Annotated in this window: 108 protein-coding genes, 3 tRNA genes, 3 rRNA genes and 2 pseudogenes (2 of these 116 cut by a window edge); 99 read left to right on the top strand and 17 right to left on the bottom strand. The window is 69.4% G+C overall.

The window, feature by feature from the left end; all coding sequences use genetic code 11:
- The 8 genes from FA582_RS11870 to FA582_RS11835 form a co-directional block, all read left to right on the top strand.
- Window positions 1-130, top strand: partial view of a MaoC/PaaZ C-terminal domain-containing protein gene (locus FA582_RS11870; RefSeq protein WP_238705438.1) — the end only. It extends 878 nt beyond the left edge of the window; 130 of the gene's 1008 nt are visible here — the last part of the coding sequence; the start codon falls outside the window, past its left edge; its stop codon occupies window positions 128-130.
- Window positions 131-234: 104 nt separating this feature from the next.
- Window positions 235-307 (top strand) — tRNA-Thr (locus FA582_RS11865).
- Between the two features lie 29 nt (window positions 308-336).
- Window positions 337-413: transfer RNA gene (locus FA582_RS11860), tRNA-Met, on the top strand.
- Between the two features lie 60 nt (window positions 414-473).
- Window positions 474-641: a 50S ribosomal protein L33 gene (gene rpmG, locus FA582_RS11855; protein WP_010148718.1), complete on the top strand. Its 168-nt coding sequence runs from the start codon at window positions 474-476 to the stop codon at window positions 639-641.
- 177 nt (window positions 642-818) lie between these two features.
- Complete coding sequence (locus FA582_RS11850) at window positions 819-1265, top strand: FAS1-like dehydratase domain-containing protein (RefSeq protein ID WP_010148717.1); 447 nt, start codon at window positions 819-821, stop codon at window positions 1263-1265.
- The gene (locus FA582_RS11845) at window positions 1265-1669 is read left to right on the top strand and encodes a MaoC/PaaZ C-terminal domain-containing protein (RefSeq protein WP_010148716.1); all 405 of its coding nucleotides are present in this window, start codon (window positions 1265-1267) and stop codon (window positions 1667-1669) included. The genes FA582_RS11850 and FA582_RS11845 overlap by 1 nt, the downstream gene beginning before the upstream one ends.
- 26 nt (window positions 1670-1695) lie before the next feature.
- Window positions 1696-2808 (top strand): UDP-N-acetylmuramate dehydrogenase, encoded by a 1113-nt coding sequence (locus tag FA582_RS11840; protein ID WP_010148715.1) that lies wholly within the window; start codon window positions 1696-1698, stop codon window positions 2806-2808.
- A gap of 71 nt (window positions 2809-2879) precedes the next feature.
- Window positions 2880-3839 carry a hypothetical protein gene (locus FA582_RS11835; protein ID WP_010148713.1) on the top strand — a complete coding sequence of 320 codons (960 nt, stop codon included), beginning with the start codon at window positions 2880-2882 and terminating at the stop codon, window positions 3837-3839.
- 12 nt (window positions 3840-3851) lie between these two features.
- Here the strand turns inward: FA582_RS11835 and FA582_RS11830 are convergent, their stop codons facing one another.
- Window positions 3852-4889, bottom strand: a complete 1038-nt coding sequence (locus FA582_RS11830; RefSeq protein ID WP_010148712.1) for an adenosine deaminase — start codon at window positions 4887-4889, stop codon at window positions 3852-3854.
- Window positions 4890-5059: 170 nt separating this feature from the next.
- Here FA582_RS11830 and FA582_RS11825 point away from each other — a divergent pair, with 170 nt between their 5' ends.
- From FA582_RS11825 to FA582_RS11805, 5 genes are all read left to right on the top strand, one after another.
- On the top strand, window positions 5060-6046 hold the full coding sequence (locus FA582_RS11825) for an ABC transporter ATP-binding protein (protein WP_010148711.1): 987 nt from the start codon (window positions 5060-5062) through the stop codon (window positions 6044-6046).
- Window positions 6043-6927 (top strand): ABC transporter permease, encoded by an 885-nt coding sequence (locus tag FA582_RS11820; protein WP_010148710.1) that lies wholly within the window; start codon window positions 6043-6045, stop codon window positions 6925-6927. The genes FA582_RS11825 and FA582_RS11820 overlap by 4 nt, the downstream gene beginning before the upstream one ends.
- Window positions 6927-7850 (top strand): ABC transporter ATP-binding protein, encoded by a 924-nt coding sequence (locus FA582_RS11815; protein ID WP_010148709.1) that lies wholly within the window; start codon window positions 6927-6929, stop codon window positions 7848-7850. The genes FA582_RS11820 and FA582_RS11815 overlap by 1 nt, the downstream gene beginning before the upstream one ends.
- Window positions 7851-7861: 11 nt before the next feature.
- The gene (locus FA582_RS11810) at window positions 7862-8557 is read left to right on the top strand and encodes an ABC transporter permease subunit (protein ID WP_141567706.1); all 696 of its coding nucleotides are present in this window, start codon (window positions 7862-7864) and stop codon (window positions 8555-8557) included.
- Between the two features lie 494 nt (window positions 8558-9051).
- Window positions 9052-9798: a hypothetical protein gene (locus FA582_RS11805; RefSeq protein WP_010148707.1), complete on the top strand. Its 747-nt coding sequence runs from the start codon at window positions 9052-9054 to the stop codon at window positions 9796-9798.
- A 4-nt stretch (window positions 9799-9802) separates the two neighbouring features.
- On the opposite strand, the gene FA582_RS11800 is transcribed toward FA582_RS11805, so the two are convergent.
- Window positions 9803-11128, bottom strand: a complete 1326-nt coding sequence (locus tag FA582_RS11800; RefSeq protein WP_010148706.1) for an FUSC family protein — start codon at window positions 11126-11128, stop codon at window positions 9803-9805.
- Between the two features lie 90 nt (window positions 11129-11218).
- Between FA582_RS11800 and argG the strand changes: the two genes are divergently transcribed.
- Entirely contained in the window at window positions 11219-12706 is a 1488-nt protein-coding gene (argG, locus tag FA582_RS11795) for an argininosuccinate synthase (RefSeq protein WP_010148704.1), read from the top strand.
- 3 nt (window positions 12707-12709) lie between these two features.
- Here argG and FA582_RS11790 read toward each other — a convergent pair whose 3' ends face one another.
- Window positions 12710-14200 (bottom strand): Fis family transcriptional regulator, encoded by a 1491-nt coding sequence (locus FA582_RS11790; protein WP_141567705.1) that lies wholly within the window; start codon window positions 14198-14200, stop codon window positions 12710-12712.
- A gap of 137 nt (window positions 14201-14337) precedes the next feature.
- Between FA582_RS11790 and FA582_RS11785 the strand changes: the two genes are divergently transcribed.
- Genes FA582_RS11785 through FA582_RS11755 form a run of 7 tightly spaced genes read left to right on the top strand, consistent with a single transcriptional unit; the run spans window position 14338 to window position 24840 of the window.
- Complete coding sequence (locus FA582_RS11785) at window positions 14338-16314, top strand: hypothetical protein (protein WP_010148701.1); 1977 nt, start codon at window positions 14338-14340, stop codon at window positions 16312-16314.
- The gene (locus FA582_RS11780; protein ID WP_237707543.1) at window positions 16302-17117 is read left to right on the top strand and encodes a type IV toxin-antitoxin system AbiEi family antitoxin domain-containing protein; all 816 of its coding nucleotides are present in this window, start codon (window positions 16302-16304) and stop codon (window positions 17115-17117) included. Before FA582_RS11785 ends, FA582_RS11780 begins: the two co-directional genes overlap by 13 nt.
- Window positions 17114-17914 (top strand): nucleotidyl transferase AbiEii/AbiGii toxin family protein, encoded by an 801-nt coding sequence (locus FA582_RS11775; RefSeq protein ID WP_010148699.1) that lies wholly within the window; start codon window positions 17114-17116, stop codon window positions 17912-17914. The genes FA582_RS11780 and FA582_RS11775 overlap by 4 nt, the downstream gene beginning before the upstream one ends.
- 3 nt (window positions 17915-17917) lie before the next feature.
- Window positions 17918-19552, top strand: coding sequence for a class I SAM-dependent DNA methyltransferase (locus FA582_RS11770; RefSeq protein WP_029541546.1), 1635 nt, complete (start codon window positions 17918-17920; stop codon window positions 19550-19552).
- A 1-nt stretch (window position 19553) separates the two neighbouring features.
- Window positions 19554-20684, top strand: coding sequence for a restriction endonuclease subunit S (locus FA582_RS11765; protein ID WP_141567711.1), 1131 nt, complete (start codon window positions 19554-19556; stop codon window positions 20682-20684).
- Window positions 20684-23881, top strand: a complete 3198-nt coding sequence (locus FA582_RS11760; protein ID WP_010148696.1) for a type I restriction endonuclease subunit R — start codon at window positions 20684-20686, stop codon at window positions 23879-23881. Before FA582_RS11765 ends, FA582_RS11760 begins: the two co-directional genes overlap by 1 nt.
- Window positions 23878-24840, top strand: coding sequence for an ImmA/IrrE family metallo-endopeptidase (locus tag FA582_RS11755; protein WP_010148695.1), 963 nt, complete (start codon window positions 23878-23880; stop codon window positions 24838-24840). Before FA582_RS11760 ends, FA582_RS11755 begins: the two co-directional genes overlap by 4 nt.
- Before the next feature lie 17 nt (window positions 24841-24857).
- Here FA582_RS11755 and FA582_RS11750 read toward each other — a convergent pair whose 3' ends face one another.
- Window positions 24858-25424: a hypothetical protein gene (locus FA582_RS11750; RefSeq protein ID WP_141567704.1), complete on the bottom strand. Its 567-nt coding sequence runs from the start codon at window positions 25422-25424 to the stop codon at window positions 24858-24860.
- Between the two features lie 135 nt (window positions 25425-25559).
- The gene (locus FA582_RS11745; protein ID WP_033229267.1) at window positions 25560-26783 is read right to left on the bottom strand and encodes a pyridoxal phosphate-dependent aminotransferase; all 1224 of its coding nucleotides are present in this window, start codon (window positions 26781-26783) and stop codon (window positions 25560-25562) included.
- 145 nt (window positions 26784-26928) lie between these two features.
- On the opposite strand from FA582_RS11745, the gene FA582_RS11740 reads away from it, so the two are divergent.
- The 6 genes from FA582_RS11740 to FA582_RS11715 all read left to right on the top strand — a co-directional run bounded on the left by FA582_RS11740 (window position 26929) and on the right by FA582_RS11715 (window position 30193).
- Window positions 26929-27001, top strand: a tRNA-Trp gene (locus tag FA582_RS11740).
- 60 nt (window positions 27002-27061) lie between these two features.
- A complete protein-coding gene (gene secE / locus FA582_RS11735) occupies window positions 27062-27307 on the top strand; it encodes a preprotein translocase subunit SecE (protein WP_010148691.1) in 246 nt (81 codons plus the stop codon).
- A 61-nt stretch (window positions 27308-27368) separates the two neighbouring features.
- Window positions 27369-28229, top strand: coding sequence for a transcription termination/antitermination protein NusG (nusG, locus tag FA582_RS11730; RefSeq protein ID WP_010148690.1), 861 nt, complete (start codon window positions 27369-27371; stop codon window positions 28227-28229).
- 69 nt (window positions 28230-28298) lie between these two features.
- Window positions 28299-28727: a 50S ribosomal protein L11 gene (rplK, locus tag FA582_RS11725; RefSeq protein ID WP_010148689.1), complete on the top strand. Its 429-nt coding sequence runs from the start codon at window positions 28299-28301 to the stop codon at window positions 28725-28727.
- A gap of 85 nt (window positions 28728-28812) precedes the next feature.
- Window positions 28813-29529 carry a 50S ribosomal protein L1 gene (rplA, locus tag FA582_RS11720; protein ID WP_010148688.1) on the top strand — a complete coding sequence of 239 codons (717 nt, stop codon included), beginning with the start codon at window positions 28813-28815 and terminating at the stop codon, window positions 29527-29529.
- 94 nt (window positions 29530-29623) lie between these two features.
- Window positions 29624-30193 (top strand): VTT domain-containing protein, encoded by a 570-nt coding sequence (locus FA582_RS11715; protein ID WP_010148687.1) that lies wholly within the window; start codon window positions 29624-29626, stop codon window positions 30191-30193.
- Between the two features lie 90 nt (window positions 30194-30283).
- On the opposite strand, the gene FA582_RS11710 is transcribed toward FA582_RS11715, so the two are convergent.
- Entirely contained in the window at window positions 30284-31600 is a 1317-nt protein-coding gene (locus FA582_RS11710; RefSeq protein WP_010148686.1) for an MFS transporter, read from the bottom strand.
- Between the two features lie 359 nt (window positions 31601-31959).
- Between FA582_RS11710 and rplJ the strand changes: the two genes are divergently transcribed.
- The 47 genes and pseudogenes from rplJ to pulA (FA582_RS11470) all read left to right on the top strand — a co-directional run bounded on the left by rplJ (window position 31960) and on the right by pulA (FA582_RS11470) (window position 81502).
- Window positions 31960-32607, top strand: a complete 648-nt coding sequence (rplJ, locus tag FA582_RS11700) for a 50S ribosomal protein L10 (RefSeq protein WP_010148685.1) — start codon at window positions 31960-31962, stop codon at window positions 32605-32607.
- A gap of 80 nt (window positions 32608-32687) precedes the next feature.
- Entirely contained in the window at window positions 32688-33077 is a 390-nt protein-coding gene (gene rplL / locus FA582_RS11695; RefSeq protein ID WP_010148683.1) for a 50S ribosomal protein L7/L12, read from the top strand.
- 484 nt (window positions 33078-33561) lie between these two features.
- Window positions 33562-37035: a DNA-directed RNA polymerase subunit beta gene (gene rpoB, locus FA582_RS11690; RefSeq protein WP_029541541.1), complete on the top strand. Its 3474-nt coding sequence runs from the start codon at window positions 33562-33564 to the stop codon at window positions 37033-37035.
- A 135-nt stretch (window positions 37036-37170) separates the two neighbouring features.
- Window positions 37171-41097 (top strand): DNA-directed RNA polymerase subunit beta', encoded by a 3927-nt coding sequence (locus FA582_RS11685; protein WP_010148680.1) that lies wholly within the window; start codon window positions 37171-37173, stop codon window positions 41095-41097.
- Between the two features lie 433 nt (window positions 41098-41530).
- Window positions 41531-41905 (top strand): 30S ribosomal protein S12, encoded by a 375-nt coding sequence (gene rpsL / locus FA582_RS11680; RefSeq protein WP_010148679.1) that lies wholly within the window; start codon window positions 41531-41533, stop codon window positions 41903-41905.
- Window positions 41905-42375: a 30S ribosomal protein S7 gene (rpsG, locus tag FA582_RS11675; protein WP_010148677.1), complete on the top strand. Its 471-nt coding sequence runs from the start codon at window positions 41905-41907 to the stop codon at window positions 42373-42375. The genes rpsL and rpsG overlap by 1 nt, the downstream gene beginning before the upstream one ends.
- Before the next feature lie 98 nt (window positions 42376-42473).
- Complete coding sequence (gene fusA / locus FA582_RS11670) at window positions 42474-44576, top strand: elongation factor G (protein WP_010148676.1); 2103 nt, start codon at window positions 42474-42476, stop codon at window positions 44574-44576.
- Between the two features lie 113 nt (window positions 44577-44689).
- Window positions 44690-45883 carry an elongation factor Tu gene (gene tuf, locus FA582_RS11665; protein WP_010148675.1) on the top strand — a complete coding sequence of 398 codons (1194 nt, stop codon included), beginning with the start codon at window positions 44690-44692 and terminating at the stop codon, window positions 45881-45883.
- Window positions 45884-46311: 428 nt separating this feature from the next.
- Complete coding sequence (rpsJ, locus tag FA582_RS11660; RefSeq protein ID WP_006946210.1) at window positions 46312-46620, top strand: 30S ribosomal protein S10; 309 nt, start codon at window positions 46312-46314, stop codon at window positions 46618-46620.
- Window positions 46621-46631: 11 nt separating this feature from the next.
- The gene (rplC, locus tag FA582_RS11655; protein ID WP_081480617.1) at window positions 46632-47303 is read left to right on the top strand and encodes a 50S ribosomal protein L3; all 672 of its coding nucleotides are present in this window, start codon (window positions 46632-46634) and stop codon (window positions 47301-47303) included.
- A gap of 7 nt (window positions 47304-47310) precedes the next feature.
- A complete protein-coding gene (rplD, locus tag FA582_RS11650) occupies window positions 47311-47961 on the top strand; it encodes a 50S ribosomal protein L4 (protein WP_010148670.1) in 651 nt (216 codons plus the stop codon).
- Window positions 47958-48266, top strand: a complete 309-nt coding sequence (gene rplW / locus FA582_RS11645) for a 50S ribosomal protein L23 (protein WP_010148669.1) — start codon at window positions 47958-47960, stop codon at window positions 48264-48266. The genes rplD and rplW overlap by 4 nt, the downstream gene beginning before the upstream one ends.
- Before the next feature lie 40 nt (window positions 48267-48306).
- Complete coding sequence (gene rplB, locus FA582_RS11640; RefSeq protein ID WP_010148668.1) at window positions 48307-49143, top strand: 50S ribosomal protein L2; 837 nt, start codon at window positions 48307-48309, stop codon at window positions 49141-49143.
- Window positions 49144-49163: 20 nt separating this feature from the next.
- On the top strand, window positions 49164-49445 hold the full coding sequence (rpsS, locus tag FA582_RS11635) for a 30S ribosomal protein S19 (protein WP_010148667.1): 282 nt from the start codon (window positions 49164-49166) through the stop codon (window positions 49443-49445).
- Window positions 49446-49480: 35 nt separating this feature from the next.
- Window positions 49481-49846 (top strand): 50S ribosomal protein L22, encoded by a 366-nt coding sequence (gene rplV / locus FA582_RS11630; protein ID WP_010148666.1) that lies wholly within the window; start codon window positions 49481-49483, stop codon window positions 49844-49846.
- Entirely contained in the window at window positions 49846-50703 is an 858-nt protein-coding gene (gene rpsC / locus FA582_RS11625) for a 30S ribosomal protein S3 (protein WP_010148665.1), read from the top strand. The genes rplV and rpsC overlap by 1 nt, the downstream gene beginning before the upstream one ends.
- Window positions 50703-51122 carry a 50S ribosomal protein L16 gene (gene rplP / locus FA582_RS11620; protein ID WP_010148664.1) on the top strand — a complete coding sequence of 140 codons (420 nt, stop codon included), beginning with the start codon at window positions 50703-50705 and terminating at the stop codon, window positions 51120-51122. The genes rpsC and rplP overlap by 1 nt, the downstream gene beginning before the upstream one ends.
- Window positions 51122-51370, top strand: coding sequence for a 50S ribosomal protein L29 (gene rpmC, locus FA582_RS11615; RefSeq protein WP_010148663.1), 249 nt, complete (start codon window positions 51122-51124; stop codon window positions 51368-51370). The genes rplP and rpmC overlap by 1 nt, the downstream gene beginning before the upstream one ends.
- 2 nt (window positions 51371-51372) lie before the next feature.
- Window positions 51373-51705 (top strand): 30S ribosomal protein S17, encoded by a 333-nt coding sequence (rpsQ, locus tag FA582_RS11610; RefSeq protein ID WP_010148662.1) that lies wholly within the window; start codon window positions 51373-51375, stop codon window positions 51703-51705.
- 115 nt (window positions 51706-51820) lie between these two features.
- On the top strand, window positions 51821-52189 hold the full coding sequence (gene rplN, locus FA582_RS11605; protein WP_010148661.1) for a 50S ribosomal protein L14: 369 nt from the start codon (window positions 51821-51823) through the stop codon (window positions 52187-52189).
- Window positions 52190-52192: 3 nt separating this feature from the next.
- Window positions 52193-52537, top strand: coding sequence for a 50S ribosomal protein L24 (gene rplX / locus FA582_RS11600; RefSeq protein ID WP_010148660.1), 345 nt, complete (start codon window positions 52193-52195; stop codon window positions 52535-52537).
- 2 nt (window positions 52538-52539) lie between these two features.
- On the top strand, window positions 52540-53145 hold the full coding sequence (gene rplE / locus FA582_RS11595) for a 50S ribosomal protein L5 (protein WP_010148659.1): 606 nt from the start codon (window positions 52540-52542) through the stop codon (window positions 53143-53145).
- 3 nt (window positions 53146-53148) lie between these two features.
- Window positions 53149-53334 carry a type Z 30S ribosomal protein S14 gene (locus FA582_RS11590; RefSeq protein WP_010148658.1) on the top strand — a complete coding sequence of 62 codons (186 nt, stop codon included), beginning with the start codon at window positions 53149-53151 and terminating at the stop codon, window positions 53332-53334.
- A gap of 121 nt (window positions 53335-53455) precedes the next feature.
- Complete coding sequence (rpsH, locus tag FA582_RS11585; protein ID WP_010148657.1) at window positions 53456-53854, top strand: 30S ribosomal protein S8; 399 nt, start codon at window positions 53456-53458, stop codon at window positions 53852-53854.
- Window positions 53855-53884: 30 nt separating this feature from the next.
- Window positions 53885-54422 (top strand): annotated as a pseudogene (gene rplF, locus FA582_RS11580) (50S ribosomal protein L6).
- 7 nt (window positions 54423-54429) lie between these two features.
- A complete protein-coding gene (gene rplR / locus FA582_RS11575; RefSeq protein ID WP_010148655.1) occupies window positions 54430-54804 on the top strand; it encodes a 50S ribosomal protein L18 in 375 nt (124 codons plus the stop codon).
- Window positions 54805-54840: 36 nt separating this feature from the next.
- Window positions 54841-55515 carry a 30S ribosomal protein S5 gene (gene rpsE, locus FA582_RS11570; RefSeq protein WP_010148654.1) on the top strand — a complete coding sequence of 225 codons (675 nt, stop codon included), beginning with the start codon at window positions 54841-54843 and terminating at the stop codon, window positions 55513-55515.
- Window positions 55515-55697: a 50S ribosomal protein L30 gene (gene rpmD, locus FA582_RS11565; protein WP_010148653.1), complete on the top strand. Its 183-nt coding sequence runs from the start codon at window positions 55515-55517 to the stop codon at window positions 55695-55697. The genes rpsE and rpmD overlap by 1 nt, the downstream gene beginning before the upstream one ends.
- 1 nt (window position 55698) lies before the next feature.
- The gene (gene rplO, locus FA582_RS11560; RefSeq protein ID WP_010148652.1) at window positions 55699-56169 is read left to right on the top strand and encodes a 50S ribosomal protein L15; all 471 of its coding nucleotides are present in this window, start codon (window positions 55699-55701) and stop codon (window positions 56167-56169) included.
- Window positions 56170-56338: 169 nt separating this feature from the next.
- Window positions 56339-57664 (top strand): preprotein translocase subunit SecY, encoded by a 1326-nt coding sequence (secY, locus tag FA582_RS11555; RefSeq protein WP_010148651.1) that lies wholly within the window; start codon window positions 56339-56341, stop codon window positions 57662-57664.
- Complete coding sequence (locus FA582_RS11550) at window positions 57664-58272, top strand: adenylate kinase (protein WP_010148650.1); 609 nt, start codon at window positions 57664-57666, stop codon at window positions 58270-58272. The genes secY and FA582_RS11550 overlap by 1 nt, the downstream gene beginning before the upstream one ends.
- Window positions 58272-59147, top strand: a complete 876-nt coding sequence (gene map, locus FA582_RS11545; protein WP_010148649.1) for a type I methionyl aminopeptidase — start codon at window positions 58272-58274, stop codon at window positions 59145-59147. The genes FA582_RS11550 and map overlap by 1 nt, the downstream gene beginning before the upstream one ends.
- 113 nt (window positions 59148-59260) lie before the next feature.
- Window positions 59261-59482: a translation initiation factor IF-1 gene (gene infA, locus FA582_RS11540; protein ID WP_010148648.1), complete on the top strand. Its 222-nt coding sequence runs from the start codon at window positions 59261-59263 to the stop codon at window positions 59480-59482.
- A gap of 70 nt (window positions 59483-59552) precedes the next feature.
- Window positions 59553-59666 (top strand): 50S ribosomal protein L36, encoded by a 114-nt coding sequence (gene rpmJ, locus FA582_RS11535; RefSeq protein ID WP_010148647.1) that lies wholly within the window; start codon window positions 59553-59555, stop codon window positions 59664-59666.
- 218 nt (window positions 59667-59884) lie between these two features.
- Complete coding sequence (gene rpsM, locus FA582_RS11530) at window positions 59885-60262, top strand: 30S ribosomal protein S13 (RefSeq protein WP_010148645.1); 378 nt, start codon at window positions 59885-59887, stop codon at window positions 60260-60262.
- 156 nt (window positions 60263-60418) lie between these two features.
- Window positions 60419-60826 carry a 30S ribosomal protein S11 gene (gene rpsK / locus FA582_RS11525; protein ID WP_010148644.1) on the top strand — a complete coding sequence of 136 codons (408 nt, stop codon included), beginning with the start codon at window positions 60419-60421 and terminating at the stop codon, window positions 60824-60826.
- A 27-nt stretch (window positions 60827-60853) separates the two neighbouring features.
- Window positions 60854-61463 (top strand): annotated as a pseudogene (rpsD, locus tag FA582_RS11520) (30S ribosomal protein S4).
- Between the two features lie 161 nt (window positions 61464-61624).
- Window positions 61625-62647, top strand: coding sequence for a DNA-directed RNA polymerase subunit alpha (locus FA582_RS11515; RefSeq protein ID WP_010148642.1), 1023 nt, complete (start codon window positions 61625-61627; stop codon window positions 62645-62647).
- A 22-nt stretch (window positions 62648-62669) separates the two neighbouring features.
- Window positions 62670-63482 (top strand): 50S ribosomal protein L17, sunset domain variant, encoded by an 813-nt coding sequence (rplQ, locus tag FA582_RS11510; protein WP_010148640.1) that lies wholly within the window; start codon window positions 62670-62672, stop codon window positions 63480-63482.
- A 96-nt stretch (window positions 63483-63578) separates the two neighbouring features.
- Window positions 63579-64430 (top strand): tRNA pseudouridine(38-40) synthase TruA, encoded by an 852-nt coding sequence (gene truA, locus FA582_RS11505; RefSeq protein WP_033229262.1) that lies wholly within the window; start codon window positions 63579-63581, stop codon window positions 64428-64430.
- Between the two features lie 9 nt (window positions 64431-64439).
- Entirely contained in the window at window positions 64440-65432 is a 993-nt protein-coding gene (locus FA582_RS11500; protein ID WP_010148637.1) for a zinc-binding dehydrogenase, read from the top strand.
- A 330-nt stretch (window positions 65433-65762) separates the two neighbouring features.
- A 16S ribosomal RNA gene (locus tag FA582_RS11495) occupies window positions 65763-67291 on the top strand.
- 481 nt (window positions 67292-67772) lie between these two features.
- A 23S ribosomal RNA gene (locus FA582_RS11490) occupies window positions 67773-70911 on the top strand.
- A gap of 105 nt (window positions 70912-71016) precedes the next feature.
- Window positions 71017-71133 (top strand): 5S ribosomal RNA (gene rrf / locus FA582_RS11485).
- Together the 16S, 23S and 5S rRNA genes form the textbook arrangement of a ribosomal RNA operon.
- A 120-nt stretch (window positions 71134-71253) precedes the next feature.
- Entirely contained in the window at window positions 71254-72996 is a 1743-nt protein-coding gene (locus FA582_RS11480) for a stealth family protein (RefSeq protein WP_029541117.1), read from the top strand.
- 105 nt (window positions 72997-73101) lie between these two features.
- The gene (gene pulA / locus FA582_RS11475) at window positions 73102-78825 is read left to right on the top strand and encodes a pullulanase-type alpha-1,6-glucosidase (RefSeq protein ID WP_010148042.1); all 5724 of its coding nucleotides are present in this window, start codon (window positions 73102-73104) and stop codon (window positions 78823-78825) included.
- 22 nt (window positions 78826-78847) lie between these two features.
- Window positions 78848-81502: a pullulanase-type alpha-1,6-glucosidase gene (pulA, locus tag FA582_RS11470; protein WP_010148041.1), complete on the top strand. Its 2655-nt coding sequence runs from the start codon at window positions 78848-78850 to the stop codon at window positions 81500-81502.
- Here pulA (FA582_RS11470) and FA582_RS11465 read toward each other — a convergent pair.
- Together FA582_RS11465 and FA582_RS11460 are read right to left on the bottom strand one after the other, a co-directional pair.
- Window positions 81477-82043 (bottom strand): winged helix-turn-helix domain-containing protein, encoded by a 567-nt coding sequence (locus tag FA582_RS11465; RefSeq protein ID WP_010148040.1) that lies wholly within the window; start codon window positions 82041-82043, stop codon window positions 81477-81479. The genes pulA (FA582_RS11470) and FA582_RS11465 overlap by 26 nt on opposite strands.
- Window position 82044: 1 nt before the next feature.
- On the bottom strand, window positions 82045-83208 hold the full coding sequence (locus FA582_RS11460) for an AI-2E family transporter (protein WP_010148039.1): 1164 nt from the start codon (window positions 83206-83208) through the stop codon (window positions 82045-82047).
- Between the two features lie 199 nt (window positions 83209-83407).
- Between FA582_RS11460 and rplM the strand changes: the two genes are divergently transcribed.
- Both rplM and rpsI read left to right on the top strand, forming a co-directional pair.
- The gene (gene rplM / locus FA582_RS11455; RefSeq protein WP_010148037.1) at window positions 83408-83851 is read left to right on the top strand and encodes a 50S ribosomal protein L13; all 444 of its coding nucleotides are present in this window, start codon (window positions 83408-83410) and stop codon (window positions 83849-83851) included.
- A 16-nt stretch (window positions 83852-83867) separates the two neighbouring features.
- Complete coding sequence (gene rpsI / locus FA582_RS11450) at window positions 83868-84374, top strand: 30S ribosomal protein S9 (protein WP_010148036.1); 507 nt, start codon at window positions 83868-83870, stop codon at window positions 84372-84374.
- 112 nt (window positions 84375-84486) lie between these two features.
- On the opposite strand, the gene FA582_RS11445 is transcribed toward rpsI, so the two are convergent.
- On the bottom strand, window positions 84487-86214 hold the full coding sequence (locus FA582_RS11445) for a S8 family serine peptidase (protein ID WP_010148035.1): 1728 nt from the start codon (window positions 86212-86214) through the stop codon (window positions 84487-84489).
- A gap of 256 nt (window positions 86215-86470) precedes the next feature.
- Here FA582_RS11445 and glmM point away from each other — a divergent pair, with 256 nt between their 5' ends.
- Window positions 86471-87817, top strand: coding sequence for a phosphoglucosamine mutase (gene glmM, locus FA582_RS11440; RefSeq protein WP_010148034.1), 1347 nt, complete (start codon window positions 86471-86473; stop codon window positions 87815-87817).
- Here the strand turns inward: glmM and FA582_RS11435 are convergent.
- Genes FA582_RS11435 through glpX form a run of 4 tightly spaced genes read right to left on the bottom strand, consistent with a single transcriptional unit; the run spans window position 87787 to window position 91280 of the window.
- Window positions 87787-88725 carry a MauE/DoxX family redox-associated membrane protein gene (locus tag FA582_RS11435; RefSeq protein WP_010148033.1) on the bottom strand — a complete coding sequence of 313 codons (939 nt, stop codon included), beginning with the start codon at window positions 88723-88725 and terminating at the stop codon, window positions 87787-87789. The two genes, glmM and FA582_RS11435, sit on opposite strands and share 31 nt — an antisense overlap.
- Window positions 88726-88732: 7 nt before the next feature.
- Complete coding sequence (locus tag FA582_RS11430; protein ID WP_010148032.1) at window positions 88733-89272, bottom strand: beta-class carbonic anhydrase; 540 nt, start codon at window positions 89270-89272, stop codon at window positions 88733-88735.
- A gap of 53 nt (window positions 89273-89325) precedes the next feature.
- The gene (locus FA582_RS11425; protein ID WP_010148031.1) at window positions 89326-90258 is read right to left on the bottom strand and encodes a carbohydrate kinase family protein; all 933 of its coding nucleotides are present in this window, start codon (window positions 90256-90258) and stop codon (window positions 89326-89328) included.
- Window positions 90258-91280 carry a class II fructose-bisphosphatase gene (gene glpX / locus FA582_RS11420; protein WP_010148030.1) on the bottom strand — a complete coding sequence of 341 codons (1023 nt, stop codon included), beginning with the start codon at window positions 91278-91280 and terminating at the stop codon, window positions 90258-90260. Before glpX ends, FA582_RS11425 begins: the two co-directional genes overlap by 1 nt.
- An 88-nt stretch (window positions 91281-91368) precedes the next feature.
- On the opposite strand from glpX, the gene FA582_RS11415 reads away from it, so the two are divergent.
- From FA582_RS11415 to FA582_RS11405, 3 genes are read left to right on the top strand one after another with little or no spacing between them, the layout of a single operon-like run.
- Window positions 91369-91977 (top strand): DUF4245 domain-containing protein, encoded by a 609-nt coding sequence (locus tag FA582_RS11415; RefSeq protein ID WP_010148029.1) that lies wholly within the window; start codon window positions 91369-91371, stop codon window positions 91975-91977.
- Between the two features lie 30 nt (window positions 91978-92007).
- On the top strand, window positions 92008-92346 hold the full coding sequence (locus FA582_RS11410) for a DUF2191 domain-containing protein (RefSeq protein WP_010148027.1): 339 nt from the start codon (window positions 92008-92010) through the stop codon (window positions 92344-92346).
- Window positions 92343-92777: a type II toxin-antitoxin system VapC family toxin gene (locus FA582_RS11405; protein WP_010148026.1), complete on the top strand. Its 435-nt coding sequence runs from the start codon at window positions 92343-92345 to the stop codon at window positions 92775-92777. The genes FA582_RS11410 and FA582_RS11405 overlap by 4 nt, the downstream gene beginning before the upstream one ends.
- A gap of 60 nt (window positions 92778-92837) precedes the next feature.
- Here FA582_RS11405 and FA582_RS11400 read toward each other — a convergent pair whose 3' ends face one another.
- Complete coding sequence (locus FA582_RS11400; protein WP_010148025.1) at window positions 92838-93155, bottom strand: exodeoxyribonuclease VII small subunit; 318 nt, start codon at window positions 93153-93155, stop codon at window positions 92838-92840.
- A gap of 78 nt (window positions 93156-93233) precedes the next feature.
- Here FA582_RS11400 and FA582_RS11395 point away from each other — a divergent pair, with 78 nt between their 5' ends.
- Window positions 93234-94262 (top strand): DNA polymerase III subunit beta family protein, encoded by a 1029-nt coding sequence (locus FA582_RS11395; RefSeq protein WP_051125169.1) that lies wholly within the window; start codon window positions 93234-93236, stop codon window positions 94260-94262.
- 48 nt (window positions 94263-94310) lie between these two features.
- Here the strand turns inward: FA582_RS11395 and xseA are convergent, their stop codons facing one another.
- Window positions 94311-95546 (bottom strand): exodeoxyribonuclease VII large subunit, encoded by a 1236-nt coding sequence (gene xseA, locus FA582_RS11390; protein ID WP_010148023.1) that lies wholly within the window; start codon window positions 95544-95546, stop codon window positions 94311-94313.
- A gap of 69 nt (window positions 95547-95615) precedes the next feature.
- On the opposite strand from xseA, the gene FA582_RS11385 reads away from it, so the two are divergent.
- From FA582_RS11385 to FA582_RS11365, 5 genes are all read left to right on the top strand, one after another.
- On the top strand, window positions 95616-96416 hold the full coding sequence (locus tag FA582_RS11385; RefSeq protein ID WP_010148022.1) for an alpha/beta fold hydrolase: 801 nt from the start codon (window positions 95616-95618) through the stop codon (window positions 96414-96416).
- A 55-nt stretch (window positions 96417-96471) separates the two neighbouring features.
- Entirely contained in the window at window positions 96472-97512 is a 1041-nt protein-coding gene (locus FA582_RS11380; RefSeq protein WP_010148020.1) for a 4-hydroxy-3-methylbut-2-enyl diphosphate reductase, read from the top strand.
- A gap of 358 nt (window positions 97513-97870) precedes the next feature.
- Window positions 97871-98689, top strand: coding sequence for a transporter substrate-binding domain-containing protein (locus FA582_RS11375; RefSeq protein WP_010148019.1), 819 nt, complete (start codon window positions 97871-97873; stop codon window positions 98687-98689).
- A 9-nt stretch (window positions 98690-98698) separates the two neighbouring features.
- Complete coding sequence (locus FA582_RS11370) at window positions 98699-99397, top strand: amino acid ABC transporter permease (protein ID WP_010148018.1); 699 nt, start codon at window positions 98699-98701, stop codon at window positions 99395-99397.
- A complete protein-coding gene (locus tag FA582_RS11365) occupies window positions 99397-100164 on the top strand; it encodes an amino acid ABC transporter ATP-binding protein (RefSeq protein WP_010148017.1) in 768 nt (255 codons plus the stop codon). The genes FA582_RS11370 and FA582_RS11365 overlap by 1 nt, the downstream gene beginning before the upstream one ends.
- A 66-nt stretch (window positions 100165-100230) precedes the next feature.
- Here FA582_RS11365 and FA582_RS11360 read toward each other — a convergent pair whose 3' ends face one another.
- Together FA582_RS11360 and FA582_RS11355 are read right to left on the bottom strand one after the other, a co-directional pair.
- Window positions 100231-100959, bottom strand: a complete 729-nt coding sequence (locus FA582_RS11360) for a trypsin-like serine protease (RefSeq protein ID WP_010148016.1) — start codon at window positions 100957-100959, stop codon at window positions 100231-100233.
- A complete protein-coding gene (locus tag FA582_RS11355; protein WP_010148015.1) occupies window positions 100934-102205 on the bottom strand; it encodes a DNA recombination protein RmuC in 1272 nt (423 codons plus the stop codon). Before FA582_RS11355 ends, FA582_RS11360 begins: the two co-directional genes overlap by 26 nt.
- Window positions 102206-102396: 191 nt before the next feature.
- Between FA582_RS11355 and FA582_RS11350 the strand changes: the two genes are divergently transcribed.
- The 13 genes from FA582_RS11350 to FA582_RS11290 all read left to right on the top strand — a co-directional run.
- Window positions 102397-103587, top strand: a complete 1191-nt coding sequence (locus tag FA582_RS11350) for a substrate-binding domain-containing protein (protein WP_051125171.1) — start codon at window positions 102397-102399, stop codon at window positions 103585-103587.
- Window positions 103584-104387: an ABC transporter ATP-binding protein gene (locus FA582_RS11345; RefSeq protein WP_010148012.1), complete on the top strand. Its 804-nt coding sequence runs from the start codon at window positions 103584-103586 to the stop codon at window positions 104385-104387. Before FA582_RS11350 ends, FA582_RS11345 begins: the two co-directional genes overlap by 4 nt.
- On the top strand, window positions 104384-105187 hold the full coding sequence (locus FA582_RS11340) for an ABC transporter ATP-binding protein (RefSeq protein WP_010148011.1): 804 nt from the start codon (window positions 104384-104386) through the stop codon (window positions 105185-105187). The genes FA582_RS11345 and FA582_RS11340 overlap by 4 nt, the downstream gene beginning before the upstream one ends.
- Window positions 105184-106059 (top strand): branched-chain amino acid ABC transporter permease, encoded by an 876-nt coding sequence (locus FA582_RS11335; protein ID WP_010148010.1) that lies wholly within the window; start codon window positions 105184-105186, stop codon window positions 106057-106059. Before FA582_RS11340 ends, FA582_RS11335 begins: the two co-directional genes overlap by 4 nt.
- On the top strand, window positions 106056-107210 hold the full coding sequence (locus tag FA582_RS11330) for a branched-chain amino acid ABC transporter permease (protein ID WP_147899822.1): 1155 nt from the start codon (window positions 106056-106058) through the stop codon (window positions 107208-107210). The genes FA582_RS11335 and FA582_RS11330 overlap by 4 nt, the downstream gene beginning before the upstream one ends.
- On the top strand, window positions 107207-108775 hold the full coding sequence (locus tag FA582_RS11325) for a class I adenylate-forming enzyme family protein (protein WP_010148007.1): 1569 nt from the start codon (window positions 107207-107209) through the stop codon (window positions 108773-108775). The genes FA582_RS11330 and FA582_RS11325 overlap by 4 nt, the downstream gene beginning before the upstream one ends.
- Window positions 108775-109410, top strand: coding sequence for a TetR/AcrR family transcriptional regulator (locus FA582_RS11320; RefSeq protein ID WP_010148005.1), 636 nt, complete (start codon window positions 108775-108777; stop codon window positions 109408-109410). Before FA582_RS11325 ends, FA582_RS11320 begins: the two co-directional genes overlap by 1 nt.
- A complete protein-coding gene (locus tag FA582_RS11315; protein WP_010148004.1) occupies window positions 109407-110141 on the top strand; it encodes a 3-hydroxybutyrate dehydrogenase in 735 nt (244 codons plus the stop codon). Before FA582_RS11320 ends, FA582_RS11315 begins: the two co-directional genes overlap by 4 nt.
- Window positions 110138-111094 carry an alpha/beta fold hydrolase gene (locus FA582_RS11310; RefSeq protein WP_010148003.1) on the top strand — a complete coding sequence of 319 codons (957 nt, stop codon included), beginning with the start codon at window positions 110138-110140 and terminating at the stop codon, window positions 111092-111094. Before FA582_RS11315 ends, FA582_RS11310 begins: the two co-directional genes overlap by 4 nt.
- 120 nt (window positions 111095-111214) lie before the next feature.
- A complete protein-coding gene (arfB, locus tag FA582_RS11305; RefSeq protein ID WP_010148002.1) occupies window positions 111215-111655 on the top strand; it encodes an alternative ribosome rescue aminoacyl-tRNA hydrolase ArfB in 441 nt (146 codons plus the stop codon).
- Window positions 111656-111708: 53 nt separating this feature from the next.
- Window positions 111709-112791, top strand: a complete 1083-nt coding sequence (gene ychF, locus FA582_RS11300) for a redox-regulated ATPase YchF (protein ID WP_010148001.1) — start codon at window positions 111709-111711, stop codon at window positions 112789-112791.
- Between the two features lie 355 nt (window positions 112792-113146).
- On the top strand, window positions 113147-113626 hold the full coding sequence (locus FA582_RS11295) for a DUF6301 family protein (protein WP_141567643.1): 480 nt from the start codon (window positions 113147-113149) through the stop codon (window positions 113624-113626).
- Window positions 113623-113959, top strand: the 5' portion of a protein-coding gene (locus FA582_RS11290; RefSeq protein ID WP_141567642.1) for a TY-Chap domain-containing protein. 173 nt of this gene lie beyond the right edge of the window; the window shows 337 of its 510 coding nt (coding positions 1-337); it begins with the start codon at window positions 113623-113625; the stop codon falls past the right edge of the window. The genes FA582_RS11295 and FA582_RS11290 overlap by 4 nt, the downstream gene beginning before the upstream one ends.

Raw genomic sequence — 113959 nt, 5'->3', positions numbered from 1 at the left:
CGCCAAGCCGATCCTCCTGCCCTCGACCGTGGTGCTCCGCTCCGACGGGGCCGCGCACGGGGCCCTGGCGGTCACCGACCGCGAGGGCTCGCGACTCCACGTATCGATGCAGGTCAGCGGCCTGCGCTGAGAGCCGCGCGGAGCCGCCGGGCCCGTTTTGGAATCGCCCGGCGGCCTCGTGTAAAGTTGTCTCTCGCTGCCTGAGGGTCACGTGCTCCGAGGGATTCACAGCCCGCCCCTATAGCTCAGTCGGTAGAGCGTTTCCATGGTAAGGAAAAGGTCAACGGTTCGATTCCGTTTGGGGGCTCTGGTGAGCCGGTTCGCCGGTCGCCGCGAGGCGGAGTAGCTCAGCTGGTTAGAGCGCACGACTCATAATCGTGAGGTCGCGGGATCGAGTCCCGCCTCCGCTACCACGTACCTCGCAGGTACAGGCCGTAGACACACACAGATCCACACCGAGAGCAGGTCGCACCGTGGCTAAGTCCACCGACGTTCGCCCCAAGATCACCATGGCGTGCACGGAGTGCAAGGAGCGCAACTACATCACCAAGAAGAACCGGCGCAACAACCCCGACCGGCTCGACATGGCGAAGTTCTGCCCCCGCTGCGGCAAGCACACCGCGCACCGCGAGACCCGCTGACGCTCCGCGCCAGCCACGACGCACAGGCCGTCACCCCCACCAGGGTGGCGGCCTTCGTCATACCCCCTCCTGGACCGACCACGGCCTAGCACGAGCCCCATGAGGAAGTTCGCCGATGAGGGTCGTGCTATCCCGACGTTGGTCCCGGTGCGGGCTGAGGTCGTTAGGCTGGTCCCCATGCCCGTCAACCCTGACTACGCCGGTCGTGAGTACCCGCCGGCCGGACCCTTCGAGGTGACCCGCGAGCAGGTCGCCGCCTTCGCCGACGCCGTCGGAGCCACGGGCCCGGCGCACCGTGACACCGCCGCGGCTCAGGCCCTGGGCCACGCCGACGTGGTGGCACCACCGACCTTCGCGGTCCGGCTCGCCCAGCAGTGCGAGGCCCAGCTCGTCCAGGACCCGGACGCCGGCATCGACTTCTCCCGCGTCGTGCACGGTCAGGAGGGGTTCTTCCACCACCGCCCGATCGTCGCCGGCGACCGCCTGACCGGCGTCCTGCACGTCGACACCATGCGCGAGGCAGGTGGCCACGGGATGGTCGCGACCCGGGTCGAGCTGATCGACGCCGACGGTGCGGCGGTCACCACGGTGACCTCCACGATCGTGGTCAGGGGGGAGGGCTGATGAGCGAGCTCACCCGCACCGTGAGCGTCGACCGCGACCTCCTCGTGGCCTACGCCGAGGCCTCCGGTGACCACAACCCCATCCACCAGGACACCGAGGTGGCCCGCGCGGTCGGCCTGCCGGACGTCATCGCGCACGGTATGTGGACCCTGGGCGCCGCGCTGGAGCTCGTCACCGACTACGTCGGCGGTGACCCCGGCCGCATCCTGTCCTGCCAGACCCGGTTCACCGGCATGGTCGTCGTGCCGGAGGGCCGCACGGTCGACGTGGACGTCGTGGGGGTGGTCACGAAGGTCGACGCGGAGGCCGGCACCGAGACCCTCCAGCTCACGGCCACCTGTGCCGGAGAGAAGGTCCTGGGCCGCTGCCAGGCCGTCGTCCGCCCGCTCGGGGCCGACGCGTGAGCGGCGCCGGGGCATTGAGGACCGAGGTGGCCGAGGGTGTCCGGCCGCTCGCCGAGCTCACCACGATGCGGGTCGGCGGGCCGCCGCGCAGGCTGGTCACCGCCGACACCGAGGCCGAGGTGATCGACGCCGTCCGGGCGGCGGACGACGCCGGCGAACCGCTGCTCGTCGTGGGCGGAGGCTCCAACCTCGTCGTCGCCGACGGGGGCTTCCCCGGCACCGTGGTGCTCGTGCGCACCCGCGGGATCGAGGTGCCGCACGAGTCGTCCTGCGGGGGAGTGAGCGTGAGCGTCGCTGCGGGGGAGACGTGGGACGACCTGGTCGCGCACGCCTGCGAGCAGGGGTGGTCGGGCATCGAGGCGCTCTCCGGCATCCCCGGCTCGACCGGTGCGACACCGGTGCAGAATGTCGGCGCCTACGGCCAGGAGGTCGCCCAGACGATCGCCCAGGTCCGGGTCTGGGACCGCGTCGAGCAGCGCGTCCGCACGCTCTTCGCCAGCGACCTGGGCTTCTCCTACCGCCACTCCGTCCTCAAGGAGTCGATGGTCGGACCCGACGTCGCGCCCGGCACCGTGACGCCACGCCACGTGGTCCTCACGGTGTCCTTCTCGCTGCGTCCCACCGAGCTGTCCCAACCGATCGGGTATGCCGCCCTCGCCGAGGGCCTCGGCGTGCAGCTGGGGGACCGCGTGCCGCTCGGGGAGGCACGGGGGGCCGTGCTCGAGCAGCGTCGCAGCCGGGGGATGGTGCTCGACGCGCAGGACCACGACACATGGTCCTGCGGGTCCTTCTTCACCAACCCCCTCATGGCCCCCGCCGACCTCGCCGCCCTGCGCGAGCGCGCGGCGCAGCGGCTGGGCCCCGACGCCCCCGCGCCCCCGGAGTACCCGGCCGACCACGGTCAGGTGAAGACCTCCGCCGCCTGGCTGATCGACAAGGCCGACTTCCGCAAGGGGCACGGCACCCTGGCGGGCCGCCCGGCCGGGTTGTCCACCAAGCACACGTTGGCGCTGACCAACCGCGGCGGTGCCAGCGCGCAGGACGTGGTCGAGCTGGCGCGCGAGGTGCGTGACGGCGTGGAGTCGGCCTTCGGTGTCCGCCTCGTCAACGAGCCGGTGCTCGTCGGCCTTACCCTCTGAGCGGGGTCGGCGACCCCGACCCAGCGGTGCCGCACCACGCACGGACGCCTCCACCTGCGCGATCATGGGGTATGACGTACCGCACCGTCCTCCTCCTCGCGGCGACGATCCCGCTGCTCACCCTCGGCGGGTGCGGGTCGGGAGGCGTCGCGCCGACCACCGGGACCGGCCCGGACGCCGGGACCGGCACGGCGTCCCCCGTCGTGACCTCCGCCAGCGCGGCCACCCCGGTCGACCCCGACGCCGAGCTGGTGGGGTCCGGCATCCTCATGCAGACTGCCCCCGACGCGCCGGTCGAGCTGTGCGTCGGGGGGATCGCCGAGTCCTACCCACCCCAGTGCGGCGGGCCGGCCCTCGCCGGCGACTTCTCCTGGGACCAGGTCACCACGCAGGAGCAGGGCGGCGTCCGGTGGACCGACGAGGCCTACTGGGCGGTGGGTCACCTCGACCTCGCCGACGGCCCGCGCGGCACGCTCACCCTGACTCGACCGCTGTCGGCCACGCCTCCCGACGGCTTCACCCCGCCCTCCTCGCCCGCCGCGGACTTCCCGCAGCTGTGCTCAGACCCCACCGTGGACGTGCCCGACGTCGACCAGGCCGCCCGCACGGCCGGCGCCGGGGGCATGGAGGAGGACCAGGCCCTGGGCCAGCTCACCTCGACCCTGCCCGGCTACGTCACGCACTGGGTCTCCGACGACGGCCCCGTGGTCAACCTCGTGGTCGACGCCTCTGCAGACCTCGAGGCCACCCGGGTCGCGATCCGGGAGGTCTTCACCGGCCCCCTGTGCCTGGAGCAGCGAGACCTCCCCAGCGCGGAGCAGGTCTCTGCCGCCCAGGTCGCCCTGTCAGGCGGCGCCCCGGAGCTCGGCATCCTCGCCTCCTACGGGGGCGGCGTCACCGGGCTGCTCGAGGTGGAGGTCCTCCTCGCCGACCAGGCCACCCTCGACGCCGTGCACGCGGCGGTCGAGGAGTGGCTCACCCCGGCCCAGGTGTCGGTGCGCAGCACGTTCCTGCCGCTCGACCAGGGCTGAGCCGACGGGCACTCACGCCGGGTCGGCCAGCCAGTCGTCGACCTGCCTGAGCAGCTCGCGCTTGGTCTCCGGCGGCGCGGCGGAGCCCTCGATCGACCCCCGCGCCAGCTGGGCCACCGCGCTGTCCGGCAGGTCGTGGTCCATCCGGGCCGAGACGTACTGGTCGGCCAGCCGGCTCCCGAAGAGCAGCGGGTCGTCCGCCCCGAGCGCCACCCGCGCCCCGACCTCCAGCAACCGACACAGCGGCACGGCCGACAGCGAGGGGTAGACCCCGAGCGCGACGTTGCTGCCCGGGCAGACCTCGAGCGTCACCTGCTCCTCCACGACCCGGCCGAGCACGGCCTCGTCCTCGACCGCCCGGATCCCGTGGCCGAGTCGGTCCGGCAGGAGGTGGTCCAGCGCCACCTGGACGTGATCGGCACCGAGCAGCTCCCCGGCGTGCGGGACGCTGGCCAGGCCCGCCTTGGCGGCGATCCGGAAGGCCGGCTCGAAGTCGCCGGTCCAGCCGCGACGCTCGTCGTTGGAGAGTCCGAAGCCCACGACCGTGCCGGCCGTGTCGCCGGCGTGCCTGGCCGCGAGGCGGGCCAGCGCCCGCGCGTCCAGCGGGTGCTTCATCCGGGACGCCGCGACGACGACCGCCACCTGGGTGCCGGTCTGCGCGCTCGCCGACCGGGCCTCGTCCAGCACGATCTCCAGCGCCGGGGTGAGGCCCCCGAGGAACGGCGCGTAGGACGTTGGGTCGACCTGGATCTCCAACCAGCGCGACCCTTCTGCGGCGTCGTCCTCGGCGGCCTCGCGGACGATCCGGCGCATGTCCGCCTCGTCGCGCACCACGGCCCGGGCGGCGTCGTAGAGCCGCTGGAAGCGGAACCACCCCCGCTCGTCGTGGCCGGAGAGCTCTGGTGGCCACTGGCTGGTCAGCGCGTGCGGCAGCCGCAGGCCGTGCTTGTCGGCCAGCTCGCGCACGGTGTCCACGCGCATCGACCCGGTGAAGTGCAGGTGCAGGTGCGCCTTGGGCAGCGCGAGCAACGAGCGGGTCTCCTCGGGCATCGGCCCAGCCTAGACGCCGCACCTGGGGCTCGCCCTGGTGTGAGTGGGTATGCCGCATCGCCGCGGGAGCCGGGGCGTCCGCCGATCCGAGGGTCCTGGTGGCAGCCCTGCGAGGACCTCGGGGGATAACCCCCTGGGGTGGGTCGGTGGCCACGGTTAGAGTCGCTGGCGTGACCGTGATCCAGACCCGTGCGCTGACGATGCGCTACGGCTCCGCCCAGGCTCCTGCCCTGGCCGACCTGAGCATCGACGTCGGTGACGGCGTGACCGGCCTCGTCGGGGCCAACGGCGCCGGCAAGTCCACCCTCATCAAGATCCTCCTCGGCCTCCTCGTGCCCACGTCCGGCTCGGCGGCCGTGCTCGGGCACGACATCGGCCAGGCCGGCGAGGCGATCCGGGGCGTCGTGGGCTACATGCCGGAGCACGACTGCCTGCCCCCCGACATGCGCTGTATCGACTTCGTGGTGCACATGGGCCGCATGTCCGGGCTCCCTCCCGCGGCGGCCCGGGAGCGCGCCGCGGACGTCCTGCGCCACGTCGGCCTGGCCGAGGAGCGCTACCGCCTCATGGGCGGCTACTCCACCGGGATGAAGCAGCGCGCCAAGCTGGCCCAGGCCCTGGTCCACGACCCGGAGCTGGTCATGCTCGACGAGCCCACCAACGGCCTCGACCCCGCCGCCCGCGACGACATGCTCGCGCTGGTGCAGCGCATCGGGCACGACTTCGGCATACCCGTGCTGGTCACCTCCCACCTGCTCGGTGAGCTGGAGCGCATCAGCGACCACGTCGTCGTCCTCGACGGCGGGCAGCTGCTGCGCTCGGAGGAGACCCGCAGCTTCCTCGCCGACACCGGCACGGTCCTGGTCGAGGTGGTCGGCGACGGGGAGGCTCAGCAGCGGATGGGGGAGGCGCTCGCCGCCCGTGGCCTCACCTGCCGCCCCCAGGGCACCCTCATCGAGATCGACCCCGCCGCCCCGCAGACCGGTGTCGACGGCAGCCCCGCAGCCCCCCTCGACCCGGACGCCGCGGCGCTCGCCCACGACGCGCTGCGCGACCTCATCCGCGACACTGCTGCCGACCTCGACGTGGGCCTGGTCCGGCTCCAGGCGCGCACCGGCCGCCTCGAGGACGTCTTCCGCGACGAGGTGCCCGCATGAGCGCCCAGGACAGCACGGGGGTCATCCACGACATCGGTTACCGGAGGTATGCGGGTGAGCGCACCCCGCGCGCGGGCATCGTCCGGTCCCTCCTGGCCTCCGGGGTCGTGGCCGTCTTCGGCTTCGGGCGCTCGGGCAAGGCCAAGGTGCTGCCCTTCGCGCTGCTGGGGATGACGCTGGTCCCGGCCGTCATCCAGGTCGGGATCATGAGCATCATCGGGCTCTCGGCCGACCTGCTCACCTACTCCGCCTACAACGCCGGGTCCTCCTTCCTCGTGGTCCTCTTCGTGGCGGCCCAGGCGCCTGTGCTCTTCAGCCGCGACCTGCGCTCGGGGGTCATCAGCCTCTACCTCGCCCGACCCCTCGGGGCGACGACCTTCGCCCTGACCCGTTGGGCCTCGCTCGTGCTGGCGATCCTCGCCTTCGTGCTCACCCCGCTGCTCGTGCTCTTCATCGGCGGGCTCGCGGCGGGGGCCTCCCTGCGCGAGGAGCTCCCCCGGGTCGCGGTCGCCCTCGCGGGTGCGGTGCTGCTGGCCATGCTCGTCGCCACCGTCGCTGCGCTCGTCGCGTCCTGGACGCTGCGCCGCGGGCTGGCGATCGCCGGCTCGATCATGGTGCTGCTCGTCGGGATCGGGGTGACCGCCGGGTTGCAGGAGGTCGCCCGCTCAGAGGGCGTGCTGAGCCTCGCCCACTGGGCGGCCCTCCTCTCTCCCTTCGTCCTCGTCGACTCCGTGCAGGTCGCCCTGGGCGACGCCCCCACCCAGTTCCCGGCGCCGGCGGAGACGACCGGCCTCGGCCTCCTCCTCCTGGGGACGGCGGTCGCGCTCATGGTGCTCGGCCTCGTCCTGCTCGTGCGTCGCTACCGCAGCAAGGGGGCCTGATGACCGACCTCAGCCTGGCCGGCGTCTCCCGGTGGTACGGCAACGTCGTCGCCGTCAACGACGTCTCCATGACCATCCGTCCCGGTGTCACCGGCCTCCTCGGCCCCAACGGCGCCGGCAAGTCCACCCTCATCGCCATGATGGCCGGCTTCCTCGCCCCCTCGGCCGGTGAGATCCGCCTCGGCGACGCCCCCGTCTGGCGCAACGTCGCGGCATACCGTGACCTGGGTCTCGTGCCCGAGCGGGAGGTGAGCTTCTCCTACCTCACCGGGCGGTCCTTCGTGCAGGCCTCGGCGGAGCTGAACCGGCTCCCCGACGCCCGCGCGGCCACCGCCCGTGCGCTCGCCGAGGTCGACCTGACCGACGCCGCGGACCGGTCGATCAGCACCTACTCCAAGGGGATGCGTCAGCGTGCCAAGCTCGCCTCGGCGCTCGTGCACGAGCCGACGGTGCTCCTGCTCGACGAGCCGTTCAACGGCGTCGACCCGCGGCAGCGGATGCACCTCATGGAGCTCCTGACCCGGATGGGGGAGCAGGGCCGCACGGTCCTCTTCTCCAGCCACATCCTGGAGGAGGTCGAGCAGATCGCACGCCACATCGAGGTCGTCGTCTCCGGTCGGCACGCCGCCAGCGGCGACTTCGGGGCGATCCGCCGGCTCATGACCGACCGGCCCAGCCACTACGTCGTGCGCTCGACCGACGACCGCGCCCTCGCCGCGACCCTCATGGGTCAGGACAGCGTGCGATCGGTCGCGCTGGGACGCGTCGGGACCGGTGAGGCGATCACGGTGGAGGTGACCGACATGGGTGCCTTCTGCCGCGCCCTGCCCCGGCTGGCGAGATCCGCCGGCATCACGGTGCGCGAGCTCGCGCCCTCGGACGAGAGCCTGGAGTCGGTGTTCACCTACCTGGTGCAGTCATGAACGTCACGATCATGAGACTCGCGCTCCAGGCGCTCGTCGGTCAGCGCCGCGGCCTGGTGATCCTCGCCCTGCCGGTGCTCCTCGTGGTGCTCTCGGGGGTGCTCCGGGTGCTCACCGGTGAGCCCGTGTCGGCCGACGCCGTGATCGTCGAGGTCGGCATCGCCCTCGTCGTGCCGCTGGTGGCGCTGCTCGCGGCCAACGGCGTCCTCGGTCCGGAGATCGACGACGGATCGGTCGTCTACCTCCTCTCCACCCCGGTGAGCAGGTATGCCGTGGCCGCCTCGAAGTATGCCGCGGCAGCGGGGGTCGCGACGGTGGCGGCGGTGGGTGGTCTGCTCGGCGCCTCGGTGGCCGGGGGGCTCAGCGACCGGTGGGTCATCGTCTCGCTGGTCACCGGGGGGGCCGCCACCCTTCTTTACACCGCGTTGTTCACGGCTCTGTCGGCCGCGACCCGGCACGGCATGATCGCCGGTCTGCTCTACGTGCTCGTGGTGGAGCAGCTCCTCGGTCGCTTCCTGTCCGGCCTGCGCTATGTCTCGGTCCGCTCGATCGCCGAGCGGCTCGGGGAGGCTGCCGCCGACGTCGACCTTCCGGTGGCCGACCTGACGGTGGCCTATGCCGTCGTCGCGGCCCTGGTGCTGCTGGTGGTGGGTGTCGCTGCCGCTGGTTGGCGGCTCTCCCGCTTTCAGCTGCGGGGCGATGAGTGACCAGCGAAGGCCGGCAAGCGGCGATCTTGAACAGATTGCCTCTCCCTTCTTGACATGGAAGCCGGGGGGGGGGGAAAGGTTGTCGGCAACCAGGTCACTCGAGAGTTGGTGGGACATCGATCCTCGCCCTCAGGGGCGCTTGAGGAAGGGGAAGTGATGGGAGTTGGCAAGAAGTTCTTCGCACTCTGCGGAGCTATGGTCCTGCTCATGGTGCAGGCTTCTGGCGCGCAGGCAGGCTATGCGTCGGGGGGAAACTGTGGGTCACAGTACTCAACCAATCTTCACAGCAACACCTATAGTTACCTGAAGCACGTGCATACCTACTATCCCAGCAGTGGCTCAGGAGTGGCCTACACCTATACGACCCAGCATGATTTCCGGACGCGATCGCCGTACGTGAGTGGCTCATGGAACATGTCGAACAGCACCCCTTATGAGAGTTTCGAGATCGCGCGACGGTATTGCTACACGCGCCCCCAGTGAAGGACTGGTCGATGCCCTCGTTCGGCATGACGAAAGTCGCCTTCATTGTCACAATCCACCTGGGGTTGTCAGGTTGTGCTGCCACTCAGAGCCAAGAGCCTGTCGCGCGCGCGTCTTCGTCCGTGCAGCCCAGCGCTGCTGAGTCAGCACCCGCCACTGCGGAGTGGGACGACCAGGCGTTGAGTTCCGCGGTCGCCGCGGCTGCACCGGAGCGCCCACGAACGGAAGCCGAGGCTCAAGACGCTGCCTGGCAAGAGTTAGGCCTCCCCGAGAGCATGCGCCCAGAAGTTGAGACCGTCCGCGCAGTTGGCCCGGAGGAGATCAACGACATCTACCACTCGTGTATGGAGGAGCAGGGCTTCCCCAGTTCAGTCGATGTTCATGGCCAGCGAGGCATCGAGTTCGACCCGTCTCAGGAAGATGCGCTCAAGGTCGCCGGTTATGTCTGCTCCACGCAATACCCCCTGGAGCACAAATACCTAGAGCCCTACAACCTGGAGCAGTTGCGTCTCCTCTACGACTGGCGGGTTGAGGAGACCATCTCTTGTCTTCGGGAGCTTGGTGTTGAAACAGCGGCGCCCCCGTCCTACGAGGTGTTCGTCGATGACTACGCGCGCACGGGGTATCAGGTGTGGAGCCCGCTCTCGGAGGAGGCGGTCTTCGAGCAGCTCGAAGCACTGGTCGCTGCCGAGCAGGATAACGAGCTCTTCGATGCCTGTCCCGACACGCCACCCGATGAGGTCCTCTACCCAGACTGACTCGTCACCGGCGGCCGGGAAAACGGGCCCGGCGTCCAGCTCGTCGCACCGAGGTGAGCAGGGCGCGGTCGAGCGGGACGAACTCCTGTGACGTCGCGGGGCCGGGGAGTGGCCGGTCTCCCTGCCCGTCCCGCCACCGAGCGTGCTGTCTGGCTCGAGCCGGTGCGTCCAGCACCTGCAGGATCCGGTCGACGGCCCGCAGGATGGACCCGCGCAGCAGCCACTGGTCGGTCGGGCCACCGTCGGACTCCATCAACATCAGCTCGGTGAGGATCGCGCGGGTCTCCCGCAGCAGCTCCACGTTGTGGTCGAGGCGCTCGCGACGGTGCTGCTCCTGTCCGGAGATCTCGGCCTCCACCAGCTGACCGAAGGAGTCGATGCAGGCCCCGACGTCCCCGAGGACGACGGACATGGCGGCGCGCACCTCGTCCGAGAACTCGGGGGTGGCGACCTGTCCGCCCTCCGTGCGGCTCGGTGCCTCCTGCGCCAAGGCGATGAAGAGCGCCCGGCTGGCCGCGGCGCAGTCCTGCAGGGCGTCGAGGCCGGAGCGGAGCAGGGGACTCACGTCCGCCCGGCCGAGGGTGCGCGTGTTCCACTGCCACATCTCTTCCACCTGGCCCACCAGCTCGCCCGCCCGGCCCAGGTCGTCACCCACGTCGCGCGCGGCGCGTAGGTGCTCGGCGAGCGCGTCACCGGTCAGCGGCGCCTCGTCGAGGTCCGCGGCAGCGGCGCTGAACACCTCGGAGAGCCGTCGGGCCACGGCCCGGACGGAGGCGCTCGCCCGGCCGAGCGGGATGGCCGGGGGCCACAGGAGAGGCAGCAGGATGCCGACCCCGGCGCCGATGAGCGTCGTGAGGACCCGCGTCTCGGCGGCGGTGTTCTGCAGCGACGCCCCGAGGATGAGCATGCCGCTGATGGGGGTCTCCAGCGCCTGGGGCCCGAGCCGGAAGAGGCTGCCGAGCAGCAGTGAGGCGAAGATGACGATCGCCAGCGACCACCACGTGAGCCCGACCCAGATGGAGACCACGAGGGCGACGCCGATGCCGGTGAGCACCGCGCCGACACGCACCATCCCCATCCGCAGCGAGCCGGTCGCGCTGGCCTGGGTCACGAGGATGGCGGTCAGGGCACAGGTGAGGTCGATCGGACCGACCGTCACGAGGCGGGTGATGACGTAGGCCAGCACCGCGGCGGTCGTCATCCGCACGAGGTTGACGAGGTCGGGTCGCCATCCGGCGAGCAGCGTCCGCCAGGCGAGGGGCAGCGCCCGCCACCCTCGGCCGGCCGAGGCCTCCTCCGGGGCGGCCACGAGGTCGGCGAGCCGGCGCATACCCCATCTCACCACGCCTCGACCCCCAGGGGAAGAGCCTCCTGACCTGCGGATTGCATATCTATGCGGACCAACGCATACACTCGTGGCATGTCCAAGGTCTTGACCAGCATCCCTGTCGGTGAACGCGTCGGGATCGCCTTCTCAGGCGGCCTCGACACCTCGGTCGCGGTGGCGTGGATGCGAGAGAAGGGCGCCGTGCCCTGCACCTACACGGCCCACATCGGTCAGTACGACGAGACGGACATCGACGGCGTGCCCGGCCGCGCGGAGGAGTATGGCGCACAGGTCGCCCGGCTCGTCGACTGCCGTCCCGAGCTCGTCGAGGAGGGTCTGGTGGCCCTGGCCTGCGGCGCCTTCCACATCCGCTCCGGTGGCCGCACCTACTTCAACACGACCCCGCTGGGCCGCGCCGTCACCGGCACGATGCTCATTCGGGCGATGAAGGAGGACGACGTCCACATCTGGGGCGACGGCTCCACCTACAAGGGCAACGACATCGAGCGGTTCTACCGCTACGGCCTGCTGGCCAACCCCCAGCTGCGGATCTACAAGCCGTGGCTGGACGAGGCCTTCGTGCACGAGCTCGGCGGCCGCGACGAGATGAGCCAGTGGCTCTCCGAGCGCGACCTGCCCTACCGCGCGAGCAAGGAGAAGGCCTACTCCACCGACGCCAACATCTGGGGCGCCACCCACGAGGCCAAGAAGCTCGAGCACCTCGACGTGGGTATGGAGATCGTCGAGCCCATCATGGGCGTGCGCTTCTGGGACCCGGAGGTGGAGATCCCGGCCGAGGACGTCACCGTGTCCTTCCGCGACGGCCGCCCGGTCGCCATCAACGGCGACGACTTCGGCGGTGACGCCGTGGCGTTGGTTATGGAGGCCAACGCGATCGGGGGCCGCCACGGGCTCGGCATGGCCGACGAGATCGAGAACCGCATCATCGAGGCCAAGTCGCGCGGGATCTACGAGGCGCCGGGGATGGCGCTGCTGCACATCGGCTACGAGCGGCTCGTCAACGCGATCCACAACGAGGACGTCATCGCGGCCTACCACACCCAGGGCCGCGCGCTCGGTCGGCTGATGTACGAGGGCCGCTGGCTGGACCCGCAGGCGCTGATGATCCGCGAGTCGCTGCAGCGGTGGGTCGCCTCGGCGGTCACCGGTGAGGTCACCCTGCGGCTGCGCCGCGGTGAGGACTACACGATCCTGGCGACCGACGGCCCGGCCTTCAGCTACCACCCCGACAAGCTGTCGATGGAGCGGGTCACCAACGCCGCCTTCGGCCCGACCGACCGGATCGGCCAGCTGACGATGCGCAACCTGGACATCGCGGACTCCCGCGCCCGGCTGGAGCAGTACGTCTCGATGGGCCTGCTCGGCGTCGGCGCTGCGGCGCAGGCCCAGGGGCTCGGCGGCGAGGCCGAGGCGGCACCGTCGCGTCTCGGGCTGGCCTCCACCTCCTTGGTCGGCGACCTCACCCCGGGCGGTGCGGACCGCATCGCCGGGGGCGTCGGCCCGACCGAGGACGAGGAGGAGTCGCTGGACTGGGCGGCCATGGAGTTCGGCACCGACTGAGCCTCAGGCCGCGCCCGTGGTAGAGACCTGCTGGGCCTCACCACTTCCGAGCGCTGTCGTGCTGGACGGCTCGATGAGAGCCGTCTGGGTCTGAAGCAACAGCCTGCTCAACTGCGTGTCCAGTTGCTCAGCCTGGCGGTCGACCTTGTCGGCCTCCTTCTTGACGACCGACGCCGACGTCCGGATCTTCTGGATACGCGAGAGTTCAGTCAGTGCTTGAGCGACGTGCTCCCTGGCGACCTCAACGGCTCCAGTGTGCCCTTCGTGCGCGGCGGCGAGGGAGGCGACCCGCAAGATCTGGATGGCGAGCCGCATCATCGCGGGGTCGTCCGTCTGCGGGTCGAAGACGACCACGACGCGGCGTGGTCCCATGACGCGCACCTGCTGGTCATTGTTCTGTGCCAGGGTCGGCACGACCCCGATGGATGCGTTCGCGCCGCGGTTCCTCTCGGATTCTTCCAGGTATGCGGTCCAGTCTCGCCGAGCCTTGGCGTCGTGCATCTCGACGACCACGCGAGCGGGGCCGCCCATCACGGTCAGCACGCCGTCGCCCTTGCGGGAGCCCTGGACCAGGCCGCCCAGCGTGCCGGTCTCTGCATACTCGTCCCCCAGTCCGACGGCGAGAGCCTGCATCACGGCGTGCACACGCGCTTCGAAGGTGCCGCCCTTGAGTGGCGTGACGGACGCCAATTTCGCGGCCACCTCACTGGCGGCCTTCTGGGTGGCCAGGCTCGTCCTGATCTCGTCGACGGCCGTGAGGAGTGCCTCGTGCTGGCTGTTGAGGTGCGTGGTGAGACCTGCCTGCTGCTCGGCCAACTCGCGCTGGTGACGGGCTAGGGGCGAGGTGGGGTCCGCGGGGTCGAGAGCCCTCGTCGCCTTCTCGAAGAGCTCCGTCGTCCGCTTGTCCGTCCGGTCGGTGAGCTTCGAGCTGAACGTGACGAGCAGCGCGTCGAGCTTGGTCACGAGCTGTGGGTCCTCCCCGCCGACGAGGGCCCGCACCTGGCTCTGCAGGTCGCTCTTGGCCTGGGTCACCGTGGCAGTGAAGGTCTCACGGGAGGCGTCGTTGGCCTCCCTCAAGGCCTTGGACACCTCGGCGGTGATATGTCGCATGCTGTCCGCCGCGCCGGTCATCGCCTTGCCAGTTGCCGTTGCCGCGGCGGCCGACGCCTCGACGGTCCTCGTGCCGACATCCTGGATGAGCTGTTCCAGGTTGTAGGTGTCCTGGGTCCCGCCGGCCGCGGCGATGGCCTGGGTGCCGACGATCAGCGCCTGCTCGGCGTAGGCCGTGAGGTCGGCGACCGATGCGTCCTCAGCGGGCACCGGGGTGCCCCGCGCACCGGTCGTCCAACGCAGGGCTTCGGTAGTGACAGCGGGATGAGCGATGGTGAGCGCCTTGATGATGAGCGCGGAGGAGGTGCGGTCCAGGCGGACAGAGTGAAGGGGTATGCCGGTCATGATCGATGCCTTTCGACGGCGGTAGGTGGTCGTGGCCACCCTCCCCGCTCTTCAAGTGCTGCGACAAGGGAGAAATCTGATAAGAGGGGTTATCACCGGGCACCCCGACCCCAGCCAATTCCTCGTCTAGTGTCGGGAGTAGTCCAACTGTCACCTGCCACAGGGAGGAGCGCACGATGTCTGACCAGTACGTCCTCTCGCTGCGCGGCATCGCTGCCCTCGCCGGTGTCCAGCGGCCTGTGGTGTCTGTCTGGCGGTCTCGATCGGCCGAGTCCGACACTCCTTTCCCCCCGACGGTGGATCGTCGCGGCCAGGTCGAGCTCTTCGACGCCGACGACGTCGTGTCGTGGTTGGAGGCCACTGGGCGGGGGAACAACCCCGAGGCTCGTGCTGACGTCATGGTCCACGCGCAGCCGGCTGACCTGCAGTCGACGGAGGTCGCAGAGGCGCAGGAGGCCCTGCTGTGCCTCCTGCGGCTGACTCCGCAGCGCCTGCTGGAGGTCACGGTCGACGAGCTTCTGGATCTGGCGGACGAGGTCGACCCGGACGATGAGTTCCTCTTCTCAGAGGTCGCCCGGCTCGGGGATCGAGCGCCAGCCGTCGCCCGCTACCTGAACCGGCTGGTCGATGCCTCCTATGGGTTCTCGGGAGCGCTGACCGTCCTCGACGACCGTCTGGCTCAAGAGTCCCGCAGTTCCGTGAGGATGGCCGCCGAGGCCACGAGTCTGCTGGGGGAGGTCGTCGCGGCGGTGGCGCTGGACATCGGCGCCGCGGCCGTGACGGTCGAAGATGTCGGTGGTCAGGGCATGGAGATGGTGGCCGCTGGCGTGTCGGCACTCAGAGAGCGCCTCGAGGTTGACGTCGAGGTGTCCGGAGACGATGGCACGGCGCGCAGCGCCCGTCGGCGGTGCATCATCGCCCGAGGAAGTGCCGCAACGGGGCCAGGCGCGCACAAGCTCGTCATCGCCAACCTGCACTCCGCGGACGGCCGGGTCGATGTCGGCCGCGTTCTGGACGCCATCGACAACCTTCAGCTGGAGCGGACCGACGCGGATCGGGTGCTCATCATCGGTCCCGCTCTGGCCCTCTGCGATGACCTTCCGTCAGACGGTGAGAAGCAGCGCGCTGAGGTGCTTCGGCTCGGGCGGGTCAGGCTGGTGGCCAAGCTGCCGGCCGGTCTCCTCGTTCACCACCCGAGGCAGCGCCTGGGGCTCTGGGTGCTGGGGCCGGAGGGTGCCCTGCGCGACGCCGACAAGCGAGCGATGATGACGGCCGATCTCTCCGGCACGGCAATGTCGCCCGCCGTGGCGAGCCAGCTCGCCACGGACGCGGTCGCCGCACTGGAGTCTCGCCAGGAGCTGCACGCCTTCACCTTCGCCAAGCATCGACCTCTCAGAGAGGTGCTGGCCGATAGGGGGCCGATCGTCCTTCCGGGGGCTCGGCCCACGCGACTGGCAGCGAACGATGCGCAGGACATTCTCGAGGTAGAGGCGTTGTTGCGCAGCGCAAGCGCAGACAGGGTCACGCTGGACGCGACCCGGGGTCCGCGCGGACGGCACGTCACGGTGGGGGAGGCGTTGGAGGCGTCCTCACTCGTGCTCGTCCCAGGCGTTCGACTGTCGGCCGAGCCCTTGGGAGAGGGGTCGCTTCGGCTCATCACCCCGGCGGTCGTCCTAGGAGATCGTCCACCGTTGCGCGTCGACCCGCTGGCCCCGGGGGTTGCGGGATGCCGTCGCACCGAGCCTGGTGATGTCGTGTTCGTCACCTCTCCTCAGCCTCGCGCGATGGTGGATCACGACGGTCTGTCGGTCGTCGCCTACCCGGCGCGTGTGCTCCGCCCGGTTGATGGCCACGGCCTGGTCGCCGAGGCCATCGCGAACGCGATCAATGTCCTGCCGAGTGATGCTCGTGAGTGGCGCGGCTGGTCCCTGCCCCAGGTTGCGCCCGGCGCTGCTGATGACCTGTCTGCCGCTCTGACCCATCTGGCTAAGGAGGAGGAGAAGATGCGGGAGCGTTGCGCTGCGCTGGCGGAGGCCAGGGCACGGCTGGCCGAGGTCGTCGCGGCCGGGTCGGCCAAGGTGTCTCTGCGGAATGACAAATATCATGATAACAATGAGGTTCACCACTCCGCAGAGAGGCGGTGGGTTTCGTGACGCCGGCGCGCTCCGCAGTCCGGGCCCCGCAGCTCGCCAACTGGGCCTTGGCCCACGGCACATCGGCGCTGACGACCCAGGACATCGCCGACGTCCTCGGTATACCGCAACGCCAGGTCAGCGAGCGCCTCGCGGCGCCCATGGCCCGCCACGAGTGGGTGAGGCCAGTCCGCGGTTTGTGGCTGCCGGTCCCTCCTGAGTTCCGCACCTGGGGCGCTCCGCCCGGCATCGAAATGGTTGACCTCGTTGCGCAGCATCTGCGGCTGGACTACTACGTCGGGTGGCTGTCCGCCGCCCAGCTCCACGGGGCGGCACATCAGTCGCCTCAGGTCCTGCAGGTCGCGGTCTCGCGGCAGCTGCGCGATCGGACCGTCGGGCGGACCGCCTTCCAGTTCCACCGACGGTCCGACATCACGTCGGTGCCCGTGGCGCACCACGCCACGCGGGCGGGGCAGGCCCGCCTTTCCACAGTCGAGGCCACCGTCCTGGACATCGCGAGAGACGTCTCACTCGCTGGAGGAATCGACAACGCGGCGACGGTGATCCTGGAGCTCGACGAGATCCATGACCTCGACCGACACGAGGTTGTGCGGTTGGCGTCGACCGTGCCGACCGCCGCCGTGCGTCGACTCGGCTATGTGCTCGACCGCCTCGGCGGTCGGGGCGACCTGGAGGGTCTGCGCACAGCGGCGCTGTCGGGTCCGTCGACTCCGGCACGGCTTGATCCGTCGGGCACGGCGACCGGACCGGTGGACGCAGCGTGGCTGGTGCGGCGCAATCGTGAGCTGGAGGTCGACGGATGATCTCTTTCGATGCCGTCACCGCCTGGGGTGTCGACCACCCGTGGCCCACGCGCGAGCAGGTGGAGCAGGACCTGCTGCTCTCCCGCGCCATCTGCGCGATCGGAGCCGACCCCTACCTCGGATCGGAGCTGGTCTTCCGCGGGGGCACAGCACTGCACAAGCTGCACCTGCCCGAGCCGTGGCGCTACAGCGAGGATCTCGACTACGTCCGTGTCTCGGGAGGGGGGATCAAGCCGCTGACGCAGGCGCTGACCCTGCTGGGCGAGGAGCTCGGCTTCACCGTCAGCACCCGCGTCGGCGAGCACCCCAAGATCCTGTGGCGCACCACCGCGCAGACGGGGATCCCGCTGCGTCTCAAGATCGAGGTCAACACCTTCGAGCGGTCCCCGGCCCTGCCGCACCTGCTGCTGCCGTATGCCGTCCGCTCACCCTGGTGGTCCGGTGAGGCGCGGGTGCGGACCTTCCAGCCGGCGGAGCTGATGGCGACCAAGATCCGCGCGCTCTATCAGCGGAGCAAGGGTCGCGACCTCTTCGACCTCTGGCTGGCGATCGACGTGCTGGGCCTCGACCCCGGCGAGATCGTCGCCGCGTTCACGCCATACCGACCTCCAGGCATGACGCGGGGCCATGCCGAGGCAAACCTCCAAGCCAAGCTGCGCGACCGCACCTTCCGCTCCGACCTCAAGCCGCTGATCCGTTCGACACCCCGGGCCTACGACCCCGACGTTGCCGCTGAGCGCGTCTCCACCCTCCTGCTCGCCCGCCTCGACGGCGGCACCCCCACGAAAGGACTCTGACCCATGCCACCCAAGAGGACGACGGAGGCTGCCGGATCAATGGCGCCGTCCACGATGAAGGAGCTCAAGGACACGCTCTGGAAGGCCGCGGACAAGCTCCGCGGCTCGATGGACGCCTCGCAGTACAAGGACGTCATCCTCGGGCTGGTCTTCCTGAAGTACGTCTCCGATGCCTACCAGGAGCGACGCGACGCGATCGAGGCCGACCTGCGCGAGCAGGGGATGGACGGCGACCAGGTGGCGATGCTCATCGACGACCCGGAGGAGTACAACGGCTACGGCGTCTTCGTCGTCCCCCGGACAGCGCGCTGGTCCTACCTCGCCCAGCATGCCAAGGGCCGCTCCGCCGCGATGGGGGAGCCCGCCAAGACCATCGGGCAACTCCTGGACGAGGCCATGGACCTGGTCATGGGAGCTAACCCGAGCCTCGCCGGGACCCTTCCTAGGGTCTTCAACCGCGACAGCGTCGACCAGCGGCGCCTCGGGGAGCTCGTCGACCTCTTCAACAACGCGCGCTTCTCGCGTCTCGGGGAGGGGCGGGCCCGCGACCTGCTGGGTGAGGTCTACGAATACTTCCTCGGCAAGTTCGCGCAGGCCGAGGGCAAGCGCGGCGGGGAGTTCTACACGCCTCCGAGCGTCGTGAAGGTGCTGGTCGAAGTGATCGAGCCGACCTCCGGACGGGTCTACGACCCGTGCTGCGGATCAGGGGGCATGTTCGTGCAGACCGAGAAGTTCGTCTACGAGCACGACGGCGACCCCAAGGACGTCGTGGTCTACGGGCAGGAGTTCAACGAGCGCACGTGGCGCATGGCGAAGATGAACCTCGCCATCCACGGCATCGACAACAAGGGGCTGGGGAGCCGCTGGGGTGACACCTTCGTCCGCGACTACCACGCCGACGTCGAGATGGACGTCGTCATGGCCAACCCGCCGTTCAACATCAAGGACTGGCACCGGATCGAGAAAGACCCGCGCTGGCGGTATGGCGTGCCGCCCGCGGGCAACGCCAACTACGCCTGGATCCAGCACATCCTGTCCAAGCTGAAGGCGGATGGTCGGGCCGGTGTCGTCATGGCCAACGGCTCGATGTCGTCGAACTCCGGTGGTGAGGGGCAGATGCGTGCGCGCATCGTCGAGGCCGACCTGGTGTCGTGCATGGTGGCGCTGCCGACCCAGCTCTTCCGCAGCACCGGTATCCCGGTGTGCCTGTGGTTCTTCGCCAAGGACAAGGCCCCGGGGGAGCAGGGCTCGGTCGACCGGAAGGGGCAGGTGCTCTTCATCGACGCCCGCGAGCTCGGCTTCATGGTGGACCGCGCCGAGCGGTCGTTCACACCGGAGGACATCGCCAGGATCGCGGACACCTTCCACGCCTGGCGCGGCACCCCATCGGCGGTCAGCAAAGGTCTGGAGTACGCCGACGTCCCCGGATTCTGCGCGTCGGTGAGCCTGGCGGACATCAAGGCGGCGGATTATGCCCTCACGCCGGGGCGGTACGTCGGCGCAGCTGAGATCGAAGACGACGGCGAAGAGATCGAGGCGAAGATCGAGCGGCTGACAAAGGAGCTGCTGAAGCAGTTCGAAGAGAGCGACCGCCTCCAGGGGGCGGTGCGCCAGCAACTGGGGAGGGCTCGTGGTTGAAATGAAGCTTGACGAGGTTCTCGAGAGAGAAGGTGGCTCGATCAAGACCGGTCCGTTTGGCACGGTTTTGAAGGCTGACGAGTATCGCGCCCAGGGCGTGCCCGTCATTTCTGTTGGCGAGGTAGGAGACGGGCGCATCCAGGTTGGACCCCGCACCCCCCGTGTAGGGCCGGAGGTGCTCAGCAGGCTTCCCGAGTACCAGCTGATCCAAGGGGACATCGTCTTGGGGCGGAAGGGTGCGGTTGACCGCTCGGCTTGGTTGCGGCCTGAGGAGAACGGCTATTTCTTAGGTTCTGATGGGATCCGTGTTCGGTTCGGGAGTTCCGTCGACTCGCGATTCATGGCTTATCAGCTCCGCTCGAAGGATGTTAAGGCCTGGCTGATCCAGCACGCAGCGGGGACCACCATGGCCTCAATGAACCAGCGAATCCTGGGGCAGTTGCCTTTGCGGGTACCGCCTCTCGGGCAGCAGCGGGCCATCGCTGAGGTGCTGGGGGCGCTCGACGACAAGATCGCCGCCAACGACCGCCTCATCGTGACGGCTCTGGGACTAGCCGAGACGTCGTGGCTGAAGGCGGCGCGAAGTGCTCACGAGTCGTCGACGCTGGGGAATGTTGCGATCTTGCACTATGGCAAGTCGCTTCCAGCTGCCGAGCGGACGCCTGGCGATGTGCAGGTCTTCGGCAGCGGCGGAGTGACGGGAACGCATGATCGGTCTCTCGTTGATAGTGCTGGCGTCGTCTTGGGTAGGAAGGGGACTGTAGGTGCTGTCTATTGGGCGGCGGGGCCGCACTATCCGATCGATACGACCTATTACGTGGAGCCAATCGTCGGTCTATCGTCCGTGTATCTCTACTTCGCACTCGGGCGGATGGGATTGCAGGAGATGAACTCAGACTCCGCCGTTCCTGGGCTCAATCGAGAGCGCGCGTACGCCAGCCCGATCTCTATCCCCGGAGCTGCCGCACTACAGCGCTTCGACGACCTGGCCAAACAGTTGTTCGTCCTTATTGACACGACGCGGCGCGAGAGCGCAACTCTCGCACAGACTCGTGACGAGCTCCTGCCGCTGCTCATGTCAGGCAAGGTCACCGTGAGGGACGCCGAGAAGCAGATCGAGGAGGTCGTGTGATGGTGCGCGAGGTGGGGTTCAGCGAGGACGCCTGGGAGCAGGTCGCGCTCGAGGAGCTGGCGGAGTACGAGTGGAAGGCAATGTCCGGGGTGGATATCGCCCCCGGGTCGGGCGAGCGGCAGTCCTGGGACGATCCGGTCATCCAGCCACGGGTGATGGCGGCTCTGACCAGGCTCAACCCGGACGTGCCGACCCAGCACCTGCAGCAGGCGATGGCTGACATCCTGGCTCCGAAGTCCCAGGACGCGATCACGGAGAACCACCGGATTCACGGCTATCTGGTGCACGGCTACCGCGGGATCTCCTACATCGACACCGACGGCTCGGAGCAGAACCCGACGATCCGCCTGCTGAGCGACGACCCCGACCACAACGACTACCTCGCGGTCAACCAGGTCACCGTCCGCGTCGGCGACTATCAGCGGCGCTTCGACATCGTGCTCTACCTCAACGGCATGCCCGTGGCTGTCATCGAGCTGAAGAAGGGCGGCAACCACCGCGTCGGTGCCGCCAACGCCCACGCCCAGCTCGCGACATACCTGCGTGAACTGCCCATGGCGTTCCGCTTCTGCGTGCTCACCGTCGCCAGCGACGGACTGACCGCTCGCTACGGCACGCCGTTCACCCCGCTCAACCACTTCTCACCGTGGAACGTCGACGACGACGGGCAGCCTGTGGTCGATGCCGGGGGTGCGGGGCAGGAGGCGTCCCTCACCGGCATCGAGCAGCTGATCGCCGGGGTCTTCAACACCGAGCGTTTCGGTCACCTGCTGCGCGACTTCACCGCGTTCGACAACGACAGCGACACCGGCTTAGCCAAGCGGATCGCCAAGCCGCACCAGTACTTCGCCGTCACCAAGGCGGTCGGCAACACCATCGATGCGGTCCGCAGCAACGGCAAGGCCGGGGTGGTCTGGCACACCCAGGGCTCCGGCAAGTCGATGGAGATGGAGCTCTACACCGCCAAGGTGCTGACCCACCCGGCGCTGCTGAACCCCACCGTCATCGTCATCACCGACCGCAAGGAGCTCGACGGGCAGCTCTTCGACGGGTTCAAGCGCAGCGACCTGCTGCCGGAGGAGCCCGTGACCATCCGGACGCGCAGCCAGCTGCGCGACGAGGTCTCCAGCAGGGTCACCGGGGGCGTCTACTTCACCACGCTGCAGAAGTTCGGCCGCAGCCTGGCCGAGCGGCAGTCGGGCATCGACCACCCCCTGCTGTCCGACCGGCGCAACATCATCGTCATCGTCGACGAGGCGCACCGCAGCCACTACGACGACCTCGACGGGTATGCCCGACACCTCAAGGACGCGCTGCCCAACGCGACGCTGATCGCCTTCACCGGCACGCCGATCTCCTTCGCCGACCGCAACACGCGCGCGGTGTTCGGCGACTACATCGACGTCTACGACCTGAGCCGTGCCGTCGCCGACGAGGCGACCGTGCCCGTCCACTTCGAGGCCCGACTCATCCAGATGGGCCTCGCCGAGCAGGTGAGCGAGGAGGACATCGACCGTGCAGCAGACGAGGCCACCGTCGGTGTCGACCTCGCCGAGCGCGAGCGGCTGGAGAAGAGCGTCGCCGTCATCAACGCCGTGTATGGCGCTCCGGCGCGCATCGAGGCGCTCGCCGCGGACATCGTGACGCACTGGGAGCAGCGGCGCGACCAGATGGCCCAGTTCATCGAGGCACCCGGAAAGGCCATGATCGTCGGGGCAACGCGGCACATCTGCGCCGCGCTCTATGAGGAGATCATCAGGTTGCGCCCGGAGTGGCACCACGACGATCTCGACCAGGGCCGCATCAAGGTCGTCTACAGCGGCGACGCGCCTGACCCCGAGCAAATCGTCCGGCACGTGCGGCGTGAGTCCGAGAACGCCACCATCAAGGAGAGGCTGCGTCAGGTCGATGACGAGCTCGAGATCGTCATCGTCAAGGACATGATGCTGACCGGCTACGACTCCCAGCCGCTGCACACGCTCTACCTCGACCGGCCGCTCAAGGGTGCGCTGCTCATGCAGACCCTGGCGCGGGTCAACCGGACGTTCCGCGGCAAGCAGGACGGCCTGCTCGTCGCCTACGCGCCGCTGGCCGAGAACCTCAACCAGGCGCTGGCCGAGTACTCCGCCCAGGACCAGAGCGGCAAGCCGATGGGACGCAACATCGACGAGGCCGCCGCGCTCGCGGAGACCCTGGTCGCGCAGCTGAACGAGCTCTGCGCAGGCCACCCCTGGCGGGACAGGATCGATCCCCAGGTGCGCCGCTCCTGGATGGATGCTGCGCTGGGCCTGGCGAACTACCTGCGCTCACCGCATACCCCGGGCAACGATGCGCCTGAGGGCGAGAAGACGCTAGGCGACCGCTTCCGCGAGCTCAGCGGGGAGCTGGCCCGGTCGTGGGCGCTCAGCTCGGGCAGCCAGACGCTGGAGCACCTGCGCGGGGAAATCCTGTTCTACCAGGAGACCCGGGTCTACATGGCCAAGATGGACGCCGAGCAACGGCAGGCGGCGGGGGAGCCGATCCCCGAGGAGATCCATCGCCTTCTCAGCGACATCGTCGCCGCCTCCACCGCCACGGGCGAGATCGTCGACATCTACGAGGCAGCCGGCATACCGCGCCCGAGCCTGGCCGACCTGGATGGATCCTTCGTCGCGCAGATGCAGGACGCCAAGAACCCCCACCTGGCGATCGAGGCGCTCCGCGCGATGCTGACCTCGGAGTCGAGCCGGGTGAGTCGGCACAACCTGGTCCGGCAGCGCGCCTTCTCCGACCGGATCACCGAGCTGATGAACCGCTACACCAACCAGCAGCTCACCTCTGCTGAGGTCATCAGCGAGCTGATCGCGCTCGCCAAGGAGGTCGCTGCGGAGGCAAGCCGCGGTGAGAGCTTCGACCCCGTGCTCTCCGAGGACGAGCTGGCGTTCTACGACGCCGTCGCCCAGAACGAGTCGGCGGTCGAGGTGATGGGGGACGACGTCCTGGCAAAGATCGCGCGCGACCTCCTGGCCGTCATGCGGCGGGACATCAAGACGGACTGGACCGTCCGCGACGACGTCCGCGCCAAACTGCGCTCCTCGATCAAGCGGCTGCTGGTGCTGCATCGGTATCCCCCGGACAAGCAGCCGGAGGCGATCCGACTGGTGATCGACCAGATGGAGGCCATGGCGCCGCGGTATGCCGAGAGGAAGGCTTCGTGAGCCGCCAGGAGTTGCCCCTGCAGTGGCCCGGGCAGCTGCCGTTCGACGAGGAGGAGGTGGCGGCAGGCGGGCCGAGTCTGGAGGAGGCCAAAGCCTCGATCCAGTACCTCATCGACCAGGCCCTCGAGCACGGCTCGAGCAAGGATCTGGCCGAGATGCTTCGGCAGGTGGCCAGATTCAAGCAGTACAGCCCGACCAACGCGATGTATGCCCAACTACAGATGCCCGGAGCTCGATTCGTGCTCCCACCGCAGACCTGGGAGGAGCGCTATCAGCGTCGGATCGTCCCAGGCGCTCAGCCGATCGTGATTCTGCGACCGTTCGCCCCGCTGATGTTCGTCTACGACGTCACCCAGACCGAGCCCCTGGAGGGTGCGCCGACCTTGCCTGACGCGATCGAAGCGCCATACCGCATGCCGACCATGGTCGGCGTGGAGAGAGCGCTTGAGGGAATCCTTCGCGGTGCGCCCCTGGACTTCGTCCGTGTGGCTGTCGTGCCGCAGGGGTCCCAGCAAGCTGGGTGCGCCCGCACGACTGACGGCAGGCAGACTCAAGCGGTTCAGGTGAAGTGGCGTCCTGGGCCGGTGACCGAGGCCGTACCGGTCCACTACGAGGTGATGGTCAACCAGCACCTGAGCGCTACCGAGAGGCTCACCACGCTCGCTCACGAGCTGGGGCACGTGTACTGCGGTCACATCGGTACCCAGGACGAGCGCCGCTGGCCGGGACGCGGCTCCACGAGCACGGAGAGTGCCGAGATAGAAGCCGAGGCGGTGGCCTTCCTGGTGGCTGAGCGCTTGGATCAGTCCGTGCAGATGCCACCGCATCTTCACCAGTACGTCGAACGCGACCTGCCATTGCCGGCCGTGGACGTTCTCCGGGTCATGACAGCAGCCGGACGCATCCTCACGATGGCAGACGGTCGGCTCCCGTCGGTGCCCCGAGAACGCAAAGCCTGACGATCGCGCCGTGTCGCTCAGCTGCCGCCCTCCGGCAGCTCGATCGGATCACTGCACGCGAGCGCGGTGTCCGGTGCGTCGGCGGCGATGGTCGAGGCGTAGGGCTCGTCCTGACCCACGGGAGGTCCGGGCGCGATCTGCACGCAGATTTCGAGGCGTCGCACGGCGCCAGGATCGCCGAGGGGCAACTCGGTGACCGTCATCGTCTCGGTCCCGTTGGGCAGCTCGGGTCGCAGCGGGAGCGGGACGAAAGCCGTGTCCTGCGTGCTCGAGCCGGGCTCCACCGTCGCGCTGGCGGCGCGGTGGAGGGAGGAGGGCAGGACGCCGTCGGGGAGACCGAAGACCTGCTTGGACAGCCTGACCACGTCGGCGTCACTGCCGGCGCTGGTCCACACCGCCTCGGGGGCAGCGACCACGGACGCGGCTTGCGCGGGAGCCCGGTCCGTGGCGACCTTGATCGGCTCGCTGCCGTCGTTCGTGACCGTGTAGGACACCTGGACGCCCTCGACCCCGCGGGTGAAGCCGTCGGGTGCCTCCCGCAGGGCGGCGGTCGCCACCACCGTGGCGTCGAGGGTCGATGCCACGGTGGCCGACGGGGAGTCGGTCGACGTGGGCGCGCCTGGACGCGTGGTTCCGCCCTGCGGGGTGGGTGACTCGCAGCCGCCGAGCGTCAGGACGACGCCCAGCAGGAGGACCCCCCTCGCCGCTCGCACCGGTCCTCAGCGGGCCTCGCCCAGCAATGCCTGGATACGACCGACGCCTTCCTCGAGGTCCTCGTCGCCGAGGGCATAGCTCAGCCGCAGGTAGCCGCTGGGACCGAAGGCCTCACCCGGCACGACCGCGACCTCGACCTCGTCCAGGATGAGCGCGGCGAGCTCGGCGCTGGTCTGCGGGGTGCGACCCCGGATCTGCTTGCCCAGCACCCCCTCGACCGAGGGGTAGGCGTAGAACGCACCCTGCGGCACCGGGCACTCCACGCCCTCGATCGCGTTGAGCATGTCGACCATGAGGGCGCGCCGCCGGTCGAAGGCGACCTTCATCTCGTCCACGGCGTCCAGGCTGCCCTCGAGCGCCGCGATGGCCGCCCGCTGGGAGACGTTGGCGACGTTGGAGGTCGCGTGGCTCTGCAGGTTGGTGGCCGCCTTGATGACGTCCTGGGGGCCGATCATCCAGCCCACCCGCCAGCCGGTCATCGCGTAGGTCTTGGCCACCCCGTTGAGGACGACGCACGTGTCCGCCAGCTCGGGCACGAGCACCGGCATGGACGGGGCCTGCGCGCCGTCGTAGAGCAGGTGCTCGTAGATCTCGTCGGTGATGACCCAGATGCCGTGCTCCAGCGCCCAGCGGCCGATCGCCTCGACCTGCTCGGGCGGATAGACCGCGCCGGTCGGGTTGGAGGGGGAGCAGAAGAGCAGCGCCTTGGTGTGCTCGGTCCGCGCCGCTTCCAGCTGCTCGACGGTCACGAGGTATGCCGTCTCGGCGTCCGCGCCGGCGAAGACCTCCACGGGCGAGCCGCCGGCGAGACGGATCGCCTCGGGGTAGGTCGTCCAGTAGGGGGTGGGAAGGATGACCTCGTCGCCCGGGTCCAGCAACGCCGCGAAGGTGTTGTAGACCGCCTGCTTGCCGCCATTGGTGACGAGTACGTTGGTGGGCTCCACGGCATACCCCGAGTCGCGGCGCGTCTTGGCGACGATCGCCTCCTTGAGGGCGGGGAGGCCGCCGGCGGGGGAGTAGCGGTGGTTCACCGGGTCCGTGCACGCCTCGACCGCCGCCTGGACGATGTAGTCGGGCGTCGGGAAGTCCGGCTCGCCGGCGCCGAAGCCGATGACCGGGCGTCCTTGTGCCTTGAGGGCCTTGGCCCTGGCGTCGACGGCCAGGGTCGCCGACTCGGCGATGGATCCGATGCGGGTGCTGATGCGGGTCTGCTCGCTCACGCGACCCATCATGGCATCGACGCTTCACGTCGCGTCAGCCCCCGGCCTTCTTTGCACCTGCCGTCGGCCGTCACGTAGACTGCCCATTCGGGTGTTCGCACTGTGCGCCAGCCTGCCCCCCAACAGACGGGCTGGTGTCGCGAGGACCTGGTAAAGGGCAATAGCTCAATTGGTAGAGCACCGGTCTCCAAAACCGGCGGTTGGGGGTTCGAGTCCCTCTTGCCCTGCGTGACCGGTGGGCCTCCTGCCCGCCGAGACCATCCAGACCTGCAACAGGAAGGCGAGCCGTGGCGAACTCCGCCCGCGACACCGACGGTGTCGCTCGCAGCCAGGCCGGCACCGGCCAGGGTGGGCGCCCGGCGACCTTCGTCGAGCAGGTCATGGCCGAGCTGCGCAAGGTCGTCCAGCCGACCCGCAACGAGCTCATCACCTACACGATCGTCGTCTTCGTCTTCGTGCTGGTCATGATGGGCTTCGTCTTCGGTCTGGACCAGCTGTTCCAGTGGCTGGTCGGTCTCGTCTTCGGGGCCTGACCGCTACGAGCAGCACCCGGCGCCGATGCGGCGCCGCTGACACGACATTGAGGAAGTAGGCATGTCCGAGCAGACCCCCGACCACGACGAGGTCACCGCCGAGCAGTCCGTGCAGGACGCTGACGTGGAGGCCGCCGAGCGTCACGACGGCGACGCCTCGGTCGACCCCGTGGAGGAGGCCGTCTACGGCGAGGAGGACTCGGTCACGACCGAGGAGCCCGCCGACGTGCAGGAGCCTGCCGACCCCGAGCCGGCCGACCCCGAGGCGACCGAGGACTCCGAGGAGGCGGCTGAGGCCGTGGACCCCCTCGAGGAGTTCACCTCGGTCCTGCGTGGCAAGTACGGCGACTGGTTCGTCATCCACTCCTACGCCGGCTACGAGAACCGCGTCAAGCACAACCTTGAGACGCGGATCACCAGCCTCAACATGGAGGACTACATCTTCGAGGTGGAGGTCCCCATGGAAGAGGTGACCGAGATCAAGAACGGTCAGCGCAAGCAGGTGCGCCGCGTGCGGATGCCCGGCTACGTGCTGGTCCGTATGGAGCTCACCGACGAGTCGTGGGGCGCGGTCCGGCACACGCCGGGCGTCACCGGCTTCGTCGGCAACGCCCACCAGCCGGTGCCGCTGTCGATCGACGAGGTCGTCTCCATGCTGGCCCCGGTCTTCGACACCCCCACCCCCGCCGCGGCCGCCAGCGCCGCGGGCGGCGCCTCGGGCGAGGGCCGCAGCCGCCCGGCTCAGCCGCAGGTGGACTTCGAGGTCGGCGAGTCGGTCACCGTCATGGAGGGTCCCTTCGAGACCCTGCCCGCCACGATCTCCGAGATCCTGCCCGAGAGCAACAAGCTCAAGGTGCTGGTCTCGATCTTCGGCCGCGAGACCCCGGTCGAGCTGTCGTTCAACCAGGTCGCCAAGCTCTAGGCCCGCCCCCACACCCATGCAACCGGGTCATCGCCCACGGCGTCGGCCCACAACACCAAGGAGAACACCATGCCCCCCAAGAAGAAGGTCTCCGGCTTCATCAAGCTGCAGATCCAGGCCGGCGCCGCGACCCCGGCCCCGCCCGTCGGCCCCGCGCTGGGTCAGCACGGCGTCAACATCATGGAGTTCGTCAAGGCGTACAACGCCGCGACGGAGTCCCAGCGTGGCAACGTCATCCCGGTCGAGATCACGGTCTACGAGGACCGCTCGTTCACCTTCATCACCAAGACCCCGCCGGCCGCCGAGCTGATCAAGAAGGCTGCAGGCGTGGGCAAGGGCTCCGGCGAGCCGCACAAGACCAAGGTCGGCACGCTGAACGACGCGCAGCTCACCGAGATCGCCGAGATGAAGATGGCCGACCTCAACGCCAACGACATCGACATGGCCAAGCGCATCATCGCCGGCACCGCCCGGTCGATGGGCATCACCACCAGCTGAGACCCTCCGGGTCCCGGCACCCCTGTGGCAGGGCCAGCGCTGGCCCGTCCGACCACAGCTCCACCATCACCACAAGGAGTGACACATGAAGCGCAGCAAGGCCTACCGCGCCGCCGCGGAGAAGCTCACCGAGGGGTCGCTCTACGCCCCGCGTGAGGCGATCCGCCTGGCCAAGGAGACCAGCCCCACCAAGTACGACGCGACCGTCGAGGTCGCCCTGCGACTGGGCGTCGACCCGCGCAAGGCCGACCAGCTCGTCCGCGGCACCGTCAACCTGCCCGGCGGCACCGGCAAGACCTCGCGCGTCCTGGTCTTCGCCAACGGCGACAAGGCCGAGGCCGCCCGCGAGGCCGGCGCCGACTACGTCGGTTCGGACGACATGATCGAGAAGGTCTCGGGCGGGTGGACGGACTTCGACGCCGTCGTCGCGACCCCGGACCTCATGGGCAAGGTCGGTCGTCTGGGCAAGGTGCTGGGCCCCCGTGGCCTCATGCCGAACCCCAAGACCGGCACCGTCACGATGGACACCGCCAAGGCCGTGTCCGACATCAAGGGCGGAAAGATCGAGTTCCGCGTCGACAAGCACAGCAACCTCCACTTCATCATCGGCAAGACCTCCTTCGACGAGGCGACCCTGGCGGAGAACTACGCCACGGCGATCGAAGAGGTCCTGCGGCTGAAGCCGGCCAGCTCCAAGGGCCGTTACGTCACCAAGGCGACCATGTCGACCACGATGGGCCCGGGTATCCCCATGGACCCCTCGCGCGTCGGCAGCGTCCTGGAGGCCGCTCCCTCCGAGTGAGCCCCTGCTGAGCAGTCCACGACGCCCCCGGAAGCACCGCTTCCGGGGGCGTCGTGGTGTCCGATGCGAAGGTGCCGGACCTAGGTTGTCGTCCGTGATCCTCACCCTCGCCCCGGACCAGCAGCTCGACGGCTTCGCGGGCACCGCCGTGGACCTCATGGAGCGCCTGGGCGCCCCGGGCGCCGGACTGGCCATCGCGCTGGAGAACCTCTTCCCACCCCTGCCCAGTGAGGTCGTCCTGCCGCTGGCGGGGTTCACCGCCAGCCAGGGCAGCTTCGGGCTGGTCGAGGTGCTGTGCTGGGTGACCGCAGGGTCGGTGGCGGGGGCGCTCGTCCTCTACGCGCTCGGGGTGGTCTTCGGCCGGGACCGTCTGCACCGTGTCTGGGCCCGCCTGCCCCTGGTGAAGACGGAGGACCTCGTCCGCACCGAGGAGTGGTTCGCGCGCCACGGCCCGGCAGCGGTCTTCTTCGGCCGGATGATCCCCATCTTCCGTAGCCTCATCTCGGTGCCGGCCGGCATCGAGAGGATGCCCTGGTGGCAGTTCCTCGCCCTGACGAGCCTGGGTCACTCGTCTGGAACACCGTCTGGGTCCTGGCGGGGTACTACCTCGGGGAGCAGTGGCACCGGGTCGAGAGCTGGGTGGGGTCGTTCCAGACGGTCGTGATCGTCGTGGTCGTCGCGGCGGTGCTCTGGTGGGTCGTCCGCCGGGTCCGGGCCGCGCGCAGGAGGGATCCGGCGCCGCGGTGATCCCGCCTCAGCCGGCGGCTGGTGAGCCCTGGGAGACCTCGGGCAGGCGGCGTGTCACGGCCACGCCGACCAGTCCGAGGAGGGCCAGGAAGACCAGCGCTGGCAGCTGTCCGAAGGTCGCGATGCCGGCGCTGACGACGCCGATCACCAGCAGGATCGCTCCCATCGCCGTGTTGGACACCGCGACGTAGCGGGTGCGCTCGTCCCCGGAGGCCACATCCACGACATACGTCTTGCGGGCCACCCGCACCCCGACGTGGAGGAGGCTGAGGAGCAGGTATCCGAGCACGAGCGCCGCGAGCACCAGGGGGGACCCGAAGGGCGCCAGCGCGACGACGACGACCACCGCGAGGACGACGACCGAGGCTCCGAGACCGCCGATCATCATCACCTGCCGGCTCGAGCGGTCGGCGAGGCGCCCGAAGAGGCGTCCACCGAGCACGGAGGCCACGCCCTGCGCGATGACGAACGACCCCAGCCCCGCGAGCCAGGAGCTCCCGGCCTCGACCGCGAGCGTTACGAGGAACGGTGGCGCCAGGGCGGAGACCAGCAACAGTGCCCGGGCCAGCACGAAGGTCCTCAGACGGGCGTCGGTGCGCAGCATCCCGACGGTCTGGGACCACCACGGCTCGCTCGGTGCACGCTCGGCGCCGGGCTCCTCGGGGATACCGGAATACACCACCACGGCGGCGAACCAGAGCGCAGCCGCGCCGACGAGGAGCCACGCGAGGAGGGCAGGGCCGACCGTGGGTCCGGCGAGCTGCAGCGCCACGCCGACGGCCACGGCGGCGAGGCCGGCCGCGGCGGTGGAGATGCCGGTGACCTGACCGCGCTGACCCCGGGGGATGACGCGACCCTGCACGTCCTTGGCCGCCATCGAGCACAGGGCCCGCGCCACGGCGAAGACCGCGAGCGCGGCCAGCAGGCCGAGGCCGGCCGCCAGGCCGTCGAGCAGGACCGCAGAACCCGCCATGGCCAGCGTCGCGACACCCTGCCCGGCCGCCCCGACCATCCACACCCGCGTCCGGCGGGGCCGGCTCACCACCCACGGGGTGAGCGCGGCCTGGGGGAGCATCGACCCGGACTCGCGCAGCGGCACGAGGAGACCGGCGAGAGCGGCGGGGGCGCCCGTGGCGGTGAGCAACCAGGGGAGCACCGTCTTGGCATTGACGACCTGGTCACCGGCGCCCTGGAGCGCGCCGCTGACGATGAGTCGGAGGCCTCCCGAGGCCACCCGGTCCGGGCCGCCCCAGTCCTGCTCGGCCTGCGCGTCGGCCCGCACCAGCCGGTGATAGAGGTCCACCGGGGGCCGTGCTCCGCTCATGGGGTCATCTTCTCAGCAGGGGCCAGGGGAGAGCGCGCACGGGCGGCGCCACTCCGGGCCGTGCCGTCGAGGGGAAGTGCCGAGGCTGACGTGGGGGAGGGCGGATTTGGCCCGGCGCGGTGAGGTGGCGTAGCCTGAGAACCTACCCAAAGACCGCCGGTTGTCGGCGTGCTCGCAGCCCCAAAGGCCGCAAGAGCGCCGACCGAAGGTTCCCACGACAGGGGCGCCAGCGCAGGTGAACCGAGCACGACCTCGTGGGCCCCGCCCGCAGCGTCCTGCAAGCCCCGGTGCGCCTGCGCCGGGGCTTTCGTCGTGTCGGGCCCGGGGGTAGCCGGCACCACGACGTGAAGGAGGCCAGTATGGCGACGCCCGAGAAGGCTGCTGCCATCGCCGAGCTGACGGAGAAGTTCCGTAGCTCCGGCGGGGCCGTGCTCACGGAGTACCGCGGTCTCAAGGTGAGTCAGATCACCGAGCTGCGTGCCTCCATGCGTGAGCACGCCACCTACGCCGTGGTGAAGAACACGCTGACCAAGCGTGCTGCTGCCGAGGCCGGCATCGACGGCCTCGACGAGCACCTTCAGGGCCCGACGGCCATCGCCTTCGTCACCGGTGACCCGGTGGAGGCGGCCAAGGGTCTGCGTGACTTCGCCAAGGCCAACCCGGCCCTGGTCATCAAGGGTGGGGTGCTCGACGGCAAGCCGTTGACCCCCGCCGAGATCACCAAGCTCGCGGACCTCGAGTCCCGCGAGGTCCTGCTGGCCAAGCTGGCAGGTGCCATGAAGGGCAACCTGTCCAAGGCTGCCGGCCTGTTCGCCGCTCCGCTCTCCTCGACCGCACGGGTCGTCGAGGCGCTGCGCGCCAAGGTCGAGGAACAGGGCGGTCCGCTCTCCGGGTCGACGACGGCAGCTGCCGACGACGACACCACGTCGGCGGACTCCGCCGACACCACCGCCACGGCACAGGCCGAGGCGGGCACCGACGTCGCCGAGGGTGGCGACGAGAGCTGAGCGTGTCGGCCGCAGGGCCGCACGAGCAGCACATTCATCACAACGCCACTCACGGCATACAACAGGAAGGAACGCCCATCATGGCGAAGCTGAGCACCGAGGAGCTCCTTGACCAGTTCAAGGAGATGACCCTCATCGAGCTGTCCGAGTTCGTCAAGGCCTTCGAGGACACCTTCGAGGTCACCGCTGCGGCCCCGGTCGCGGTTGCCGCTGCCGGCGCCCCCGCGGCAGGCGGTGGCGACGACGCCGCCGAGGAGCAGAGCGAGTTCGACGTCATCCTCGACGCCGCCGGCGACAAGAAGATCCAGGTCATCAAGGAGGTCCGCGCGCTGACCTCCCTGGGTCTCAAGGAGGCCAAGGACCTCGTCGACGGCGCTCCCAAGCCGGTCCTGGAGAAGGTCGACAAGGAGTCCGCGGAGAAGGCCAAGGAGCAGCTCGAGGGCGCTGGCGCCTCCGTCACGCTCAAGTGAGCCGATCGGTGGTCGGCGGGGCCCTGGTGCCCTGACCTCCACCGACGCCTCTCCGCCACGGGCGGGGTCGCGCACCATCACGGTGCCGCGACCCCGCCCGTGGTGCGTCCGGGGGAGGGCGCGACAGACCCCGGGACACGCCTGGGAGGGCGGTCATGCTTGACGAAGGGGGTGCGCAGGGAGCACCATCATCGGACGCATCTGCCCCGCAGGCAGGTGTCGGGCACACCAGGGGCGCGGCCGCCCCTGAGCCGACATCCCCCGCCGCGGGTCGCCCGTCGGTCCCGAGTTGGACGCCGGGCCATCCGCCGTGTAAAGTGGTACTTTGCGCTGCCCATCACCTGCCCTCGATCCCGCTGAAGAGATCGGTGCGCGCCTCGGCCGGTCCGCCGACGCGCTGGACACCATCACTTCGCGCTGCATCCGCGAGCAGGTCGGGTGACGCCTGACCGCCGCACACACTAGGCCCGTGGAAGGACCATCCTTGGCTGCCTCGCGCACTGCGAAGAAGACTGTGTCCACCGCTCAGACGCCCTCCGGCCGACTGAGCTTTGCGAAGATCCGGGAGCCCCTCGAGGTTCCGGACCTTCTTGCGCTCCAGACCGAGAGCTTCGACTGGCTCCTCGGCAACGAGGCCTGGCAGGCGCGGGTCGCCGCAGCCCAGGCCGAGGGGCGCGACGACATCCCCACCACCTCTGGTCTGGAGGAGATCTTCGAGGAGATCTCGCCGATCGAGGATTTCTCCGGCTCCATGTCGCTGAGCTTCCGCGACCACCGGTTCGAGGAGCAGAAGTACTCCGTCGAGGAGTGCCAGGAGAAGGACATGACCTACTCCGCCCCGCTCTTCGTGACGGCGGAGTTCATCAACAACTCCACCGGTGAGATCAAGAGCCAGACGGTCTTCATGGGCGACTTCCCGCTCATGACGCCGCGCGGGACGTTCATCGTCAACGGCACCGAGCGTGTCGTCGTCTCCCAGCTCGTCCGCAGCCCGGGCGTCTACTTCGAGCGCAGCCTCGACAAGACCTCCGACAAGGACATCTACTCCGCCAAGGTCATCCCGAGCCGCGGTGCGTGGCTCGAGTTCGAGATCGACAAGCGTGACCAGGTCGGCGTGCGCGTGGACCGCAAGCGCAAGCAGAGCGTCACCGTCCTGCTCAAGGCCCTCGGGTGGACTACGGACCAGATCCTGGAGGAGTTCGGCGACTACGAGTCGATCCGGCTCACCCTGGAGAAGGACCACACCACCAACCAGGACGAGGCGCTGCTCGACATCTACCGCAAGCTGCGCCCGGGCGAACCCCCCACGCGCGACGCGGCCGAGACGCTGCTCAACAACCTGTACTTCAACCCCAAGCGCTACGACCTGGCCAAGGTCGGTCGCTACAAGATCAACAAGAAGCTGGGTCAGCAGGCGCCGCTCTCGGAGTCCGTGCTCGGCATCGACGACATCGTCGCGACGATCAAGTACCTCGTCGCGCTGCACGCCGGCGAGGAGACCGTCGGCAGCGCCACCGGTGAGGTGCCCGCCGAGGTCGACGACATCGACCACTTCGGCAACCGTCGCCTGCGCAGCGTCGGCGAGCTCATCCAGAACCAGGTCCGCACCGGACTGTCCCGGATGGAGCGCGTCGTCCGCGAGCGGATGACCACCCAGGACGTCGAGGCGATCACGCCGCAGACGCTCATCAACATCCGGCCCGTCGTCGCCTCCATCAAGGAGTTCTTCGGCACCAGCCAGCTGTCCCAGTTCATGGACCAGAACAACCCGCTCTCCGGGCTGACGCACAAGCGTCGTCTGTCCGCGCTGGGCCCGGGTGGTCTGTCCCGTGACCGGGCCGGTATGGAGGTCCGCGACGTCCACCCCAGCCACTACGGCCGCATGTGCCCGATCGAGACCCCCGAGGGTCCCAACATCGGGCTCATCGGTTCGCTGGCCTCCTACGGGCGGATCAACCCGTTCGGCTTCGTCGAGACGCCGTACCGCCGGGTCAAGGACGGCAAGGTGAGCGACGTCGTCGACTACCTGTCGGCCGGTGAGGAGGACCGCTTCGTCATCGCGCAGGCCAACGCCAAGCTGGACGACGACGGCACCTTCCTCGACGAGCGCGTCCTGGTCCGGGCCCGCGAGGGCGAGGCCGTCGACGTGCCGGCCTCCGAGGTGGACTACATGGACGTCTCCGCGCGCCAGATGGTGTCCGCGGCGACCGCGATGATCCCCTTCCTCGAGCACGATGACGCCAACCGTGCGCTCATGGGCGCCAACATGCAGCGTCAGGCCGTGCCGCTGGTGCGGGCCGAGGCTCCGCTGGTCGGCACCGGTATGGAGTACCGCGCCGCGCTGGACTCCGGTGACGTCGTGCGGTCCGCCAAGGCCGGCGCCGTGCAGGAGGTCTCTGCGGACCTCGTGACCGTCGCCAACGACGACGGGACCTACCAGTCCTACAAGATCAACAAGTTCACCCGCTCCAACCAGGGCAACTGCTACAACCAGCAGGTCCGGGTCGATGTCGGTGAGCACGTCGAGGCCGGTCAGCTCATCGCCGACGGCCCGGCGACCGATGGTGGCGAGATGGCCCTGGGTCGTAACCTGCTCGTGGCGTTCATGCCGTGGGAGGGCTACAACTACGAGGACGCGATCATCCTGTCCCAGCGTCTGGTGCAGGACGACGTGCTCTCCTCGATCCACATCGAGGAGCACGAGATCGATGCCCGCGACACCAAGCTGGGTCCGGAGGAGATCACCCGGGACATCCCCAACGTCTCCGACGACGTCCTGGCCGACCTCGACGAGCGCGGCATCATCCGCATCGGCGCCGAGGTCCGCGACGGCGACCTGCTCGTCGGCAAGGTCACGCCCAAGGGTGAGACCGAGCTGACCCCGGAGGAGCGCCTGCTGCGCGCGATCTTCGGTGAGAAGGCCCGCGAGGTCCGCGACACCTCGATGAAGGTGCCGCACGGCGAGACCGGCACGGTCATCGGCGTCAAGGTGTTCGACCGCGAGGACGGCGACGAGCTGCCCCCGGGCGTCAACCAGCTCGTCCGCGTCTATGTCGCCAACAAGCGCAAGATCACCGACGGCGACAAGCTGGCCGGGCGCCACGGCAACAAGGGCGTCATCTCCAAGATCCTCCCGGTGGAGGACATGCCCTTCCTCGAGGACGGCACGCCCGTCGACGTCGTGCTCAACCCCCTGGGTGTCCCGGGCCGGATGAACATCGGTCAGATCCTCGAGCTGCACCTCGGCTGGGCCGCGGCGCAGGGCTGGAGCATCGAGGGCCAGCCGGAGTGGGCCGAACTCATCCCGGACGACGCCCGCAGCGCCCCGGCGCGGACCCGCGTCGCGAGCCCCGTCTTCGACGGCGCCCGCGAGGAGGAGATCGCCGGACTGCTGGACTCGACGACGCCGACCCGTGACGGGAAGCGCCTCATCGACAACAGCGGTAAGACCAAGCTGTTCGACGGTCGCTCGGGTGAGCCCTTCCCGGAGGAGATCTCCGTGGGCTACATGTACATCCTCAAGCTGCACCACCTCGTGGACGACAAGATCCACGCGCGCAGCACCGGGCCGTACTCGATGATCACCCAGCAGCCGCTCGGTGGTAAGGCCCAGTTCGGTGGTCAGCGCTTCGGCGAGATGGAGGTCTGGGCCCTGGAGGCCTACGGCGCCGCCTACGCCCTGCAGGAGCTGCTCACCATCAAGTCGGACGACGTCACGGGCCGGGTCAAGGTCTACGAGTCGATCGTCAAGGGCGACAACGTCCCCGAGCCGGGCATCCCCGAGTCCTTCAAGGTGCTCATCAAGGAGATGCAGTCGCTCTGCCTGAACGTCGAGGTCCTCTCCTCCGACGGCAGCCAGATCGACCTGCGGGAGTCGGACACCGAGGTGTTCCGCGCCGCCGAGGAGCTCGGCATCGACCTGAGCCGCCGCGAGCCCAGCTCGGTCGAAGAGGTCTAGTCAGGTATGCCGCGGGACGCGCGCAGCGTGCGTCCCGCGGAGAGTCAGGTCGCCGGGCAGAGCCCGTACGGGTCCCGCCCGGCGACCAACTACTACACGTGAGCGCTACTGCATACGAAAGAAGGAAGGCACACAGTGCTGGACGTCAACTTCTTTGACGAGCTTCGCATCGGCCTGGCCACGGCCGAGGACATCCGGACCTGGTCCCACGGCGAGGTCAAGAAGCCGGAGACCATCAACTACCGCACCCTCAAGCCCGAGAAGGACGGACTCTTCTGCGAGAAGATCTTCGGCCCGACCCGGGACTGGGAGTGCTACTGCGGCAAGTACAAGCGGGTCCGCTTCAAGGGCATCATCTGTGAGCGCTGCGGCGTCGAGGTGACCCGTGCGGGCGTCCGTCGCGAGCGGATGGGCCACATCGAGCTCGCCGCCCCGGTCACCCACATCTGGTACTTCAAGGGTGTCCCGAGCCGGCTCGGCTACCTGCTCGACCTCGCCCCGAAGGACCTGGAGAAGGTCATCTACTTCGCGGCCTACATGATCACCTCCGTCGACGAGGAGGGCCGCCACCAGGACCTCCCCAGCCTCGAGGCGCAGATCCAGACCGAGAAGAAGGCGCTGGAGAACCGTCGCGACGCCGACGTGGAGGGTCGGGCCAAGAAGCTTGAGACCGACCTCGCCGAGCTGGAGGCCGAGGGCGCCAAGTCCGACGCCAAGCGCAAGGTCAAGGACGGCGCCGAGCGGGAGATGAACCAGATCCGCCGCCGGGCCGACGCCCAGATCGAGCGGCTGGAGCAGGTCTGGGACCGCTTCCGCAACCTCAAGGTCCAGGACCTCGAGGGCGATGAGATCCTCTACCGCGAGATGCGTGACCGCTTCGGCATGTACTTCGAGGGAGGCATGGGCGCCGCTGCGCTGCAGAAGCGCCTCGAGAGCTTCGACCTCGTCGCCGAGGCCGAGTCGCTGCGCGAGACCATCGCCACGGGCAAGGGTCAGCGCAAGACCCGCGCCATCAAGCGGCTCAAGGTCGTCACGAGCTTCCTGCAGACCAAGAACGAACCGGCCGGCATGGTCCTGGACTGCGTCCCGGTCATCCCGCCGGACCTGCGCCCCATGGTGCAGCTCGACGGTGGCCGCTTCGCGACCTCGGACCTCAACGACCTCTACCGTCGCGTCATCAACCGCAACAACCGCCTCAAGCGGCTGCTGGACCTCGGTGCGCCGGAGATCATCGTCAACAACGAGAAGCGGATGCTCCAGGAGGCCGTCGACAGCCTGTTCGACAACGGCCGTCGTGGTCGCGCCGTCACCGGCCCGGGCAACCGGCCGCTGAAGTCGCTGTCCGACATGCTCAAGGGCAAGCAGGGTCGTTTCCGTCAGAACCTGCTGGGCAAGCGCGTCGACTACTCGGGCCGTTCGGTCATCGTGGTCGGCCCCCAGCTGCGCCTGCACCAGTGCGGTCTGCCCAAGCAGATGGCCCTGGAGCTGTTCAAGCCGTTCGTCATGAAGCGCCTGGTCGACCTCGACCACGCGCAGAACATCAAATCCGCCAAGCGGATGGTCGAGCGTGGCCGCAGCGTCGTCTGGGACGTGCTCGAGGAGGTCATCACCGACCACCCCGTGCTGCTCAACCGGGCACCCACCCTGCACCGCCTCGGCATCCAGGCCTTCGAGCCGCAGCTGGTCGAGGGCAAGGCCATCCAGATCCACCCGCTGGTCTGCACCGCCTTCAACGCCGACTTCGACGGTGACCAGATGGCGGTCCACGTGCCGCTGTCGGCGGAGGCCCAGGCCGAGGCCCGGATCCTCATGCTGAGCTCCAACAACATCCTCAAGCCGGCCGACGGTCGCCCGGTGACCATGCCCACCCAGGACATGATCATCGGCCTGTTCCACCTCACCTCCGAGGACTCTCGCGGTGAGGCCGGGGCGGCCTACCTGGTGGACGAGGACGGCGAGCGGCACCTGCGCAGCTTCGGCTCGGTCGCGGAGGCCCGGATGGCCTTCGACGCCGGCCAGATCCAGCTGGGCACCGCAATCCGTCTGCGGCTCAACCAGACCGCGCCGCCGGAGGGTTTCGCGATCCCCGAGGGCGCCCAGGTCACCGAGGACGGCGTGGTCGACACCTTCGTCATGGAGACCACCCTGGGCCGCGCGCTGTTCAACGACGCGCTGCCGCCGAACTACGCCTACGTCGATGAGGTGGTGGACAAGAAGCGGCTCTCCGCGATCGTCAACGACCTCGCCGAGCGCTACACCAAGGTGCAGGTCGCGGCGAGCCTGGACTCGCTCAAGGACGCCGGCTACCACTGGGCCACCCGGTCCGGCACCACGGTGGCGGTCTCCGACGTGCAGACGCCGGAGCGCAAGACCGAGATCCTGGCCGTCTACGAGGCCAAGGCCGCCAAGGTGCAGCTGCAGTACGAGCGTGGTCTCATCACCGACGACGAGCGCCGTCAGGAGCTCATCGAGATCTGGACCCAGGCCACCAACGAGGTCGCCAAGGAGCTGGAGACCTCGATGCCCAAGGACAACACCATCTACCGGATGGTGACCTCGGGTGCCCGAGGCAACTGGTTCCAGCTGCGGCAGATCGCCGGTATGCGTGGGCTCATGGCCAACCCGAAGGGCGAGATCATCCCGCGTCCGATCAAGTCGAACTTCCGTGAGGGCCTCTCGGTCCTGGAGTTCTTCATCTCGACGCACGGTGCGCGTAAGGGTCTGGCGGACACCGCGCTGCGGACCGCCGACTCGGGTTACCTCACCCGTCGTCTGGTGGACGTCAGCCAGGACGTCATCATCCGCGAGCTGGACTGTGGCACCGAGCGTGGGTTCGTCATGCCGATCGCCCAGGCGGCCGCCGAGGGCGGGCTGCGCGAGCACGACGACGTCGAGACCGCGGTGTACGCCCGGACCCTCGCCGGCGACGTGGAGGTCGACGGGACGGTGCTCGCGGAGTCGGGCATCGACCTGGGCGACGTCGTCATCGACACCCTCGTGGCTGCCGGCGTCGAGGAGGTCAAGGTCCGTTCGGTCCTGACCTGCGAGTCGCTCGTGGGCACCTGCGCCAAGTGCTACGGCCGCAGCCTGGCCACCGGCAAGCTCGTCGACATCGGTGAGGCCGTCGGCATCATCGCGGCGCAGTCCATCGGTGAGCCCGGCACCCAGCTGACGATGCGCACCTTCCACACCGGTGGTGTGGCCGGTGACGACATCACGCAGGGTCTGCCCCGTGTGGTCGAGCTGTTCGAGGCCCGCACGCCCAAGGCGGTCGCGCCGATCGCCGAGGCGACCGGCCGGATCGAGGTCGAGGACACCGACAAGACGCGTCGCCTCCTGCTCACCCCGGACGACGGCTCGGAGGAGCACGCCTACCCGGTGAGCAAGCGCTCGCGGCTGCTGGTCGCCGACGGCGACCACGTCGAGGTCGGCACCCAGCTCGTGGTCGGTGCCATCGACCCCAAGCAGGTGCTGCGCATCCTCGGCCCGCGCGCCACCCAGCAGCACCTGGTCGACCAGGTGCAGGGTGTCTACCGCCAGCAGGGTGTGTCGATCCACGACAAGCACATCGAGGTCATCGTGCGGCAGATGCTGCGGCGCGTCACGATCATCGAGGCCGGCGACACCGAGCTGCTGCCGGGCACCCTCGCCGAGCGTGGGCGCTTCGAGACCGAGAACCGTCGCGTCGTCTCCGAGGGCGGCCGCCCGGCCTCGGGTCGTCCCGAGCTCATGGGCATCACCAAGGCCTCGCTGGCGACCGACTCCTGGCTCTCCGCGGCCTCCTTCCAGGAGACCACGCGCGTCCTCACCGAGGCCGCGATGGAAGCCAAGAGCGACCCGCTGCTGGGCCTGAAGGAGAACGTCATCCTCGGCAAGCTGATCCCCGCGGGGACCGGCCTGACGCGGTACCGCAACCTCACGGTGGAGCCCACCGAGGAGGCCAAGGCTGCGGCCTACGCGGTCCCGGACTACGAGGACTTCGACTACGCCGGGGCCTTCGGGCAGGGCAGCGGCGAGGCGGTCCGCCTCGACGACGTGCCCATGGACGAGCCGCGCTACTGAGCGCGCGCCCGACCTGACCGCGAGGTCTGACCGTCAGGGGCGGGTATGCCGTGACTCACGGCATACCCGCCCCTGGCGCATCGCGTCCCCATTGCTCCGGTGCTGGAGGTGGTGCCGGGGGAGGGGCGCGGATTTGGCCGCCCGAGGCCGCGGGCGGTACCCTGGAGAACTGTGTGCGGGCTAGGCCCTGCGCGCTCGCGGGTCCCTGTGGCCCGCATCCACCTCTCGCCGGGCAGTCCGCCCGGATCCCCGTGCGGCACCTCATGCCCTGCGGAGAGCCGGTCGGGAAGTGCAGGGGAGAGCAGCGTGTGCTCACCGGACCCACCCACAGCGTTGGGGCCGGTCGAGGGCAGGCGCAACTCAAGGAGCGTGACCTGTGCGGGCCGGTGGCCCGAGCAGCGAGCGAGGACCAACCACGACTGACGGAGAATCAGTGCCTACGATCAACCAGCTTGTCCGCAAGGGCCGGCAGGACAAGGTCAAGAAGACCAACTCCCCGGCCCTCAAGGGCAACCCGCAGCGCCGCGGCGTCTGCACCCGCGTCTACACCACCACCCCGAAGAAGCCGAACTCCGCCCTGCGCAAGGTCGCCCGTGTGCGCCTCACCAGCGGCGTCGAGGTCACGGCCTACATCCCGGGCGTGGGTCACAACCTCCAGGAGCACTCGATCGTGCTCGTCCGCGGCGGCCGGGTGAAGGACCTCCCCGGTGTCCGCTACAAGATCATCCGCGGATCCCTGGACACCCAGGGCGTCAAGGGACGCAACCAGTCCCGCTCCCGCTACGGCGCGAAGAAGGAGAAGAAGTAATGCCTCGTAAGGGCCCTGCTCCCAAGCGTCCCCTCATCAACGACCCGGTCTACGGCTCGACCCTGGTGACCCAGCTCGTCAACAAGATCCTGCTGGACGGCAAGAAGTCCACCGCCGAGCGCATCGTCTACGGCGCGCTCGAGGGCGTCCGTGCCAAGACCGGCACCGACCCCGTGCAGACGCTCAAGCGTGCGCTGGACAACGTCAAGCCGGCCCTCGAGGTCAAGTCCCGCCGCGTCGGCGGTGCGACCTACCAGGTCCCGATCGAGGTCAAGCCCGGTCGCAGCACCACCCTCGCGTTGCGCTGGCTCGTGGGCTACTCGCGGCAGCGTCGTGAGAAGACCATGACCGAGCGACTCATGAACGAGATCCTCGACGCGAGCAACGGCCTGGGCGCCGCGGTGAAGCGTCGTGAGGACACCCACAAGATGGCCGACGCCAACAAGGCGTTCGCGCACTACCGCTGGTGACCTGAGGGTCGGGGAAGGGCGCGCGCCGAGCGCGCTGCCCACCCCGGCCCCCACACCGCACCGCACTGACCACGAGAGACAAGCAGAGAAGAGAGACTGTGGCACTCGACGTCCTCACGGACCTCAACAAGGTCCGCAACATCGGCATCATGGCGCACATCGATGCCGGCAAGACGACGACCACCGAGCGGATCCTGTTCTACACCGGCATCAACTACAAGATCGGTGAGACGCACGACGGCGCGTCGACGATGGACTGGATGGAGCAGGAGCAGGAGCGCGGCATCACGATCACGTCCGCCGCGACGACCTGTTTCTGGAAGGACACCCAGATCAACATCATCGACACCCCCGGGCACGTCGACTTCACGGTCGAGGTGGAGCGCTCGCTGCGCGTCCTCGACGGTGCGGTCGCGGTGTTCGACGGCAAGGAGGGTGTCGAGCCGCAGTCCGAGACGGTGTGGCGTCAGGCCGACAAGTACGACGTGCCGCGCATCTGCTTCGTCAACAAGATGGACAAGCTCGGTGCGGACTTCTACTTCACCGTGCAGACGATCAAGGACCGCCTGGGCGCGACCCCGCTGGTCGTCCAGATCCCGATCGGCTCCGAGAGCGACTTCATCGGTGTCGTCGACCTGGTGAAGATGCGCGCGCTCACGTGGCGCGGCGAGGTCGAGAAGGGTGAGGACTACGCCGTCGAGGAGATCCCCGCGGACCTCCAGGCCAAGGCCGAGGAGTACCGCGAGCAGCTGCTCGAGCAGGTGGCCGAGGCCAGCGACGACCTCATGGAGAAGTACCTCGAGGACGGAGACCTGAGCGAGGAGGACCTGGTCGCGGGCATCCGCGCCATGACCGTCACCTCGCAGGCCTACCCGGTCCTGTGCGGCTCGGCCTTCAAGAACAAGGGCGTGCAGCCGATGCTGGACGGCGTCATCTCCTACCTGCCCTCGCCGCTGGACGTGCCGCCGATGATCGGCCACGACCCCAACGACGAGACGGTCGAGCTGACCCGCAAGCCGGACTCCTCCGAGCCCTTCTCCGGGCTGGCCTTCAAGGTCGCCACCCACCCGTTCTTCGGGACCCTGACCTACGTCCGCGTCTACTCCGGCAAGATCGACGCCGGTCAGCCGGTCTACAACGCGACGAAGGGCAAGAAGGAGCGCATCGGCAAGCTGTTCCAGATGCACTCCAACAAGGAGAACCCGGTGAGCTCGGCCTCGGCCGGCCACATCTACGCGATGATCGGGCTCAAGGACACCACCACCGGTGACACGCTGTCCGACATGAACCAGCACATCCTGCTGGAGTCGATGAGCTTCCCGGAGCCGGTCATCCACGTGGCCATCGAGCCCAAGACCAAGGGTGACCAGGAGAAGCTGTCCACGGCCATCCAGAAGCTGGTCCAGGAGGACCCGACCTTCACGGTGCGCCTGGACGAGGAGACCGGCCAGACCGTCATCGGCGGTATGGGTGAGCTCCACCTGGACGTCTTCGTCGACCGGATGAAGCGTGAGTTCAAGGTCGAGGCCAACGTGGGCGCCCCGCAGGTCGCCTACCGCGAGACCATCAAGAAGGCCGTGGAGAAGTACGACTACACCCACAAGAAGCAGACCGGTGGGTCGGGCCAGTTCGCCAAGGTGCAGCTGACCTTCGAGCCGCTGGACACCGCCGAGGGTGAGCTCTACGAGTTCGACAACTCCGTCACCGGTGGTCGCGTACCCAAGGAGTACATCCCCTCGGTGGACCAGGGCATCCAGGACGCCATGCAGGTCGGCATCCAGGCCGGGTACCCGGTCGTGGGCATCAAGGCCACCCTGCTGGACGGCGCATACCACGACGTCGACTCCTCGGAGATGGCGTTCAAGATCGCCGGCTCGATGGCCTTCAAGGAGGCCGCCCGCCGCGCCAACCCGGTGCTGCTCGAGCCGATGATGGCCGTCGAGGTCCGGACCCCGGAGGACTACATGGGGGACGTCATCGGCGACCTCAACTCCCGCCGCGGTCAGATCCAGTCCATGGAGGACATCTCCGGTGCCAAGGTCGTCAAGGCCGTGGTCCCGCTGTCCGAGATGTTCGGGTACGTTGGTGACCTCAGGTCCAGGACCCAGGGTCGTGCCAACTACACGATGCAGTTCGACTCCTACGCCGAGGTTCCCAAGAATGTCGCCGAGGAGATCATCAAGAAGGTCCGCGGCGAGTGATCCCGTTCACTCCGTCCGCGGAGTGATGGACCGAGCAACACCCATCCCAGACGTCGCTCCGGCACCCAGCCGGTGACGATTGCACATCGCAAGTCCAACAGGAGGACATCCAAGTGGCGAAGGCCAAGTTCGAGCGGAGCAAGCCGCACGTCAACATCGGCACCATCGGTCACATCGACCACGGCAAGACCACCCTCACGGCTGCCATCTCCAAGGTGCTGCACGACAAGTACCCGGAGTTGAACGAGGCGTCGCCCTTCGACTCCATCGACAAGGCGCCGGAGGAGAAACAGCGCGGGATCACGATCTCGATCGCGCACATCGAGTACCAGACGGAGAAGCGTCACTACGCTCACGTCGACTGCCCGGGTCACGCCGACTACGTCAAGAACATGATCACCGGCGCGGCCCAGATGGATGGGGCGATCCTCGTGGTCGCCGCCACCGACGGCCCGATGCCGCAGACGAAGGAGCACGTCCTCCTGGCCCGCCAGGTCGGCGTCCCCTACATCGTCGTGGCCCTCAACAAGGCCGACATGGTCGACGACGAGGAGATCATGGAGCTCGTCGAGATGGAGGTCCGCGAGCTGCTGTCCTCCTACGAGTTCCCCGGTGACGACCTGCCCGTCGTCAAGGTCTCCGCGCTCAAGGCGCTGGAGGGCGACGAGGAGTGGGGCAAGACCGTCCTCGAGCTCATGGACACCGTGGATGAGTACATCCCGGAGCCGGAGCGCGACCTGGACAAGCCGTTCATGATGCCGGTCGAGGACGTCTTCACGATCACCGGTCGTGGCACCGTCGTCACCGGTCGTATCGAGCGCGGCATCCTCAAGGTCAACGAGGAGATCGAGATCGTCGGTATCCGTCCTGGCTCGACCAAGACGACCGTCACCGGCATCGAGATGTTCCGCAAGCTGCTCGACGAGGGTCGTGCGGGTGAGAACGTCGGCCTCCTGCTGCGTGGCACCAAGCGCGAGGACGTCGAGCGCGGCCAGGTCATCGTCAAGCCGGGCACGATCACCCCGCACACCGAGTTCGAGGCGCAGGCCTACATCCTGTCCAAGGACGAGGGTGGCCGGCACACGCCGTTCTACGACAACTACCGTCCGCAGTTCTACTTCCGGACCACGGACGTCACCGGTGTCGTGCACCTGCCCGAGGGCACCGAGATGGTCATGCCCGGCGACAACACCGACATGAAGGTCGAGCTGATCCAGCCGATCGCCATGGAGGAGGGCCTGATGTTCAACATCCGCGAGGGTGGCCGTACCGTCGGCGCCGGCCGGGTCACCAAGATCCTCAAGTGATCTGACCCGCTCACGCGCGAGCAAGCCCCCGTCACCTTCGTGGTGACGGGGGCTTTCTCGTGCGGGGGAGTGGTGCCCCTGGCCGGAGCGGCACCGACGCGGGTCGAGGCCCGGAGCAGGTGCCTGGTACCGCACCGAGGCCGATTTGAGGTCGACCCCCGCCGCATGGCACACTAGACAGGTTGCTTGACGCGCGGCGTACACCCATGTGTGCACCGCCGGCCGTACGGCACGCTTCCTGCGGGACGCGGGCGACGGCAGCGCAAGCCCCGGCCGAGCCGGGCACGGACACAGCCCAGATCGATCTGAGGATTCCTGGGTGACGTCCGCGGGAGGCGCGACACGCCCGACCGCGGGGGTCGGTGAAAGGCCCGACGGACCGGACCACGAATGTTCCAGATGGACGACGAGAGAGAGTCAGACAAGCGATGGCGGGACAGAAGATCCGCATCCGGCTGAAGTCGTACGACCACGAGGTCATCGACAGCTCGGCGCGCAAGATCGTTGACACGGTGACCCGTGCTGGCGCCACGGTGGTCGGCCCGGTGCCGCTGCCGACGGAGAAGAATGTCTTCTGCGTCATCCGGTCGCCGCACAAGTACAAGGACAGCCGCGAGCACTTCGAGATGCGTACCCACAAGCGGCTGATCGATATCGTCGACCCCACCCCCAAGGCGGTCGACTCCTTGATGCGTCTCGACCTCCCGGCGGACGTCAACATCGAGATCAAGCTGTGAGTGTGACGACGATGACTACTACGACTACTGCAGCGACCACGACGCGCACCTTCAAGGGTGTGCTCGGCGAGAAGCTCGGCATGACCCAGGTCTGGGACGCCGAGAACCGTCTCGTCCCGGTCACGGTCATCAAGGCCGGCCCGGCCGTCGTCACCCAGGTGCGCAACGCGCAGACCGACGGGTACGACGCCGTGCAGATTGCGTTCGGCGCGATCGACCCGCGCAAGGTGACCCAGCCGCTCAAGGGCCACTTCGCCAAGGCCGGCGTCACGCCGCGCCGGCACGTGGCCGAGCTGCGCACCGCTGACGCCGCCGACTACGAGCTCGGCCAGGAGATCACGGCCGAGGCGTTCGAGGGCGGCCAGAAGGTGGATGTCACCGGCACCACCAAGGGCAAGGGCTTCGCCGGCGTCATGAAGCGTCACGGCTTCCACGGTGTGAGCGCCTCCCACGGTGCGCACCGCAACCACCGCAAGCCGGGATCCATCGGTGGCTGCGCCACCCCGGGTCGCGTCTTCAAGGGCATGCGCATGGCCGGCCGTATGGGCGGCGAGCGCCAGACCACCTCGAACCTGACCGTCCACGCCGTGGACGCGGACAAGGGCCTGCTGCTCATCAAGGGTGCCGTTCCCGGCCCCCGCGGCGGCGTCGTCCTCGTGCGCACGGCCGCGAAGGGTGCGTGAACCAGACATGACCACCATCACCATCACCAAGCCCGCCGGTGGTGACGCCGGCACCGTGGACCTGCCCGCCGAGCTCTTCGACGTGCAGACCAACGTGCCGCTCATCCACCAGGTCGTCGTGGCCCAGCTGGCCGCGGCCCGCCAGGGCACGCACTCCACCAAGACCCGCGGCGAGGTCCGCGGCGGTGGCCGCAAGCCCTACCGCCAGAAGGGGACCGGCCGGGCGCGTCAGGGCTCGACCCGCGCCCCGCAGTTCGCCGGCGGTGGCACGGTGCACGGCCCCCAGCCGCGCAACTACGCCCAGAAGACCCCCAAGAAGATGAAGGCCGCCGCTCTGCGCGGTGCTCTGTCGGACCGCGCCCGTCACGGTCGCATCCACGTGCTGTCCGCGCTGGTCGAGGGCGAGCTGCCCTCGACGCGCACGGCACGGACCGCGCTGCAGGCGCTGTCGGACCGGCCCAACTTCCTCGTGGTCCTGAACCGCACGGAGGAGCTGGCGTTGCGCAGCGTGCGCAACATGCCCGACGTCCACGTGCTGTTCGTCGACCAGCTCAACACCTACGACGTGCTGTGCTCGGACGACGTGGTCTTCACCCAGGCCGCCCTGGACACCTTCATCTCCGGCGTGAGCGCCGCGACTGCCGAGGAGACCAAGTGAGCACCAGCACCTTCAGCACCCAGAAGGACCCTCGCGACATCCTGCTGTCGCCGGTCGTGTCCGAGAAGTCGTACGCGCTGCTGGACCAGGGCAAGTACACCTTCCTGGTCGACCCGCGCGCCAACAAGTCGCAGATCAAGAAGGCCGTGGAGTCGATCTTCGACGTCAAGGTCTCCTCGGTGCACACCCTCAACCGCAAGGGCAAGGCCCGTCGCACGCGGTTCGGGATGGGGCGGCGCAAGGACACGAAGCGGGCGATCGTCACGCTGCGTGAGGGTTCCATCGACATCTTCGGCACGCTCTGAGCGCCGGGGCACGAGACGAGAAGCTAGAGGACTTTCGATAATGGCTATTCGCAAGTACAAGCCGACGACGCCGGGCCGACGTGGCTCCAGCGTGGCCGACTTCGTCGAGGTGACCCGGACGACGCCGGAGAAGTCGCTGGTCAAGCCGCTGTCGAAGACCGGTGGACGCAACGCGTCCGGCCGGATCACGACGCGGCACATCGGTGGCGGGCACAAGCGCGCCTACCGGGTGATCGACTTCCGACGCGCGGACAAGGACGGCGTCAACGCCAAGGTCGCGCACATCGAGTACGACCCCAACCGCACGGCCCGCATCGCGCTCCTGCACTACACGGACGGCGAGAAGCGCTACATCATCGCGCCGAACCGGCTCAAGCAGGGCGACACGATCGAGAACGGCCCCTCGGCGGACATCAAGCCGGGTAACAACCTGCCGCTGCGCAACATCCCGGTCGGTACCGTCATCCACGCCATCGAGCTCCGGCCCGGCGGTGGAGCCAAGATCGCCCGTTCGGCCGGGGCGCGCGTCCAGCTGGTCGCCAAGGAGGGCAGCATGGCGCAGCTGCGCATGCCCTCCGGTGAGATCCGCAACGTCGACGCCCGCTGCCGCGCCACCATCGGCGAGGTCGGCAACGCCGAGCAGAGCAACATCAGCTGGGGCAAGGCCGGCCGGATGAGGTGGAAGGGCAAGCGCCCGACCGTCCGTGGTGTCGTCATGAACCCGGTCGACCACCCGCACGGTGGTGGAGAGGGCCGCACCTCCGGTGGCCGCCACCCGGTGAGCCCCTGGGGTCAGCCCGAGGGCCGTACCCGCAAGCCCAACAAGCCCAGCGACAAGCTCATCGTGCGTCGTCGCCGGACCGGCAAGAAGCGCTGAGTTTAGGAGCAGTCCCGCATATGCCTCGCAGCCTGAAGAAGGGCCCGTTCGTCGACGACCACCTCACCAAGAAGGTGGACGCTCAGAACGAGGCCGGTACCAAGAACGTCATCAAGACCTGGTCCCGCCGGTCGATGATCACCCCCGACATGCTCGGCCACACGCTGGCCGTGCACGACGGCCGCAAGCACGTCCCGGTCTTCGTGACCGAGTCGATGGTCGGCCACAAGCTCGGTGAGTTCGCTCCGACCCGTACGTTCAAGGGTCACGAGAAGGACGACAGGAAGGGTCGCCGCCGATGACGACCACCACGAACACCACGGAAGAAGGATTCGTCATGGAAGCCAAGGCGCAGGCGCGGTTCGTCCGCGTGACGCCGATGAAGGCCCGCCGTGTCGTCGACCTCATCCGGGGCAAGAGCGTCCCGGAGGCGCAGGCCCTCATGCGGTTCGCGCCGCAGAGCGCCAGCGAGCCGGTGCTCAAGGTCCTGAACAGCGCGGTCGCCAACGCCCGGCACGCCGCCGACAACAGCGGCGCCGGCATCGACGAGACGCGTCTCGTCGTCTCGGCCGCCTACGTCGACGAAGGCCCGACCATGAAGCGGTTCCGGCCGCGGGCCCAGGGTCGCGCCAGCCGGATCAACAAGCGCACGAGCCACATCACCGTGGTCGTCACCGAGCAGATCAAGGGAGGTGCCCGCTGATGGGGCAGAAGATCAACCCGAACGGCTACCGCCTGGGCATCACGACCGACCACCGCAGCCGCTGGTTCGCCGACTCCACGAAGGAGGGTCAGCGCTACCGCGACTACGTGAAGGAAGACGTCGCGATCCGTGAGCTGCTGTCCACCGGCATGGACCGGGCAGGCATCTCCAAGGTCGAGATCGAGCGGACCCGTGACCGGGTCCGGGTCGACATCCACACCGCCCGCCCGGGCATCGTCATCGGTCGCCGCGGCGCCGAGGCCGACCGCCTGCGCGGCGCGCTGGAGAAGCTCACCGGCAAGCAGGTGCAGCTCAACATCCTCGAGGTGAAGAACCCCGAGGTCGACGCGCAGCTGGTCGCCCAGGGCATCGCCGAGCAGCTGGCCGCCCGCGTGACGTTCCGTCGCGCGATGCGCAAGGGGATGCAGTCCTCGCTGCGCGCCGGCGCCAAGGGCATCCGGATCCAGTGCTCGGGTCGTCTCGGCGGCGCGGAGATGTCCCGCTCGGAGTTCTACCGCGAGGGCCGGGTCCCGCTGCACACCCTGCGCGCCAACATCGACTACGGCTTCTACGAGGCCAAGACGACCTTCGGCCGCATCGGCGTGAAGGTCTGGATCTACAAGGGCGACCTCACCGCCAAGGAGCTGGCCCGCGAAGAGGCCCAGGCCCCCAGCGGGCGTGGTGGCGACCGCCGTGGTGGCCGTGGCGGCCGCGGTGGCCCCGCCGGAGACCGCGGCGAGCGCCGTGGTCGTGCCCCGCGTCGTGACGACGCGGCGACCTCCGAGCAGGCTCCCGCGAGCGGTCAGAACGAGTCGGCGACGGCCGCCCCCGCTACCACCGAGGGAGAGCAGTCCTGATGTTGATTCCCCGTCGCGTCAAGCACCGCAAGCAGCACCACCCCGGCCGCTCCGGCAACGCCAAGGGTGGCACCCAGCTCGCGTTCGGTGACTACGGCATCCAGGCGCTCGCGCCGGCCTACGTCACCAACCGGCAGATCGAGTCCGCGCGTATCGCCATGACCCGCTACATCAAGCGTGGCGGCAAGGTGTGGATCAACATCTACCCGGACCGTCCGCTGACCAAGAAGCCGGCCGAGACCCGCATGGGTTCCGGTAAGGGTTCGCCCGAGTGGTGGATCGCCAACGTCAAGCCGGGCCGCGTCATGTTCGAGCTGTCCGGTGTGTCCGAGGACGTCGCCCGTGAGGCGCTGCGTCTGGCGATGCACAAGCTGCCCATGAAGACCCGTTTCGTCTCCCGTGAGGGTGGTGACATCTGATGGCTGTCGGTTCCAAGAACCTGACCCCCGAGCAGCTGCGAGGCCTGGAGGACGGCCCCCTGGCCGATGCTCTGGCCGAGGCCAAGAAGGAGCTGTTCAACCTGCGCTTCCAGTCCGCCACCGGGCAGCTGGAGAGCCACGGCCGCCTGCGCGCCGTCCGCAAGGACATCGCGCGCATCTACACCGAGATGCGCGAGCGCGAGCTCGGCATCGGCCGTGAGTCCAACGAGAACGAGAAGGTGGGCTGAGCATGAGCGAGAGCACCCAGACCGAGAGCACCGAGTCGATCGAGGCGCACGAGCCCAGCGAGAGCTCGCTCGGCCACGGCGGCAACCGCAACTACCGCAAGGCCCGTCAGGGCTACGTCGTCAGCGACAAGATGGACAAGACGATCGTCGTCCAGGTCGAGGACCGCGTGAAGCACGCCCTGTACGGCAAGGTGCTGCGGACGACCAACAAGGTCAAGGCGCACGACGAGGAGAACGCCGCCGGTATCGGCGACCGTGTCCTCATCATGGAGACCCGACCGCTGTCGGCCACCAAGCGGTGGCGGCTGGTCGAGATCCTCGAGAAGGCCAAGTAAGCCTCACCCACGCACGGGGTCTGCGGACCCCGCGAACGAACCCTCTCATCCACGACGTCTGGCCAGGCTCGACCCCGACGGGGTCGAGAACCAGTCGGCAGTAGGAGAACGAACAGTGATCCAGCAGGAGTCGCGACTGCGCGTCGCCGACAACACCGGTGCCAAGGAGCTCCTGTGCATCCGCGTGCTCGGCGGTTCCGGCCGCCGCTACGCGGGCATCGGGGACACCATCGTGGCGACCGTGAAGGACGCCATCCCTGGTGGCAATGTCAAGAAGGGCGATGTCGTCAAGGCGGTCATCGTCCGCACCCGCAAGGAGCGCCGTCGTCCCGACGGCAGCTACATCCGTTTCGACGAGAACGCAGCGGTCATCCTCAAGAACGACGGTGACCCCCGCGGTACCCGCATCTTCGGCCCGGTGGGCCGCGAGCTGCGCGACAAGCGGTTCATGCGCATCGTCTCGCTCGCACCGGAGGTGATCTGAGCTATGGCGAAGATGAAGATCAAGAAGAACGACCTCGTGCAGGTCATCGCCGGCAAGGACAAGGGCCTTCAGGGCCGGGTCATCGCCGTGCACACCGAGACCGGCCGGGTGCTGGTCGAGGGTGTCAACCGCATCACCAAGCACACGCGTGCCGGTGGTCAGCGGGGCGTCAACACCGGTGGCATCCAGGTCCAGGAGGCGCCCATCCACATCTCCAACGTGATGGTCGTCGACCCGGAGACCAAGACGCCGACCCGGATCAAGACCCGGGTCGAGCAGGTGGACCGCGATGGCCGCATCAAGACGGTGCGCACCCGTGTCGCGGTGCGCTCGGGTAAGGACCTGTGAGCATGACTGACACCATCACCGAGACCACCGAGTCGCAGGCCGGCACCAGCACCTCCGCCGGTGCGGAGCCGCGCGTCAAGGCGCAGTACCGCCAGGACATCGTCCCGGCCATGACCGAGCAGTTCGGCTACGCCAACCCGATGCAGGTGCCCGGGCTGGTCAAGATCACCGTCAACATGGGCGTCGGCGAGGCAGCTCGCGACAGCAAGCTCATCGAGGGCGCGATCCGTGACCTGGCCACGATCACCGGTCAGAAGCCGTCGGTCACCAAGGCCCGCAAGTCCATCGCGCAGTTCAAGCTGCGCGAGGGTATGCCGATCGGTGCGCACGTCACCCTGCGCGGCGACCGCATGTGGGAGTTCCTGGACCGCCTGCTCGCCCTGGCGCTGCCGCGCATCCGTGACTTCCGCGGTCTGTCGCCGCGTCAGTTCGACGGCAACGGCAACTACACCTTCGGTCTCAACGAGCAGTCGATGTTCCACGAGATCGACCAGGACAAGATCGACCGGGTCCGCGGCATGGACATCACCGTGGTGACCACCGCCAAGACCGACGACGAGGGCCGGGCGCTGCTCAAGCACCTGGGCTTCCCGTTCAAGGAGAACTGACCGATGGCCAAGACCGCCCTCATCAACAAGGCCAACCGCAAGCCGAAGTTCAAGGTGCGCGCCTACACCCGCTGCCAGCGGTGCGGCCGTCCCCACTCGGTCTACCGCAAGTTCGGCCTGTGCCGGATCTGCCTGCGCGAGATGGCGCACGCCGGCGAGCTGCCGGGCGTCACCAAGTCGAGCTGGTGACGCGGGTCCTCCCGCCCACCACTCGGCATACCACTCACTGACGTAACCCAACCTGGAACATCGAAGGTCGCCCCGGGCTCATGCCCGGGGGGAAACCGCGATGAGAAAGGGCATGAAGCCCATGACCATGACCGACCCGATCGCGGACATGTTGACTCGGATCCGGAACGCCAACTCGGCGCACAAGGACCAGGTCTCCATGCCGTACTCCAAGCTGAAGGCGACCATCGCCGACATCCTCAAGGCCGAGGGCTACATCGCCTCCTGGTCCTCTGCGGATGCCGAGGTGGGGACCACGCTGATCATCGACCTCAAGTACGGCCCCAACCGGGAGCGCTCCATCGCCGGCGTGCGCCGCGTCTCCAAGCCGGGCCTGCGTGTCTACGCGAAGTCCACCAACCTCCCGCGCGTGCTGGGCGGCCTGGGTGTGGCGATCATCTCGACGTCCTCCGGCCTGCTCACCGACCGTCAGGCGGCCGAGAAGGGCGTCGGCGGCGAAGTGCTCGCCTACGTCTGGTGACCCGGAGCAGAAGGTAAGGAGCTCACAAATATGTCTCGTATCGGACGACTCCCCGTCACCGTCCCCTCCGGTGTGGACGTGGCCATCAACGGCTCGACCGTCACCGTCAAGGGCCCCAAGGGCCAGCTCGCGCTCGACGTCGTCGAGCCGATCTCCGTGGCCACGGGCGACGACGGCAGCATCGAGGTGACCCGACCGGACGATGAGCGCGACTCGCGTTCGCGTCACGGCCTCACCCGCAGCCTCATCGCCAACATGGTCGAGGGGTGTGACCAACGGTTACACCAAGAAGCTGGAGATCCACGGCACCGGTTACCGAGTGGTGGCCAAGGGCAGCGACCTCGAGTTCGCGCTCGGCTACAGCCACTCCATCCTGATCAAGGCCCCGGAGGGCATCACCTTCCAGGTCGAGAACCCCACGCGGTTCTCGGTCACGGGTATCGACAAGCAGCAGGTCGGCGAGGTTGCCGCGAACATCCGCAAGTTGCGCAAGCCCGACCCGTACAAGGGCAAGGGCGTGCGCTACGAGGGTGAGCGCATCCGCCGCAAGGTCGGGAAAGGCTGGTAAGTAAGCCATGGCACAGATCGTCAAGCGCGCCAAGAGCAAGACCGCAGCACGGGGCCGTCGTCACGTGCGGCTGCGCAAGAAGGTCACCGGGACCGCCGAGCGTCCGCGCATCGTCGTCAACCGGTCCTCGCGTCACGTCTTCGTCCAGCTCGTGGACGACACCAAGAGCGCCACCCTGGCGTCCGCGTCGACCATGGAGGCGGACCTCCGCGCCCTGGACGGCGACAAGACGGCCAAGGCCAAGCGGGTCGGCGAGCTGCTCGCCGAGCGCGCGAAGGCTGCGGGCGTCGACGCAGCGGTCTTCGACCGTGGCGGCAACCGTTACGCCGGCCGCGTGGCCGCGATCGCGGAGGGCGCCCGCGAGGGCGGCCTGGCGCTCTGATTCGGACCTGCGAGAACGAGGAAAGAGGACCTTTCGATGGCTGGTGATTTCCAGCGACGTGGAGCCGGGTCCGGCTCTGCGTCCGGCGACTCCCGCGACAACCGTCGCGGTGGCCGAGACAACAACAACCGAGACAACCGTGATGGCCGTGGCGGCCGCGGTGGTCGGGACGACGACCGCAACCAGTACCTCGAGCGCGTCGTCACGATCAACCGCGTCGCCAAGGTGGTCAAGGGTGGTCGTCGCTTCAGCTTCACCGCGCTGGTCGTGGTGGGTGACGGTGACGGCACCGTGGGTGTCGGATACGGCAAGGCCAAGGAGGTGCCCGCGGCGATCTCCAAGGGCGTCGAGGAGGCCAAGAAGAACTTCTTCCGCGTCCCCCGGATCGGCGGGACCATCCCGCACCCGATCCAGGGTGAGGCTGCGGCCGGGGTCGTCATGCTCAAGCCGGCCAGCCCGGGTACCGGTGTCATCGCCGGTGGCCCGGTCCGCGCCGTGCTGGAGTGCGCCGGCATCCACGACGTCCTGAGCAAGTCGCTCGGGTCGAGCAACTCGATCAACATCGTGCACGCCACCGTTACGGCGCTGCAGGGTCTCGAGCAGCCGGAGGCCGTCGCGGCCCGCCGGGGCAAGTCCCTCGAGGAGGTCGCGCCTCACGCCATGCTCAAGGCTCGTGCTGAGGCCGCGGCCGAGGCGAAGGCGGGTGCCTGATGGCCAAGCTCAAGGTGACCCAGATCAAGTCCACCGTCGGCACGAAGCACATGCACCGGGAGACCGTCCGGAGCCTGGGCCTCAAGCGGATCGGTGACACCGTCGTCAAGGAGGACCGCCCGGAGTTCCGGGGTATGGTCCGCACGGTCGCCCACCTGGTGACCGTGGAGGAGGTTGACTGATATGGCCGACAGCACCACCCGCCGTGAGGCGGCCGCGCTGAAGGTGCACCACCTGCGTCCGGCCCCCGGAGCCAAGACCGCCAAGACCCGCGTGGGTCGAGGCGAGGCGTCCAAGGGCAAGACTGCCGGTCGTGGCACCAAGGGCACGAAGGCCCGGTACCAGGTGCCGGCGACCTTCGAGGGCGGTCAGACCCCGATGCACATGCGGCTGCCCAAGCTGCGTGGGTTCAAGAACCCGTTCAAGGTGACCTACCAGGTCGTCAACCTCGACCAGCTCGCCATCCTCTTCCCCGAGGGCGGCACGGTCGGGCCCCAGGAGCTCGTCGCCAAGGGCGCGGTCCGCAAGGGCCAGCCCGTCAAGGTGCTCGGCACCGGCGAGCTCTCGGTGAAGCTCGACGTCACCGCCACGAAGTTCTCGGCCTCGGCCAAGGACAAGATCGAGGCGGCTGGCGGCAGCACCACCGAGGCCTGACCTACGGCATACCTCGACTGAGGCCCTGCGTCGCCCCGCGGCGCGGGGCCTCACGTCATTCCCACCCCCACCACCCGTGGTGTTATCGTCGGGACCGATTCATGCTCGCTCCCCGGGCGCATCGTCGCCCGCGACGACCGGCGCCAGGGGGACCCACAGGAGGACCTGAATGCTCTCCGCCTTCGTGCGCGCGTTCAAGACGCCCGATCTTCGCAAGAAGATCCTCTTCACGCTCGCGATCATGGCGCTCTACCGGCTCGGGACGCACATCCCGACCCCGGGCGTCGACTACGGCCTGGTGCAGCAGTGCCTCAACACCGCCGAGCTGTCCGGCAACGTGCTGGGGATGGTCAACCTGTTCTCCGGTGGCGCCATGGTGCAGCTGTCGGTCTTCGCGCTGGGGATCATGCCCTACATCACCGCGGCGATCATCGTGCAGCTGCTCACCGTCGTCATCCCTCGCTTCGAGCAGCTGAAGAAGGAGGGGCAGGCGGGTCAGACGAAGATGACCCAGTACACCCGCTACCTCACCATCGGGCTGGCGGTGCTGCAGGCCTCGACCCTGGTGACGATCGCGCGTGAGCCGGCCCGACTCTTCGGCACGACCTGCACCTCGGTCATGCCTGACGACGGCATCTGGACACTGTCTCTCATGGTCCTGGTCATGACCGCGGGGACCGGCCTCATCATGTGGATGGGTGAGCTCATCACCGAGAAGGGCGTCGGCAACGGGATGTCCCTGCTCATCTTCATCTCGATCGCCGCCGGCTTCCCCGCCGCGCTCGGAGCGATCTACCAGAGCTCGGTGACGACCTTCGTCCTCGTCATGCTCCTCGGGCTGGTCATCATGACCCTCGTCGTCTACGTCGAGCAGTGCCAGCGCCGGATCCCGGTGCAGTACGCCAAGCGGATGGTGGGTCGGCGCCAGTACGGCGGCACCTCGACCTACATCCCGCTCAAGCTCAACATGGCCAACGTCATCCCCATCATCTTCGCGAGCTCGATCCTCATGCTCCCCTCGCTGCTGGCCAACTTCAACCGGCCCACGGAGGCCGGGGCCACCGCTCCGGGGTGGGTGAGCTTCATCGACCGCTACCTGTCGATGGGGGCCACAGGGTCCGGCACGCACTGGGTCTACATGGTGCTCTACGCCGCCATGATCATCTTCTTCTGCTTCTTCTACACCTCCGTGACGTTCAACCCGACCGAGGTCGCGGACAACATGAAGCGCTACGGCGGGTTCATCCCCGGGATCCGGGCCGGACGGCCGACCGCGGAGTACCTCGAGTACGTCATCAACCGCATCACCACCCCCGGTGCGTTGTACCTCGCCGGCCTGGCCCTCATCCCGCTCATCGCCTTCAACGCCCTGGGCGTGGCCAACTTCCCGCTGGGTGGAGCCTCGATCCTCATCATCGTGGGTGTCGGTCTGCAGACCGTGAAGCAGATCGAGTCCCAGCTCCAGCAGCACGACTACGAAGGGTTCCTCCGCTGATGCGTCTCATCATGCTCGGTCCGCCCGGTGCCGGTAAGGGCACCCAGGCCGTCCACGTTTCCGCGGCCCACGGTATCCCCGCCATCTCCACGGGTGACATCTTCCGCGCCAACATCAAGGAGGAGACCGACCTCGGTCTCCAGGTGAAGCAGATCACCGCGTCGGGGGGCTACGTGCCCGACGCGATCACCAATGCCATCGTCCGCGACCGGCTGGCGCAGGACGACACCGCGCCGGGCTTCCTCCTCGACGGCTACCCCCGCACCACCGGTCAGGTGGAGGCGCTGGATGAGATGCTCGGTGACGCCGGTCACCAGCTCGATGCCGTGGTGGAGCTCACCGTGGACACCGACGAGGTCGTGCAGCGGCTGCTGACGCGCGCCCAGGAGCAGGGTCGCGCCGACGACACCGAGGACGTCATCCGGGAGCGCATGCGGTTGTATGCCGAGGAGACGGCCCCGCTCGCGGCCCGCTACAAGGAGCGCGGTCTCCTCCGGCGGGTCGACGGGATGGGCGAGGTCGCCGAGGTGACCGCCCGGATCGAGGCGGCCCTGGAGGACCTCGCCGGGGCGCCCGCCGGCGGGTCGGGCGACGCCGACGTCCGCTGATGTCGATCTTCCGTCGCGGGCGACGCATCGAGGGCAAGACGCCGGAGCAGCTGCTCGCCATGCGACGGGCCGGGCAGGTCGTGGGCGACACGCTCACCCTGGCCTCCGAGCGGGCCGTCGCGGGCATCACGACCCGCGAGCTCGACGCGCTGGCCGAGGACGCCATCCGCAGCGCGGGGGCCACGCCCAGCTTCCTGGGGTACCACGGCTTCACCGGCAGCCTGTGCATCTCGGTCAACGACGAGGTCGTGCACGGCATCCCGGGTGACCGGGTGCTCGCCGACGGCGACCTGGTCTCCATCGACTGCGGAGCGATCGTCGACGGGTGGCACGGCGACGCCGCGCTGAGCCTCGTCGTGGGGGGCCGGGAGCGGGGCAGTGCCGCCGACCTCGCCCTCATGGACGACACCGAGGCCTCGCTCTGGGCCGGTATGGCTGCGCTGCGTCCCGGAGGCCGGCTGTTCGCGGTGGGGGACGCCGTGGAGGAGTCGGTCGACGAGGCGCTGGAGCGCCGGCGGCGCGAGGGGGTGCCCGGGGTCGAGACCTACGGGATCCTCGAGGACTACACCGGTCACGGCATCGGCCGGGAGATGCACATGGACCCGCACGTCCCCAACTACGGCGTGACCTCGACCGGCCCCACGGTGCCCTCAGGTGCGACCTTCGCCATCGAGCCGATGGTGACTCTCGGCACGATCGAGACCAGGACGCTCGATGACGACTGGACGGTCGTCACCTCCGACGGCAGCCGCGCGGCGCACTGGGAGCACACCGTCGCCGTGACCGACGCCGGCCTGTGGGTGCTGACAGCCGTCGACGGGGGAGAGGCCGGCCTCGCGCGCGTCGGCGCCACGTTCGCGCCCCTCGCCGACTGAGGCGGTCCGGTCGCCCCGGTGGCCGGATTGGGTCGAAGGCTCGCTCGTCCCGTAGGATGGTGCGTCGGCCCTCCGTGGGTCGAGTCCAGTGCAATTCAGGGAATGTGGAGGACATGGCGAAGAAGGACGGCGTCATTGAGATCGAGGGCTCGGTAGTCGAGGCCCTCCCGAACGCGAACTTCCGGGTAGAGCTGACCAACGGACACGTGGTCCTGGCTCACATCTCCGGGAAGATGCGGCAGCACTACATCCGGATCCTCCCTGAGGACCGGGTCGTGGTGGAGCTCAGCCCGTACGACCTGACCCGCGGTCGCATCGTCTTCCGTTACCGCTGAGGTCCAGGGGCCCTCGGCCCCGGACCGCACACATCCCGTACAGATCCCACCCACCCGAAGGCAGGAAGCCATGAAGGTTCAGCCGAGCGTGAAGAAGATCTGCGACAAGTGCAAGGTGATCCGCCGTCACGGGCGAGTCATGGTGATCTGCGAGAACCTGCGCCACAAGCAGCGTCAGGGCTGAGCAGAGAGCCACGAGCCACGCGCGTCGCAGCTTCGATGCGTCGTCAACCACAACTTCATACCGTCACGACCTAGAAGAACGCAGCACCCGACCCCCGCCGACCGGCGGGACGTCACCTCCGGCCGCGAGAGCCGGGGACCGCGGGCGAACGAGCCCACCAGACGATGCGGACCGGTGCTGCGCCAGACTCTCGCGCATCACTCAAGGAGCACTGCCACATGGCACGACTCATCGGTGTCGACCTGCCGCGCGACAAGCGCGTCGAGGTCGCCCTCACCTACATCTTCGGCGTGGGACGCACCCGCGCCGTGCAGACGCTGGCGGCGACGGGTGTCGACCCGTCCACCCGCGTCAAGGACCTGACGGAAGAGCAGCTGGTCGCCCTGCGTGACCACCTCGAGGGCAGTTTCCGCCTCGAGGGTGACCTCCGCCGTGAGGTGGCCGCCGACATCCGCCGCAAGGTGGAGATCGGCAGCTACCAGGGCCTGCGGCACCGCCGCGGCCTCCCGGTGCACGGTCAGCGCACCAAGACCAACGCGCGCACCCGCAAGGGCCCCAAGCGCACCGTCGCCGGCAAGAAGAAGGCCGGCAAGTAATCACGGTCGACGGGGGCTCCGCCCCCCGACGGCCCCGCAGCTGCGACTGGCAACGACGCCCGGGTCAGCTGAGCCGCAGGCTCAGTCCCGACAGTCCGGTCCCGGACCACAGCGCGCGGACCTCAGATTTCTTGCTCTTCCGCTAGGAGAAACCACATGCCCCCCAAGAGCCGTCAGGCCACCGGCGCCCGCAAGGTGCGCCGCAAGGAGAAGAAGAACGTCGCCTTCGGGCAGGCTCACATCAAGAGCACGTTCAGCAACACCATCATCACGATCACCGACCCGACCGGTGCCGTCATCGCCTGGTCCTCCTCGGGCCAGGTCGGGTTCAAGGGTTCGCGCAAGTCGACCCCCTACGCCGCGCAGATGGCCGCCGAGGCTGCCGCCCGCCGCGCCATGGACCACGGGATGAAGAAGGTCGACGTCTTCGTCAAGGGCCCGGGCTCGGGTCGCGAGACCGCGATCCGCTCCCTGACCGCCGCAGGCCTCGAGGTCGGCGCGATCTCCGATGTGACGCCCCAGGCGCACAACGGCGTCCGTCCGCCCAAGAAGCGTCGCAACTAAGCACCGGAAGGAATCAGGGAATACATCATGGCCCGTTACACCGGACCCATCACCAAGAAGTCCCGCCGGCTGAAGGTCGACCTCGTCGGCGGCGACAAGAACTTCGAGCTGCGTCCCTTCCCCCCGGGACAGCACGGCCGTCGCCGCAGCCAGGAGAAGGAGTACCTCACCCAGCTGCAGGAGAAGCAGAAGGCTCGCTTCACCTATGGCGTCATGGAGAAGCAGTTCCGCCGCTACTACGCCGAGGCGGCCCGCCGCCCCGGTAAGACCGGCGCGAACCTGCTCATCATCCCTGGAGTCCCGCCTCGACAACGTCGTCTACCGGGCCGGCCTGGCCCGGACCCGCCGCGCCGCGCGCCAGCTGGTGACCCACGGTCACTTCCTGGTGAACGGCACCCGGGTCGACGTGCCCAGCTACCGGGTGGAGCAGTACGACATCATCGAGGTCCGTCCGCAGTCGGTCGAGACCTTCCCGTTCGAGCTGGCCCGCCAGACCTACGGCGACCGCCCGGTCCCGGCCTGGCTCAAGGTCGTTCCCGGCTCGCTGAAGATCCTCATCCACCAGCTGCCCACGCGTGAGCAGATCGACACGATCCTCACCGAGCAGCTCATCGTGGAGCTCTACTCGAAGAACTGACCCCTTGGGGGCACCGCCCCCGGACCCCCGGGCGGGTATGGCGGCACTCGTCATACCCGCCCGTCGTCAGGATCACGGACAGAGGTGGTCCTGGCCGCCGGCCCCTGGCCGGCACCCTCACCGGGCGTCATATAGCGGTCGCCCGTGGAAAGGAACGAAACGTGCTCATCGCACAGCGCCCCACCCTCACCGAGGAGGTCGTCTCCGACAACCGCTCCCGGTTCGCTCTCGAGCCGCTGGAGCCGGGCTTCGGTTACACCCTCGGCAACTCCCTGCGCCGGACCCTGCTGTCCAGCATCCCCGGTGCCTCCCTGACGAGCATCCGCATCGACGGCGTGCTCCACGAGTTCTCCACGATCCCCGGGGTCAAGGAGGACGTCACCGAGGTCATCCTCAACCTCAAGTCGCTGGTCGTCTCGAGCGAGCACGACGAGCCCGTCGTGATGTACCTGCGCAAGCAGGGTGCCGGCGCCGTCACCGCTGCCGACATCGCCCCGCCGGCGGGCGTCGAGGTCCACAACACGGACCTGCACATCGCCACGCTGAGCGAGTCCGGCTCGCTGGAGATGGAGATGACTGTCGAGCGTGGCCGTGGCTACGTCTCCGCGCAGCTCAACAAGTCGGGCGAGCAGGAGATCGGCCGCATCCCGGTCGACTCCATCTACTCGCCGGTCCTCGCCGTGACCTACAAGGTCGAGGCCACCCGTGTCGAGCAGCGGACGGACTTCGACCGGCTCGTCATCGACGTCGAGACCAAGAGCTCCATCGCCCCGCGCGACGCCGTGGCGTCGGCTGGGCGCACGCTCGTCGAGCTGTTCGGTCTCGCCCGCGAGCTGAACGTCGAGGCCGAGGGGATCGAGATCGGCCCGTCGGTCGGCGAGGGCGCACTGGCCTCCGACCTGGCCCTGCCGATCGAGGAGCTGGACCTCACCGTCCGGTCCTACAACTGCCTCAAGCGCGAGGGCATCCACAGTGTCGGTGAGCTGGTGGGCCGCAGCGAGGCCGACCTGCTCGACATCCGCAACTTCGGTGCCAAGTCCATCGACGAGGTCAAGGACAAGCTCGCCGAGATGGGCCTGGCCCTCAAGGACAGCCCCCCCGGGTTCGAGGGTGCGGCCGCCTACGAGGACGGCACGTACGACGACGAGGGCGACGCCGCCTTCGCCGAGGACGAGCAGTACTGAGACGAAGAACTAAGGAGAACTCATGCCTGCCCCCAAGAAGGGTCCGCGCCTCGGCGGCGGTCCGGCGCACGAGCGCTTGATCCTGTCCAACCTGGCGACCGCTCTGTTCGAGCACGACCGCATCACCACCACCGAGGCCAAGGCCAAGCGCCTGCGCCCCCTGGCCGAGCGGCTGGTGACCTTCGCCAAGCGTGGTGACCTGCACAACCGGCGCAAGGTCCTGGCCATCATCCGGGACAAGGGTGTCGTGCACCGCCTCTTCACCGAGATCGGCCCCGACGTCGCGGAGCGCCAGGGTGGCTACACCCGTATCACCAAGATCGCTCCCCGCAAGGGTGACAACGCGCCCATGGCTGTCATCGAGCTCGTCCGCGAGCCGGTCGCCAAGAAGGCCGTCGTGACCCAGGCCGAGGGCGCCACCAAGCGTGCCGCCAAGGACCAGTCGAAGGCCGAGCCGGCTCCTGCCGCCCCGGCCGAGACGGTCGAGGTCAACGAGACCTCCTCCGAGGACACGACCGAGGCTGCGATGGTCTCGGCCGGCGCGCAGGACGGCGTCGCCGCGCAGGAGGACACCGACCAGGGTCGTGACTTCGGTCCCGACAGCCGCCTGGCGACCGAGGACGGCGAGGCCCCTGAGGGCTTCGACGTCAAGGGCAACGCGGACTCGATGAAGTACCACGTGCCGGGCTCGCCGTGGTACGACAACACGATCCCTGAGGTGTGGTTCGCCTCCGCGGAGGCCGCACAGGCGGCTGGCTTCGAGCCGGCCGGTGGCGCTGCCGCCCAGGGCGCCGACGCCGGTGTCGAGCTCGGCAAGGCCGACGACGACAGCTGAGCATCCATGATCGACCGCACAGCCGGTCGACAGGTGACGCCGAAGGGCCACCTCCCGCTCGGGAGGTGGCCCTTCGGCGTACGGCACCATGGGTGGGTGCGCATACGTCTCGACCTGGCCTACGACGGCACCGACTTCTCCGGCTGGGCCCGACAACCGGGTCTGCGGACCGTGGAGGAGACGCTCAGCGACGGTCTCGGCCGGGTCCTGCGGATCGACCCGCCGCGTCTGGTGGTCGGCGGGCGTACCGACGCCGGGGTGCACGCCAGGGGATCGGTCTGCCACCTCGACATCGACGACGACGTATGGCGCCGCGTCCCGGGCCGCTCGGACCGACCCTCGGGCGAGGCTCTGGTCACCCGCTTGCGGGGGGTGCTGCCGCCGGACGTAGCGGTGCGCGCTGCGCGCGAGGTGCACCCCGACTTCGATGCCCGGTTCTCCGCGGTGCGGCGGCGCTACAGCTATCGCCTGGTCGACCGGGCAGGGCGGGTGGACCCGTTGCGTCGCCGGGACACCGTCGTGGTCCGTGGCACGCTCGACGTCGAGGCGATGGACGCGGCTGCTCGCCCGTTGCTGGGGCTGCGCGACTTCGCCGCCTTCTGCAAGCCGCGGGAGGGAGCCAGCACCGTGCGCACCCTGCTGGACTTCTCCTGGCGGCGCGACGACGAGGGCGTGATCGAGGGCACGGTGGTCGCGGACGCCTTCTGCCACAGCATGGTCCGTGCCCTCGTGGGGGGTGTGATGCCGGTGGGGGAGGGTCGGCACCCCGTGAGCTGGCCGCTGGAGATCCAGGCCGCGGGCCGTCGCGATCCCGGGGTCCGGGTCATGCCGGCGCACGGGCTGTGCCTGGAGGAGATCGTGTATCCGGACACGCAGGAGGGGCAGCGCCGACGTGGGCTGGAGAGCAGGGCCCGGCGTGAGACCCCGTGCTCGGGCCCGCGCGGCTAGAGTGGTGGCATGCTGGCCGCCTACGTCGAGGAGTTCCACCCGGACGAGCCACTGAGGGGGCTCGTGGTGGGCGACAGACCCGAGCCTGAGCCGCAGCCCGGCTGGCAGGTGCTCCCGGTCGTCGCGGCCGGTCTTAACCACCACGACCTCTGGTCGCTGCGAGGGGTGGGTCTCACGAGGGAGCAGCTCCCCATGATCCTCGGCTGTGACGCGGTCGCCGAGCACCCCGAGCTGGGGGAGGTCGTGGTCCACCCTGTCATCACCGGCACACCGGGGTGGGAGGGCGACCCGACACTCGATCCACGCCGCAGCCTGCTCTCCGAGCGGCACCAGGGGACCCTCGCCGAGTGGGTCCTCGTCCCCGAGGGGGGATGGGTGTCGCGTCCCGAGCACCTGGACGCCGTGGAGGCCGCAGCGCTGAGCACCTCGTGGCTGACGGCATACCGCATGTTGTTCACCCAGGCGCAGGTCCGCCCCGGGCAGACGGTGCTCGTGCAAGGAGCCGGCGGCGGCGTCGCCACCGCACTCATCCAGCTGGGGGCGGCAGCAGGGCTGACGGTCTGGGTCACCAGTCGCTCCGAGGACAAGCGATCGCGAGCACTCGAGCTTGGCGCTGCCGACTCCTTCGAGACCGGGGAGCGGTTGCCCGCACGCGTGGACGCCGTCCTCGAGAGCGTGGGGGCCGCCACCTGGACCCACTCGATCAACGCCCTGCGCCCGGGCGGCACCGTGGTCATCTGCGGCGCGACCTCCGGCGATGCGCCGGAGAAGGCCGAGCTGACCAAGATCTTCTTCAAGCAGCTGCGGGTCCAGGGATCCACCATGGGGACCCGGGAGGAGCTGGGCGCGCTGTGCCGTTTCGTCTCCCGCGAAGGCTTGCGGCCGGCGGTGGACCAGGTCTACACCTTGGCCGACACCGGGCAGGCGCTGGAGCGTATGCAGCAGGGGGACGCGGTCGGACAGCTGGGCATCCAGGTGCGCTCCGGTGCCTCCCGGGGCTGAGTTTGCACCCGCCGCCCACACCCGTGTAATGTTCTACCTCGCGGCCGACGCAGTGCGGAGGACGCGACAGTCTGATTTAGACACCCTCACCGACGAACTCACCTCCACGGATGTGACATCGCAGTGAGAGTCAGGTAGGCTGGAGAGGTTGCCCCGAGCGGGAGGATCTGCACAACAGATTCGAACGGCGGTGTGTGTCCGATTCTTGAGAACTCAACAGCGTGTTTGTTTTTTGATGCCATGTTTTGTTTGCCATGGCTGGTGCCCGCTCCCGGGTGCTGGTTGTGGTTTTTGTTGGGATCGTTATCTGTTCGGTAATGGTTTTGTTTTTTATCGGAGAGTTTGATCCTGGCTCAGGACGAACGCTGGCGGCGTGCTTAACACATGCAAGTCGAACGATGAAGCGGTGCTTGCACCGTGGATTAGTGGCGAACGGGTGAGTAACACGTGAGTAACCTGCCTTCCACTCTGGGATAAGCGCTGGAAACGGCGTCTAATACTGGATATGACATTGCCTCGCATGGGGTGGTGTGGAAAGATTTTTTGGTGGTAGATGGACTCGCGGCCTATCAGCTTGTTGGTGGGGTAATGGCCTACCAAGGCGACGACGGGTAGCCGGCCTGAGAGGGTGACCGGCCACACTGGGACTGAGACACGGCCCAGACTCCTACGGGAGGCAGCAGTGGGGAATATTGCACAATGGGCGAAAGCCTGATGCAGCGACGCCGCGTGAGGGATGACGGCCTTCGGGTTGTAAACCTCTTTCAGCTCTGACGAAGCTTTTTGTGACGGTAGGAGCAGAAGAAGCACCGGCTAACTACGTGCCAGCAGCCGCGGTAATACGTAGGGTGCGAGCGTTGTCCGGAATTATTGGGCGTAAAGAGCTTGTAGGCGGCTTGTCGCGTCTGCTGTGAAAGCCCGGGGCTTAACTCCGGGTCTGCAGTGGGTACGGGCAGGCTAGAGTGTGGTAGGGGAGACTGGAATTCCTGGTGTAGCGGTGGAATGCGCAGATATCAGGAGGAACACCGATGGCGAAGGCAGGTCTCTGGGCCATTACTGACGCTGAGAAGCGAAAGCGTGGGGAGCGAACAGGATTAGATACCCTGGTAGTCCACGCCGTAAACGTTGGGCGCTAGGTGTGGGTCCCATTCCACGGGGTCCGTGCCGCAGCTAACGCATTAAGCGCCCCGCCTGGGGAGTACGGCCGCAAGGCTAAAACTCAAAGGAATTGACGGGGGCCCGCACAAGCGGCGGAGCATGCGGATTAATTCGATGCAACGCGAAGAACCTTACCAAGGCTTGACATACACCGGACGACTGCAGAGATGTGGTTTCCCTTTGGGCTGGTGTACAGGTGGTGCATGGTTGTCGTCAGCTCGTGTCGTGAGATGTTGGGTTAAGTCCCGCAACGAGCGCAACCCTCGTTCCATGTTGCCAGCAGCACCTTTGGGTGGCTGGGGACTCATGGGAGACTGCCGGGGTCAACTCGGAGGAAGGTGGGGATGACGTCAAATCATCATGCCCCTTACGTCTTGGGCTTCACGCATGCTACAATGGCCGGTACAAAGGGCTGCGATCCCGTGAGGGGGAGCGAATCCCAGAAAGCCGGTCTCAGTTCGGATTGGGGTCTGCAACTCGACCCCATGAAGTCGGAGTCGCTAGTAATCGCAGATCAGCAACGCTGCGGTGAATACGTTCCCGGGCCTTGTACACACCGCCCGTCAAGTCACGAAAGTCGGTAACACCCGAAGCCGGTGGCCCAACCCTTGTGGAGGGAGCTGTCGAAGGTGGGACTGGTGATTGGGACTAAGTCGTAACAAGGTAGCCGTACCGGAAGGTGCGGCTGGATCACCTCCTTTCTAAGGAGCACTTCGTGTGAAGTTAGTGCCTCGTGGTGCACCCGTTCGTGGTGCCCGGGGTTGCTCTGGGTGGAACATCGAAGGACTGTCGCCCCTGCTGGTGGGTGTCATCGTTGGTGAGTACGGCTCGCGCTTCCCTTTGGGGGGTGGGGTGTGGAAAGTCTGGTGGTGGCTGCTGGTGGGTGGTGCAAACACGCTGTTGGGTCCTGAGGGATCGGATCCTGTGCTCTTCTGGGTGCGCGCGCTTGGCCACGGTTGTGGTGGGTGTGTGTGGCCTGGTGGGGTGTGGGGTGTGGTGCTTCTGGTGGCTGGGATCACGTGGTTGGGGTTATACCCGCGGCTGGGTCCTTGGTGTCTGCTCCCTGTGTGGGGGTGGGTGACCGAGGGTTTGGGTGTGTGTGGTGGCTTTGGTCTGGTGGTGGCTGGTTGTTGGTTGAGAACTGTACAGTGGACGCGAGCATCTGTATCTTTGTGGCTTTTTTGTTAAGTTTTTAAGAGCGCACGGTGGATGCCTTGGCACGAGGAACCGAAGAAGGACGTAGGAATCTGCGATAAGCCTCGGGGAGTCGATAACCAGACTGTGATCCGAGGGTGTCCGAATGGGGAAACCCGGCCAGCTTCATCGCTGGTCACCCGCACCTGAATATATAGGGTGTGTGGAGGGAACGTGGGGAAGTGAAACATCTCAGTACCCACAGGAAGAGAAAACAACATGTGATTCCGTGAGTAGTGGCGAGCGAAAGCGGATGAGGCTAAACCGTAGTTGTGTGTGATACCTGGTAGGGGTTGCAGCTGCGGGGTTGTGGGAGTGGTGCGTACTGGGTCTACCAGCCTGGTGCACAGTAAGAAATCGCGTGGTGTAGGTGAAGGGTCTGGAAAGGCCTGGCGTAGACGGTGAGACCCCGGTAGCCGAAACATCCGTGACTGTGTGTGCCGCCTCCCGAGTAGTACGGGGCCCGAGAAATCCCGTACGAATCTGGCAGGACCACCTGCTAAGCCTAAATATTCCCTCGTGACCGATAGCGGACAAGTACCGTGAGGGAAAGGTGAAAAGTACCCCGGGAGGGGAGTGAAATAGTTCCTGAAACCGTGCGCTTACAATCCGTCGGAGCTGGCCTGCGGGCTGGTGACGGCGTGCCTTTTGAAGAATGAGCCTGCGAGTTAGTGCTCAGTGGCGAGGTTAACCCGTGTGGGGAAGCCGTAGCGAAAGCGAGTCCGAAGAGGGCGTTTGAGTCGCTGGGTCTAGACCCGAAGCGGAGTGATCTACCCATGGCCAGGGTGAAGCGCGGGTAAGACCGCGTGGAGGCCCGAACCCACTTAGGTTGAAAACTGAGGGGATGAGCTGTGGGTAGGGGTGAAAGGCCAATCAAACTCCGTGATAGCTGGTTCTCCCCGAAATGCATTTAGGTGCAGCGTCATGTGTTTCTTGCCGGAGGTAGAGCTACTGGATGGCTGATGGGCCTTACCGGGTTACTGACGTCAGCCAAACTCCGAATGCCGGTAAGTGAGAGCATGGCAGTGAGACTGCGGGGATAAGCTTCGTAGTCGAGAGGGAAACAGCCCAGATCACCAGCTAAGGTCCCTAAGCGTGTGCTAAGTGGGAAAGGATGTGGAGTTGCGAAGACAACCAGGAGGTTGGCTTAGAAGCAGCCACCCTTGAAAGAGTGCGTAATAGCTCACTGGTCAAGTGATTCCGCGCCGACAATGTAGCGGGGCTCAAGCACACCACCGAAGCTGTGGCATCAGCACTTTGCTCAGCCCTCTCCCCTTTGCGGGGGTGGGTTCAGGCGTGTTGATGGGTAGGGAGCGTCGTGCCGGGAGTGAAGCATCCGAGTGATCGAGGTGTGGATCCGGCACGAGTGAGAATGCAGGCATGAGTAGCGAATGAAGAGTGAGAAACTCTTCCGCCGAATCACCAAGGGTTCCAGGGTCAAGCTAATCTGCCCTGGGTAAGTCGGGACCTAAGGCGAGGCCGACAGGCGTAGTCGATGGACATCCGGTTGATATTCCGGAACCGGCGAAGAACCGACCCATACCGAATCCGGGGATGCTAAGCGCCTGAAGCCACCCATTGCTGCACGCCCTTGTGGTGTGTGGTCGGGTGGTGGAACGCGTGACCCGAGCTGGTAGTAGGTAAGCGATGGAAGGACGCAGGAAGGTAGCCTCCGCGTGGCGATGGTAGTCCACGTCGAAGAGCGCAGGGCCGGGGAGTGGTAAATCCGCCCCATCAGTGCCCGAGGCTTGATCGTGACCGCGTATGCGGGAAGCAGGGTGATCCTATGCTGCCAAGAAAAGTTCCTAGCGAGGTTCGAGCCGCCCGTACCCCAAACCGACTCAGGTGGTGAGGTAGAGAATACCGAGGCGATCGAGTGAATCGTGGTTAAGGAATTCGGCAAAATGCCCCCGTAACTTCGGGAGAAGGGGGGCCGGACGCGTGAAACCCCTTGCGGGTTAGCGTTGAAGGCCGCAGAGACCAGGGAGAAGCGACTGTTTACTAAAAACACAGGTCCGTGCGAAGTCGCAAGACGATGTATACGGACTGACGCCTGCCCGGTGCTGGAACGTTAAGGGGACGGGTCAACCCACGTGTGGGTGAAGCTCTGAACTTAAGCGCCAGTAAACGGCGGTGGTAACTATAACCATCCTAAGGTAGCGAAATTCCTTGTCGGGTAAGTTCCGACCTGCACGAATGGCGTAACGACTTCTCCACTGTCTCAACCGCGAACTCGGCGAAATTGCATTACGAGTAAAGATGCTCGTTACGCGCAGCAGGACGGAAAGACCCCGGGACCTTTACTATAGCTTGGTATTGGTGTTCGGTACGGCTTGTGTAGGATAGGTGGGAGACTATGAAGCGGCCACGCCAGTGGTTGTGGAGTCAACGTTGAAATACCACTCTGGTCGTTCTGGATATCTAACCTCGGTCCGTGATCCGGATCAGGGACAGTGCCTGGTGGGTAGTTTAACTGGGGCGGTTGCCTCCTAAAGAGTAACGGAGGCGCCCAAAGGTTCCCTCAGCCTGGTTGGCAATCAGGTGTCGAGTGTAAGTGCACAAGGGAGCTTGACTGTGAGACAGACATGTCGAGCAGAGACGAAAGTCGGGACTAGTGACCCGACGGTGGCTTGTGGAAGCGCCGTCGCTCAACGGATAAAAGGTACCCCGGGGATAACAGGCTGATCCTGCCCAAGAGCTCATATCGACGGCATGGTTTGGCACCTCGATGTCGGCTCGTCGCATCCTGGGGCTGGAGTCGGTCCCAAGGGTTGGGCTGTTCGCCCATTAAAGCGGTACGCGAGCTGGGTTTAGAACGTCGTGAGACAGTTCGGTCCCTATCCGCTGCGCGCGTAGGAAACTTGAGGAGAGCTGTCCCTAGTACGAGAGGACCGGGATGGACGAACCACTGGTGTGTCAGTTGTCCTGCCAAGGGCACCGCTGATTAGCTACGTTCGGACGTGATAACCGCTGAAAGCATCTAAGCGGGAAGCACACTTCAAGATGAGGTTTCCATCACCCCTAGGGTGGAGAGGCTCCCAGCTAGACTACTGGGTTGATAGGCCGGACGTGGAAGCACAGCAATGTGCGTAGCTGACCGGTACTAATAAGCCGATAACTTAACAAAACCAACAAAGTCTCAAAGTTCTTACAGACATCATGCTCGCGTCCACTGCACGGTTCCCGACCCACAACCAACCCAGCAACAATGGTTGGACATGGTCGAACATGTTACGGCGGTCATAGCGTCAGGGAAACGCCCGGTCACATTCCGAACCCGGAAGCTAAGCCTGACAGCGCCGATGGTACTGCACTGGGAACGGTGTGGGAGAGTAGGACACCGCCGGACCACCCTTACGAAAGGGCCCGCCCACCAGGGCGGGCCCTTTCGGCATGTCCCCCACCGTCCCGTGTAGCCTCGTGCTGCACGGGACGTGGGCACGTGCAGACACATCGTTGGGAAGGAAACATGACTGCTGCAGCGCGCCTGAAGAAGTTGGCGATGGGGGTCCTCCCGACGCCGGTGTCGGACCGGGTACGTGCCGCAAGGCGGGTCGGCAGGGATCGTGCTGCAGCGGCCCGTCGTGAGGTGCGCAAGGCGCAGCGTCGGCAGGCGCTGCTCGACGCGGACCCGGAGGTGCGTCTGGTGAGCACCGGAGTCCTCAACGGTCCCGGGCGGGTGGTCACCGACTTCACGGTCGAGCAGGCGGCCCGGCACAACCTCGAGCTCGTGACGACCGTTCTCGAGCGGGCCGGCGTGGACTACTTCATGGTCCGTGGGCGTTCGGCTCAGCGATACGTGCTGGGGGTGCACCGGCGCCACCGTTCGACGGTCTTCCGTGAGATGCGGGAGGCCTACCGGTCCAGTGCGTTGCACGCCGTCAAGCCGGGGGCCGGCGGATCGGTGGCGTTGATCAGCGCATACGTCGACGGCGCCCTCGCCAAGGCGATCAAGACAGGGTGGACCGTGCGCTTCGCCGAGCCGCTGCTGTCGCCGGCCGGGAAGGTCGTCGCCGGGGTCGAGTTCGGTTGCGACATCGAGTTCTGGCGCGACGGGGTGGACCTGCTGCCCGGTGGTGCGGCCGAGGGAGCCTCCACCAAGCTGCGGTGCAAGACGCCTCCGGCGGGGCTCGAGGGCGCCCTCGTCGCGCCGCGGCCCAACCGGGTGGCTGATGTCCTGCCGCTCTCCGCCCAGGTGCCCGCCACCCGCGCGGTCGGCGGGAGGTCCTACCCGACCTTCGAGCCGTTCACCTGGACGCTCATGGACGACGTCACCTTCCCGGTCGACGTCGTCTACACCTGGGTCGACGGCGAGGATCCGCGGCACGCCGCCAAACGGGCGGAGCACCGCGGTGACGTGGCCCTGGGTCTGGCCGCCAACGCCTCCCGCTACGCCAGTCACGACGAGCTGCTGTACTCCCTCCGCTCGGTGCACATGTATGCGCCGTTCGTCCGCGACATCTACATCGTCACCGACGACCAGGTGCCGGCGTGGCTCGACCAGGGCGCTCCCGGCATCACCGTGGTGGACCATCGCGAGATCTTTCCCGACGACGCGCTGCCGACGTTCAACTCGCACGCCATCGGGACCCGGCTGCACCACATCCCGGGCCTGGCCGATCACTACCTCTACTTCAACGACGACGTCTTCCTCGCGCGCCTGCGGCGCGCGGAGGACTACTTCTACGCCAACGGGATCGCCAAGGTGCCCTTCTCGCCCGCGCAGTTCGGGGTCGGGGACATCGTGCGGGGGGAGGTGGCGCCCAACTCGGCCGGCAAGAACGTCAGGTCCCTGCTGGCTGCCGACTTCGACCGAGGCATTACCAACAAGTTCAAGCACGCCCCGCACCCGCAGCTGCGCGAGGTGATGAGCGAGATCGAGGAGAGGTACTCCGAGGTCGTGGGGCGGACGACGCGATCCCGGTTCCGCTCCGTCGAGGACGTCGGCTTCGCCGCCACGCTGCACCACCACTACTCCCTGCTGACCGGTCGTGCGGTGCCGGGCGAGGCGCGGATGAGCTACGTGGACATCGGCTCCGTCGATGCCGCCGAGCGGTTGGCGCGCCTGCAGGTCCACCGTCGCGTCGACAGCTTCTGCCTCAACGACGTGGACACGCCTGAGCACACGCGCGAGGCGGTGCACGAGATGGTGGGTGCCTTCCTCGAGGAGCGCTTCCCGTTCCCGTCCCCCTGGGAGCGCTCTGGCGCCTGACACCGGGCGCCTCCGGTTGCAAGATCTTGCGTAGGGGTGTTGTCTTTCTCGCAAGATGCCCCTACGTTGGGGGCAACGTCCCTGTCCTGACCCTTGGAGACCGCAATGACGCGTCCACTTCTCGCTGCTGCCCTCAGCGCCACCCTGCTCGCGACCACCGGGGCAGCGACCCTGGCCAGCCAGGCCGTCGCACCGAGCATGGCGGCGGCCGCGCCCGCGAGGACGGTGACGCTGGTGGGGGATCTGCAGAGCGAACTCGGGTGCGCCCAGGACTGGGCCGCGGCGTGCGAGGCCACCGTCCTGTCCCCGGTGGAGGGCAGCCCTGACCTCTACCGCTCCTCCTTCGAGGTTCCCGCTGGCCGATGGGAGTACAAGGTGGCCCTCGACGGGGCCTGGGACGAGTCCTACCCGGAGGCGAACCTCGCCTTCGAGCTGCAGGGCCCCGCCACCGTCGAGTTCTCCTTCGACGACGTGGAGGACGAGGTCGGGCTCGTCCCGCTGCTGGGCGAGCAGACCACCGAGCAGGACGCGGCGCTGGCCACGGACAGCCTGCGGGCCCCGGTGACGCGCGAGCAGTTCTACTTCGTCATGGCCGACCGCTTCGCCAACGGGGACACCAGCAACGACACGGCCCAGATCGCGGGCGACCGGCTGGAGCACGGCTTCGACCCGACCGACAAGGGTTTCTTCCACGGCGGCGACCTCGCCGGGATCCAGGACCGGCTGGACTACATCGAGGGCCTGGGGACGACCGCCATCTGGCTCACCCCGAGCTTCAAGAACCGCCCCGTCCAGGGGTCGGGGGCCGACGCGAGCGCGGGCTACCACGGCTACTGGGTCACCGACTTCACCCAGATCGACCCCCACCTCGGGACGAACGAGGAGATGAAGGCGCTCATCGACGAGGCGCACGACCGGGGGATGAAGGTCTACTTCGACATCATCACCAACCACACCGCGGACGTCATCGACTACGCCGAGGGGGAGTACGGCTACGTCGACAAGGAGACCGAGCCCTACCGCGACGCGGCCGGCAACGCCTTCGACGACCGCGACTACGTCAACAAGCCGTTCCCGCTCCTGGACCCCGAGACCTCCTTCCCCTACACCCCCGTCTTCCGCACCGAGGAGGACGCGGAGGTGAAGGTACCGGGCTGGCTCAACGACCGCACGCTCTACCACAACCGCGGCGACTCCACCTTCGCCGGCGAGTCCAGCCTGTACGGCGACTTCGTCGGCCTGGACGACCTCTTCACCGAGAACCCCGAGGTGGTCGACGGCATGGTCGACATCTACTCCACCTGGGCCGACCTGGGCATCGACGGTTTCCGGATCGACACCGTCAAGCACGTCAACCTGGAGTTCTGGCAGGAGTTCAGCCCGCGTGTGCTCGAGGCCGCCCGCGCCGAGAACGAGGACTTCTTCATGTTCGGCGAGGTCTACGACTCCAACCCGGAGTACCTCTCCACCTTCCCCACCGAGGGTGAGCTCCAGGCCGTCATCGACTTCGGCTTCCAGGCGCGCTCGGTCGCCTTCGCGCGGGGTGCCGCCACCACCGATCTGCGGACGTTCTACGCGCAGGACGACTACTACACCGACACCGACTCCAACGCCTACCAGCTGCCGACCTTCACCGGCAACCACGACATGGGCCGGGCGGCGATGATGCTGGCCGGGGACCACTCTGGGGAGGACCTGCAGCGGCGGGTCGAGCTGACCAACGCGCTGATGTTCCTCACCCGCGGGCAGCCGGTCGTCTACTACGGCGACGAGCAGGGCTTCATCGGAGCCGGCGGCGACAAGGACGCGCGGCAGGACATGTTCGCGACCCAGGTGCAGCAGTATGCCGACGAGCCGGTCATCGGCGCTCCCTCCGGTGCGCGGGACCGCTACGACACCGGGCACCCGCTGTACCGGCAGATCGCGGCGCTCAGCGACCTCGTCGAGGCCAACCCCGCGCTCGCCGACGGGGCGCAGATCCACCGCTACGCGAGCAACGAGGCCGGGATCTACGCCTTCTCCCGGATCGACGCCGAGGAGCAGGTCGAGTACCTCGTCGTGGCCAACAACTCCGACGAGCCCCAGCAGGCATCCCTGTCGACCTACGGCTCCCGCACGATGTTCCGCGCCATCTACGGCGAGCGGGGCCGGTTCATCACCGGGTCCGAAGGCCGTCTCACCGTCGACGTGGACCCGCTGTCCGTCGAGGTCTACCGGGCCGAGAAAGACCTGCGCGGGCGTCGTGAGGCACCGTCGGTCGCGCTGACCAGCCCGGCGGCCGGCGGGGTCGTGGGCGGGCGCGCCGAGATCGGTGCCGCGGTGCCGGAGAACGTCTTCGCGCAGGTGACCTTCGCCTACCGCCCCGTCGGTGTGCAGGAGTGGTCGGTGCTCGGCACCGACGACAACGCGCCCTACCGTGTCTTCCACGACGTCACCGGTCTGCCGGACGGCACCCTGCTGGAGTACCGGGCGATCCTGCAGGACCACTCCGGCAACGTCTCGGCCTCCTCCAGCTACGGCATCGTCGGCGAGGCCGGCAGCGGCGGGGGCGGCGGTGGTGGGGTGGACCCCATCGGCCCGGTCGAGCAGCCGGACGCGGTCAGCGTGCCCGGTAGCCACAACCCCGCCATGGGCTGCTCGGGCGACTGGCAGCCGGACTGCGACCAGGCGCAGCTCACGCTGGACGCGAAGGACACCGTCTGGAAGGGGACCTACGACGCCGGCACGATCCCGGCCGGCGACTACGAGTACAAGGCTGCGATCGACCGCTCCTGGGACGAGAGCTACGGCGCCGGCGGAGCACCCGGAGGTGCCAACATCGGCTACACCGCCGATGGCGGGCCGGTGAGCTTCTACTACGAGCACGCCCGCCACTACGTGACCTCCGACGCGGAGGGCCCGATCATCACCGCTCCCGGCTCCATGCAGAGCGAGCTGGGCTGCCCCGGCGACTGGGACCCCTCCTGCATGGCCCCCTGGCTCATCGACCCGGACGGCGACGGCACGTATACCTATGCCACCACCGCGATCCCGGCCGGCACCTACGAGCTCAAGGTGGCGCACGGCCTGTCCTGGGACGAGAACTACGGCGAGGGCGGCGAGCGGGACGGCGCCAACATCGGCTTCTCCGTGCCCTCCGACGGGGTGCGGACGACCTTCAGCTACGACCTGGAGACGCACGTGCTGAGCGTGACGACGTCCGAGGCGGGCGTGGCGCCGGACCTCGGCTCGCAGCGCGCCTACTGGGTGCGCGAGGACCTGGTGGCGTGGCCCGCAGAGGGGGTCGAGGACGCCGTGCTGCGCGACTGGCGGCTCCACTGGTCCGCCGACGGCGGGCTGGGGATCGATGCCGAGGCCGTCACCGGAGGTGACTCCTCGCCGCTGACCCTGGACCCGGACGGGCTTCCTGAGGAGGTGCTCGAGGACTTCCCGCACCTCGAGGGCTACCTCGCCCTGCGGCTGGACCGGCGCAGCGCCCGGGCCGCCGGGGACATCCTCACCGGACAGGTGGCCGTCGCGATGTACGACGACCTCGGCCGGCTGGCCGACGCGACCGGGGTCCAGGTCCCGGGTGTCCTCGACGACCTGTATGCCGAGCGGGCCGCCGACACCGCGCTCGGCGTGAGCTGGCGTGGCCCGAACCCGACCCTGCGGCTGTGGGCCCCGACCGCCCAGGACGTGCGGCTGCTGACCTGGCCCGAGGGCGGCCAGGGTGACCCCCAGGAGTCGTCCCTGCGCCGGCTCAAGGACGGCAGCTGGGAGATCAAGGGGAAGAGGTCCTGGACGGGTCGCGAGTACCTCTTCGAGGTCGACGTCTTCGTGCCGGAGACCGGGGCGGTGGAGACCAACCGGGTCACCGACCCGTACTCGGTCGCCCTCACCCTCGACAGCGAGCGCTCGGTGCTGGTCGACCTGGACGACCGGCAGTGGCAGCCGCGGGTCTGGCAGCGGGCGGAGGCGCCGGCGCTCGAGGACGAGGTGGACCAGACGATCTACGAGCTGCACGTGCGCGACTTCTCGATGGCCGACCCGGACGTGCCGGCCGAGCTGCGCGGCTCCTACCTGGCCTTCGCCGAGGACGGCTACGGCCGCCGCCACCTGGAGGCGCTCGCCGAGGCGGGGATGAACACCGTGCACCTGCTCCCGACCTTCGACATCGCCTCGATCCCGGAGACGACCGCCGACGCGGAGGCGGTGCCGCAGCCGGACTGCGACCTCGACTCGCTCCCGCCGGACAGCGCCGAGCAGCAGGAGTGCGTCATGGCGCAGGCCGACGCGGACGCCTTCAACTGGGGCTACGACCCGTGGCACTTCATGGCGCCCGAGGGCTCCTACGCCTCGACGACGCAGGCGGCCCAGGGCGGTGCCCGGGTGGCCGAGTTCCGGACGATGGTCGGCGGGCTGCACGAGTCCGGTCTCCGCGTCGTCCTGGACAAGGTGTTCAACCACACCGCCCAGTCGGGCCAGGGGAGCAAGAGCGTCCTCGACAAGGTCGTGCCCGGCTACTACCACCGGCTCAATGCCGTCGGTGACGTGGAGACCTCGACCTGCTGCGAGAACATCGCGACCGAGCACGCCATGGCCGAGAAGCTCATGGTGGACGCGGTGGTCGTCTGGGCGCGGGACTACAAGGTCGACGGCTTCCGCTTCGACCTCATGGGTCACCACAGCCGGGACAACATGCAGGCGGTGCGTGCCGCGCTGGACGAGCTCACCGTCCGCCGCGACGGCGTCGACGGCTCGCAGGTCACGCTCTACGGCGAGGGGTGGAACTTCGGCGAGGTGGCCGACAACGCCCGGTTCTACCAGGCCACGCAGGGTCAGCTCGACGGCACCTCGATCGGCACCTTCAACGACCGGCTGCGCGACGGCGTCCGCGGTGGCGGACCCTTCGACGAGGACCCGGGTGCGGAGAAGGGCTTCGCGACGGGTGGCACCAGCGGCAACGACACCGACCTGGTGCAGGTCGGCCTCGCCGGCAACCTGCGGGGCTTCGAGCTGCGCAGCCAGGAGACCGGTGAGGTGGTGACCGGCGAGCAGGTCGACTACAACGGCTCGGCCGCCGGCTACGCGGAGGACCCGGACGAGGTCGTCAACTACGTGGACGCCCACGACAACGAGACGATCTTCGACGCCCTCACCTTCAAGCTGCCGCAGGACCTGCCGATGGCGGACCGGGTGCGGATGAACACCCTCGCCCTGTCCACCACGACGCTGTCGCAGTCGATCAGCTTCTGGCACGGTGGCGCCGACCTGCTGCGCAGCAAGAGCCTGGACCGCAACTCCTACAACAGCGGCGACTGGTTCAACCTGCTCGACTTCACCATGACTGAGAACGGCTTCGGTCGCGGGCTGCCCCCGGCCGCGGACAACGAGGACAAGTGGGACCTCATGCGCCCGCTGCTCGCCGACCCGTCGCTCGCGCCGGAGCCGGCCGACATCGAGCAGGCCTCCGCCATGGCGGCCGACCTGCTGCGGCTGCGCTTCTCCACCGACCTTTTCCGGCTCGGGGACCCCGAGCTCGTCGAGGACAAGGTGTCCTTCCCGGTGTCCGGGACCGAGGCCGGTGACCCCCAGGTGATCGTCATGCGCATCGACGACACCGTCGGGGCGGATGTCGACCCGGAGCTGGACGGCGTCGTGGTCGTCTTCAACGCCGGCGAGGAGCCGGTCGAGCAGGCCGTGCCCGGCCTGGAGGGTGCGCAGCTGCGGCTGTCGCCGGTCCAGACCGCCGGCGCCGACGAGGTCGTCAAGGGATCGACCTGGGACGCCGCGAGCGGCACCGCCCAGGTGCCGGCACGCACCGTGGCGGTCTTCGTCCAGCCGTGAGGTGCGAGGCAGGATGGGTCGGGTGGACTCCCTCGACCTGCTCCGTGCCCGCGCCCACTGGCTGACCGCCGATCTCCTCGCCGTCCCGGCGACCGCACTGCCCTCCGGCACCGCCGCCGAGGACCTCTCGTGGGGCCTCGCGGCGGCGCCGGACGGCGGGCTCGGCAGGAGGGGCGACGGGGCGGCCGAGGAGCTGCCCCTGACCCTCGCCGACGGGGCCCTCCCGGCGACCGTCGCGGCCCGCTGGCCGCACCTGGCGGCATACCACCCGCTGCGGCTCACCCCCGAGGGAGCCCAGCGGGCGGGCACCCTCCTCACCGGCCAGGTGGCCCTGCTCGGACGGGGCTCCGACGGGAGGCTCCGGGTGGCGACCTCGCTGCAGGTGGCCGGGGTGCTGGACGACCTCTACGCGCGAGAAGCCACTCGGCGGACCTACGGCGTGACGTGGGTGGGGGAGTCGGGGCGCCGCCGACCGACCGTCACGGTGTGGGCCCCGACCGCGCGGTCGGTGGAGCTACTGCTCTGGGACGGACGGCCCGAAGCCGACCGTGACGCTGCGTGGGGGCCGCACGGGGAGCCGCTGCCGGTGCCCATGGAGCGCGGTGCCGACGGTGCGTGGACCGTGACCGGGACCCCGGCCTGGGCGGACCGCTGCTACCTGCTCGAGCTGGACCACGTCCTGCCGCGGACGGGGGAGCGCCGCCGGGTCCGGTCCACCGATCCCTGGTCGGTGGGGCTGTCGCTGGACTCCCGCCACTCGGTGCTCGTCGACCTGGACGACCCACGGCACGCGCCCCGCCGGTGGGTCGAGGCTCCTGCGCCGCGACCGATCCGCGCGGTCGACCAGGCGATCTACGAGCTGCACGTGCGTGACTTCTCGCGGGACGACGAGCAGGTCGCGCCGCAGGAGCGCGGCTCCTACCTCGCCTTCGCCACGGAGGGGCACGGGCGGCGCCACCTCCGGGCGCTCGCCGACGCAGGTCTGACCAGCGTCCACCTCCTGCCGACCTACGACCTCACCTCGGTCCCGGAGGACCCGGCGCACCAGGCCCACGAGGCGGTCGAGGAACTCGCGGCCCTGCCTCCGGACAGCAGCGAGCAGCAGCGCCGGGTGCGGGCCCATGCCCTGCGCGACGCCTTCAACTGGGGATACGATCCGTGGCACTTCCTCGCGCCCGAGGGCTCCTACGCCAGCAGCCCCGGCCAGGCGCATGGCGGCGCTCGCACGGCGCAGTTCCGCACCATGGTGGCGGGGTTGCACGAGCTGGGGCTGCGCGTCGTGCTCGACCAGGTCTACAACCACACGACCGACTCGGGCCTGCACCGGGCCTCGGTGCTCGACCGGGTCGTGCCCGGGTACTACCACCGCCTCGACGCCGAAGGGCACGTCGAGACGTCCACCTGCTGCCAGAACCTCGCGACCGAGCACGCGATGGGGCAACGGCTCATGGTCGACGGGTGCGTGCTCTGGGTGCGGCACTACCGGGTCGACGGTTTCCGCTTCGACCTCATGGGGCACCACTCGCGCGCCGACCTCGAAGCCGTCCGCGCCGCGCTCGACGCCCTCACGCCGGACGAGCACGGCGTGGACGGCAGCGCCGTCCACCTCTACGGCGAGGGCTGGGACTTCGGGGAGGTCGCCCGCGGAAGCCGGTTCCGGCAGGCCCGTCAGGGCGAGCTGGACGGCACCGGCATCGGCACCTTCAACGACCGGCTGCGCGACGCCGTGCGCGGCGGCAGTGTGCACGACGCCGACCCCCGCGCCGGCCTCGGTTTCGCCACCGGGGGTCGTGACCCCCGGCATACCGACCTGCTGCAGGTCGGGCTCGCGGGCGGGCTGCGGGACCTGCGGTTGCGCTCCCAGGAGTCAGGGACGCAGGTCCGGGCTGAGCAGGTCGACTACGTCGGCTCCGCCGGAGGGTATGCCGCGAGCCCGGAGGAGGTCGTCAACTACGTCGACGCGCACGACAACGAGACGTTGTGGGACACCCTGCTCCTCAAGCTGCCGCCGCAGACCCCGATGGCTGAACGCGTGCGCCGCAACACGCTCGCGCTCGCGGCCGTCACCCTCTCGCAGGGGATCAGCTTCTGGCACGCCGGAGCGGAGATCCTGCGCAGCAAGAGCCTGGACCGCAACAGCTACGCCTCGGGCGACTGGTTCAACCACTACGACCCGGCGTTGCGCGACAACGGCTTCGCCCGGGGTCTTCCACCGGAGCCGGACAACGGTCCCCGGTGGGAGCTCATGGCGCCGCTGCTGGCCGATCCTGCCCTCGTGCCCTCGAGGGAGGCGATGGCGCTGGCGCGCGGGTGCGCCCTCGACCTGCTGCGCCTGCGGGCGGCGCACCCGCTGCTGCGGCTCGGGTCGGCCGAGGCGATCCTCGACTCCGTGACCTTCCCGGTGTCCGGCACCGAGCACGGGGCGCCGGACCTCGTCGTCATGGTCGTCGACGGACGGGTCGTCGACGCGCCGTCGCAGGAGGACGGGCTGATGGTGGTGCTCAACGCCTCGACGGACGCGCGGACGGTGACGGTGCCCGGGCTCGCGGGCCAGCGCTGGGCGCTCTCCCCGGTGCAGCGTGAGGGCGCCGACGAGCAGGTCAAGGCCACCAGGTGGCGCCTCGCGGAGGGTCAGGTGCAGGTGCCCGGGCTCACGGCCGCCGTCCTGGTCCGGTGAGGGCGGACGGCAGGGGCAGCGCGCAGGTGTAGACCACGACCCGCCTGGCCGCGGGGTTGCCCTGCCCCACCCGTCGATAACGCTCCAGCACCTCGAGCAGCTCGGCGCGCAGCGCGGTGACCTGCTCGGCCGTGACCTGCACCGTGTGGTCCTCCAACCCGCACGCCTCCCTCCAGACGGGGTCGTGCGTGCTCCGCTCCGCGAGCCAGCCGCGGGCGCGCTCGTCGAAGTGGGCGAGGTAGTCCAGGGCCAGCCAGTCGGCCGCCTGCGCGTCGTCGTCGTCGAGCGGCTCCTCCTCGACACCGGCGGCGGGAGCCAGCCCCAGCGCCCGCCATACCCGACGCCGACCGGTCCCGGTCCCGGTGTCCTCCACCAGGCCGACCTCGGCCAGCTTGCGCAAGTGGTATGACGTTGCGCCGGTGTGGGTGCCCAGGGCCCGGGCCAGATCGCTCGCCGTCGCGCGACCGTGCACCCGCAGCTCGGCGAGCAGCCGACTGCGCAGCGGGTGGGCCAGGGCCCGGAGGGCGGAGCGGTCGGTCACCTCACGTCTCCTGGGCGAAGCTCTCGGTGGTCGTCCCTGCCCGGGCCGTCTCCGGCTTGGAGGCCAGGAAGGCGTTGACCCAGCGGGCCTGCGGGTCGGCGTCGATGAGCACCGCCTTGACCAGGAGCGTCGCCGGCAGGGCCAGGAGAGCGCCGACCGGGCCGAGCACCCAGGCCCAGACGATGAGGGAGATGAAGGTGACGGTCGGGGTGACCCCCACGGCGTCACCGGTGAACTTCGGCTGGATGAGGCTCTGCACGCAGAAGTTCAGGACGCTGTAGACCACGACGACGAGCAGGGCGTTGACGGGTCCGTTGGCCAGCAGCGCGACGACCGCCGGAGGGACGAGACCGATGACGAAGCCGATGTTGGGGATGTAGTTGGTGAGGAAGGACAGCACACCCCAGGCCAGCGCCAGCGGGACGCCCAGCCAGGCGAGGGCGATGACGTCCAGCACCGCGACGATGAGGCCGAACAGCGTGGTGACGACCCAGTAGCGACGGACGCCCTGGGCGAAGCTCACGAGGGCGTGGGCCACGTTGGGGTGCTGGTCCTTGACCAGCGCCATCCGCCGACCGGCGCTCATGGAGTCGATCATGAGGAAGAAGATGACGATGACCGTGGTCGTGAGCAGTCCGAGGATGCCGGTGAGGTTGCCGAGCACGCCGCCCAGGGCGGCGATGATCCGGCTGGGGTCAAGGGCCGACTCGAGCTGGGCGGTCAGGGTGTCCTGCTGCAGCCCGTAGCCCTCGAGGAAGGCCACCGACTGGTCGTAGAGCTCGGAGTAGCGCTGGCGGTACTCCCGTGAGCTCAGCTCCTCGACCATCGCGGCGGCCGCCCACCCCAGGGCCGTGAAGAAGCCGATGAGGAAGGCGAAGATCGCGGTCCCGGTCAGCAGCGCGGCAAGGGCGCCGGGGACACCGATCCGGACCAGCCACCGCTGCAGGGGTGCGGCGGCCAGGACGAGGTTGAGGGCCAGGAAGATCGGCGCGATGTAGTCCCGCAGCTGGTGCAGGCCGAGGAGCACGGCGAAAGCGAGGGCGATGCCGAGCAGCACGAGGACCGCGCGGGGCCAGGGCTCGGACGCCACCGGAGCCGGGGGCGTGCTCTCCGCCGGGACGCGGCGATCGACCGGGCGGCGACGCAGGGAGGGGAGGATGGGCACGGCGTGCTCCTTTCGACGTCAGCAAGGCTACGGCAGGCCCGGATCAGTGCACAATAGTTGTGCATACAACTCGCCGCAGCGGCCTCGTAGAGCCCCGAAAACCTGGTCTGACCTGCAGGTTCGAGGAGTTTGGGTGGGTCCAGGTCGGCCGGTAGACTTGAACAGTTGCCCATCACCAACTCTCGAAGAAGGTAGGCGAATGCGCACCTACTCCCCGAAGGCCAGCGAGGTCACCCGCGCCTGGCACGTCATCGACGCCAGGGACATCGTCCTGGGTCGCCTGGCGTCCCAGACCGCGATCCTGCTTCGCGGCAAGCACAAGACGATCTTCGCCCCCCACGTCGACACCGGCGACTTCGTCATCATCATCAACGCCGACAAGGTGGCCCTGACCGGCTCCAAGCTGGAGCAGAAGAAGGCCTACCGCCACTCCGGCTACCCGGGCGGCCTCCGCGCCGACAGCTACGAGCAGCTGCTCGAGAAGCACCCGACCCGCGCCGTGGAGAAGGCCGTCCGCGGCATGCTCCCCAAGAACTCGCTCGGGCGCCAGATGCTCTCCAAGCTCAAGGTCTACGCAGGTGAGACCCACCCGCACGCGGCCCAGCAGCCTGTCCCGTACGTCATCTCCCAGGTCGCCCAGTAAGGAAGCCGAAGCACCTATGACTGTCAACGACATCGACACCGCCGACGGCGCAGACTTCGACGAGAACGCCGTCTCCGAATACACCACGGAGTCCAGCGCGGCGCCCGAGGCTGCCGCGCAGCGGCCCTCGGCCTCCGCCCCGGGCGCCGGGACCGGTCGCCGCAAGCAGGCCGTCGCTCGCGTGCGCATCGTGCCCGGCACCGGCCAGTGGCGCGTCAACGGGCGCACCCTCGCCGAGTACTTCCCCAACAAGGTGCACCAGCAGATCGCGGCCGAGGCCCTGACCCTGCTGGAGCTGGACGGCGCCTACGACGTGCTCGTCCGCGTGCACGGTGGTGGCCCCTCCGGCCAGGCCGGTGCGGTCCGCCTCGGTGTGGCCCGCTCGCTCAACGGCGTGGACGCCGAGCTCAACCGTCCCGCGCTGAAGAAGGCCGGTCTGCTCACCCGTGACGCCCGTGTGCCCGAGCGCAAGAAGGCCGGCCTCAAGAAGGCCCGCAAGGCGCCGCAGTACAGCAAGCGCTGATCCGGTCCCGGCGGCCGCGTCTCCCTCGGGGGCGCGAGCACACCGGGCATCGAGAGCCCGACAGGGGCCCAACACCTCACGGTGTCGGGCCCCTGTCGCGTGTGTGGCAGGGTCAGCGCAGCGAGACGTCGTCCACGAGGAAGGACGTCGCGAGTGTGGAGTCCTCCGAGCCCACGAACCGCAGGGTGATGCTCTGGCCGGCGAAGGCCGAGAGGTTCACGCTGCGCAGCACGTAGCCGGACGAGGCGTTGAGGTTGGACCAGGTGCCGAGCGTGGTCGTGCTCCCACCGGCGACAGCCTGGACCTGCATGCGGTCGTAAGCGGTCGAGGTGGTCGTCTCCGCCGTCACCACCCGCAGGTAGAAGTCCAGCGTGGCGCCCGAGGACGGGACCGTCACCTGCTGGGTGATGGCCTCGGTCCGGGTCTGTCCGTAGCCGACCAGCCAGGCCTTGTTGGAGCCGCTGCGGGCGGGGTAGGTGCCAGACCCGATGACCCCGGTGTCACCGCTCCAGCCGGTGGCCCCGGACTCGAAGCCTCCGTTGGTGATGCCGGTGCCCGGCTCGGGCTCGGGGGTCGGCGTACTGCCGCCCTGCAGGCCCGGGGTGTAGAGCAACCGGTTGGGGGAGCCGGTGCCGATGCCGGTCAGCTGACCGGTGGTCGAGGCCGAGGTCACGGCGGTGGCGACCTGCGCCGGGCTCGCCGAGGGGTTGCTCTGGAGGTAGAGCGCGACGGCGCCGGCGACGTGCGGGCTGGCCATCGAGGTGCCGGAGATGGTGTTGGTCGCCGTGTCGGAGGTGGACCACGCCGAGATGATCGAGCTGCCGGGAGCGAAGAGGTCCACGCAGCTGCCGAAGTTGGAGAAGCTGGATCGGGCGTCGCTGCTCGTGGTCGAGCCCACCGTGATCGCGTTCGCGGCCCGCGCGGGCGAGACGTTGCAGGCGTTCTGGTTCTCGTTGCCCGCCGCCACGACGACCGGGATGCCCCGGGAGACGAGGCGGTCGACGGCGGCATCGGTGGTGGTGGAGGCCGGACCACCCAGGCTCATGTTGACCACCGAGGGGCGGGGCGCGTTGTTGGCGACCCAGTCCATACCGGCGATGACCCCGGAGTTGGAGCCGCTGCCGTTGCAGTCGAGCACGCGGACGGGCACCAGGGTGGTCCCCTTGGCGACGCCGTAGGTGCTGCCCCCGACAGTGCCGGCGACGTGGGTGCCGTGGCCGTTGCAGTCGGTGGTGCCGCGCCCGTCGTTGATGGCGGTGTAGCCGCTCGCGGTGCGGCCGGAGAACTGGCCGTGGGTGGTGCGGATGCCGGTGTCGATGACGTAGCTGCGCACGCCCTGGCCCGTGTTGGTGTAGGTGTAGGTGCCGTTGAGCGGGCGGGTGCGCTGGTCGATCCGGTCCAGCCCCCACGGCGCGTTGTTCTGGGTCGCCCCGATCGAGACGACCGAGTCCTCCTCGACCCAGGCGACGTCAGGGTCCTGACGCAGCTCGGCGAGCTGGCTGCCGGTCAGAGTCGCGGCATACCCGCCCACGGCGGAGTAGGTGTGCCTGACCTTCACCCCCTTGCTCTTGGCCTGCGCGACCTTCTTCTCGGTCGCCGCGGCGACCGCGGCGTGGGCGCGCTCGCTGGCCCGCTCACTGGGGCCCTTCTTGGCCGCCTCGCCGACGTCGAGCATGACGATGTAGTTGCCGTCGATGCTGCTGCCCGCCGCCTCGACCAACGGGGCGACCGTGTCGGGGCGGTCCGTCGCCGCAGCGGCGAGGGACACCCCCGCCCCGGTGGTCCCGGTCATCAGGGTGGCGGCGAGGACGGCCAGCGTCCGGCGTCGCAGGTGCTGCATGAGTTCTCCTTCAGGACATGGATGGTGGCCGCACCGTTGCGACCGCCGCGGCCCAGAGTGCCGCGTGGAGAGTCGCGGCAGCGCGCCGACCGTGCCCGCCAGACCAAACCTGTACCTGATCCTGACCAGTCCTTGACCGGTCCCAGACCACCTCTTGACCCTCGCCCCGGACGGACGGCGAGGCCACGCGGCGGGAGGAGGTGCGGCATACTGCCCTGTCAGCCCCGTTGGGGATCGCACGACGACAAGGACGAGCATGGGACGGCTCTTCGGCACCGACGGGGTGCGTGGCCTGGCCAACAAGGACATCACCGCAGAGCTGGCTCTGGACCTCTCGGTGGCGGTGGCGCACGAGCTGGGCGGGCACAGCGTCTTCGGTGGCAACCGCGCCACCGCGGTCGTGGGCCGCGACCCCCGGGCCTCGGGAGAGTTCCTGTCGGCCGCCGTCATGGCCGGGCTCGCGTCGGCCGGTGTGGACGTGCTCGACGCCGGGGTCCTGCCCACACCGGCGATCGCCTTCCTCACCCATCGGATGAACGCCGAGATGGGGGCGATGCTCTCGGCCTCGCACAACGCCATGCCGGACAACGGCCTGAAGTTCTTCGCCAGCGGCGGCCACAAGCTCGCCGACGAGATCGAGGACCGCATCTCCGAGCGGATGGGCGTGGAGTGGGAGCGGCCCACGGGCGCCGGTGTCGGCCGCATCCGGCCGTTCCAGCGGGGGGCGGAGTTCTACATCGAGCACCTGCTGGATGCCGCGCCCGGGCGGTTGGACGGCCTGCGGATCGTCATCGACGCGGCCAACGGTGCCGCCGCAGAGGTCGGGCCCGAGGTCTTCCGTCGGGCCGGGGCGACGGTGGACGTCATCGGCGCCGACCCCAACGGCCTCAACATCAACGACGGGGCCGGCTCGACCTACCTCGACCAGCTGCAGGAGGCCGTGCGGCTCCGTGGGGCCGACATGGGTGTGGCCTTCGACGGTGACGCGGACCGGTGCCTGGCGGTCGACGCCCGGGGGGAGCAGGTCGACGGCGACCAGATCATGGCCATCCTCGCCGTGAGCATGCACGAGCGGGGCGAGCTGCGCGACGGCACGCTCGTGGCGACCGTCATGAGCAACCTCGGTCTGCTGCAGGCCATGGAGCGCGAAGGGGTTCGGGTCGTCCAGACCTCGGTCGGGGACCGGTACGTCCTGGAGGAGATGCGCGCGCACTCCTACTCCCTGGGCGGGGAGCAGTCCGGCCACGTCATCATGCTCGAGCACGGGACCACCGGCGACGGCGTGCTCACCGCGCTGGCGCTGGCCCAGCGGGTGGTCTCCTCCGGTCGGCCCCTGCACGAGCTCGCCTCGGTCATGACCCGGATGCCGCAGGTGCTCGTCAATGTCAAGGGTGTCGACAAGGACCGCGTCGGGCAGGACGAGGGCGTGGCCCGTGAGGTCGCCGCCATCGAGGCCGAGCTCGGCGAGGCCGGCCGGGTGCTGCTGCGCAAGTCCGGCACCGAGCCCGTCGTGCGGGTGATGGTCGAGGCGGACACATCCGAGCGGGCGGCATCCTGCGCCGAGCGGCTGGCTCAGGTCGTCCGCGACCGGCTCTCGTTGTAGTCCAGCAGACCCTCGATCGCCTCGATGCCCGACACCGGGCCGGCGAGCAGACCGTCCGCGTCGAGCAGCACCCCGGTGGGCTGCCACCCGGCGCTCAGCGCCTCGTGCAGCTGGGCCCCGGGGTCCCACCAGAGGTCCGGTAGGTCGGCCGCGCGCGGCTCGGACCACGGCGGGTGCGTGTGGACGAGGTGCACGCCGAGATCGGGGTGCTGCGCGCGCCAGCGGGGGAGCCGCTCGAGGACCTCGAAGGTCGGCCCGCACCAGCAGTTCACGAGCACCACGACCTGGGGACGGATGATCCCGAGCGTGCGCAGGGTCAGCGTGTCGAGGTCCCGGTCGACCAGGGGCGCGTCCGGGAGGCTCACCGTGCCCTGGGGCGAGGGGCGCCGGCCCGAGCGCGCGAGGACGAGGACGAGTGCCGCGGCCGTCACGAGGGCGAGCGCCAGCCACCACCGGTCCCGGGCTGTGTAGTCGCCCACCAGCGTCCAGAGGCTTCCCCCGCCCAGCGCGACCAGACCTGCGCCGAGTGCCAGCGCGGCCAGCAGGAGGTTGCGGGCGAGGGTGCGGGCGCTGATGCGGTGGTCGCCGACCGCGCCGAAGCAGGCGCAGTCCGGGCGCGGGTCCAGCCGCAGCGCGTGGGCGACCACGGCCGTGAAGGCGAGGCAGAGCAGCAGCGCCGACCCGGCACCGACGGCATACGACCAGGGCCACGGTGACAGGAGGAGCACGGCGGTGGCGATCTCGACCCAGGGGAGGGCCCGGGCGACGGCTCGCGGCCCGAGCAGGCGGGGCAGCCGCAGGGCTCGCACCATGTCGGCGGTGGCGTCGGGGGCCGGCAGCTTCGCCAGGCCCGAGAGGCCGAGCACGACCGCCAGGGCGAGCGGGGCCAGGGAGAGCGCGGCGGGCACGGCGCGGCTAGACCAGTCGCGTGAGGCGCCCCGTGTCGACGTCGTAGCGGAAGCCACCGACCTCGGCACGGCCCTGGATGAGCGGGTGGCTGGTGACGCGGTGGACGTCCTCGGCCAGCGCAGCCTCCTGGTCGGTGACCACGTGGAAGCGCTGGAACCACGCGTCGATGCCGGAGAGCTCGGAGATGGTCTCGCGCAGCTCGTTCTCGGTCTTGAGGGTCATGGCGCAGCGGGTGTGGGGGATGACGAGGATCCGCTCGACGCCGAGGAGATGGACCCCGAGCACGAGGGCCTCCAGGGCGGCGTCGGTGACCCGGCCGCCCGGGTTGCGGAAGATCTTGGCGTCACCGTGGGTCAGCCCGAGCATCTGCAGCGGCTGGATGCGGGAGTCCATGCAGGTGACGATCGCGACCCCGGCCCGCGCGACGCCGTCGAAGCCCTCGAGCTCCGCCGCGTGCTCGGTGGCGAAGGACTCGTTGGCGTCCAGGAGGTCGTCGAAGGCGGTGGAGGTCGCGGTCGGGACGGGGGTGGAGGTGGTGCGGTCCATGGCTCTGCAGCCTAGTGGGTGAGGCCCGCGAGGACGGAAGGTCCGGCCGAGGCTCAGGCGATGCCGAGGTCCCGGCGGGTGGGTGCCGCTGCACCGGCGCGGGCCACCGTCCACCCGGCGCAGGCGACGGCGCGCTCGAGAGCCGGGGCGATGTCCTCCAGCTCGGCGCGGGCGAGCCGCAGCCGGGCCTCCGGCGACCCCAGGAGCTGGGCGTCGAGCAGGCCGCTGACCAGCCCGGACATGAAGGAGTCTCCGGCGCCGACGGTGTCGATGACCTGGACGGTGAGCGAGGGCAGCTCCAGCGTGGTGTCGTCGCGGGAGAGGTGCACGACGGCACCCTCGCCACCGCGGGTGACGACCACCAGGTGGGGGCCGAGCTGGCCCCACCGGTGGACGATCTCGACCACGTCGGCCTCCTCGCCGCCGCCGTAGAGCCACTCGACGTCCTCGAGGCTGGCCTTGACGACGTCGCTGCGGCCGATGCACTCCTCGATGCGCCCGCGGGCGTCCTCGGGACTGCCCATGATGGAGGGGCGTGCGTTGGGGTCGTAGGACACGGTGGCCTGGGAACGAGCGCGCTCGATGAGCTCGACGACGGCCGACCCGCCGGGCTCGAGGGTGGCGGCGATGGAGCCGGTGTGGACATGCCCGGTGCCCGTGAGGTCCTGGGGTCCGACCTCCCAGGAGAGGTCGAAGTCGTAGGTCGCGACGGCGTCGGCGTCGAGGTGCGCGGTCGCGGTGGAGGTGCGCGTTGCCGCGGTCGAACCCTCGGTGAGGGTCACGCCATACCTCTCGACGTGCTCGCGGACCCGGTCGCCGTGCTCGTCCTCGCCAAGGTATGCCGTGAGGCGGCTCTCGTGACCGAGCGCCGCGACGCCGATGGCGACGTTGGCGGGGGATCCGCCGACGTGCTCGCTGCGCTCGGCGTCGCCGTGCGGGACGACGATGTCGATGAGGGCCTCGCCGACCGTGAGCACGGCCGCCATCAGAGCGCGTCCGGAGACAGGGCGTCGGCGATGGAGGCCACCTTGTCGAGGCGGTGGTGGGAGGTGATCTCGCGGATGGTGCCCGAGCGCGAGCGCATGACCAGCGACTGGGTGACCGCGGTGCCGGAGCCGTAGCGCACGCCGCGCAGGAGCTCGCCGGTGGTGATGCCGGTGGCGACGAAGAAGCAGTTGTCGCCGGTGACGAGGTCGTCGGTGGACAGGACGCGGTCCAGGTCGTGGCCGGCGTCGATCGCCTTCTGCCGCTCGTCGTCGTCCTTGGGCCAGAGGCGGCCCTGGATGACACCGCCCATGGCCTTCATGGCGCACGCGGTGATGATGCCCTCGGGGGTCCCGCCGATGCCGATGAGCATGTCGACGGAGGAGTCCTCGCGGGCGGCGGCGATGGCGGCGGCGACGTCACCGTCGGTGATGAAGCGCAGCCGGGCGCCCGCCTCACGCACCTCCTGGGTGTAACGGTCGTGCCGCGGCCGGTCCAGCATGATGACGGTGAGGTCCTCGACATACCTCTTCTTGGCGCGCGCGATGCGGCGGAGGTTCTCGCCGACCGGCAGCCGGATGTCGACGCGGTCGGCCACGTCGGCACCGACGACGAGCTTGTCCATGTAGAACACCGCGGACGGGTCGTACATCGTGCCTCGCTCGGACACCGCCATCACGGCGATCGAGTTGTCCATGCCCTTGGCGGTGGGGGTGGTGCCGTCGATCGGGTCCACCGCGACGTCCACCGCGGGCCCGGTGCCGTCGCCGACCTGCTCGCCGTTGAAGAGCATCGGGGCCTCGTCCTTCTCCCCCTCCCCGATGACGACGACGCCATCCATGGCGACCTTGGAGATGACCTTGCGCATGGCCTCGACGGCGGCGTTGTCAGCAAGGATCTTGTCGCCGCGCCCCACCCAGCGACCGGCGGCCAGGGCTGCGGCCTCGGTGACCCGCACGAGCTCGAGCGCGAGGTTGCGATCCGGGAGGACCTGGTCGGTGGTCTTCGGTGAGCGGTCGGCCATGGGCCCTCCTGGGTCGAGACGGTGCTGTAGCCACCCTAGCGGGTGCGCTCCGCTCCGCGCCGGGGCGTCGAGGTGCGACCATAGAGGGGTGAGCACCACATCGCAGACCACCCCCGGGCAGGCGGCCGGCCCCGGCCCCGCCCCCGACCGTCGGCGGGCGCGGCTGGCGTCCTACACAGTGCGCAACATGGTCTACTCCACCCTGCTGGTGCTCGCGATCGTCCTCGTCTGGTGGTCGCTGACCTACAACCCGACCGAGCAGACGCCGCGCAGGGTCGAGGTCGGGACGACCGCCTCGTATGCCGCGGCGCAGGCGGAGTGGCCGGTGTGGGTGCCCGACCCGGGCGAGGGGTGGACACCTACCGTCGCGTGGTACGAGCCGCTGGAGCAGGCGCCGACCTGGCACGTCTCCTACGTCACGCCGCAGGGGGAGTACCTCGCCATCCACCAGGGCGCGGACGTCGGTACCGCCTGGCGGGACGCCGTGCTGACGGGGGCGCAGGAGACCGGCGCGACCCCGTTGTCCGGGCCCACGGGTGATCACTCCTGGACCGTGTGGGAGGCGGAGTCCGGCAACGCCGAGAACGCCTGGCTGCTCGGGCCCGAGGAGACCGACGGCACCACCGTGGTCGTCCACGGCACGGCGAGTGAGGCCGAGGCCGCCGAGCTCCTCGCCTCGATCGAGGTCCGCGACTAGCGGATCGCTCAATCCCTGAGCAGTCGCCGGGTGGCCGCCGTCGCCGAGGTCTGGTGGTGCGTCCAGGCTGAGCCGTGGCGGCGAGTGACCGGCCTTGCGATACGGGAGTACGGGTCTGGTGATGCGGTCACCCGTATGAAGACGACGATCGATATCCCCGACGCCTTGGCGCTCGAGGCGAAGGGAGTCGCCGCGCGCTCGGGAGCGACGCTCCGGGAACTCGTCGTGGCCGGCCTTCGGGCGGAGGTCGATCGGCGCGGTGCCGCCGTCGAGGTCGACTTCCACTTCCCCACGATGGATGGGCAGGGGCTGGTCGCCGCGCTGGCACCCGAGGACGTGGTGGACCGGTCCTACGGGTTCCCCTCGTGATCGCGGTCGACACCAACGTCCTCGTCTACGCGCACCGCACAGACAGCCCCCACCACGAGCGGGCGGCCCAGGCACTGCGGGGGCTCGCCACCGGGCGCGGCGCCTGGGCGATCCCCTGGCCGTGCCTGCACGAGTTCTTGGCGGTGGTGACGCACCCGCGCATCTACCGCCCCCCGACGTCACCTACCGCAGCGCTCGAGGCCGTCGAGTCCTTGCTCGCGCTGCCCGCCCTGCGGGTGCTGTCGGAGACGGCCGACCACGGGTCGATCCTGGCGGGGCTCCTGCGCGTGCCCGGGGTGGCCGGCCCCAAGGTGAACGACGCGCGGATCGCGGCGATCTGCCTTGGTCACGGCGTCGGTGCGTTGTGGTCGTCAGACCGAGACTTCTCCTGGTTCCCCCAGCTCCGGGTCCGCAATCCGCTGACCGGTTGACCCCTCCGGCCGCGGCAGTGCTGCGCGAGATCGGCGGCGCCGAACTCGCGAGCGGATCGCTCAGTCCTGCGCGGTCGGCTCGTCGTCGATCGTGGTGTCCTCGTCGGCGCCCGTGTCGTCCGTGCTGGGGGAGCCGGGGGTCTGACCCCGCTCGGTCGCGCGGTCCAGCGTCTCCTGCGCGACGTCCAGCTTGTGCTGGCAGTGGGCGGCCAGGTCCTCGCCTCGCTCCCACAGCGCCATGGCCTCCTCGAGCGGCACCTGGCCGGACTCGATCCTGGACACGAGCGCGACGAGCTCGTCCCGTGCCTGCTCATAGCTGAGGTCTGCGACCGGGGTGAGGTCGGCGCTGGTCGTGCTGGCATCAGGTGCTGAGGTCACCGCTCCACCGTACGCCGAAGCCGCTCGGGTGAGGGTGTCGGTTGACCCTCACCCTGGTCGAGGGTCGAGGGTGTGCACATGTCTGATGACCTCCTGTCGATCGGCGAGATCTCGCGACGTAGCGGCCTCACCGTCAGCGCGCTGCGCTTCTACGACCGTCAGGGCCTGCTGCCCGCCACGTCCGTGGACCCTTTCACGGGTTACCGCCGCTACCACGCGACCCAGGTGCGGCAGGCCAGGCTGCTCGCAGGGATGCGCCGCATCGAGCTGCCGCTGGCGGAGATGGCGGCGGTGCTGGACGCGGGCCCGGACGCCGAGACCGTCGACGACCTCCTTCAGTCCCACCTGCGCCGGCTGGAGACGGGCCTGCGACAGGCGCGGTCGGAGGTCGGACGCCTCATGGCGCTCGCCGTCGACGGGTGTGCCCGGGTGCGGGTGGACGGCGCCCGGCTGCTGCAGGCCCTGACCCGCGTCCGGTATGCCGTGGCGCGGGACCCCGAGCTCCCCGCGCTGGGGGCGGTCCTGCTCGAGGGCGACGAGGACGGTCTGCACGTCGTGGCGACGGACCGCTACCGGCTCGCCATGGCGAAGGTCGCCGTCGCCGGGAAGACCGTGACGGCCGGGAGCGCAGGGCCGGGTGGGGGCGGCCCCGGCGTGCTGCTGGAGGCTCCGGCGCTGGATGCGGTGGTGGCACACCTCGCCCAGGACGCGGGGGTCGTCGAGGTCGGCCTGGCGCATGCCGGGCTGGAGGTGCGCGGCGCGAGCAGTGACCTCGCGGTGGCCGGGATGGACGCCGCCTTCCCTGACTACCGCGTCGTCATCGAGCAGGCCGTCGGTCAGGACACGCTGTCGCAGGGCGTCGAGGAGATCGAGGACGTGGTGGCGCGCACGACCGGGGAGGGGGTGAGGCACGCGGAGGCCGACGACGTCGTCGAGCTGCCTGGAGGGCACCTCGTCTCCCGGCCCTTCCTGCTGGAGGCGCTCGAGGGTGTCGGCCCGGGTGGTCAGCTCCGGCTGCCCAGCGGGGTCGGCCCTCTCGTGCTCAGCGCCGACGACGGCGAGCGGCTCGCCCTGCTCATGCCGATCGCGCCGCGCGAGGCACCGTGAGTCTCCTGCTGCACCTGTGCCGGACCTGCGGCGGAGACGGCCTGGGCCCTACCGGGTGACCGGCCGCACCGCGAAGTCGCCGTGCGCGACGGTGACGCGCAGGAGCTCCTTGGCCTCGACCTCCTCTTGGTCGCGGACGATGGCGCCGTCGGCGTGTCGCACGACGGCATACCCCCGCTCGAGCGTGTGCTGGGGCGAGACGGCGCGCAGGTGACGCCGCAGCTGGTCGCTGCGGTCGCGCTCGCGGTCCAGGCGGGTGTCCAGGGCCGACCGGCCGCGGCCGTGCAGGTCGCCGATGTCTCGGCGGTGCTGGGCCACGATGGCGGCCCGGTCAGCCATGACCGGACGCGCCATGAGGTCCACGAGCCGCTCGCGCTCCCGGGCGATGCGGGTCGTGAGGGCGCGGCGCGAGCGCGCGGCCACCGTGCGCAGCCCCGCGAGCTCATCGGCCACGTCCGGGACCACCGCCGCGGCGGCGTGGGTGGGGGTTGAGGCCCGCAGGTCGGCGACGAAGTCCAGCAGGGGGGTGTCGCTCTCGTGCCCGATCGCCGACACCACCGGGGTGCCGGCCGAGGACACCGCCCGGACCAGGGCCTCGTTGGAGAAGGGGAGGAGGTCCTCGAAGGAGCCGCCGCCCCGGGCGATGACGATGACCTCGACCTCGGGATGCGCGTCGAGCTCGCGCAGCGCGGCGGTCACGGCGGTGACTGTCTCGGTGCCCTGCACCGGGACCTGGCGGACCTCGACGACGGCGGCGGGCCAGCGGCGCGCCACCCCGGCCAGCACGTCGCGTTCGGCGGCGGTGGCCCGGCCGGTGATGAGGCCGACCCGGCGGGGGAGGAAGGGCAACGGTCGCTTGCGGGCGGCGTCGAAGATCCCCTCGCTGCGCAGCAGCTGACGCAGGTGCTCGAGCCGGGCCAGCAGCTCACCGACGCCCACGTGGCGCATCTGGCGCGCCTCGAGCTGCAGGGTGCCGCGCTTGGTCCAGAAGGTCGGTTTGGCGTGGACGACGACCCGGGCGCCCGTCTCCGGCGGTGCCGGCATGGCGTCCAGCGCACCGGTGGGGATGGCGACCGAGAGGGACATGTCGACGTCGGTGTCGCGCAGGGTGAGGAAGGCGGTCGACATCCCGGGGCGCCGGTTGAGCTGGACGATCTGCCCCTCGACCCACAGCGGCGACATCTTGTCGACGTAGTCGCTGATCTTCATCGACAGGGTGCGCACCGGCCACGGGGAGGCGGCGGTGGTCTCCCGGGCGGTCGGTGGCAGCTGCGGTGACGGCACCCGCTCAGGGTATGCCGTGCGTCGGGGCCGGCCTCCCCCCGCCGCGCGGCGCCCTGGGAGACTGCGCAGATGGGCGCGGGCACGGGCAGCGACACCGGGACGGGGCGGGGGGCGACCCGGCCACGCCTCGTGCTCGTCCACGGGACCCGGATGAGCGCGGCGCAGTGGGGGCCGTACCGGGCACTTCTTCCGGACGTCGAGCTGGTCACGGTCGACCTGCCGGGTCACGGCGAGCGGGTGGGGGAGGAGTTCACCGCCGACGCGGCCCTCGACACGATCACCGAGGCGGTGCGTCGCGCCCGGGGTGAGGGAGGGCCTGCTCCGGTCCTGTGCGGGCACAGCCTCGGGGGCTACGTCGCCATGATGTGGGCCGCCGAGCACCCGGGGAGCCTCGCGCACCTGGTGCTCATCGGTGCGACGGCGGATCCCCGGACCCGCTTGTCCGGCGTCTACCGCGGGTTCGCCCGGCTGCTCCCCGTGGTCGGTCCCGACCGGATGGCCCGGGTGGCGAATGCCGTCATGCGGGGCCTGGGGGCGCGGGGCGAGCACGCCCTCGTCCTGCCGGGCGGTGCGGCATACGCTGCGCTCCCGGCCGCCTGGGAGCTCGTGATGACGCACGCGAGTCCGGACCTCCTGCGGTCGGTGGACGCCCCGGTGATCCTCGTCAACGGCCAGTTCGACCAGATGCGGCTCCACGTGCAGCGGTATGCCGCCGCGTGCCAGGAGGTGGAGGTGGTGACCATCCCTCGCGCCTCCCACCTCATGCCGGCCACCCACCCCGAGCAGGTGGCGGCGGTGCTGCGCGCCGCCGTGGGCGCGGGAGGGCCCGGGGAAGGCGGCGTTCGGGGAGTGTCCAGGGGCAGCGCCTAAACTGGGCAGCGTGACTTCTGCAACGCCGTCCACCCGACCGACCGAGGCGATCGACGTGCCGACCGGCGACCCCTCCGAGAGCGGCAAGCGGGTCCTGCTCGCGGCGCCGCGCGGCTACTGCGCGGGGGTGGACCGGGCCGTCGTCACCGTGGAGAAGGCCCTGGAGCTCTACGGCCCCCCGGTCTACGTGCGCAAGGAGATCGTCCACAACAAGCACGTCGTCCGGACCCTGGAGAAGCGGGGCGCGATCTTCGTGGAGGAGACCGACGAGGTGCCCGAGGGTGCCCGGGTGATCTTCTCGGCGCACGGGGTGAGCCCGGCGGTGCACGAGGAGGCGCGTCAGCTGTCGCTGAAGACCATCGACGCCACGTGCCCGCTCGTGACCAAGGTGCACCGGGAGGCGGTCCGCTTCGCCGACGACGACTTCGACATCCTGCTCGTCGGGCACGCCGGGCACGAGGAGGTCGAGGGCACCGCGGGGGAGGCGCCCGAGCACATCACCCTCGTGGAGAGCCCGGACCACGTGGACGCCATCGAGGTGCGCGACCCCGACAAGGTGGTCTGGCTGTCCCAGACGACGCTGAGCGTCGATGAGACGATGGAGACGGTCCGCCGGCTGCGCGAGAAGTTCCCCAAGCTGCAGGACCCGCCCAGCGACGACATCTGCTACGCCACCCAGAACCGTCAGGTCGCGGTCAAGCAGATGGCCACCGACTGCGACCTCATGATCGTCGTCGGCTCCCAGAACTCCTCCAACTCCAAGCGGCTCGTGGAGGTGGCGCTGGAGTACGGCTCCCGCGACGGCCACCTCGTCGACTACGCCGACGAGATCGACGAGGCCTGGCTGGAGGGCGTCCGCACGGTGGGGGTGACCAGCGGGGCGAGCGTGCCCGAGGTGCTCGTCCGCGACGTGCTGGACTGGCTCGCCGAGCGCGGCTTCGAGGACGTCCAGGCGGTCACCGCCGCAGAGGAGTCCCTGCTCTTCGCCCTGCCGACCGAGATCCGCCGCGACCTCAAGGCCGCAGGTCACGATGTCAAGAAGCTTCAGCACGACCCGGGCGCCATACCCAGCGGCCGCGACGGCTCGCTGCGCTGAGCCCCAGGGGGCGTGGCCGCCCGCTCCGCGACAACTGACCACGGCCTAGCACGACCCTCATCGGGGTATTTCTTCATGGAGGTCGTGCTAGGCCGTGGTCAGTCCGGGTGGGGATCGCAGGTCACGGTTCGATCACGGTATGCCGTGCCGCCCGCTGATGGTCGGGGTAGCCCAACGCGCGCGTGCGTAACAGCCCCCGGGCGGGAGGGCAACCCCTGCCCGCAGCGTCCCTCGGGTCCGCGGGCCGTGTCTATGGTGGTCGGGTGCCCAGGTCCCGTCGGGGGAGACGGAGGGCCTGGCGTCCCGAGGGAGCGCGCAGACCGGCGGCTCCCGCTGAATCGATGAGGAGTTCATCGTCATGACCGCATCCCGCACCACTCTCCTCGGCGCGCTCGCCGTCAGCGCCCTCGCCTTGTCCGCCTGCGGCAACGGCGGCGGGTCCGAGGCCGGAGGAGAGCCCCAGCTGGTCGAGGACGGCACCCTGGTCGTCGCGATGAGCGGGGAGTTCCAGCCGTTCAGCTACTTCGAGGGCAACGAGCTCACCGGCTTCGACTACGACATCGGCGCCGCGGTCGCCGAGGAGCTGGGCCTGGAGATGCAGTCGGAGACGGCCGCCTTCGCCTCGCTCATCGGTGGCGTCCAGGCCAACCGCTACGACGTGCTCATCGCCTCGATGACGCCTACCGAGGAGCGCGCCGAGGCGGTCGACTTCACCGATGGCTACTACAGCTCCGGCGCCCAGGCCTTCGTCCAGGCCGGCACCGAGTGCACCGACATCACCGAGCTGGACGCCCCCACGGTCGGGGTCGCGACCGGCACGACCTACCAGGACTACCTCGATGAGGAGGGCGGCGACTGGGTCGGGGAGGTGCGCACCTTCGACTCCGACGTGGTGGCGCTGCGCGACCTGGGCACCGGTCGGCTGGACGCGGTGATGACCGACCGGCTCGTCGGGCTGCACCAGATCGAGGAGGCCGGGCTGGACGTCGTGGAGTGCGGCGACCCGCTCTACACCGAGGAGCCTGCCTTCGCCGTCAAGAAGGGCAACGCCGCCCTGGTGGAGGACCTCGACGAGGCGCTGCAGGCGATCATCGAGGACGGCACCTACGCGGAGATCAGCGAGCGCTACTTCGGTCAGGACATCTCGGGCGACGTCGCCGGCTCGACCGACGACTGAGGCAGGACCGTGGACTTCGTCTCCCTCTTCGCGGAGTATGCGCCGCTGTTCCTGGAGGCCACCTGGGTCACCCTCAGCCTGACCGCGGTGTCCCTGGTGCTGGCGATGGTGGCCGGTGCGGTCGTCGCCTGGATGGCGATGAGTGCGGTGCGCCCGCTGCGATGGCTCGCGACCGCCTACATCGGGCTGGTCCGCGGGACCCCGCTCATCACGCAGATCTTCATCATCTACTTCGGTCTGGCCTACGTCGTGACCCTGCCCGCGTTCTGGGCCGGGGCGCTTGCGCTGGCGTTCCACAACTCGGCCTACATCGCGGAGATCATCCGCTCGGGCTTCCAGGCGGTGCCGAAGGGCCTCACCGAGGCGGCACGGTCGTTGGGGATGTCCCGGCTCAAGACCCTCAAGCGGGTGCAGGCGCCGTTGGCGCTGCGCACCACCCTCCCGGTGCTGGGCAACCAGTACATCATCGCGGTGAAGGACTCCTCGCTGGTCGCCTTCATCGGGATGACCGAGCTGTTCCGCACCTCGCAGAACATGGCCGCCTCCACCTATCAGCCGCTCACGTCCTACGTGGTGGTGGCGATCTACTACCTCGCCATCGTGCTGGTGCTGACGCTGCTGGTCAATAGGCTGGAGTCGCGCCTGAGCAAGCACCGGCGGCCCGAGGTGCAGGCGAAGGCCAAGGCCAAGAGCGAAGGAGTGTTCTGATGGCGATCGAGGACAGCACGGCGACGAGCGGTGAGCCGGTCGTCCGCCTCCGTGGCATCGTCAAGGCCTTCGGGTCCACGACGGTGCTGGACGGGATCGACCTGGACGTGGCGCGGGGCGAGGTGGTCTGTCTCATCGGGCCCTCCGGGGCCGGCAAGTCCACCCTGCTGCGCTGCATCAACGGGTTGGAGCGCATCACCGATGGTACGACGGACGTCGGTGGCGAGCGGCTCAACTACGACGAGAAGCACCTCAACGGCATCCGGTCGCGCATCGGGATGGTCTTCCAGTCGTTCAACCTGTTCCCCCACATGACCGTGCGGGAGAACATCTGCGTCGCGCAGCGTGAGGTCCTGGGCCGCAGTGCCGCCGAGGCCAAGGATCGGGCGCACACCCTGCTCGAGCGGGTGGGCCTGGACCACAAGGCCGACGCCTACCCGGACAACCTCTCCGGTGGCCAGCAGCAGCGGGTGGCGATCGCCCGGGCGCTGGCGATGGATCCGGCGTTGATGCTCTTCGACGAGCCCACCTCGGCGCTGGACCCCGAGCTGGTGGGGGAGGTCCTCAAGGTGATGAAGGACCTGGCCTCCGAGGGGATGACCATGGTCGTGGTGACCCACGAGATGCGCTTCGCGCGCGACGCGGCCGACCGGGTGGTCCTGCTCGCCGACGGCGGCATCGCTGAGCAAGGGCCCCCCGAGAACGTCCTGGGACGCCCGAGCAGCGAGCGCGGACGCGCCTTCCTGGCCGAGCTCGGCCAGCACTGAGGACAGGTCCGGGCGGGGTCGCACGCGACCCCGCCCGGACGTCTGCCCTGCTGTCCTGGAGCTGTCTCAGCCCACGAAGCTGCTGATCCAGGCCAGGTCGTCGACGGTGTCGATGCGGTAGACGCCACCGGTGCCGGTGCACGTCGTGTTGACGCCGAAGGAGGTGACCCCCACCACCGTGGTGGTGTCCTCGATGAAGGTCGGACCGCCGGAGTCCCCCGAGCAGGTGCCTCCGGTGTTGGCGTTGTTGGTGAGCACGACATAGGCGTCGTTGGTCTTGCCGCCGTCGAACTGGCGGTTGCCGAGCAGCTCACCGTGCGCCTTGAGCCGGACCCACAGGGCCTCGGTCAAGGTCGCGGCGCCCTGGTCGGGGAGGCTGCGCTGCAAGCCGTAACCGACCGTGGTGTAGCTGTCGCGGTCCCGCTTGCGGGTCGCCAGCTGCTCGTCCCAGTAGCCGAGCTCGGGCAGCTCGCCGTAGGCCTCGAAGGTCGTGCCGGGGTTGAGGACGACGTCGTCCACCACGCCGACGTAGGGCAGGTAGAACGCCGAGTCGTCGTAGTCGGGGTGGGACAGGGCCGTGGTGCTCCACGCGTCGGCGTTGACCTGGGCGTCGGAGAAGAAGCCGAAGTCGGCCCAGGTCAGCTGGTCGACGTCCTCGTCGAACCAGAGGCTGACGGCCTCCGCGCCGTAGGTGCAGTGGCCGGCGGTGAGGAAGGTGGACTCGTCGAGCATGGTGCCGGTGCAGCGCCACGCGGCCCGCAGGGCGGTGTTAACCCGTCCGGCGCCGTCCGTCACGGCCTGACGCCTCGTCCGGGGTGCTGTCGTCCCCCGACTCGAGCTCCCCGCCGAGGGTGCGCTGCGGCGTCCCGTCGGCCAGCTCGGCGGCCAGCCAGTCGGGGCCGGTGGGTCGGGGCGCCACCTCCAGCGGCGCCAGCACCGGGTGCTCGTCCTCGGCGAGACCGAGCTCGCTCATCCGCCGGGAGGTCACCATGACCCGCGACTCCAAGGTGCCGACCAGCTGGTTGTAGGCCTCGACCGAGCGGCGCAGTGCCGAGCCCATGGCCCGGGTGTGCCGCCCGACGGTGCCCAACCGCTGGTGCAGCTCGGTGCCGAGCGCGAGCAGCTCGCGGGCGTTGCCGGCCAGGGAGTCCTGCTGCCAGGCCAGGGCGGTCGCGCGCAGGACCGCGAGCAGCGTGGCCGGGGAGGCCAGCACGACCTTGCGGGACTGCGCGTGGTCGTAGAGGTCGGGGGCCGCGCGCAGGGCGGCGGCCAGCACCGCGTCGCTGGGCACGAAGCAGATGACCAGCTCGGGGGAGACCGTGAAGGCCGACCAGTAGTCCTTGGCCGCCAGCGCGTCGACGTGGCCACGGAGCGCCGCAGCGTGGTCGCGCAGCAGGTCGTCGACCTGAGCGGGGGAGCGCTCCGGCGCCTGGGCGCGCAGGAAAGCGGACAGCGGTGCCTTGCTGTCCACGACGAGCACCTTGTCGCCGGGCAGGCGCACCACGGCGTCGGGGCGCACCCGCGCGTCGTGCCGGCTGACCGCCCCGACCTGCTCGTCGAAGTCGCACCGGGCCAGCATGCCGGCGTGCTCCATGACCCGGCGCAGCTGCACCTCCCCCCACGTCCCACGCGTGCCCGAGGCGGAGAGCGCGCCCGAGAGGGCGGCCGTCTGCTCCTGCAGCGCGCGGGTCTGCGCCACCACCTGGTCGAGGTGCTCCCCGACCTGCCCGAACTGCTCGACGCGGTCCCGCTCCAGGGTGCGGACCTGGCGCTCGACACGCTCCAGGGACGCGCGCAGGGGGGCCAGCTCGGCCGCCGTGCGCCGGTCGCTCTCCTCCTCCTGGTCGGTCTCCTCGAGCACCTGCTGGAGCTCCTCGGCCCGCGACCGCTCACGATCGCGGTCGGCCCGCGCGAGGGCCACCTCGGTGTCGGCCCGGGCCAGCCGCGCGCGCAGGCCCGAACGCCCGATCGCCCACCCGAGGGCCACGCCCACGAGGAGGGCCAGGGCCAGGGGGAGGACGGCCTGTGCAGTGGTGCTCATGGGCGACACCGTGGCACGCGGCACCGACATACCTCGGGAGCCGGTCACGATCCGGTCACGACGCCCTGCCCTCGTTGACACCCTGCCCGGCCTGCCGTACGTTCTGACACGAAACGTGAATCACCTTTCATGTTCGACGCACGAAGGAGTGTCTCCAGGTGTCCGCACGCCCCATCCGCCTGATCGCCCTGATGTCCGCCACCGCAGCTCTCGCGGTGGCCGGATGCGCCCCCTCGACGTCGGGCGGAGGTGAGGGAGGTGGCTCTGCCGACGGTGGTGAGGAGTCGCAGGGCGGCACCGCCAAGGTCGGCATCATCTACTCCGAGACCGGGCCGCTGGCGGCCTACGGCGAGCAGTACAAGCAGGGCCTCGAGGCCGGGATCGACTATGCCACCGACGGCACCGGTGAGGTGGACGGCACGACGATCGAGGTGGAGTACCGCGACGACGCGGGCAACCCCGACACCGCCGTGGCCGCGGCCAAGGACCTCATCGGCCAGGACTACTCGATCCTCGGCGGCACCGTCGTCTCCGGCATCGCCACGGCGATGGCCGAGCAGGCGGCCCAGAACGAGGTCCTCTACATCTCCGGCCCGGCCGCGACCGACGCGGTCACCGGCGTCAACGAGTTCACCTTCCGCTCCGGCCGGCAGAGCTTCCAGGACGTCGCCACGGCCGGGGCCATGCTGGAGGACAAGTCCGGCAAGGTCGTCGTGCTGGCCCAGGACAACGCCTTCGGCCAGGGCAACCTCGCCGCGGTCGAGGCGGTCCTGGGCAGCGAGGGGGCCGAGGTGGCGAGCGTGCTCGTCCCCGAGGACGCCACCGAGTTCACCGGCTTCGCCCGTCAGGTCGTCGACGAGGACCCCGACCTCATCTTCGTGGCGTGGGCCGGTGCGACGGCGGGCAACATGTGGCAGTCCCTCAGCCAGCAGAACGTCTTCGACGCGGCACCGGTCGTCACCGGCCTCGCCGACTCCGCCACCTTCGCGGCCTACGGCGACGCGGGCGAGCAGATCTCCTTCCTGTCCCACTACTTCCCGACCGCACCGGACAACGAGGTCAACCAGGCGCTCGTCGACTCGGTCACCGAGGAGGGCGGCACCCCCGACCTGTTCACCGTCGACGGCTTCGTCGCGGGCCAGATGATCGCCCACGCCGTGGCCGAGGGTGGCGGCGACGACGTCCCGGCGATGATCGACGCGCTCGAGGGCTGGGAGTTCGAGGGGCCCAAGGGCACGACGACCATCCGCGAGGGCGACCACGCCCTCGTCCAGGACATGTTCACCGCCCAGCTCGTGCAGGACGGTGACGCCTGGGTCCCCGAGGTCATCGACACCGTCCCCGCCGACGAGGTCGCGCCGCCGGAGGCCGCGGGCGAGTGACGGCATACGCCCCACCGGACCAGGCACGAGGGGCGGGCGGCGCGCCGTCCGCCCCCGCCCTGGAGGTCCGGGATCTCGCGCTGCGCATCGGCGGGGCGCAGATCCTGGAGGACATCTCCTTCACCGTCCCCACCGGTCAGATCGTCGGGGTCATCGGCCCTAACGGCGCCGGCAAGACGACGTTGTTCAACCTCGTCTCCGGGGTGCACCAGCCGACGTCCGGGCAGGTGCTCCTGGCCGGGCGCGACGTCACCCGCGCCAGTATCACGCAGCGCGCGGTCGCCGGCCTGGGCCGCACCTTCCAGACGTCCTCGCTCTTCCCCGGTCTCACCGTGCACGAGAACGCCCGACTGGCCGCCCAGGTGACCCAGGGCCACGCCATCTCGCTGTTCACCCGGCCGCGCCGCACCGATGCCGCCTCGACGCGGGCCGGGGAGCTGCTCGAGGAGGTGGGACTGGCCCACCGCTCGCAGCACCGTGCCGGCGACCTGCCGCACGGTGACAAGCGCAAGCTCGAGATCGCCATGCTGCTGGCCACCGACCCGCAGGTGGTCCTCCTGGACGAGCCGATGGCCGGCGTCGCCTCGGGCGACGTCCCGAGCCTCACCGAGGTGATCCGCGGCCTGCACCGCGACCACGGCTGCACCGTGCTCATGGTCGAGCACCACATGGAGGTCCTGCTCGGACTCGTCGAGCGGGTGGCCGTCCTCCACTTCGGTCACCTCCTCGCCCTGGACACCCCGGAGGCCGTCATGGCCGACCCGACCGTGCAGAGCGCCTACCTGGGAGAGTCGGTATGACGCGCACACAGCCGGGCGGAACCGTCCGCCCCGAGCAGCCCCCGGTCGGCGACCCCGTGCTGCGGGTCCGCGGCCTGCAGGCCCACGTCGCCGGTCAGCAGGTCGTCGAGCACGTCGACCTCGACGTCGCCCCCGTGGGCGTGACGGCGCTGCTCGGCCGCAACGGTGTCGGCAAGACCTCGACCATCAAGGCGATCCTCGGCCTCATCGGACGTTCGGGCACGATCGAGCTCGAGGGCACGGACCTGGTGGGTCTGCAGACCCACGTCATCGTCCAGCGCGGCGTGGGCTACGTGCCGGAGGACCGGGAGGTCTTCGCGGGCCTCACCGTCACCGACAACCTCCGCCTCGCCGAGCGCCGCGGCAGCGAGCACCGCTACGACCTCGTCTACGACCTCTTCCCCGAGCTGAAGCAGCGCGGCGGTCAGGCGGCGGGCACCCTCTCCGGCGGCCAGCAGCAGATGGTCTCCCTCGCCCGCGCCCTCCTCAACGACAACACGGTCCTGCTCATCGACGAGCCGACCAAGGGCCTGGCGCCCCGGCTGGTGCAGGAGGTCAGCCGGGTCCTGGCCCGCGCCGCGCAGGTGGCGCCCGTCCTGCTCGTCGAGCAGAACCTCCAGGTCGTGCGCGACCTGGCGCAGCACGCCGTCGTGCTCACCGACGGGCGCAGCGTCCACCACGGGCCCGCGGCCGACTTCCTCGCCGACGACGCCCTCACCCAGCGGCTCCTCGGGGTGCACGGGGACACGGGCACCCCCGGCGCGGCGGCCACCACCACCGACCGGGAGGACCACGCATGAGCACCGTCATCCTGCTGCTCTTCACCGGGGTCGGGCTGGGGGCGATCTACTTCCTCGTCGCCTCGGGCCTGTCCCTCATCTACGGGCTCATGCACGTCCTCAACTTCGCCCATGGCGTCTTCCTCTCCCTCGGCGCCTTCCTCGGCTTCGAGGTGGCCTCGCGACTCGGCGCCACGACCTGGACCGGCTTCGCCGCGTCCCTGCTGGTCGGGGCGCTCGCAGGCGCGGTCTTCGCCGCGCTCACCGAGCGGCTCCTCGTCCAGCGGCTCTACGAGCGGCACATCGAGCAGGTGCTCGTCACCGTCGGTCTCGGGCTGGCCGCGGTCGCCCTCTTCGACGGCATCTGGGGCACCGACCCGAAGTTCATCTCCGGGCCGCCCTGGATGGGCCGCACGACGCACATCCTCGGCGCCAACGTGCCCAACGACCGCTTCGTCGCGATCCTCGTCGCCGGGCTGGTCCTGCTGGGTATGGTGCTCTTCCTGCAGCGCACGCGCTACGGCATGATCATCCGCGCCGGGGTGGAGAACCGCGCCATGGTCACCGCGCTCGGCATCGACGTCCGCACCGCCTTCACCCTCGTCTTCACCATCGGCGGGATCGCCGCGGGGCTGGGCGGGGTGCTGGCCAGCCACTACTTCGGCTACGTCTCGCCGTTGCTCGGGCAGACGCTGCTCATCTTCGCCTTCATCGTCACCGTCATCGGCGGACTGGGCAGCCTCACCGGGGCGGCCATCGCCTCGGTGCTCGTCGCCCTCCTGCAGCAGTTCGCCAACTACTACCTCTGGGGCACCGGGGACCTCGCGGTCGTGGTGCTGCTGGCCGTGGTGCTCCTCACCCGGCCCTCCGGCCTGATGGGGAGGCGCGCATGAGCACGTCCGCGACCGACACGGCATACCCGCAGGGCGCCCGCGCCTGGGTCGGCCGGCTGGTGCCGCTCGCCCTCGTGGTGCTGCTCGCCTGCCTGCCGCTGCTCAACCTGCACCTGCCCGGGGTGCTGCCGGGGCCGACCTACACCCCCGGCACCCTGCACCTGCTCGCGCTCGCCATGGTCATGGCCGCGCTGGCGCTCTCCTACCACCTGCTCCTCGGGGTCGCCGGCCTCCTGTCCTTCGGGCACGCGCTCTACTTCGGCTTCGGCGCCTACCTGCTCGGCATCGTCATGTCCGAGCTGGAGCTGGGGCTCGTGCCCTCGGTGCTGCTGGTGCTCCTCGCCGGTGTCGCCTTCTCCCTGGCCCTGGGCGCCGTCAGCCTGCGGGTGACCGGGATCCCGTTCGCCATGGTGACCCTGGCCTTCGCCCAGGCGGGCTCGGTGCTCGTGCGCCGCGACCCGGGCCGGGTGACCGGCGGGGAGGAGGGGCTGCGGCTCCCGACCGACTACGTCCCCGCCGCCCTCGTGGGCGTCGCCGACACGCGCAACCTCTACTGGCTGGCGCTCGCCGCGCTCGTCCTGACCTTCCTGCTCGTGTCGTGGGTGCAGGGCAGCCGGGCCGGCCACGTCGCCGAGGCGGTGCGCGAGAACGAGCTGCGGGTCCGCGTGCTCGGCATGCGCCCCTTCCTCGTCAAGCTGGCGATCTTCGTCGCGGCGTCGGTCATCGCGATCGGGATGGGGATGGTGCACCTGCTCCTCAACTCCGGCGCGGTGCCCCACATCGTCAGCGCGGAGCTGACCATCTCGCTGCTGCTCATGGTCGTCATCGGCGGTGTCGGGTCCCGGTGGGGTGCGGTGGCGGGGGCGGTGCTCTACGTCCTGCTCAACCAGCGGCTCACCGTCCTCGCCCAGGCGGAGTGGGTGCACGACCTGCCGGCCCCGTTGCGGATCCCGCTGTCGGAGCCGATGTTCATCCTCGGCACGTTGTTCGTGCTCGTGGTGATGTTCCTGCCCGGTGGTCTGGCGGGCACAGTGACCCGGCTGCGGGGCGCGCGGCACCGCGGCTCTGGCGACCAGCGGCCCGGTGCTGAGAGGCTGGAGGACGTGGACGACGACCAGCAGGCCGCTCCGGTGGGCGGCGCCCGACCATGAGCACGACGACGAGCGGCGGCGCGGTGGCCGACGGGCAGCACACCCTGGGCCGCTGGCCCGCCGACCGCGCCCGCATCGCCCCCTCCCACGCGGCGATCGTCGACCGCGGCGTCGTGCTGAGCTACGGCGAGGTGGAGCGGCGGGTCGAGGTGCTGGCGACGGTGCTGCGTGGCGCCGGCATCGGCTCCGGTATGCGGGTGGCCACGCTCGTGGGCAACAGCGCCGACCACGTCGTGCTCTTCTTCGCCTGCGCCCGGGTGGGTGCCGCCCTCGCACCGCTGTCGTGGCGGCTGGCCCCGGCCGAGCTCGCCCGGCAGGTGCGGCTGCTCGACCCGGTGCTGCTCGTCGTCGAGGAGGAGACGGGGTCCCTGACCCGCGAGCTGGGTGCGCTGCTCGTCCACCCGGTGCCGACGGCATACCTCACCGAGCTGGGGCGTCCCGGGGTGCTCGGGGGCATCACCCGACGCCCGCCCGCGCCGGTCGCCCCGGTGCACGACGAGGACCCGCTGCTCATCGTGCTCACCTCCGGGAGCTCGAGCGCGCCCAAGGCCGCGGTCCTGTCGCACCGCACCTGCTGGTGGACCAACCTCTCGCTGTCGCGCACCCTGGAGCTCACCGAGCGCGACGTCGTGCTCTCGGTGCTCCCGCAGTTCCACGCCGGCGGGTGGAACATCCAGCCGTTGCTGGCCTGGTGGACCGGAGCGACCGTCGTGCTGGAGCGCACCTTCGACCCCGGCCGCGTGCTGAGCCTCATCCCCGAGCACGGCGTGAGCACGATGATGGGGGTGCCGACGCACTACCTCCTGCTCGCCGAGCACCCGGCCTTCGCCGACGCCGACCTCACCAGCCTGCGCAGCGCGGTGGTGGGCGGTGCGCCGATGCCGCCGCCGCTGCTGCGCACCTTCCACGCCCGCGGCGTGGCCCTGACCCAGGGCTACGGCCTCACCGAGGCCGGCCCCAACGTGCTCTGCCTGCCTCCGCACGAGGCGACCCAGCGGGCCGGCTGGGCCGGCGTGCCCTACCCGCACGTCGAGGTGGCGCTCGCGGACCCGGCCACGGGTGAGCGGGTGGAGGGTGCCGGGACCGGCGAGCTGCTCGTCTCCGGGCCGGGGCTGTTCACCGGCTACCTGCACGACGAGGAGGCCACCGCCGCCGTGCTCCACGACGGGTGGCTGTGGACCGGCGACGTCGCCACCCGCGACGAGCAGGGCTACCTGCGCATCGTGGACCGGCTGCGCAACATCTTCATCAGCGGAGGGGAGAACGTCGCGCCCGCCGAGGTCGAGGCCACCCTGCGCCGGCACCCGGCGGTCGCGCAGGTCGCGGTCGTCGGCATACCGCACGAGCGGTGGGGAGAGGTGGGCGTGGCCGTGGTCGTCCTGCGACCGGGGGTGGCGACCGACGAGCGCGACCTGCTCGAGCACTGCCGGTCGCTCCTGGCGGCCTTCAAGGTGCCCGAGCGGATCATCACCGTCGCCGAGCTGCCGGTCGTCGGCATCGGCAAGATCGACCAGGGCGCCGTGCGGGAGCTCGTCGCGAGGGCCGTCCAGGGTCAGGAGCAGTGATGAGCGTGGAGGGGAGCACCGCCCGCCCGGCACCGCGCACCGCCCGGGGCGCCCGCACCAGGGCCCGGCTGCTGCAGGCGGCCGAGGACGTCTTCGCGACCGTCGGCTACCCCGACGCCTCGATCGTGCGCATCACCGAGCTCGCGGGGGTGGCGCTCGGCACGTTCTACGTCCACTTCACCGGCAAGAAGGAGATCTTCGACGAGGTCGTGCGCGACCTGTCGCGGCGGGTGCGGCAGGCCATGAGCGAGGCCTCCTCGACCGCACCGGACCGCCTTCAGGCCGAGCGGGAGGGCTTCCGCGCCTTCTTCGCCTTCACCGCCGAGCACCCCGCGCTCTACCGCATCATCCGCCAGGCCGAGTTCGTCTCGCCCGAGGTGATGCGCTCGCACTACGACGACATCTGCTCGGGGTATGCCGCCGGCCTGGACGCCGCCATGGGGCGCGGTGAGATCCGCACGCTGGACCCCATGGTGGCGGCCTGGGCCCTCATGGGCGCCGGTGAGCTCATCGGGATGCGCTGGGTCCTGTGGGAGCAGGAGGGCCAGATCCCCGAGCCGGTCTTCGAGCAGCTGATGGCCCTGATCGAGGGCGCCCTGGCGCCCACCACGACGACGGATGGAGAGCAGACATGACGCGCACGGCGATCGTGACGGGTGGGGCGAGCGGCATCGGCGCCGCCGTCAGCCGCAGGTTGGCGGCCGACGGGTTGACGGTCGTGGTGGCCGACCGCGACGAGCGGGCCGCCACCGACCTGGCTGAGGAGATCGACGGCCGACCCTGGGTGGTGGACCTGTCGGACACCCCGGCGCTGGAGACGGCGTCGGTGGACTGCGACGTGCTCGTCAACAACGCGGGGGTGCAGCGGGTCGCCCCGGTGCACGAGTTCGTGCCGGAGGACTTCCGGCTGATCCACCGGCTCATGCTCGAGGCGCCGTTCCTGCTGGCGCGGGCCGCGCTGCCGGGGATGTACGCCCGCGGGTGGGGGCGCATCGTCAACGTCTCCTCGGCGCACGGGCTGCGCGCCTCGGCCTTCAAGTCGGCCTACGTGTCGGCCAAGCACGGGCTGGAGGGGTTGTCCAAGGTCATCGCCCTGGAGGGCGCCCAGCAGGGCGTGACGAGCAACTGCGTCAACCCGGGGTACGTCCGGACTCCGCTCGTCGAGGCTCAGATCGCCGACCAGGCCGCGACGCACGGGATCGGAGAGGAGGAGGTCGTGGAGAAGGTCATGCTGACCCGCTCGGCGGTGAAGCGGCTCATCGAGCCCGACGAGGTCGCCGGGCTGGTGGCCTTCCTCGCCTCCGACGGCGCCGGGATGGTGACGGGCACGTCATACACGATGGACGGTGGGTGGACGGCCCAATGACCACCACCACGACCCTGCCCGAGTCCGTGCTCGCCGTCGTCGGCCCGCGCTACCGCGAGGTGGCCGTGCCGGTGGAGGGGGGCGAGCTCCACGTCGGCGTGTGGGAGCCGGATGTCGACGGGGCTCCCGCCGACGCCGAGGTCCACACGGCGGTCCTGGTCCACGGGATCACCGCCTCGCACGTCTCCTTCGCCGCGCTCGCCCGGGCCCTGCCCGGGGTGCGGCTCATCGCCCCCGACCTGCGGGGTCGCGGGCGCTCTCGCGACCTGCCCGGGCCCTACGGCATGCCCCGCCACGCCGACGACGTCGCCGCGGTCCTCGAGCACCTCGGGGTGCGCGAGGCCGTCGCCGTCGGTCACTCGATGGGGGCCTTCGTCTCGATCGTCCTCGCCGACCGGCACCCGCACCTGGTGCGCAGCCTGCACCTCGTCGACGGAGGTATGCCGTTGCTCCCGCCCCCGGGCGTCGCGCCGCAGGACGTCGCGGCCGCGGTGCTCGGGCCCGCCGCGGACCGGCTGCGCAGGACCTTCCCGAGCCGGGAGGCCTACCGCGACTTCTGGCGCGCCCACCCGGCCATCGGCAGGGAGTGGGACGACGTCGTGACCGCCTACGTCGACTACGACCTGGTGGGGGAGGAGCCGCAGCTCTGCCCGGCGACTCGGCCCGCGGCGCTCGAGGAGGACATCCGCGAGCTGGTCGACGGCGCGTCGGTGCAGCGTGCCCTGGAGAGCCTGCCGTCGCGACCGGCCACGTGGTTCCTCGCTCCCCGCGGGTTGCTCGACGAGGTGCCGCCGCTCTACGCTGACGCGGCCCGCGACCTGTGGACCCGGCGCCTGCCCCAGATGCGCGTGGTCCCGGTCGAGGACGTCAACCACTACACCATCGTGCTCGGTGAGCGCGGCGTGCAGCAGCTGCTGCCGCACCTGGAGGAGGACCTCGGACGATCGGGCTGATCGACAGCCAACCTCCGCAGGGTCGCGGTGGTCATCCCGGTCGCGGCGCTGGCGGTCGTGGTGGCGCTGGGGTCCGTCTTCGGCGCCTTCTGAGGTCGCTCCCTGCGGCAGACTGACGGGGTGGACGACCTCGACGTGCCCCCGGGGCCCGGTGCGCCGGGTGGTCTGCGGGTGCCCGCCGCCGAGCTGGTCGAGCAGTTCTCCCGCTCCTCGGGGCCGGGTGGGCAGGGGGTCAACACCGCCGACACGCGGGTCCAGCTCAGCCTGGACCTCGCCACGACCACGGCGCTGAGCGAGGGCCTGCGGGCTCGCGTGCTGGCGCGGCTGGCGCCCCGGCTGTCGGGCACGGTGCTCACGATCAGCGCGAGCGAGCACCGCACCCAGCTGCGCAACCGCGCCGCCGCCCGCCGCCGCCTGGCCGAGCTGCTGCGCGAGGCGGTTGTGCCGCATACCCCTCGCCGTCCCACGCGCCCGACGAGGGGATCCCAGCGTCGCCGCATCGAGGCCAAGTCGCGGCGCTCCCAGATCAAGGCGCAGCGCCGACGCCCTGGTGCGGAGTGAGGTGGACGGGCTCGGTCCGCGGTACCCGCCGGGCCGACTAGACTGCTGACCCCGTGGCACTCACCATCGGAATCGTCGGCCTGCCCAACGTGGGCAAGTCCACGCTCTTCAACGCGCTGACCAAGAACAACGTGCTCGCCGCGAACTACCCGTTCGCGACGATCGAGCCCAACATCGGGGTGGTGCCGCTCAAGGACGCCCGGCTGGGCCGGCTGGCCGAGATCCACGGGTCGGCGAAGATCCTGCCGGCGACCGTGAGCTTCGTCGACATCGCCGGGATCGTCCGCGGCGCCAGCGAGGGGGAGGGGCTGGGCAACAAGTTCCTCGCCAACATCCGCGAGGCCGACGCGATCTGCCAGGTGGTGCGCGCCTTCCGGGACGACGACGTCGTGCACGTCGACGGCAAGGTCAGCCCGCGCGACGACATCGAGACGATTAACACCGAGCTGGTGCTCGCCGACCTGCAGACCCTCGAGAACGCCGTGCCGCGGCTGGAGAAGGAGGTCAAGGGCAAGCGGGCCGACAAGGAGGTTCTCGACACCGCGCTGGCCGCCCAGAAGGTGCTCGAGGTCGGGGACACCCTGTACGCCGCAGGCCCGGCCGCGGGGGTGGATATGGCGATCGCGCGGTCGCTGGGCCTGCTCACCACCAAGCCGTTCCTCTACGTCTTCAACCTCGACGAGGACGGCCTGACCGACGACGCGCTGCACGACGAGCTGGCGGCCCTGGTCGCGCCCGCCGAGGCGATCTACCTCAATGCCAAGCTGGAGTCCGACCTGGCCGAGCTGGAGGACGAGGAGGCCCGCGAGCTGCTGGAGTCCGTCGGCGTGGAGGAGCCCGGCCTGGACCAGCTGGCCCGGGTCGGCTTCGCCACCCTCGGGCTGCAGACCTACCTCACCGCCGGCCCCAAGGAGTCTCGCGCCTGGACCATCCGTCAGGGCTGGACCGCGCCGCAGGCCGCCGGGGTCATCCACACCGACTTCGAGCGCGGCTTCATTAAGGCCGAGGTCGTCTCCTTCGCCGACCTGGACACCGCCGGCTCGATGGCCAAGGCCAAGGAGGCCGGCCGGGTGCGGATCGAGGGCAAGGACTACGTGATGGCGGACGGCGACGTGGTGGAGTTCCGACACTCGTAACCATGACGGTACGGTGGGGAACATGGGTACCCCTGCCCGCGCGCTGTCCGGCGGTGACATGGCCACGCCGGGCAAGGATGCCACCAGGGACGAACGTTCGCTCGATCGTGACGTGTGCTGATGAAGTCCGAGAGCATGGGCGAAACAGCCGCACGCTCGGTGGCGACCTAGCGACGTCGCTCGATCCGACCCGCGATTCGCCGACGCGATGCGTAGCCGTCCCGAACTCGCAGAGGGCATCCGCAACGGCGCCGTACGATGTCGGCCAGGCAAAACCGGAAGGCTCCGTCAGCGTTACCAAGCTCCGACTCGATCCGGGCAGGTTGGACCTGCCGACTGCGATGAAAGGACAATGATGAGCAACTGGAAGTCGATTCCGGTCGATGAAGCGCTCGACATGCTGCAGTTCTGGGTGGACGCGAACTGGCCGATGACCGAGCGGGAGGCCGCGGAGTTGTCCAGCGAGATCGGCTGGACCCAGGACCAGGACGGCTGGGTGTCCAACGACCGCTTTGGACTGAGCTTTCCCGACGTCGAGGGCATCGGACCGGCAGATGACCCCGTGAAGAGGATCTTGCTGACCCTCACCGATCACGAGAAGCACATCACCGACGACTTTGCTCGATTCATCGCCGGCCGCTTCGCGGAGTACGTCGACGGGGCCGAAAAGCGTTGGGGTAAAGGCGCATTGCGTCGCGGCGAGGTTGATCGCGCCTACTTCGATCTGGAGTCACGGGGCGGTGTCATGATCGTCCGCTCGAAAGTTGTGGAGGCGCTGTACCTCACTCAACCCGAGGTCGACCTGCGGAAGGCGAACAAGGAGTGGGCCGCGTGAGCGTGCAGCAGGCGAGACTGGGCTGGGAGGAGTTCGCGACACAACTGGCGCGTGCCATTCGTGAACTTCCGGATCGAGGATTCCTCGTCGTCCAGGACGGAGCGACTCCTGCCCATGTGCAGTTCGCCGCCGATGACGACGCAGTCGCAGCGGAGTGCACCAGTAACAGCAATCAACAACTCACTCACCCTGCCGACGACAACGGTGAGCAGCGGCTCGCAGAATCAGGTTGGACGCTTTACTCCCATGCCCGGCCGAACTGGACGTTTCGCCTCGACTTTTCGGCGATCACAGCACGGTTCGACCAGCTCGCGCACAGCTGTATCGTCGCCT

The sequence above is a fragment of the Serinicoccus profundi genome (genome assembly GCF_008001015.1).
Lineage (GTDB): Bacteria > Actinomycetota > Actinomycetes > Actinomycetales > Dermatophilaceae > Ornithinicoccus > Ornithinicoccus profundi.
The sequence above is the reverse complement of the archived record's forward strand: the minus strand, read 5'-3'. Positions and strand labels throughout refer to the sequence as shown.

What these genes read in the sequence shown, in the direction of transcription:
- FA582_RS11850 (WP_010148717.1), top strand. Translation starts at nt 819, where the DNA reads ATGCCCGTCAACCCTGACTACGCCGGTCGTGAGTACCCGCCGGCCGGA.
- FA582_RS11845 (WP_010148716.1), top strand. Translation starts at nt 1,265, where the DNA reads ATGAGCGAGCTCACCCGCACCGTGAGCGTCGACCGCGACCTCCTCGTG.
- FA582_RS11835 (WP_010148713.1), top strand. Translation starts at nt 2,880, where the DNA reads ATGACGTACCGCACCGTCCTCCTCCTCGCGGCGACGATCCCGCTGCTC.
- FA582_RS11830 (WP_010148712.1), bottom strand. Translation starts at nt 4,889, where the DNA reads ATGCCCGAGGAGACCCGCTCGTTGCTCGCGCTGCCCAAGGCGCACCTG.
- FA582_RS11820 (WP_010148710.1), top strand. Translation starts at nt 6,043, where the DNA reads ATGAGCGCCCAGGACAGCACGGGGGTCATCCACGACATCGGTTACCGG.
- FA582_RS11815 (WP_010148709.1), top strand. Translation starts at nt 6,927, where the DNA reads ATGACCGACCTCAGCCTGGCCGGCGTCTCCCGGTGGTACGGCAACGTC.
- FA582_RS11810 (WP_141567706.1), top strand. Translation starts at nt 7,862, where the DNA reads ATGAGACTCGCGCTCCAGGCGCTCGTCGGTCAGCGCCGCGGCCTGGTG.
- FA582_RS11805 (WP_010148707.1), top strand. Translation starts at nt 9,052, where the DNA reads ATGCCCTCGTTCGGCATGACGAAAGTCGCCTTCATTGTCACAATCCAC.
- FA582_RS11800 (WP_010148706.1), bottom strand. Translation starts at nt 11,128, where the DNA reads ATGCGCCGGCTCGCCGACCTCGTGGCCGCCCCGGAGGAGGCCTCGGCC.
- argG (WP_010148704.1), top strand. Translation starts at nt 11,219, where the DNA reads ATGTCCAAGGTCTTGACCAGCATCCCTGTCGGTGAACGCGTCGGGATC.
- FA582_RS11785 (WP_010148701.1), top strand. Translation starts at nt 14,338, where the DNA reads ATGTCTGACCAGTACGTCCTCTCGCTGCGCGGCATCGCTGCCCTCGCC.
- FA582_RS11775 (WP_010148699.1), top strand. Translation starts at nt 17,114, where the DNA reads ATGATCTCTTTCGATGCCGTCACCGCCTGGGGTGTCGACCACCCGTGG.
- FA582_RS11770 (WP_029541546.1), top strand. Translation starts at nt 17,918, where the DNA reads ATGCCACCCAAGAGGACGACGGAGGCTGCCGGATCAATGGCGCCGTCC.
- FA582_RS11765 (WP_141567711.1), top strand. Translation starts at nt 19,554, where the DNA reads ATGAAGCTTGACGAGGTTCTCGAGAGAGAAGGTGGCTCGATCAAGACC.
- FA582_RS11760 (WP_010148696.1), top strand. Translation starts at nt 20,684, where the DNA reads ATGGTGCGCGAGGTGGGGTTCAGCGAGGACGCCTGGGAGCAGGTCGCG.
- FA582_RS11745 (WP_033229267.1), bottom strand. Translation starts at nt 26,783, where the DNA reads ATGGGTCGCGTGAGCGAGCAGACCCGCATCAGCACCCGCATCGGATCC.
- nusG (WP_010148690.1), top strand. Translation starts at nt 27,369, where the DNA reads ATGTCCGAGCAGACCCCCGACCACGACGAGGTCACCGCCGAGCAGTCC.
- rplK (WP_010148689.1), top strand. Translation starts at nt 28,299, where the DNA reads ATGCCCCCCAAGAAGAAGGTCTCCGGCTTCATCAAGCTGCAGATCCAG.
- rplA (WP_010148688.1), top strand. Translation starts at nt 28,813, where the DNA reads ATGAAGCGCAGCAAGGCCTACCGCGCCGCCGCGGAGAAGCTCACCGAG.
- FA582_RS11710 (WP_010148686.1), bottom strand. Translation starts at nt 31,600, where the DNA reads ATGAGCGGAGCACGGCCCCCGGTGGACCTCTATCACCGGCTGGTGCGG.
- rplJ (WP_010148685.1), top strand. Translation starts at nt 31,960, where the DNA reads ATGGCGACGCCCGAGAAGGCTGCTGCCATCGCCGAGCTGACGGAGAAG.
- rplL (WP_010148683.1), top strand. Translation starts at nt 32,688, where the DNA reads ATGGCGAAGCTGAGCACCGAGGAGCTCCTTGACCAGTTCAAGGAGATG.
- rpsG (WP_010148677.1), top strand. Translation starts at nt 41,905, where the DNA reads ATGCCTCGTAAGGGCCCTGCTCCCAAGCGTCCCCTCATCAACGACCCG.
- rpsJ (WP_006946210.1), top strand. Translation starts at nt 46,312, where the DNA reads ATGGCGGGACAGAAGATCCGCATCCGGCTGAAGTCGTACGACCACGAG.
- rplC (WP_081480617.1), top strand. Translation starts at nt 46,632, where the DNA reads ATGACTACTACGACTACTGCAGCGACCACGACGCGCACCTTCAAGGGT.
- rplD (WP_010148670.1), top strand. Translation starts at nt 47,311, where the DNA reads ATGACCACCATCACCATCACCAAGCCCGCCGGTGGTGACGCCGGCACC.
- rplB (WP_010148668.1), top strand. Translation starts at nt 48,307, where the DNA reads ATGGCTATTCGCAAGTACAAGCCGACGACGCCGGGCCGACGTGGCTCC.
- rpsS (WP_010148667.1), top strand. Translation starts at nt 49,164, where the DNA reads ATGCCTCGCAGCCTGAAGAAGGGCCCGTTCGTCGACGACCACCTCACC.
- rplV (WP_010148666.1), top strand. Translation starts at nt 49,481, where the DNA reads ATGGAAGCCAAGGCGCAGGCGCGGTTCGTCCGCGTGACGCCGATGAAG.
- rpsC (WP_010148665.1), top strand. Translation starts at nt 49,846, where the DNA reads ATGGGGCAGAAGATCAACCCGAACGGCTACCGCCTGGGCATCACGACC.
- rplP (WP_010148664.1), top strand. Translation starts at nt 50,703, where the DNA reads ATGTTGATTCCCCGTCGCGTCAAGCACCGCAAGCAGCACCACCCCGGC.
- rpmC (WP_010148663.1), top strand. Translation starts at nt 51,122, where the DNA reads ATGGCTGTCGGTTCCAAGAACCTGACCCCCGAGCAGCTGCGAGGCCTG.
- rpsQ (WP_010148662.1), top strand. Translation starts at nt 51,373, where the DNA reads ATGAGCGAGAGCACCCAGACCGAGAGCACCGAGTCGATCGAGGCGCAC.
- rplX (WP_010148660.1), top strand. Translation starts at nt 52,193, where the DNA reads ATGGCGAAGATGAAGATCAAGAAGAACGACCTCGTGCAGGTCATCGCC.
- rplE (WP_010148659.1), top strand. Translation starts at nt 52,540, where the DNA reads ATGACTGACACCATCACCGAGACCACCGAGTCGCAGGCCGGCACCAGC.
- FA582_RS11590 (WP_010148658.1), top strand. Translation starts at nt 53,149, where the DNA reads ATGGCCAAGACCGCCCTCATCAACAAGGCCAACCGCAAGCCGAAGTTC.
- rpsH (WP_010148657.1), top strand. Translation starts at nt 53,456, where the DNA reads ATGACCATGACCGACCCGATCGCGGACATGTTGACTCGGATCCGGAAC.
- rplR (WP_010148655.1), top strand. Translation starts at nt 54,430, where the DNA reads ATGGCACAGATCGTCAAGCGCGCCAAGAGCAAGACCGCAGCACGGGGC.
- rpsE (WP_010148654.1), top strand. Translation starts at nt 54,841, where the DNA reads ATGGCTGGTGATTTCCAGCGACGTGGAGCCGGGTCCGGCTCTGCGTCC.
- rpmD (WP_010148653.1), top strand. Translation starts at nt 55,515, where the DNA reads ATGGCCAAGCTCAAGGTGACCCAGATCAAGTCCACCGTCGGCACGAAG.
- rplO (WP_010148652.1), top strand. Translation starts at nt 55,699, where the DNA reads ATGGCCGACAGCACCACCCGCCGTGAGGCGGCCGCGCTGAAGGTGCAC.
- secY (WP_010148651.1), top strand. Translation starts at nt 56,339, where the DNA reads ATGCTCTCCGCCTTCGTGCGCGCGTTCAAGACGCCCGATCTTCGCAAG.
- FA582_RS11550 (WP_010148650.1), top strand. Translation starts at nt 57,664, where the DNA reads ATGCGTCTCATCATGCTCGGTCCGCCCGGTGCCGGTAAGGGCACCCAG.
- map (WP_010148649.1), top strand. Translation starts at nt 58,272, where the DNA reads ATGTCGATCTTCCGTCGCGGGCGACGCATCGAGGGCAAGACGCCGGAG.
- infA (WP_010148648.1), top strand. Translation starts at nt 59,261, where the DNA reads ATGGCGAAGAAGGACGGCGTCATTGAGATCGAGGGCTCGGTAGTCGAG.
- rpmJ (WP_010148647.1), top strand. Translation starts at nt 59,553, where the DNA reads ATGAAGGTTCAGCCGAGCGTGAAGAAGATCTGCGACAAGTGCAAGGTG.
- rpsM (WP_010148645.1), top strand. Translation starts at nt 59,885, where the DNA reads ATGGCACGACTCATCGGTGTCGACCTGCCGCGCGACAAGCGCGTCGAG.
- rpsK (WP_010148644.1), top strand. Translation starts at nt 60,419, where the DNA reads ATGCCCCCCAAGAGCCGTCAGGCCACCGGCGCCCGCAAGGTGCGCCGC.
- rplQ (WP_010148640.1), top strand. Translation starts at nt 62,670, where the DNA reads ATGCCTGCCCCCAAGAAGGGTCCGCGCCTCGGCGGCGGTCCGGCGCAC.
- FA582_RS11500 (WP_010148637.1), top strand. Translation starts at nt 64,440, where the DNA reads ATGCTGGCCGCCTACGTCGAGGAGTTCCACCCGGACGAGCCACTGAGG.
- FA582_RS11480 (WP_029541117.1), top strand. Translation starts at nt 71,254, where the DNA reads ATGACTGCTGCAGCGCGCCTGAAGAAGTTGGCGATGGGGGTCCTCCCG.
- pulA (WP_010148042.1), top strand. Translation starts at nt 73,102, where the DNA reads ATGACGCGTCCACTTCTCGCTGCTGCCCTCAGCGCCACCCTGCTCGCG.
- rplM (WP_010148037.1), top strand. Translation starts at nt 83,408, where the DNA reads ATGCGCACCTACTCCCCGAAGGCCAGCGAGGTCACCCGCGCCTGGCAC.
- rpsI (WP_010148036.1), top strand. Translation starts at nt 83,868, where the DNA reads ATGACTGTCAACGACATCGACACCGCCGACGGCGCAGACTTCGACGAG.
- FA582_RS11445 (WP_010148035.1), bottom strand. Translation starts at nt 86,214, where the DNA reads ATGCAGCACCTGCGACGCCGGACGCTGGCCGTCCTCGCCGCCACCCTG.
- glmM (WP_010148034.1), top strand. Translation starts at nt 86,471, where the DNA reads ATGGGACGGCTCTTCGGCACCGACGGGGTGCGTGGCCTGGCCAACAAG.
- FA582_RS11430 (WP_010148032.1), bottom strand. Translation starts at nt 89,272, where the DNA reads ATGGACCGCACCACCTCCACCCCCGTCCCGACCGCGACCTCCACCGCC.
- FA582_RS11425 (WP_010148031.1), bottom strand. Translation starts at nt 90,258, where the DNA reads ATGGCGGCCGTGCTCACGGTCGGCGAGGCCCTCATCGACATCGTCGTC.
- glpX (WP_010148030.1), bottom strand. Translation starts at nt 91,280, where the DNA reads ATGGCCGACCGCTCACCGAAGACCACCGACCAGGTCCTCCCGGATCGC.
- FA582_RS11395 (WP_051125169.1), top strand. Translation starts at nt 93,234, where the DNA reads ATGTCTGATGACCTCCTGTCGATCGGCGAGATCTCGCGACGTAGCGGC.
- FA582_RS11385 (WP_010148022.1), top strand. Translation starts at nt 95,616, where the DNA reads ATGGGCGCGGGCACGGGCAGCGACACCGGGACGGGGCGGGGGGCGACC.
- FA582_RS11375 (WP_010148019.1), top strand. Translation starts at nt 97,871, where the DNA reads ATGACCGCATCCCGCACCACTCTCCTCGGCGCGCTCGCCGTCAGCGCC.
- FA582_RS11365 (WP_010148017.1), top strand. Translation starts at nt 99,397, where the DNA reads ATGGCGATCGAGGACAGCACGGCGACGAGCGGTGAGCCGGTCGTCCGC.
- FA582_RS11355 (WP_010148015.1), bottom strand. Translation starts at nt 102,205, where the DNA reads ATGAGCACCACTGCACAGGCCGTCCTCCCCCTGGCCCTGGCCCTCCTC.
- FA582_RS11350 (WP_051125171.1), top strand. Translation starts at nt 102,397, where the DNA reads ATGTCCGCCACCGCAGCTCTCGCGGTGGCCGGATGCGCCCCCTCGACG.
- FA582_RS11340 (WP_010148011.1), top strand. Translation starts at nt 104,384, where the DNA reads ATGACGCGCACACAGCCGGGCGGAACCGTCCGCCCCGAGCAGCCCCCG.
- FA582_RS11335 (WP_010148010.1), top strand. Translation starts at nt 105,184, where the DNA reads ATGAGCACCGTCATCCTGCTGCTCTTCACCGGGGTCGGGCTGGGGGCG.
- FA582_RS11330 (WP_147899822.1), top strand. Translation starts at nt 106,056, where the DNA reads ATGAGCACGTCCGCGACCGACACGGCATACCCGCAGGGCGCCCGCGCC.
- FA582_RS11325 (WP_010148007.1), top strand. Translation starts at nt 107,207, where the DNA reads ATGAGCACGACGACGAGCGGCGGCGCGGTGGCCGACGGGCAGCACACC.
- FA582_RS11320 (WP_010148005.1), top strand. Translation starts at nt 108,775, where the DNA reads ATGAGCGTGGAGGGGAGCACCGCCCGCCCGGCACCGCGCACCGCCCGG.
- FA582_RS11315 (WP_010148004.1), top strand. Translation starts at nt 109,407, where the DNA reads ATGACGCGCACGGCGATCGTGACGGGTGGGGCGAGCGGCATCGGCGCC.
- FA582_RS11310 (WP_010148003.1), top strand. Translation starts at nt 110,138, where the DNA reads ATGACCACCACCACGACCCTGCCCGAGTCCGTGCTCGCCGTCGTCGGC.
- FA582_RS11295 (WP_141567643.1), top strand. Translation starts at nt 113,147, where the DNA reads ATGAGCAACTGGAAGTCGATTCCGGTCGATGAAGCGCTCGACATGCTG.